Here is a 114,430-nt window from a genome sequence, read left to right as displayed (position 1 = left end):
AGGTCGGTCCGGCCGGATCGATGTATAGCCACGCATCCTGTTGCGACTTGGCGAGTTTGAGTACGCCGATCGCCGGGTTGACCAACGACATGGTCGCGGTTCCCGGCGGGTGAAGGCGCGCGATCTCTTCGTTGCGCGTGAAGGCCAAGAGTGCACCGTTACCATCTGGGCCTCTGCCACGACGGATCTGCAGCCGTGCGCCGGGCGCGAAACCAGTCGCGGTCGGCGCATCGGAACCTGTGGTGTCCAACAGAAGATCACCGAACATGCAGGATCGCAGGACTTCCAGTGCGGCCGCCTGGTTTGGTTGTGCCGCAAAGGATGCGACGGCCGCGCGGACGATTGTGTTGTCGACGAGCTGCAACTCAGCCTCCGATTCCGTCTATCTTCCGAACGGCAGTCATGCGGTATCTGGTTCTTCTAAGCGAAGCCCGCTCCCGGTCCCGTGCCATTCTCACGGTGATGTTGCCCGCCAACGCGCGCGGCATATCCCCACGGTGCGCGAAACCCGCTGATTCGTGAGGGAAGTACCATGCCTCTGGGGTCTCAACGATGCATTGCCCATAGAGGTAACACCATTAAAGTGGCTCGCCGCGTTTGCCATTTTGTACGTAGATCAGCTGCTCATCGTGTTGACGAGCACGACACGCCTCAACAAATTTCAAGGCAGCGGACGGGTCCCGCATGAACTCCTCATACTGCCCTGGCAGCAAGAAGTATTCCTCATTGTATTCGGCAAGCCCATTACTCACGGGAATTGCCAGGTAGTGGCCGCCCGTCTTCAAATCATTTCCCATTGAATACCGATGCTCCTTCGAAAAGTAGGTCGGCTCATAGCGTTTCGCCATGTCACTCCTTGAGTTCGCGAATGTCTATAACAGTGTAATGATCAGGGGGTACTGAAGCGCCGTCAATGACGGCTTCCCGCAGGCCTTCTGGAAGATAGCCTCCTGGCAGCCACTGCGAATTCGCGCCTGCCTCGTTCCCGGAGGGCACACGAAGATTGTAGGCTTCCGGGTCAGGTACGTCGATGCGCACAATTGCGTGGTCGTCTAAGTAGCCCTCCACAAACCCGAGCGCTCGTTCCATCGCTCGTGGATCTCCGTGAGTCGACCGAATGAGCTCATCCGCATCGTGTTTTGTCAGCATGAAGGAGGTGCCGTCGCGCTGCCCAATTCCGTACTGCTCAAAGTTCTCTTCCGGCATGAACCTCGCTGCACCATCGTGGAACTGGCCAAGGTGCTCTTCTATGTACTCGGGAGACAAATACTCGGATGGGTCTGGCCGATCGCCTTTATCCATCGCGAGGATCTCATCCCGCTTCTCGGGGCTGATACCGGCCGGATCGGGATTCGGCGCGTCATCGAGCTCACCCGTTCCATGACCATCGTGTTCTCCGTCGCCACGTCCATGGTTCGGTGCGTCGCCTCGACCAGCCCCCGTCTCGTGGCCGCCGCCGCCATGATCACTAGACCCGCCGTGCGAACCACCTCCGCCATCGCCCGAACCCGGGTGGGGACCATGCCCCGCTCCGCCCGCAGCGGATTCAGCGCCGTGCGCTCCCACTGCGGCGGGAACTCGGTCACTCGCACCGCCTGCGGCAGAGGACATCACGTCGGAGGCGTGACCACCGCCGCCGCCCAGCGCTCCGGCGGAAGGAGCACTCGGCAGGGCCGATCCTGCAGCACCTGATCCAGCCGAAGGCGCACTCGCCGGCACCTCTGCGAGTTGGTTCGCCATGGCCGTCCGCTCAGCCGCAGTAGCGGGCGCGTCCACAACCGACGGCCGGGGCTCGCCAGGCACTTTCGGCGCTTCGGCGGGTCCAGATCCCGCATGCTCAGGCGCTGCCGCTCCAGGCGTCCGCTCCGTGGGGCCCCCGGCACCGTGACCTTCAGCGGGCGCCGACCGCGGCTCCCCCGCCACAGGTGCAGCGGGTTTCGGGGCGGCCTCGGGCGTCGCCGGTTTCGGCGCCGCATCAGGCAGTGGACGCGGCGCACCGCCCGGAGGCGCCTCCGGTACGTGCACGGGGGGCGTCGCGGATTCAGCACCCTTGACGACATCCCGCCCCACTTGCGGAGCTGCGTCAGCGATGTGCGGCGCCGCCTTGGCCGTGGCTTCGGCCGCATCCGCTGCACCGTGCGTCACCTTGCCCGCCGCACCGAGCTCCCCGCCAGGGACGAGAAGTGTGAGAGCGTCGAACAGGTTGGCGCCCAACCCTTCCGCTGGATCCTTCGACCAGAGATCCGAGTGCACTAACCCCTTCCCCACGTCCTTCCAGGACTCACCGACGCCTGGCGCCCCGTCACCACCGAGTCCGACCAGTGGCGCCATCCCCGTGACGGTCTCCTTCCAGTCGTTGAACCACCGCTCCGGCTGGGTCATCGCCCGCAGGGGCCCGTACTTCCAGTTGTCCTTCACCAGATTTTCGGCCTGCCCGAAAAACCCCTTGGTAAATCGCAGATCCAGGTCGATCAATCGCCCGACCTCGGTTCCGTGCAGGAACTGGTTCCACTCCTTGTCCGCGTACTTGGTCATCGCCGACGCAATATCCTCGGCTGCCGACATCGCCACAGTCATCTCTGCGGCCAGCGCCGACGTCTCGGACTCGAAGTTGTCGATCACCGTTTTGATGTCATCGGCGATCTTCTTGATCTCGTCTTCGTCCTCTCCAGTGAGAACGTCCCAGACTTCCTTGAAGCCGGTCATCGGGTCACAGATCCTGCTCAGCAGGTCGATGATCGCGGCGTGAACCGCGTCGATCTTGGCCGCATACGCATTCAACTGAGCCGCTATCGTGGTGGACTGGTTCATGATCTGCACGGCACCGTTGATTGATTCGGCGAAGGCTTTACCGATCGCCTCACCTTCCGGAATCTGCTGTGCACCTATGATTCCCAGCGATCCCGCTGCGGAAGTCTCGGTCACCAACAGTTGAGTGCCAGCCGCTGTCCAGGCAGCGGCGGCAGCACGCAGCTGAGCAGAGTCTCCGTTGGGCCAGATCATCCCGATGTACTTGGCCACCCAACCGAACCCAGCCGGCGCCGCATCGCCGGCACCCACCGATGATGGCGGCGTCGAGGCCGTTACTTTTTCCGAGGCCGGCGGGACCGGTAGCGGCTGGCTCCTGCCCGAGACATCAGACTGGGCATCGGCCATCGAATAGTTGTGGGCCGAAACCCGCACGCCATCACCAAGATTCACCAGACCGTTGCGGGCTGCAGCGATCGCTTGCAAGACGGCAGCAGCGGTCGAATCGTACTTCTGCCCCATCGCCGCACCGACCGGATCATTGCCGCACATGCTGCCGCAACCCGACAGCGCACCCTCGAGCGTCGACATCGTCCAGCCGATGTCCTTGCCGACATCGACGAGTGCCGAACCCGCACCGTCGAGTGCGGTGGGGTCCACAGAAAGCGGTGGCATATGACCCCGCTAGGACCACATGTTCTGGTTGTTCGTCATCACCGATGTGTAGTTGCTGTGCGCGGTGTCTCCGGCCGCGTGCAATCGGTTGAGCGCTTCCTGCATCAGTGCGGCACCGTGTTTCCACGACCGGTGCGCCTCGGCGTGCGCGGCGGCGGCCTCCCCAGCCCACGTGATGTGCAGAGCGGATACCGTCGAGTCGATCTCGGACAGCAGGCTCTCGGCGGTCCGCTGAAACTCTGACATCTCGGCCACAGCATCCGCGAGCGACTCCGGATTCACCGAAAATGCCTCAGCCACCGTAGACACCTCGCACCTCGGCGGCATTGGCCTGCTCCTGCGCCGCGAACGTCTTGCCGGCCTGTCCGAGCAAGTCAGCCATGATCGCCAGGGCCTTCTCCACCTCGTCGGCGCCGGTGTGCCACATCTTCCAGGCATCTCCGTACGACCCGCCGGACGTGCCCTGCCAGTTCGACAGCATCGAGGTGACGTTTCCGTCCAGAGACTTCAACCGCTCGAGCAGGCTCTGAGCAGCTCCGGACAGCGACTGACACGTGGCCGACAGCACGGCCGGGTCAGTCCGCAACTCCCCACTCACAGAGCAAACGCTACTGGCTTGACACCGGCTCCACAATTCACCTCTGAGCAGCGGATCAACGTCAAAAACCCGCAGGCACCGCTACCCGAACAGGGTCCGGATCGGCTCGCTGCCGTCCCAGTCCACCGCCGCCTGCCGCACCAACTCACCCATCCCGATCGTCGCGGGGGTGAGCTCCATCAACTCGATGATGGTCGCCGCCGTGCCGGGTGGGGGTTCGAAGTACGCATAGCGGGCCGTGCCCGGCTCGCCACCCGACCACACCACCGGCCAGCCTGCGGCCTGCCCGGCCGCCAACGCGGCGTCGTAGTCCTGCGCCCAATAGGCCAGCTGGTGGAAGCCGTCCCCGCCCGCCGAGGTGAACTCCGAGTAGATCGACGGCGCATCGTTGTCCTGGTGGATGACCTCGATCTGCATGTCGCCACTGTTGGCCAGGCCCAGCGTCAGCTTCACCGTGCACTCCTGGCCGCGGTAGATCCCGGTCTGCTCGATACCGCGCAGCACATAGAACGGGCCCACGCCGAGGTCCAGCCAGGTCGCTAGTGCGGCGTCGAAATCCTGCACGATGTAACCGATTTGACGTATCACGCCGGGTAGCACAGGTCCAGGCACCAGATCTCCTCTCAGCCGGGCAGCACCGGCACCGCGCCGGGGGTCAGGAAAGGCCGTACGTCCGACCAGGATTGACTGTTCTCGGCACTGTTACCCGACAGCTGCAGCACTCCCCGACTGTCGGACACGTACACCGCCGCCGGGTTGGCCGCGACCGCGGTCACCGGCATCACGATGTTGCCGTTCGGCCCGTCGGAGTTCACCCCGTCGATATTCACGTACGACACCGGGTGCGCGGCATCGGTTCGGGTGACGACGATGTCGTCACCGGTGCGCCACGACAGCGAAACCACGGACGACCCCAGCCCGAAACCGAGCCGCCGCGGATAGGTCAGCGCGAACTCCCCGGCCGGGGTCTGCTCCACATTCGCCAGAATCACTTGCCCGTTGACCACCATCGCAGCCCGGGTGCTGTCCCGAGAGAGCTGCAATTCGGCTATCGCACCGGGGAATTGGGACACCACCGCCGCGGAGTCCACCGGGATCCGGGCGGGCTGCCCGGACGCCTGCTCCTGGATCACCCGTACGACGCTGTTGCCGTCCACCACCACCCACACGGCGTCGTCCAGCGCCCAGGACGGTCGCGTCAACGACCTCGCATCGGTGGCTTTCGCTGCCACTCCACCGTTCGGGCCGATCCACACCGAGGAGGCCATGTCCGGCGCGCCCGGCCGCTGCACCGTCACCGAGGCGATCGCCTGGCCGGTCCGCGACAGGGCGGCCGACACCTGATCGTTCATCTGGCCGAATGATCCTGGCACCGGTGTCGCCCGCTGCCCGTCCAGTGACACCAGCGATCCGCGGATCAGCGCATGCACACCTGCCGCGGCGCCGTCGACCGCACCCGGATCGGTGGCCGCCACATCGGTGGTGTCCCAGCCGTCGGCGAACCGGTCGTCGAGAGCAGCGCCGTCGGCGTTGATCACGTACGGGCCCTTGATGTCGGCTCGCGCCAATGTCCAAATGATCTGGGCGGCAAGCAATTGCCGGCTGTGCGGATCGGTGGTGGTCAAATTCTCCAGATCGACCTTCGCTCCGCCGTAACCGCGACCGATACCCGTCTTGCCGCCGTCGGCCCGGGTCACCGGACCCATCATCTTCACCGGTCCCAGCAGGTTGCGCACCGTGCGGGCCATCTCGGGCCGCGGCCCGGCGATCAGTTTGTTGAGCAACTCGGTGGCCAGCTGGTCGGCGTCGGACACCGCCACGTAGCGCGGATCGGGAACGACGGTCTTGCCGGTCGGGTCGACGAAATAGAGCGTGTTGCGCTTGTAGGTGGCCTGGAACTGCTGCCAGTCCAAAAACACTCCGTTGGGCAACTTGTTGATCCGCCAACCGTCAGGCGTCTGAACCAACTCCAGCGGACCCGGATCGGGCAGTTGCCCCTCGGCGGTTTCGAAGACGCCCACATCGGACAGCGAGCCGAGCATGTCGGCCTTCATCGTCACCGCAACCCGTTCAGTGGAGCGGGTTTCGACGAACACGACGTTGTCGATCAGCAGCGCACTGCCCTGGTCGTCCCAGCCGCTGGAGGCCGAAGCGGTCAGGAATTGCCGCGCCGCCAGATGCCGATTGGCGGGATCGGCGGTTGCCTTGAGGAATTCCCGCAGCAGCTGGTCAGGGTCCATCCCGGGAGTCGGTTTGGGCAGACTCTTGGGCTGGGGCCGTTCGACGGTGCCGATCGCCTGCGGCGCAGAGGAATTCGGCACCCCGGCACATCCGCTCAATATCGCGACCAGCCCGGCCAGCAACAAGGCCAGCAGCCGGCGTCTCACACGCTCTCCCCCGCCGGCTCCCGATGCCGGACCTGACGCGAGTCCTTACGACCATCACGTTCTGCGGCAACGGGTTTGAGCGGCAACGGACTGGTGGTGACCTTGTGGCCGCGAACCAGCGGAAGGGTCAGCCGGAAGCAGGCACCCTTGCCGGGTTCGCCCCACGCCTCGAGCCGGCCCTGGTGCAACCGGGCATCCTCGATACTGATCGCGAGGCCCAATCCTGTTCCGCCGGACCGACGCACGCGGGAGGGGTCCGAACGCCAGAATCGGCTGAACACCAGCTTCTCCTCGCCCGGACGCAAGCCGACACCGAAGTCGCGGACGGTGACGGCGACGGTGTCCTCGTCGGCGGCCATCCGAATGTGGACCGGCTTGCGCTCGGCATGGTCGATCGCGTTGGCGATCAGGTTGCGCAGGATGCGCTCGACGCGGCGGGCATCGACCTCGGCGATTACCTCGCTGTCCGGCAGGTTGACCATCAGCTCGATACCGGCCTCGTCGGCCAGATGCCCGACGTTGCCGAGCGCGCTGTTGACCGTGGAGCGCAAGTCGACCGCCTCGACCGAGAGTTCGGCGACGCCGGCGTCGTGGCGGGAGATCTCGAGAAGATCGTTGAGCAGGGTTTCGAATCGGTCGAGCTCGTTGACCATCAACTCGGTCGACCGGCGCAGCGCCGGGTCCAGTTCCTCGGAATGGTCGTGGATCAGATCAGCCGCCATCCGCACCGTGGTCAGCGGGGTGCGCAGCTCGTGGCTGACGTCGGAGGTGAAGCGGCGCTGCAGATTACCGAACTCCTCGAGGTTGGTGATCTGACGCTGCAGGCTCTCGGCCATATCGTTGAACGACACCGCCAGCCGGGCCATGTCGTCCTCGCCGCGCACCGGCATCCGCTCGGAAAGATGGCCCTCAGCGAAGCGTTCGGCGATCCGCGATGCCGAACGCACCGGCAGCACCACCTGGCGCGATACCAGCAGCGCGATCCCGGCCAGCAGGACCAGCAGGACCAACCCGCCGGTGGCCATGGTGCCACGCACCAGAGTGATCGTATTTTCTTCGTTGTTGAGCGGGAAGATCAGGTAGAGCTCGAGATTCGGTACGCGTGACGGTGCCGGCGTACCGATCAACAGCGCCGGGCCGCTGAATGCGTCGGTGCGCACCGTCGAGTACTGGTAGCTGACCTGGCCCGCTTTGACGAAGTCGCGCAACGACTTCGGGATCTGGTCGACCGGGCCCGCGGCGGTGGCCGCCCGCGGCCCGTCGCCGGGGACCATCAGAACCGCGTCGAACGTGCCGGCCAGCGCCGCACCGGAGGACTGGCCGGTCTTGGAGATCAGGGTGTTTCGCGCCAATTGCAGGCTGCTGTCCAGCGACCGCGCCTCTTCGCCACTGACCGTTCCGCTGACCGTATTGCGCGCCCGGTCCAATTCCTCGGTCGCGGCGTGGACCTTGACGTCGAGCACCCGGTTGGTGATTTGGCTGGTGAGTACGAAGCCCAGGGCCACGATCACCGCGGCCGACAAGCCCAGCGTGAGCACGACCACTCGTAACTGCAGCGACCGGCGCCAGATCAACCCCAGTGCTCGACTCAGCGCACTCGTACCCCGAACCAGGGGACCCGAGCGTCCCCACGGACCGCGGATGCGCCGCCTCGAGCCGAACATCACCTGCGGCGCTCCTCCGCGCGGATCACGGCGGTCCGGCCTTGTAACCCACTCCTCGAACGGTCAGCACCACCTGCGGGTTCTCCGGGTCCTTCTCGACCTTCGCCCGCAACCGCTGGACATGCACGTTCACCAAACGGGTGTCCGCGGGGTGGCGATATCCCCACACCTGTTCGAGCAGCACATCTCGAGTAAACACCTGGCGCGGTTTGCGTGCCAGCGCCACCAGGAGGTCGAACTCCAAGGGGGTCAGCGAAATCTGCTCACCCTCCCGAGTGACCTTGTGCGCAGGCACGTCGATGTCGATGTCGGCGATCGAGAGCATCTCGGCCGGCTCGTCCTCGTTGCGCCGCAGCCGGGCACGAACGCGCGCCACCAGCTCCTTGGGCTTGAACGGCTTCATCACGTAGTCGTCGGCACCCGACTCCAGGCCGAGCACCACGTCCACCGTGTCGGTCTTGGCGGTGAGCATGACGATCGGCACGCCGGAGTCCGCGCGCAGCACCCGGCACACATCGATGCCGTTCATGCCGGGCAACATGAGGTCCAACAACACCAGATCGGGGCGTAGCTCACGCACGGCCGTCAGCGCCTGCGAACCGTCGCCGATGACCGCGGTGTCGAAACCCTCGCCACGCAACACGATGGTGAGCATCTCGGCCAGCGATGGGTCGTCGTCGACTACGAGAATCCTTTGCCTCATGGTGTCCATGGTGTCACCGAATTGCGACAAACCCCGGCTACCACACGGGCGAGTTGCGACATTTCCGCTGCGTGGGGTCCTCTAACCGAGCAGCGAGGCCGCCAACGCCGCCGGATCGACGTTCGGAGCGACGATCGACCAGGGTCCACCCCAGTTAGCGGCACCCAATTCGGCATACACCGCACCCGTCCGGCGCTGCAGTCCGTCGTCGCGCTCATAGGCGTCGCGGGCCCGGTCGACCTCCTGCTGAGCCCGTTGCCTGGCCCGCTCGGCAGCCAACTCGACCGACGCGTCGAGCAGGATCTGACGGTCGGGTTTGGGCAGGGCGAACCGGCCGTACTCGAGTTCGCCCACCCACGACACCGCCTCACCGGAGGCGTCCTGATGCAGACGGGCCGCGCTGTACGCCGCGTTGGACGCGACGTAGCGATCCAGGATCACCACATCGTGGCGACGACGCAGGTCGGCGATCTGGTCGATAGCCCCGGCCCGGTCGAGGGCGAACAGCGTCGCCATCGCATACACCGACGAGGCCAGGTCGCCGTGGTGACCGTGCAGCGCCTCGCTGGCGAGGTCGGCGTGGATCGACTGGCCGTAGCGGGGGAAGGCCAGTGTGGTGACCGACTTGCCGTCGGCTGCCAGGGCGCGCTGAACTCCGGCAGTCAGCGTCCGTTTACCGGCCCCGTCGAGTCCCTCGATGACGATGAGCACGGCCGCCATCATGCCCGAGCGGCGATGAGCTCGTCTGCCACCCACCGCATGACACCGGCCGGATACGGCGCGGGCACCATCAGGATGAGGTGGGTGAACCCCGCGTCGAGTCGCTGCCTGATCGCCGAGCGAGTTGCAGCAGGGTCGTCATAGTCGACGCCGACGGTTATCGAGCGTTCGATCGTTGCCGGGTCGCGGCCGATTTCGGCGCAGAACCCGTCGAGCATCGCGCTGCGACGAGTTCCCTCGGTGACGTCAGTCCCGGAAAAGTTCCAGATGTTCGCGTGTTCGGCGACGACCCGCAGTGTCGCAGTGGCCTGTCCACCGATCAGAATCGGCGGATGCGGGCGCTGCTTCGGCTTCGGATTGCCATACGCGCCTTGAACTTTGATGACGTCCCCGTCGAAGTCGAAGGGCTCCTTCGATGTCCACAATCGGCGGATGACGGTGCACGCCTCAGAGAGTGCGGCGACCGCGTGATCGGCGTCGTTGTAGGGCAGCCCATGAGCGTCGTATTCGCGGCGGGCAGCCGGATGCGACGGCCGCGATCCCGCACCGATGCCGAAATCGAGGCGACCGTCCGAGACGATGTCGACCGTCGTCGCGATCTTGGCCAACACCGCCGGCGGGCGAAATCGGTTGCTGGTGACCAGAAGTCCAAGCCGCAGTCGCTGCGTCTGCGCCGCCAGTGCCGACAAGAGAGTCCACCCCTCGAAGATGGGGCCGCCGGGGTCACCGGCGATAGGAAAAAGGTGGTCGAACAGCCAGGCATGTTCGATCTCAGGAACGGAATCGGCCTCGCGCCACACCCTCGCAATGTCGTGGTAGCCGACCTGCTGGGGTGCGGTCATGATGCCGAACCGCGCGTGATCATTGCCCATCGAGTCCTCCCGGTTCTGCCATACTGTTAAACGGAACGCCGCTCCTTTTCACCATACGGAGCGCTGTTCCGCTTAGCAACCGGATGAGGAGATGCCGATGGCGGCGGAGCGCAAACGAGCCGACGCCCGGCGGAATGCACAGAACCTTCTCGAAGCGGCCGCGGCAGCGTTCGTCGCATCGGGCGTGGACGCCCCGGTCCGCGATATCGCGGCCCGTGCCGGGGTCGGGATGGGCACGATCTACCGGCACTTCCCCACCCGCGCCGACCTGATCATCGCTGTGTACGAGCACCAGGTCGAGGCCTGCGCCGCTGCCGGCGCCGACCTGCTCGAAAGCAACACGTCACCGCACGCCGCACTGACAGCGTGGATCGACCAATTCGTCGACTTTCTGGTGACCAAACACGGCCTGGCGGCGGCACTTCAGTCCGACAGCGCACGCTTCGACACGTTGCACGCCTACTTCATCGATCGATTGGTTCCGGTGTGCACGACGCTGCTCGAGGCGGCAGCTGCCGCTGGTGAAATCGAACCCGGGATCGAACCACTGGGATTTCTGCGCGCCATCGGCAATCTGTGTATCGGCAGCGACGATGAACGCTACGACGCGCGGAAGATGGTCGGACTGCTGGTGCATGGGCTGCGCGCCGAACGCCTGACATGACAGCGCCGAGCGTGCGCGCAGATCGAGATCTGAGGCGAGATCGCGATCTACGCGCACACTCGGCGCAGAGAAACTCAGTAGCGGTAGTGCTCCGGCTTGTACGGGCCTTCGACGTCGACGCCGATGTACTCGGCCTGGTCCTTGGTGAGCTTGGTCAGCGTGCCACCGAGAGCCTCGACGTGGATGCGGGCCACCTTCTCGTCGAGGTGCTTGGCCAGCCGGTAGACCTCGTTGTCGTACTCGTCGTTCTTGGTCCACAACTCGATCTGGGCGATCACCTGGTTGGAGAAGCTGTTGCTCATCACGAACGAGGGGTGGCCCGTCGCGTTGCCCAGGTTCAGCAGCCGGCCCTCGGACAGCACGATGATCGACTTGCCGTCTTCACCGAAAATCCACTCGTCGACCTGCGGCTTGATGTTGATCCGCTTGGCGCCCGACCGCTCCAGCGCGGCCATGTCGATCTCGTTGTCGAAGTGGCCGATGTTGCCCAGGATGGCCTTGTCCTTCATCGCCTTCATGTGATCGAGGGTGATGATGTCCTTGTTGCCGGTCGAGGTGACGACGATGTCGGCATCACCGATCGCGCCTTCCACGGTCACCACGTCGAACCCGTCCATCAGCGCCTGCAGCGCGTTGATCGGGTCGATCTCGGTGACCTGCACGCGAGCGCCCTGCCCGGCCAGCGACTCCGCGCAGCCCTTGCCCACGTCGCCGTAGCCGCAGATCAGCACCTTCTTGCCGCCGATCAGCACGTCGGTGCCGCGGTTGATGCCGTCGATCAGCGAGTGCCGGGTGCCGTACTTGTTGTCGAACTTGCTCTTGGTCACCGAGTCGTTGACGTTGATGGCCGGGAACGCCAGCTCACCGGCGGCGGCGAACTGGTACAGCCGCAGCACACCGGTGGTGGTCTCCTCGGTGACACCCTTGACCGACTCGGCGATCTTCGTCCACTTGGTGTTGTCCTTCTCGAAGCTCTTGCGGCACAGCTCCAGGAAGACCTTCCACTCGGCCGAGTCGTCGTCCTCGGCGGGCGGAACCACACCGGCCTTCTCGTACTGCGCACCGCGCAGCACCAGCATGGTGGCGTCGCCACCGTCGTCGAGAATCATGTTGGCCGGCTCGCCTTCCCAGGTGAGCATCTGCTCGGCGGCCCACCAGTACTCCTCCAGCGTCTCGCCCTTCCAGGCGAACACCGGCGTGCCGGTCGGCTCCTCGGGGGTGCCGTGCGGGCCGACGACGACCGCGGCCGCGGCGTGGTCCTGGGTGGAGAAGATGTTGCAGCTCGCCCAGCGGACTTCAGCGCCGAGCGCTACAAGCGTCTCGATCAGCACCGCGGTCTGCACGGTCATGTGCAGCGAACCCGAGATCCGGGCGCCCTTGAGCGGCTGGACGTCGTGGTATTCGCGGCGCAGCGCCATCAGACCGGGCATCTCGTGCTCGGCCAGCCGGATTTCCTTGCGGCCGAATTCGGCCAGCGACAGGTCGGCCACCTTGAAGTCGATGCCGTTGCGCACCTCGACGGTCATTTCAGACATGTAGAGCCCCTTTTCGTTCGTCATTGCCGGTGAGCGCGCGATACGCGCGCTGGCGACACCCTCAGCCTGCGGGCTCGCGGGACAGGCGCTTGGAGCGCTCTGACAGCTAAGGAATATCGATTACACCGTAGCGTTCGGCGAACGGCGTCATCAATCGGGCCAGGTCTAAGGCCACATCGTGGTCGGCCTCGGGCGGCATCGACACGTAGCTCATCGCCAGGCGCACGATCGCCCGGGCCAGTACCCCCGAGTCGGCCTCGCTGGCGCTGACCCAGCTGTTCATGAAGGCCTCGGTCAGCTTGGCCGAGGCGCGGGTGATGATCGGCGCGCTGTCGGTGGTGATCATCTGCAGCAGGTCAGGTTTGGCGACACCCGTCAGCAATGAGATCACCAGCGGATCGGCGGCTGATTCGGTGAAAAACACCCGGAAGCCTTCGGTGAAGGCGGCCAGAACGTCGCCGACGTTGGAGCTGATCGCCGTCCCGATCGCATCCACCAGGCGGTCGGCCAGCCGGATCGCGTACCCCTGGGCCAGACCCTGCCGGGAGCCGAACTCGTTGTAGATGGTCTGGCGGCTGACCCCGGCGGTACGCGCCACGTCGGACAGGGTGATCGCGGACCAGTCCTTGGTCAGCAGTTCCTCGCGCATCGCATCGAGGACCGAGTCCCGCAGCAGCGCGCGAGAGGCCTCGGGATAGGGCACCCGAGGACTCTTCACATGCGCGAGAGTAGTGGTCACGGCCTCGCGACTTCCACCATCTCGAAGTCCGACTTCGCCGCGCCGCAGTCCGGGCAGCTCCAGTCCTCCGGGATGTCGTCCCAGCGGGTGCCCGGGGCGATGCCGTCCTCCGGCCAGCCCTTGGCCTCGTCGTACTCGAATCCGCACTGCACACAGATGAACAGCTTGAAGTCCTGCTCGCTCACTGCTTCACACCCATCTCTTCGAAGTCAATTTTTTCTCGCACCCCGCAGTCGGGGCAGCACCAGTCGTCGGGCACGTCGGCCCAGGCGGTGCCGGGCGGAAAACCCTCCCGCGCAGCACCTTTCGCCTCGTCGTACACGTAGTCGCAGATCGGGCACTGGTAGGCGGTCATGCGGCATCCCCCCTCTTCTCCTCGCGCAAGCGCTCGTCGGCCCCATAGCGAGCCAGGATCTTCGCCCGCCGGCGCGGGTCGATGTTGACTCGTGAGATGTCACCGTCGTAGTGCTCGATCACCCGGTGGTCCATCATCCGGCGCCACACCCACGGGAAGTACGTCACGCCGATCAAAGTCGCGTAGCCGCTGGGCAATTCGGGCGCCTCGGACATACTGCGCAGAGTCTGGTAACGCCGGGTCGGGTTGGCGTGGTGATCACTGTGCCGCTGCAGGTGATACAGGAACAGGTTGGTCACCAGATGGTCGGAGTTCCAGCTGTGCTGCGGCGAGCACCGCTCGTATCGTCCGTTCTCATTCTTCTGGCGCAGCAGCCCGTAGTGCTCCAGGTAGTTCACCGATTCCAGCATCGAGAAGCCGAACACCGCCTGGATGATCAGGAACGGGATCAGCGCGGGGCCGAACACCGCGATGAGCGCACCGAACAGCACCACCGACATCAGCCAGGCGTTGAGAACGTCGTTGCCCAGCCAGGTACGCGGATCCCACGGGCTCTTGCCGAGCCTGCGGATGCGGGCCGCCTCGAGTGTGAGCGCTGAGCGGGCGCTACCAAACACGCTGCGCGGCAGGAACTCCCAGAAGGTCTCCCCGAAGCGCGCCGAAGCCGGATCCTCCGGGGTGGCGACGCGGACGTGGTGGCCGCGGTTGTGCTCGATGTAGAAGTGGCCGTAGCAGGTCTGCGCCAGCGTGATCTTCGACAGCCAGCGCTCCAGCGAGTCCTTCTTGTGTCCGAGTTCGTGCGCGGTGTTGATGCCCGTTCCGCCGAGCACGCCCACCGACAGCGCCAGACCGATCTTGGCGAACCAGCTCAGCGAGCCCTCGTAGCCCAGCCAGCTCAGGTTCGACGCGGTGAACATGTAGGCGCCGAAGATCAGGCTGGCGAACTGGAACGGGATGAACGCGTACGTGCAGTACCGGTAGTACTTGTCGTTCTCCAGATACTCCATCAGTTCGTCCGGCGGGTTCTGCCCGTCGCGGCCGAACTTCAGGTCCAGCGCCGGCAGCAGGACGTAGATCAGTGCCGGCCCGATCCAGAAGAACACCTGCGAGACCGCGGTCCAGCCGAGCTGGTTGAGACCCCAGACCACCGGCAGCACCACGAATAGTGCGGTCGGCGCAATCAGGCCCATCAGCCACAGATAGCGCTTCTTGTCCCGCCACGGCGCGGCCGGCGCCGGAACGGCGGCGGAGTCCAGTTGAGACGTCACGACAATTACCTCCCACGTCAAGTTGCGATGACTTGACTATAGAGGCAGATTTGTCGGGTGTCTAGACAAACGACACTGTTTTGTAAATCAGACGGCGTTGGCGGCCTCTCGCTTGGCCAGCACCGAGTGGGATCGCCCGTAGAGCAGGTAGAACCCCACCCCGATGACCATCCACACCACAAACCGGATCCAGGTCAGACCGGTGAGGTTGAGCATCAGCCAGCCACACGCCGCGATCGACAGGATCGGCAACACGGGGACCAGCGGCGCACGGAACCCTCGCTCCAGGTCCGGGCGGGTCCGCCGAAGGATGATCACGCCGGCCGAGACCAGGATGAACGCGAACAGCGTCCCGACGTTCACCATCTCTTCGAGCTTGTCGATCGGGAAGACGGTGGCCGCGACCGCAGTGAGTACGCCGACCAGCACGGTGATCCGCACCGGGGTGCCGCGGCTGCCGGTCTGGGCCAGCTGGCGCGGCAGCAGACCGTCACGCGCCATGGCGAACAACACCCGAGACAGCCCGAGGATGAGCACCATAACCACCGTGGTCAGGCCTGCCAGCGCTCCGATGGAGATCACCTTGGCCGCCCAGTCCACCCCGTTGAGCGAGAAGGCGGTGGCGAGATTGGCGTGACCGTTCTCGGCCTTGTCGCGCAGTTCACTGAATCGCACCATGCCCGACAGCACGATCGACACCGACACGTAGAGCACCGTGACGATGGCCAGCGACGCGAGGATCCCCCGCGCGACGTCGCGCTGTGGGTTCTTGGTTTCCTCCGCCGTCGTGGCGACCACGTCGAAGCCGATGAACGCGAAGAACACGATCGAGGCACCGGCCAGCACGCCGTACCAGCCGTAATGACTGCTCTCGGCGCCGGTCAGCAGGGAGAACACCGACTGGTTGACCCCGGTTCCCGACGCCCCTTTGCCGGTCTCCGCTGAGGGCACGAACGGGGAGAAGTTGGCCGCCTTGATGTAGAACGCCCCGACGATGACGACGAGCGCGACGACGGCGACCTTGATGGCCGTGATCACCGCGGAGACGTTCGCCGAGAGCTTGGTGCCCAACGCGAGCAGGGTGGTGACGATCGCGACGATGATCAGAGCACCCCAGTCGAAGTTCAGTGGGCCGATGGCCACGACCCCGCCGGAGAAACCGAAGACGGTGCCCAGATAGCTGGACCAGCCTTTGGCCACCACGGCGGCGCCGACCGCGAACTCCAAGATCAGGTCCCAACCGATGATCCAGGCGACGAACTCCCCGAACGTCGCGTAGGAGAAGGTGTAGGCGCTGCCGGCCACGGGCAGCATCGAGGCGAACTCGGCGTAGCACAGCGCAGCCAAACCGCAGGTCAGCGCAGCAATGACGAACGACACCGAGATGGCAGGACCGGTGATGTTGCCGAACGTCGACGCGGTGACGGTGAAGATGCCCGCCCCCACGACGACGGAGACGCCGAAGACCGTGAGGTCCCACCACGTCAGATTCTTGCGGAGCCGGGTGCCCGGCTCGTCGGTGTCGAGGATGGACTGCTCCACCGACTTGGTCCGCCGCTTAGAGGTCATTCGCATGTTCCTTCTATTACCCCGGTTAGCAGAAGTTTGAGCGGGTATCTATGAGGTCGTGGGCCAACCCCCGAAGCGTCACCATGCCATCGTCATCGGGGCCAGCATCGCCGGGCTGTGTGCTGCCCGGGTGCTGTCCGACCACTACGACCGGGTGACCGTCTACGAACGCGACACCCTGCCCCCGGAACCCGCCCACCGCGGCGCGGTACCCCAGGACCGCCACGTACACATCCTCATGGCACGAGGTGCCCACGAGTTCGAAACGCTGTTTCCCGGTCTGCTCGACGACATGGTGGCCGCCGGGGTGGCCAAACTGGAGAACCGGCCCGACTGCATACACTTCGGCGCCGCCGGCCATGTGCTGGGCACCGGGCACACCCTGGACCGCGAGTTCACCGCCTACGTCCCCAGCCGCAAGCAGCTCGAGTGGCAGATCCGCCGTCGCACCGTCGCCCTGCCGAACGTGCAGATCGTGCAGCGTGACGTGAACTCGCCGCGATTCGACGGCGAGCGGCAATCCGTCGTCGGCGTCGAGTTGTCCGCACCCGGCGATCACGAGTTCGTGGCCGCCGACCTCGTGGTGGATGCCTCCGGCCGCGGCGCCCGGTTGCCGTCGTGGCTGGACGAATGGGGTTTCGCCCGCCCCCGCGAACAGACCATTGATGTCGGGATCAGTTACGCCACACAGCAGTTGCGCATCCCCGACGGCCTGATCACCGAGAAGGTGGTGGTGGCGGGGGCGTCACGCAACCAGCAGGCCGGGCTGGGCATGCTGTTCTACGAGGACGGCACCTGGGGCCTGACCACCTTCACCGTCAACCACGTCCCGCCGCCGCAGACGCTGTCCGAGATACACGAGGTCGCCGACGCGGTTCTGCCTGCACCGCTGGCATCCGCGATCCGCCAGGGAGAACCCTTGGGCGACATCGCCTTCCACCGCTACCCGGTGAGCCGGTGGCGGCGCTACGACAAGCTCCAGCGCTTTCCCGGCGGGATCGTCCCGATCGGCGACGCCGTCGCGAGTTTCAACCCGACCTACGGCCAGGGCATGACGATGACCGCGCTGCAGGCCGGGCACCTGCGCCGGCTGCTGGACTCCAATACCCGTCACCTGGCCTACGAACTGGCCCGCGCCACCGCCAAATCCACGTATCCCGTCTGGACGATGAACGCGATCGGCGACCTGACCCTGCACGGCACCGACGGATCGGCGCCGTGGTGGTATCAACCGGTCGGCTCGTTGTTCGATCAATTCCTCGGCGCAGCGGAGACCGATCGTGTTCTGGCGGAATGGTTTCTGCGCCGGTTCAGTCTTCTGGACAGTCTGTACATGGTTCCGCCCGCATCGATCATCGGGCGCGCGATCCGCCACAACATGACGTCGTGGTGGGCGCACAAGCGCGCTAGCGCGCCAGCGCTCGATCCAGATCCGGTTCCAGGTAGATAACTTTCGCGGCCGGCACCGCCGAGCGCACCGCCGCCTCCGCGGCGTCGATGGTGACAGCCACCGTGGCCAGATCGGTATCGGGGGCCAGCGCGATCTTGGCCCCGACCAGCATCTCCTCGGGACCCAGGTACTGGGTTCGAAGGTGGATGACCCGGTCGACGTTGGCGGTCTGCTCGAGCGCCGACTGAATCGCCCGGCATTCGTCGGGCGTGGCACCCTCACCGATCAGCAGGCTGTGCATCTCGACCATCAGGATCACGGCGATCACCCCGAGCAGCACGCCGATCAAGACGGTGCCGACGCCGTCCCACACCGGATTGCCGGTCAGGATCGTCAAGCCCACACCGGCGAGCGCGAACACCAGACCGATCAGGGCGCCGGTGTCCTCCAACAGGACAACGGGCAGCTCGGGATTGCGCGAACGGCGGATGAACTGCCACCACGAACTGGTGCCCTTCAGCGGCCGTGACTCCACCATCGCGGTACGAAAGCTGTACGACTCCAAGGCGATTGCGACCGCCAGGATCACCACCGCCACGATCGGCGAGGTCAGCGGTTCGGGGTGGCCGATCTTGTGGTATCCCTCATACAGGGCGAAGATCGAGCCCAGGCTGAACAGCACCAGCGCCACGACGAACGAGTAGAAGTAGCGACTGCGGCCGTACCCGAACTGATGCAGGCTGTCGGCCTGCTTGCGGGCCTGGCGCTGACCGAACAGCAACAGCCCCTGATTCGAGGTGTCGGCGACCGAGTGCACCGACTCGGCGAGCATCGAGGAGCTGCCGGTGATCAGGAACCCGACGAACTTCGCGACCGCGATGCCCGCGTTGGCGGCCAGCGCCGCGAGAATCGCCTTGGTGCTGCCCTCGGTCGACATGCGGTGTCCTCCCCAGGCTCAGTTGCTCAAAGGCCAACCGTAGCCCGGAACAACCGGGAGGGCGAAGTCGCCTCCAGGCGGATCGGACCGTCGTCGGCGGCCACCCAGGCTGCCGACCCGCGATTGAGCTCCACCACATCAGACTTCGCGCGCACAATCACTGAACCCTCGGTGCAGACCAGGATCTGGGGACCGTCGTGACGTGACGGGGCGTCGATCTCGTGGCCGAGGTTCTCGCCGTCGAGCATGAGGATGCACGCGGCGAACTCACTCGCGGGCGTCTCGTAGACCAGCTCGATGCCGTCGCGGTGGGTGGGTGCGCGCAGCATCGTCTCGTCGGCAGGCCTGAAGTCGAGCACACGCAAGAGCTCGGGGACGTCGACGTGCTTGGGAGTCAGGCCACCGCGAAGCACATTGTCCGAGTTCGCCATCACCTCCATTCCGACGCCGTGGATGTAACTGTGCAGGTTGCCTGCCGGCATGAAGATGGCCTCGCCGGGAGCCAGCGTGATCCGGTTGAGCAGCATGGCCGCCAGCACACCCGCATCACCGGGATAGCGCTCCCCCAGCTCCAGCAGCGTCTTGGCTTCGTCGTCGAATTCTGTTGCACCGGAGCGCATATAGTCCACCGCTCCGTCCAGGACGGCAGGGATCAGCACATCCAGATCGGGCTGCGGTGCGGTGATCCAGGTGGTGAACAGGGCGCGCAGACCGTCGGCGTCGGGCTGGCCGCTGAGAAGTCCGATGAACGGGTCGAGTTCCGGCACCGCCAGGGCGCGCATCAGATCGACCGAACGTGCGGCGGGGCGGAAACCGCCGAGCGCGTGGAATTCGCTGAGCGCGACCAGAAGTTCGGGCTTGTGGTTACGGTCGCGATAGTTGCGGATCGGGGAGGTGAGCGGCACCCCAAGACGGTCCTCGCGCACGTAACCTTCGACGGCTTGCTCCGCGCTGGGATGGGCCTGCAGCGACAGCGGCTCCTCGGCGGCCAGCACCTTCACCAGCAGGGGCAGCACATCGCCGTAACGACCACGTACCGCAGGTCCCAGCTGACCATCCGGATCGGCGCGCACGGCGTCGAGCAACGACCTCTCGCCGTCTGCAGTCTCCAACCGCGCCGGATCCCCCGGATGAGCGCCCAGCCACAGCTCGGCTTCGGGATGCGCTGTCGGCGAGGGTCTTCCGGTGAACTCCGCGATGGCTGTCCGAGATCCCCATGCGTAGGTGCGTATCGCACCACGTAGCAGTTCCACTGGGACGTTATCCCCCCACCAATCTGAGATAAACCGCGGCCATCTGCAATCGGACGGCAAGCGTGGCGAGCTGCTGTTCGGCTCGCCCTGTCGGGGCCGGAACCGACTCCCCCTCCCCGAAGTCTTGCGCCCCGACCAGCTCGACGTCGTCGAAACCACTCACGCGGGCGGCCAGCATCGAGCGTTCGGCGTCCAGCGCCAGGGCCAGCACCTTCGGCCCCCTCGACAGCGGACCGTCGAGCTCCTCGTCATGGAACAACGCGTCCACCGGATCGCCGAATTGATGTGCGATGCCGGTACGTAACGCGACCAGCGCGTCGGACAATCCGGCCGCGGCGACGGCCTGGCCGGCCAGTCGCAGTAACACCGTCGCGGCGTACCGGGCCAGCCCCACAGTGGCCGTACAATCCCCGGCGAGCACCACCTGCCTGCCCGACATCTTCTCGGCCAGCGCCTTCGCCGGATTGGTGAACACGTCGCGACTTGCGCTGTTGCGCAACGCTTCGGCGTCGAGCTCGTCGGCCAGGGCCGCCAGATCGGTCTGCAGCGCCGGGTCGACAGCCTGCATCGTCGCGAGGCCGGCCGCGAGGTAGCGGCTCAACCCGAACTCGTCGGGCGTCCGCAATCGCGGTTCGAGCACCGCGGTCCGTCCCGCCGTGGCGTCGCGCAGCGGACCCTCGTAGGGCGCCGCGACGACCACACGGGCACCGCGGCGCACCGCCGTCGCCGCGGCGGACACCAACGCCGGATCCCCGGCGTCGTCGCCGGCCACGACGAGAACGTCGAGCGGACCGATCCAGGGCGGAGATTCGGCAGCCACCACGATCGGCTCCCCGGCGACTCCACCGAGGGTGGCGGCCAGCATCGAACCCGCGCTCTCGGCGGCACCGTGGGCAGCCACCCAGATGACGGTCCGCGGCCGATAGTCGGCGGCCAGCAGTGCCAGTTCGCCCTCGTCGACGGCAGCCGCGGTGGCGCGGACCTGAGCGCCCGCCATCGCGGCGGCCCGCAGGAGTCCGTCGCGGTCGGCTTCCAGCAGGCCCTCGGTGTCGTCGAGGTCGACGGTGGCATGTGCTGCGCTCATGGCGCCGCCCCGGCCGGCTGAGCCGCGATGTCCTCGGAAACGCGGCGGACGATCTCCTCGATCTCCTGCGCGCTGCGCGCTTCGACGTTGAGCCGCAGTAGCGGTTCGGTGTTGGAGGTGCGCAGGTTGAACCAGGCCCCCTCGCCGAGGTCGACAGTCACCCCGTCGAGATGGTCGAGTGAGACAGTCTGGTGCCCAAAGGCTTTCAGAACGGATTCGACGCACGCCGGTGCGTCGGCCACCCGGAAGTTGATCTCGCCCGAGGCCTCGTAGCGCTGGTAGTTCGCCATCAGTTCCGACAGCGGCCGGTCCTGCTCGCCCAACGCGGCCAGCACATGCAGCGCGGCCAGCATGCCCGAGTCCGCACCCCAGAAGTCGCGGAAGTAGTAGTGCGCCGAATGCTCACCACCGAAGATCGCCCCGGTGTCGGCCATCAGAGCCTTGATATAGGAGTGCCCGACGCGCGACCGCACCGGCGTTCCGCCCCGTTCCACGACCAACTCGGGTACCGCACGGGAGGTGATCAGGTTGTGGATGACGGTGGCGCCGATCTCCCGGGAGAGTTCGCGACCGGCGACCAACGCGGTGACCGCCGACGGCGAGACGAGACCGCCACGTTCGTCCACCACGAAACAGCGGTCGGCGTCGCCGTCGAACGCCAGCCCGATATCGGCGCCGGTCTCCACCACGAACTTCTGCAGGTCGACCAGATTGGCCGGCTCCAGCGGATTGGCTTCGTGGTTGGGGAACGAACCGTCGAGTTCGAAATACAGCGGCAACACCGTCAGCGACTCGACGGGACCGAGGACCGCAGGCGTGGTGTGGCCGGCCATGCCGTTACCGGCGTCGACCGCCACCCGCAACGGCCGCAATCCGGCGACGTCGACCAGCGAACGAAGGAACTGGCCGTAGTCGGCGAGCACATCCTGATCGCTTACCTGCCCGCGCGGCCCGTCGTAGCCCGGAACTCCGGCGATCACCTCGTCGCGGATGGTTGCCAGTCCGGTGTCCTCGCCGACGGGCTTGGCCCCGGCGCGGCACAGCTTGATGCCGTTGTAGGCGGCCGGGTTATGGCTGGCGGTGAACATGGCGCCGGCGCAGTCCAGGAAACCGGACGCGAAGTACAGCTGATCGGTGGAGGCCAGCCCGATCCGCACCACGTCGAGCCCCTGGGCGGTGACCCCGTCGGCGAACGCCGCGGCGAGCGCCGGCGAGCTTTCCCGCATGTCGTACCCGATCGCGATCCGATCGCCGCCTTCTTGGCGAATCAGGCGGGCGAACGCGGCAGCGACGTCGGAGACGAACGCGTCGTCGATCTCGTGCCCGACCAGACCGCGCACGTCATAAGCCTTGATCACACGGCGAACCGCGTCGGCGGGCCTCGACATGACAGATCTCCTGACCGAGAGGGACTCTTGGCCGCCAGCCTATCTGTTCCGGACCCTCCGCAAGGGCGGCTATCGGGTCAGTCGGTGGGGTCAGGCAGTACGCGCAGGTGCCCACGGCGGCGGCCGGCGGTGGTCGGCCGGTGCGCGGCGGCCGGCATCATCGGCGTGCCGGTCGCGGGCGCATGCGCGGCGCCGCTGGGGTCGGAGAACCCGGCGATCGGGGGCCGCGCAGGCAACTCACGGCCTTCCCGGACCGCATCGGCGAGCGCGACGAGGTCATCCTCGTCCGGGAACTCCGGCAGCGGCCCGGCGTGGCGGACCAGCTCCCAACCGCGGGGGGCGGTGATGCGGTTGGCATGAGTGATGCACAGATCCCACGAATGCGGTTCGCGGGAGATTGCCAGTGGCCCGACGACCGCAGTCGAATCGGAGTAGACGAACGTCAGCGTCGCCACCGCATAATGGGGGCATCCAGGCCGGCAGCAGCGACGAGGAACATTCACGTCCGTGAGGCTATCGCGGTTCATTCACAGGTTGCCGGGGGACACGCGCAGCCGCCGGGCGGCCGATTCACAACCGTTACGATCACATCCGTGGCCGATTCCCGCAGCTCCCGGCGAGGTGGCCGATCCGGTGGCAGCCCGGGGTCGCGCCGGGGACGTGAGATGCGGGGCCCGTTGCTGCCGCCGACGGTGCCGGGCTGGCGCAGCCGCGCGGAGCGGTTCGACATGGCGGTGCTGGAAGCCTATGAACCGATCGAGCGGCGCTGGCAACAACGGCTCACCGGTCTGGACGTTGCAGTCGACGAGATCCCGCGCATCGCGCCCAAGGATCCGGACAGTGTGCAGTGGCCCGCGGAAGTCGTGGCCGACGGGCCGATCGCGTTGGCCCGGCTGATCCCAGCCGGGGTGGACGTTCGCGGAAACTCGACGCGCGCCCGAATTGTGCTGTTTCGCAAGCCGATCGAGCGCCGGGCCAAGGACTCGATCGATCTGACCGATCTTCTGCACGAGATTCTGGTGGCGCAGGTGGCCACCTATCTCGGGGTCGAGCCGTCGGTCATCGACCCGAGCATCGACGACGACTGAGTCGGAGCCTCCGACCAGCGGTCGTCGTCAGATGATGCCGCGCTTGAGGCGACGACGCTCCCGCTCGGAGAGTCCGCCCCAGATACCGAAGCGCTCATCGTTGGCCAAGGCGTACTCGAGGCACGACTCGCGGACCTCGCAGCCCAAGCAGATCCGCTTGGCCTCGCGAGTGGAACCGCCCTTCTCGGGGAAGAACGCTTCGGGATCGGTCTGCGCGCACAGCGCGCGTTCCTGCCACTGGTCTTCTTCGTCGGCCGAATCCGGCGTCGCATCGATGATCGGGTCTGGCACCAAACTCAGGTGAGCGCGTGCCATTACCCCCATCGTCTGCGAACCGGTAATGGACTGCGGCAACCCCATCGTGCCGAACACGTGCTCATAGGACATTTCCGCCTCCTCACCTGGTTTCGTAGATCTTTTGCATGTCGCCCACTATTGAAGTGTGCCCAACTCGTTCGAACACTTGGTCGAATCGCGGTCTGGGACACCGAAACCGGCTGGTCCGACCGGGAAATGACACTGATGTGATTAGACACTTATGCAGTGGCCCGGTCAAGCGATTGAACGGAAATTAATACCATTTCCCTTGGATAATTCGGCGAGTCGATGCCCCGGCGTGTCTCGGCAGTGACGCGATCGTGACCGCGTTCGTCGCCGAAAAGCCGGACCGCCTAGTGTCGATCGGTGTGAAGATCACCGTTCTGGTCGGCGGCGTCGGGGGTGCCCGCTTCCTGTTGGGCGTGCAGCGATTGCTCGGCCTCGGACAGTTCGCCGGCCAGATATCCGGAGCCACAGGCGATCTTGATCACGCGCTGACCGCCGTGGTCAACATCGGCGACGACGCATGGATGCACGGTGTGCGTATCTGCCCCGACCTCGACACCTGCATGTACACCTTAGGTGGAGGTATCGACCCCGAGCGCGGCTGGGGACATCGCAACGAGACGTGGCACGCGAAAGAAGAATTGGCGGCCTACGGTGTCCAACCCGACTGGTTCGGCCTTGGCGACCGCGATCTCGCCACACATCTGGTGCGCAGTCAGATGCTGCGTGCGGGATATCCGCTGTCGCAAGTGACCGAGGCACTGTGCCACCGCTGGCAGCCGGGGGCCACACTGCTGCCCGCCAGTGACGACCGGTGCGAAACCCACGTTGTGATCGACGATCCCGACACCGGTGACCGCAAGGCCATCCACTTCCAGGAGTGGTGGGTGCGCTACCGGGCCCAGGTGGCCACGCACAGTTTCGCGTTCGTGGGGTCCGAAAACGCCACTGCCGGGCCCGGTGTCGTCGACGCGATCACCGAAGCCGACGTCGTCATGCTCGCCCCGTCGAACCCGGTCGTGAGCATCGGCGCGATCCTCGCCATCCCCGGTGTTCGCGCCGCGCTGCGCTCCACACCCGCCCCGGTCGTCGGCTACTCCCCCATCATCGGTGGAAAGCCGTTGCGCGGCATGGCCGACGAATGCCTGTCCGTAATCGGAGTCGAAACCTCCTCGCACGCCGTGGCTCATCACTACGGCGCACGCTCGGCGACGGGAATCCTGGACTACTGGCTGGTGTCCGAAGGCGATCACGCCGACGTACCCGGCCTGACGGTGCACTCGATACCGCTGCTGATGTCCGACCCGGCGGCCACCGCCGAGATGGTGCGCGCCGGGCTGGAATTGGCCGGAGTGGCGCCGTGAATATTGAGCACGGCAGCGCGGCTCCGGTCGAAATCCTGCCCGTCCCCGGGCTTCCGGAGTTCCGTCCCGGCGATGATCTGGCGGGTGCCCTCATTTCGGCAGCGCCGTGGCTGCGCGACGGCGACATCGTCGTGGTCACCAGCAAGGTGATGTCCAAGTGCGAGGGCCGCATCGTCGCGGCGCCTGCGGACCCCGAAGAACGGGACGCGCTGCGCCGCAAGATCATCGACGATGAGGCCGTGCGGGTGCTGGCCCGCAAGGGCCGCACGCTGATCACCGAGAACCGCAACGGCATCGTGCAGGCGGCCGCAGGCGTCGACGGCTCCAACGTCGGGTCAACCGAATTGGCCCTGCTGCCGGTCGATCCCGACGGCAGCGCCGCCGCGCTGCGCACCGCACTGCGCGACCGGCTCGGGGTGAATGTCGCAGTCCTGGTCACCGACACCATGGGCCGCGCCTGGCGCAACGGCCAGACGGACGCCGCGATCGGCTCGGCCGGCCTCCCGGTCCTCTACGGATACGCCGGCGCCGTCGACCGGCACGGCAACGAGCTGGTGGTCACCGAAGTCGCCGTCGCCGACGAGATCGCCGCCGCCGCCGACCTGGTGAAGGGCAAGCTCACCGCGGTGCCCGTCGCGGTGGTCCGCGGCCTCGAGCTCGAAGACGACGGATCCACCGCGGCGCGCCTGCTGCGCGGCGGAGAGGACGATCTGTTCTGGCTGGGCACCGCCGAGTCGCTCGAACTCGGGCGCCGCCAGGCCCAATTGCTGCGCCGCTCGGTGCGCCAGTTCGCGCCCGAGCCGGTCGACCACGCGCTGATCGAGGACGCCGTCGCCGAGGCACTGACCGCCCCGGCCCCGCACCACACCCGGCCGGTACGGTTCGTCTGGCTGCAGGATCGGGTGCGTCGCATCGAACTGCTGGACCGGATGAAAGACGCCTGGCGCGAGGATCTTTCCGGCGACGGCAAGCCCGCCGACGCCGTCGAACGGCGAGTCGCCCGCGGTCAGATCCTCTATGACGCACCCGAGGTCGTCATCCCGTTCCTGGTGCCCGAAGGCGCCCACAGCTATCCGGACCCGGTCCGCACCCAGGCCGAGCACACGATGTTCACCGTCGCGGTCGGAGCCGCGGTACAGGCACTCCTGGTGGCGCTGGCCGTGCGCGGCGTGGGCAGCTGCTGGATCGGTTCGACCATCTTCGCGGCCGAACTGGTCCGGGAAACCCTTGATCTACCGCCTGATTGGGAACCGCTGGGTGCCGTCGCGATCGGTTATCCGGTCGAACCGCCCGAACCCCGCGAGCCGGCGCCGGTCGGCGATCTGCTGGTGCGCAAGTGAGCGTCCGGGAGTCGGCCATCGAACTGCTGACCGAATGGGATGCGCCCGACGACTGCCAGGATTCGCTGCGCCAGGCCGTCCTGGCTTTTCTGCTTGCCCGCACCGATGCCTGCGAGCGCGCCTGCGTCCCAGGCCATATCACGGCCTCGGCGTTGGTGGTCAACCACACCGGTGACCAGGTGCTGCTCACCCTGCATCCGCGGCTCGGACGGTGGGTTCAGCTCGGTGGGCATTGCGAGGACTCCGACGCCGACATCGTCGCGGCCGCGATGCGCGAGGCAGCCGAGGAGTCCGGGATCGACGGCCTGGAGATCGACGCGGCCTTGGGCGCCATCAACGTTCACGCACTGACCTGCTCGCTGGGTGTGCCCACCCGGCATCTGGATCTGCAATTCATCGCCCGTGCGCCTGCGGACGCGACGATCGCCATCAGCGACGAATCACTCGATCTGCGGTGGTGGCCGGTCGACGCGCTGCCCGACGGGATCGACGCCGCGGTCGCGCACCTGGTCTCGGTCGGCCGCTCGCGGGTCTAGATGTCCGACGAGTAGCGAACGCCGCAGTCCGGGATCACAACTCCCGGCCACACCCGCGCACCGCGCAGGAGTTCGCAGCGCGCACCGATGTTCGCGCCGTCACCGATGATGGCGTCGCGCAGTAACGCGCGCGGACCGATCCGCGCGCCGGCGCCGATGATCGACCGCTCCACGACCGAGCCCGCCTCGATGTGCGCCCCGTCGAAGATGACCGCGCCGTCCAGGCGGACACCCGGCCCGATCTCGGCGCCGCGGCCCACCACGGTCCCGCCGACCAATACCGCGCCCGGGGACACCGACGCCCCGTCGTGCACAAGGCTTTCCCCGCGTCGTCCGCCGAGCGCAGGCGACGGCGCCAGACCCCGAACCAGGTCGGCCGAGCCGCGCACGAAGTCCTCCGGTGTGCCCATGTCGCGCCAGTAACTGGAGTCGACGTAGCCGCAGACCTTCACACCGTCGGCCAGCAGGGCCGGGAACACCTCCCGCTCCACCGACACCTCACGCCCGCGTGGGATCTGGTCGAGGATTTCGCGCTTGAAGATGTAGGTGCCGGCGTTGATCTGGTCGGACGGCGGATCTTCGGTCTTCTCGAGGAACGCTTCCACGCGACCGTCCGCGTCGGTGGGCACACAGCCGAATGCCCGCGGATCGCTGACGCGCACCAGGTGCAGGGTCAGATCCGCCTGCGACTCGTGGTGGCTGGCCAGCATCTGGCGCAGGTCCATGCCGGACAGGACGTCACCGTTGAACACCATCACGGTGTCGTTGCGCAGTTTGGGAATGACGTTGGCGATCCCGCCGCCGGTGCCCATCGGGTGATCCTCGACGACGTACTCGATCTGCAGGCCGAGCTTGGACCCGTCGCCGAATTCGTTCTCGAACGTCGCCGCCTTGAACGACGTGCCGAGGATCACGTGGTCGATACCGGCCTCGGCGATGCGAGACAGCAGATGGGTCAGGAACGGCAACCCCGCGGTCGGCAGCATCGGCTTGGCCGCCGACACGGTCAGTGGCCGTAGCCGGGTGCCTTTGCCGCCGACCAGCACCACCGCATCGACCTTCGACGGATCAATTCCACTCACCGGGTCCCCCTACTTTTCGCCAGCTCGCGACGAGACTTCCGTACCGCCGCGCGTGACCTAACCTTCAGCGCGCTCTTCATAGTCCATCGCAGCGGCGCACGCCACCAGCCGAAATGCCGATCGGACAAATAAAGGTAGGTGCTTTCGTGATGTGCCCGCAGGTTGCTGGCCGGGTCCCGGCCGGTCGAGTGACCCTTGGCGTGCAGGATCTCCGACGACGGGACGTAGACGTTGAGCCAGCCGGCCCGGCCCAGCCGGTCACCGAGGTCGACGTCTTCCATGTACATGAAGTAGCGCTCGTCGAACCCGCCCACCTGGTCGAATGCCGCCCGCCGGATCAGCAGGCACGATCCCGACAGCCAGCCCACCGGCCGTTCGGTGGGCTCCAGGTACTCCTGGCGATAGGCCTTGGTCCACGGATTGGTCTTCCACACGAAGCCGACCACCGCATGCATGCCGCCGCGCACCAGGCTCGGCAGATGGCGCGCCGACGGGTAGACCGAGCCGTCCGGGTCCCGGATCAGCGGCCCGAGGGTCGCGGCCCGCGGCCAGCGGTCGGCGGCCTCGAGCAGCTCGTCGATGCTGTTGGGCCCCCACACCACATCGGGGTTGGCGACGATCACGAACTCGTCGTCGGCGGGGACGGTCGCCACACCGCGGTTGGCGGCGCTGCCGTAGCCGAGGTTTCCGCCCGTGCGCACCAGGCGGGTGCCGGGATAGCGCTCCACCGCCTCCTCCGGTGTCCCGTCGGTGGATCCGTTGTCGGCCAGCACCACCGTCACCGGACGGTCGGTGGCCACGGTCAAGGAGGACAGAAAGCGATCCAGATGTGAGCCCGGGGAGTAGGTCACCGTCACCACGGTCAGGGGGCGGCTCGACGTCACGGCGTAGAGGGTAACTGTCCGCCGGGGACGGGCTGGGCAAGCGCCTCGGCCAGTGCCGCGCGCCACGGTCTCGGCGGGGTGAGGCCGGCCCGCACCGAGAGCCCCATCGACAGGGCTGAGTACGCCGGACGCGGAGCCGGGCGACCCGCCTGCGCCGTGCTCACCGGCCGGATCCGCTGCGGGTCGGCCCCGAGTTCGGTGAACACCGCTCGAGCCAGCTCCAAGCGCGTGCACGCGCCCTCGTTGGCGACGTGCAGGACAGGCTCCCGAATGCGCCCCTCCCCGATCTCGAATACCGCGTCGGCGAGGTCTTTGACGTAGGTCGGCGACCCGACCTGGTCGTCGACCGCGTCGGCGGTCTCGTCGGTGCCGGCCAGCCGGCGGATCCCCGCCACGAAATCGGTGCCCCCTGCGCCGGTGTACACCCACGAGGTGCGCACGACGTGGGCGTCGGGCATCGCGGCCAAGACGGCCACCTCACCGGCGAGCTTGCTGCGTCCGTAGACACCCAGCGGCGCGGCCTCGTCACCGACGTCGTAGGGGTGGCGCTGCTGACCACTGAAGACGTAATCGGTGCTCAGGTGTATCAGTTGCGCGCCGGCTCGAGCGCAGGCGTGCGCGACGTTCTCCGCTCCGGTGGCGTTGACGGCGTAGGCGGTGTCGGGGTCCGCCTCGGCGGCGTCGACGTTCGCGATGGCCGCACAGTTCACCACCAGGTCCGATGCGGCGATGAACCGCTCGACGGCATCGGAGTCGGTGATGTCACACTGCCGATGGGTCAATGCGCTGGCCTCGACACCCCGACGGGCCGCCTCACCTGCGAGAAACGTCCCCACTTGGCCGCCGGCACCCGTAATCACGATCCTCGCCACCACAATTACGAGTCTGGCACGCCGGTTTCGGCTACCCGGTATGCGCCCGCCTCGCCAGTAGCCTGGGCTGATGCCTGCTGACACCGAAGCACGGACGGGCGCCCAGCGGGTGACCCGGACTGTGCTCGCGTTGATCGCCGTGACCGTGATGGTCAGCACCGGCGTCGCGTGGGGCAAGATCCGGTCGTTCGAGAACGGCATCTTCCACATGAGCACCGCGGCCCTCGGCGGCGGCGGGCAGGACGGCGCGATCGACATTCTGCTGGTCGGGATGGACAGCCGCACCGATGCCCACGGCAACCCCCTGTCGGAGGACGAGCTCGCGGCGTTGCATGCCGGCGACGATGTGTCGACGAACACCGACACGATCATCCTGGTCCGCATTCCGAACAACGGGAAGTCGGCGACCGCGATCTCGATCCCCCGCGACTCCTATGTCAAGGCGCCAGGCCTGGACAAGACGAAGATCAACGGCGTCTACGGCCAGGTGAAGCTCGAGAAGATGAAGCAGTTGGTCGAGCAGCAGGGCATGGATCCGGCCGAGGCCGAACCCAAAGCCGTCGAGGCCGGCCGTGAAGCGCTCATCAAGACCGTCGCCGACCTGACCGGCGTGACCGTCGACCACTATGCCGAGATCGGCCTGCTCGGCTTCTCCCTGATCACCGATGCGCTCGGCGGCGTCAATGTCTGCCTGAAAGATGCCGTCTACGAACCACTTTCCGGTGCCGATTTCCCGGCAGGCTGGCAGAAGCTCAACGGACCGCAGGCGTTGAGCTTCGTCCGGCAGCGTCACGACCTCCCCCGCGGTGACCTCGACCGGGTGGTGCGCCAACAGGTTGTGATGGCGTCCCTGGCCCACCAGGTGATCTCCGGTAAGACGCTCACCAGCCCGTCGACCCTGAACCGGCTGCAGGACGCCATCCAGCGTTCGGTGGTGCTCTCGTCGGGCTGGGACATCATGGATTTCATCAAGCAGCTGGAGAACCTCGCGGGCGGCAACGTCGCGTTCGCGACCATCCCCGTGCTCGACGAAGCCGGCTGGAGCGACGACGGAATGCAGTCCGTGGTCCGAGTCGACCCGTCACAGGTGCAGGAATGGGTCGCCAGCCTGCTGCACGATCAGGCCGAGGGTAAGACCGAGAAGATCGCCTACGCACCGGACCAGACCAAGGCCGACGTGGTCAACGACACCGACATCAACGGGCTCGCCGGTGCGGTGTCAGAAGTGCTCACCGGCAAGGGCTTCGGGGCGGGCGACATCGGCAACAACGACAAGGACCATGTGACGCACAGCCAGGTGCAGGCGGCCAAGGAGGACGACCTGGGCGCCCAGGCGGTCGCCAAGGAACTGGGCGGGCTTCCGGTGGTGGCCGACAGTGCGATTCCGGCGGGAACCGTGCGGGTGGTGCTGTCCAGCGATTACACCGGACCGGGATCGGGACTGGAGGGCTCGCTGCCGACGTCGGCTGCGGTCAGCCAGGCGGCCGGTCAGGCCGGCGACGCCACCCCGCCCCCGCCGTCGCCCATCATCACCGCGGGGTCCGATGACCCCAAGTGCGTCAACTGATGACCAATCTGACTGCGGCCGTTCTGGATCCGTTGCTGCGGGCCGACCCGATGGGTCCGCGGATCACGTACTACGACGACGCGACCGGTGAGCGCATCGAGCTGTCGACGGTGACGCTGGCCAACTGGGCGGCCAAGACCGCCAACCTGTTGCGCGACGAACTCGGCGCGGGCCCGGGCACCCGGATTGCCGTGTTGTTGCCCGCCCACTGGCAGACCGCGGCGGTGCTGCTGGGCGTGTGGTGGATCGGCGCCGAGGTCGTGCTGTCGGGAGCGGCGGATCTCGCACTGTGCACCGCTGAGCGGCTGGACGAGGCCGACGCGGCGGTCGCCGGCGGTGACGTCGCGGTGCTGTCGCTGGATCCGTTCGGCAAGCCGGCACCCGATCTGCCGATCGGCGTCACCGATTACGCGACGGCGGTGCGGGTGCACGGTGACCAGTACGCCGCCGAGACGCGGCCAGGGCCGGCACTGGACGGCAGGTCCGTCGACGAAGTGCTCTCTGCCGCTTCAGATTCCGCCGCCGCGGCTTCTCTGGCGGCCGGCGACCGGGTGATGTCTTCGCTGCCGTGGTCCACCCCTGACGACGTCGTCGCCAATCTGCTGGCGGTGTTCATCGCGGGCGCGTCACTGGTCCAGGTGGCCAACCCCGACACGACGGCGCTGGAACGACGGCGGACCACCGAGAAGGTCACCAAGGATCTAGCCCACTAGGCTCGCTCAACCCGTTCTGCCCGAAAGCCTAGAACGCTGATCGGCGTGCATCCACAGCAAGCCACCAGCTATCGGTCTGGATTATCCCAGGGATTCAAAAGCGCCTCCAAGGTGCTCTGCGGCGTGACACGCTTAACACCAGTCGAACTGTTGGGAGGCAGGGATGGCAATGCACGCCGGGGAGAATGCGATGACCGAACCGACAGCGGGTATCGGAGTTGATGATGGCGAGCGCGCCGCAGTATTGACCGAGCGCGCGCCCGGACGGTTGGCGTCATATCTGGCGGTAGGACTCGGCGTATGCGTTTGTATTGTGAATCTTGCACTCGCAGTTCGGCTTTGGAAGGCCCTTTTTGTTCGGGCATCCTCGGGGAGCCTGCTCTTTGCCCTCATCATTGTGAGCTTCTTCCTTGGCGCCTTCCTCATCGCATATGGAACCACTCTCGGACGGTCGCGGACAACGGATGGGCGAGGGCTCTGGTACACCTCCGCAGTGGTGGCGTTACTCATCGGAGTCGGCGCGCTTGCCCTTACGGTGTGGGCGGCATCCATCGTCGATCCCGTAAAGCCGCTCCCCGACACCCCCAAGTCATGCATCGATCTCTACCAACAAGCTCTTCCGATTCACAAGGCCAGCCCGAATTTCAGATTTCCGGCGAGTGAGCCCGATCAGCGACGGTGCGACATCAACTCGCTTCTCAAGACAGCCGCCAAGTAAAGACTGTCTGGGCACCGCACTGATAGGACGAACTGGTCGTTTGTGCCGAGCGGCGCGGCCTGCGCAACATGGTCACCATGGTGGGCTGGTCCCGCACTTCGTGGGCGGACGTGTCGCCACTGCGCGCGGGCAGTGCCACTCTGCTCCTGAGTCCCCGGAGACCGGCCACACAAGATTGCGATAGCGAAGCATCTAGGCTCGCTCAGGTGAGCCGCGCGCCGTTGAATCTCGCCTCCCTGTCCGCACTTCCGGTCCGCCGCATCGACGTGGTAGCCGAAACCGGGTCGACCAATGCCGACTTGTTGGCTCGGCACGCCTCCGGTGAAGACATTCGAGGCGCCGTGCTGCTCGCCGAGCACCAGAGCGCCGGCCGTGGCCGCAATGGCCGCAGCTGGTCGGCGCCGCCACGCTCCCAGATCGCCCTGTCGATCGGCGTCGGCGCCGACGGCGTGCCCCCGGAGAGTTGGGGCTGGCTGCCGTTGCTCACCGGGATAGCACTGGTCGACGCCGTCGCGGAGGTGACCGGCATCGAGGCCGGCGTGAAGTGGCCCAACGACGTCCTGGTGGGGTCCGGCAAGCTCGCCGGCATCCTGGCCGAGGTGGCCGCACCCGATCCGGTCATCGTGGTGGGCCTGGGACTCAACGTCACGCTGACCCCCGACGAGGCGCCCGACCCCAGGGCAACCTCCCTGCAGATGCTGGGCGCCGCCCAGCTCGACCGCGATGTGCTGACCGCGGCGATCGTGCGTGAGCTGTCCGCCCGCATCGAAAAGTGGCAAAGCACACCGGGACCCGACCCGACCCTGGTCGAGGACTACCGGCAACGAAGCAGCACCCTGGGCAGTCGGGTGCGGGCGTTGATGCCCGGCGATCACGAAATCACCGGTACCGCAGTCGATGTCGACGAACTGGGCCGGCTCCGTATCGACACGGGCACCGAGGTCATCACGGTGTCGGCGGGCGACATCACCCACCTGAGGGCCGCCGACTAGATCAGCGCAGCAGCGCGCGAGACATCACAACCCGCTGAATCTGGTTGGTGCCCTCGTAGATCTGGGTGATCTTGGCGTCGCGCATCATCCGCTCCACCGGGAAGTCCACGGTGTAGCCGGCACCGCCGAACAGCTGCACGGCATCGGTGGTCACCTCCATGGCGACATCGGAGGCGAAGCACTTCGACGCCGCCGAGATGAACCCGAGGTTGGGTTCACCGCGCTCGGCACGGGCCGCGGCGGAGTAGACCATCAGCCGGGCCGCTTCGACCTTCATCGCCATGTCGGCGAGCATGAACTGCACACCCTGGAAATCCGAGATCGAGGTGCCGAACTGCTTGCGGTCCTTGGTGTATGCGATCGCGGCATCCAGCGCGCCCTGCGCGATACCGACCGCCTGTGCACCGATCGTCGGGCGGGTGTGGTCGAGAGTGGCCAGCGCGGTCTTGAAGCCGGTGCCAGGCTCCCCCACCATCCGGTCGCCCGGGATGCGGCAGTTCTCGAAGTACAGCTCGGTGGTCGGCGAGCCCTTGATGCCGAGCTTGCGCTCCTTGGGCCCGATCGTGAAGCCCTCATCGTCGATGTGCACCATGAACGCCGAGATACCGTTGGCGCCCTTGTCGGGATCGGTCACCGCCATCACGGTGTACCAGGATGACTTGCCGCCGTTGGTGATCCACGCCTTGGCGCCGTTGAGGATCCAGTCGTCACCGTCAGCCTTGGCCCGAGTGCGCATCGACGCCGCGTCGCTGCCGGCCTCGCGCTCGGAGAGTGCGTACGACGCCATCGCCTCACCGGAGGCGATCGACGGCAACACCTTCTTCTTCAGTTCTTCTGACCCACGCAGGATCAGCCCCATCGTGCCCAGCTTGTTGACGGCGGGAATCAGCGACGCCGACGCGTCGACTCGGGCGACCTCTTCGATGACGATGCACGCCGCCACCGAGTCCGCTCCCTGGCCGCCGTACTCCTCCGGCACGTGGACCGCGTTGAACCCCGAGGCGTTCAGCGCATCCAGCGCCTCCTGCGGAAAGCGTGAGTTCTCATCGCAGTCGGCCGCATACGGCGCGATCTCTTTCTCCGCCAGCGCGCGGATCGCGGTCCGCAGCTCGTCGTGCTCCTCGGGCAACTTGAATACGTCGAAATCGGGGTTCCCAGCCATCACAGCCTCCTTGCTACTCGCCGGTAACTTTACCCGGCTCGTCACTCACCGAGTAATCGCTCCCGCAGCGCCCGGTCCTTCGCCAGTACTTGAGCTTCCAAGTCGTCCTGGAAGCTCTCCATACGCTTACGCAGCGCGACATCTGAGGCCCCCAGGATGCGCACCGCCAGCAACCCTGCATTGCGGGCTCCCCCGATCGACACGGTGGCGACCGGCACCCCCGCGGGCATCTGCACGATCGACAGCAGCGAATCCAGGCCGTCCAGCTTGGCCAGCGGCACCGGCACCCCGATCACCGGCAGGGCCGTCGCCGAGGCCACCATGCCGGGCAGGTGAGCCGCCCCGCCGGCCCCGGCGATGATCACCTGGATGCCGCGGGCCGCCGCTGCGCCGGCGTACTCCAGCATCCGTCCCGGCGTGCGATGGGCCGAGACGACGCCGACCTCGAAGGGCACCTCGAACTCGGCCAGCGCCTCGGCCGCCGCCTCCATGACGGGCCAGTCGCTGTCGGAACCCATGATCAGCCCGACCACCGGTTTATCAGTCATTGGCGGAATGCCCGTCCCATCCATCCGTCCATTGCGCGTGCGACAACCAGTGTGCCGCCCGTTCCGCGCGTTCACGTACCCGGTCCACATCACCATCCGCCGCGCCGACGATGTTGACATGGCCCACCTTGCGACCAGGGCGTTCAGCCTTGCCGTACAGGTGGACCTTGGCCTCCGGGATCCGGCCGAAAAGGTGGTGCAGCCGCTCGTCGACGCTCATCGCCGGAGCCTGCGGCGCACCCAACACGTTGGCCATCACCGTCACCGGCGCGATCGGCCGGGTGTCGCCAAGCGGATAGTCCAGGACCGCCCGGACGTGCTGCTCGAACTGGCTGGTCACCGCCCCGTCCATGGTCCAGTGCCCGGAGTTGTGCGGCCGCATCGCCAGCTCGTTGACCAGCAGCGCGCCATCGGTCGTCTCGAACAGTTCGACCGCCAGCACCCCGACCACGCCCAGCTCGCCGGCCAGCCGCAGTCCCAGCTGCTCGGCTTCGGCGGCCAGGTCTTCGGACAGGCCCGGCGCCGGTGCGACGACGGTGACGCAGATGCCGTCGCGCTGCACGGTTTCCACGATCGGCCACGCCGCACCCTGCCCGAACGGGGAGCGCGCCACCAGAGCCGCGAGTTCGCGGCGCATCGACACCCGCTCCTCGAGCAGCACCGGTACGCCGTCGGCCAGGTATCCGGCGACGGCCTCCCGGGCGTGGGCAAGATCACGAGCCAGGACAACGCCGCGGCCGTCGTAACCGCCGCGCACGGTCTTGATCACCACCGGACCGCCGACGTCGGCGGCGAACGCATCGACGTCGTCGACCTGCTCTACCGCGGTAAAGCGAGGGATCGGCGCGCCCAGATCCGCCAGCTTGCGGCGCATCACCAGCTTGTCCTGGGCGTGCACCAGCGCTTCGGGTGGCGGCGCCACGGTGACGCCCTCGGCCACCAGCGTGTCGAGCAGCTCGGTGGGCACGTGCTCGTGATCGAACGTCAGCGCCGACGCGCCCGCGGCCGCGCGGCGCAGCGCCTCGAGGTCAGTGTGGCCGCCGATGACGACGTCGGGGGTCACCTGAGCGGCCGGGTCGTCCGGGCTGACGGCAAGGACCCGCAAGCTCTGTCCGAGGGCGATCGCCGCCTGATGGGTCATCCTGGCCAGCTGCCCGCCGCCGACCATGGCGACGATAGGGGGTGTGGGGCGCTTCGACACGGCCATCATGGTGTCAGACCTGCGCGAGTACGCACACCTACGGTGACTTCCGTAGACTTGCTCCTTGTGTCTTTTGCTGATGCCACCATCGCTCGGCTGCCCCGACCGATCCGGCCCTTCGCCGAGCGGCATCACGAGCTCATCAAGTTCGCGATCGTGGGCGCCACGACGTTCATCATCGACTCCGCGATCTTCTACACGCTGAAGCTGACGATCCTCGAGCCCAAGCCGGTCACCGCCAAGGTGATCGCGGGCATCGTCGCGGTGATCGCCTCCTACGTGCTGAACCGCGAGTGGAGCTTCCGCAACCGCGGCGGCCGCGAACGTCACCATGAGGCGTTGCTGTTCTTCGGGGTCAGCGGAGTCGGTGTGCTGCTGAGCATGGCCCCGCTGTGGTTCTCCAGCTACGTGCTGGAGCTGCGGGTGCCGCACGTCTCCCTGACCAACGAGAACATCGCGGACTTCATCTCCGCCTATGTGCTGGGCAACCTGCTGCAGATGGCGTTCCGGTTCTGGGCCTTCCGCCGTTGGGTCTTCCCCGACGAGTTCGGCCCCAGCCACGACAAGGGACTGGAATCCACCCTCACCGGCGGCGGCTTCGCCGAGGCCATGGAGGACGAGTACGAGGCCGGCGCCACCGTCACCCCGCTGCGACGCCGGCGCGCGTCGCGTCAGCTGGGCGACTCTTCAGAGCCCAGAGTGTCGAAAACTTCGTGATACAGCAGTGAATGCACCCGCTCCACGCGGGGAATGTCGTGGAACTCCAGGGGATCTTGACTCGCCGACTCGATGATCAGCGTGCCGGTGCGCAACATGCGGTCGAGCAGACCGTGGCGGAATTCCACACTGTTGATCCGGGCCAGCGGGATGTCGATGCCCGACCGGGTCAGCAGCCCGTGACGGAACATCACCCGGCGGTCGGTGATGACGAAATGCGTTGTGAGCCAATTCAAGAACTTCCACAACGTCAGCCAGCCGACCAGGATCACCCAGATCGCGGCGATCACCCCGAAGAGCACCTTCTTCGCGGTGGGGTCCCAGTTCGTGTTGTTGACCAGCGCGGCCACGAAGGCCGCCAGGATCGTGGCGACCAGCAGCACCAGGACCGGACCGATCAGCCGCTTCCAGTGCGGGTGGCGATGCAGCACGACCTGCTCGTTCGCGGCCAGCACGTTCTCGGGATATCCCATGGTCATCTACCTACGGCACGGGACACGCGAAGGCAAGAGACATGGTCGCCTTACAGACTCCTTAAGGTTGCCGATACCATCGTCACCCATGACGAGCGTCAAGGAACCGGCCGCCGGGCACACGATCGACATCCACACCACCGCAGGCAAGCTGGCCGATCTGCGTCAGCGCGCCGAGGAGTCGCTGCATCCGGTCGGCGAGACCGCTGTGGAGAAGGTCCACGCCAAGGGCAAGCTCACTGCTCGCGAGCGCATTCTGGCGCTGCTCGACGAGGGATCGTTCGTCGAGCTCGACGCGCTCGCCCGGCATCGCAGCACCAACTTCGGGTTGCAGGAGAACCGTCCGGTCGGTGACGGTGTGGTGACCGGCTACGGCACCATCGACGGCCGCGAGGTCTGCATCTTCAGCCAGGACGCCACGGTGTTCGGCGGCAGCCTCGGCGAGGTCTACGGCGAAAAGATCGTCAAGGTCCAGGAACTCGCCCTCAAGACCGGTCGCCCCCTGATCGGCATCAACGACGGCGCAGGCGCGCGCATCCAGGAGGGTGTGGTCTCGCTCGGTCTCTACAGCCGGATCTTCCACAACAACATCAAGGCCTCCGGCGTGATCCCGCAGATCTCGCTGATCATGGGTGCGGCGGCCGGCGGCCACGTCTACTCCCCCGCCCTGACCGACTTCGTGATCATGGTCGACCAGACCAGCCAGATGTTCATCACCGGCCCCGACGTCATCAAGACCGTCACCGGTGAGGACGTCACCATGGAGGATCTGGGCGGTGCCCACACCCACATGGCGAAGTCCGGCACCGTGCACTACGTCGCCTCCGGCGAGCAGGACGCGCTGGACTACGTGCGCGATCTGCTGAGCTACCTGCCGCCCAACAATTACGCCGAGCCGCCGCGCTACCCGGCCCCGCCGCATCCGGGCGCGATCGAGGACAACCTCACCGACGAGGACCTCGAATTGGACACCCTGATCCCGGACTCGCCGAATCAGCCGTACGACATGCATGAAGTGATCACCCGCATCCTCGACGACGACGAGTTCCTCGAAGTCCAGGCGGGCTACGCCCAGAACATCGTCGTCGGTTTCGGGCGCATCGACGGCCGCCCGGTCGGCATCGTGGCCAACCAGCCGACTCAGTTCGCCGGCTGCCTCGATATCAACGCCTCCGAGAAGGCCGCCCGGTTCGTGCGGACCTGCGACTGCTTCAACATCCCGATCGTGATGCTGGTCGATGTGCCCGGCTTCCTGCCGGGCACCGAGCAGGAGTACAACGGCATCATCCGCCGTGGCGCCAAGCTGCTGTACGCCTACGGCGAGGCCACCGTCGCCAAGATCACCGTCATCACCCGCAAGGCCTACGGCGGCGCCTACTGCGTGATGGGTTCGAAGGACATGGGCTGCGACGTCAACATCGCCTGGCCGACGGCCCAGATCGCGGTCATGGGTGCTTCAGGCGCGGTCGGCTTCGTCTACCGCAAGGACCTCAAGGAAGCGGCCAACGAGGGCAAGGACGTAGACGCCCTGCGCCTCGAGCTGCAGCAGACCTATGAGGACACCCTGGTGAACCCGTACATCGCCGCCGAGCGCGGCTACGTCGACGCGGTGATCCCGCCGTCGCACACCCGCGGGTACATCTCGACCGCCCTGCGGCTGCTGGAGCGCAAGATCGCTCAGGTGCCGCCGAAGAAGCACGGGAACATTCCACTGTGACGACAAGGGGCTGCCGCCGATGAGCAAGCACGAGGACATCACCGAACTCAGCGACCCGCGGGACATCACCCTCGACAACCCCGAGCCGCTGACCCCCGAGATCCGCATCGAGAGGGGCAACCCGAGCGACGAGGACATCGCCGCTCTGGTGACCGTGCTGGCCGCGGCCAGCGGCGGCAACGCCGCCCCGGGTCCGCAGGAGCTCAACCTGTGGGGCCATCCGGTCGACAAGCTGCGCTACTCGATCCACAGCTGGAATCGCGTGACCTTGCTGGAGCGGACCCACATGCGCCGATGAGCGCATCGTGACTCGAGTGGTTCTCGGCTCGGCCTCGACCGGCCGGCTGCGGGTGCTGCGCAACGCAGGTATCGACCCGCTGGTCGTCGTCTCCGGTGTCGACGAGGACGCCATCGTGGCCAACCTGGGCGCCGACGCCGAGCCCGGTGACGTGGTCACCGCGCTGGCTCAGGCGAAGGCGGGCGCCGTACACAAGGTGCTGGATCCCGATGTCGCGGCGGATTGCGTTGTCATCGGCTGTGATTCGATGCTCTACCTCGACGGGGAACTGCGCGGCAAACCGGGAACCCCCCAACAGGTTGCGGCGCAATGGGATTCGATGGCAGGCCGGGTCGGCCTGCTCTATACCGGGCACTGCGTGATCCGGGTATTGCGCGGTGCGGCCGCCCACACCGCGACGCAGGCGGAGGTGACCCGGGTCCGGTTCGCCACCCCGACTCCGGCCGAGTTGGCGGCCTACGTGGCCAGCGGTGAGCCGCTAGGTGTTGCCGGCGCGTTCACGCTCGACGGCCTCGGCGGCTGGTTCGTCGACGGTATCGACGGCGATCCGTCCAACGTGGTGGGCCTGGGCCTGTCGGTGACGCGCCGGCTGCTGAGCGACGTCGGCCTGCCGATCGGCGATCTGTGGGCGGCTAATCCGGTGCGCTGATCAGCGGTAGGCTCGTCGTCGTGCCGCTTCCCGCAGATCCCAGCCCCGCCTTGAAGGACTACGCCCATCCGGAGCGCCTGGTCACCGCCGACTGGCTGTCGGCGCACCTCGGTACCCCCGGGCTGGCCATTGTGGAGTCCGACGAGGACGTGTTGCTCTACGACATCGGCCACATCCCGGGCGCGGTCAAGATCGACTGGCACACCGATCTCAACGATCCGCAGGTGCGCGACTACGTCAGCGGGGCGCAATTCGCCGAACTGATGGACCGCAAGGGCATTTCCCGCGACGACACCGTCGTCATCTACGGCGACAAGAGCAACTGGTGGGCCGCCTACGCGCTGTGGGTCTTCACCCTCTTCGGCCATCAGGATGTCCGGCTGCTCAACGGTGGCCGCGACCTGTGGATCTCCGACGGCCGCGACACCACCCTCGACGTCCCGACCAAGGCGGGTTCCGGCTATCCGGTGGTCGAGCGCAACGATGCCGCGATCCGGGCCTACAAGGACGATGTGCTTGCGTCCCTGGGCCATTCGACGCTGATCGACGTGCGCTCACCCCAGGAGTACACCGGCGAACGAACCCACATGCCCGACTATCCCGAAGAGGGTGCGCTGCGCGGCGGCCACATCCCCACCGCCGTGTCGGTGCCGTGGGCCAAGGCCGCCGAGGACAGCGGCCGCTTCCGCAACCGCGCCGAACTCGAGGAGGTGTACTCGTTCGTCAAGCCCGGCGACGACATCATCGCCTACTGCCGCATCGGCGAGCGGTCCAGCCACACCTGGTTCGTGCTCACCTACCTGTTGGGCATCCCCGGCGTTCGCAATTACGACGGGTCGTGGACCGAGTGGGGCAACACCGTACGGGTGCCGATCGTGGCCGGTGCTGAACCAGGATCAGCGCCCGGGGCATCGTGAGCATGCCTGCTGCGCTCGCCGAGGTCGTGTCCGACTTCGCCGACGTGCAGGGCCAGGACAAGCTCAAGCTGCTGCTCGAGTTCGCCGACGACCTTCCTGATCTGCCCGCCGACCTCGAGGAGGCGGCCATGGAACCGGTGCCGGAGTGCCAGTCGCCGCTGTTCCTGCATGTCGATGCCTCCGACACCGAGCATGTCCGGCTGTTCTTCAGCGCCCCCGCCGAGGCGCCGACCACCCGCGGCTTCGCGTCGATCCTGGCGGCCGGCCTCGACGGCCAGCCGAAAGACGACATCCTGGCCGTGCCCGACGATTTCTACTCCGAACTGGGTTTGGCCGCCCTGATCAGTCCGCTTCGGCTGCGCGGAATGTCGGCGATGCTGGCCAGGATCAAACGCCGTCTGCGCGCGACACCGTAGCTGACGGCCGCCACCGCTTCGCCGGACCAACGGCAGTGCGCGAGCTGGTCGCCCGGGCTTCGGCGAAGCCCGCCGTTACGTCGATTGCGTCACACCCATTCTCGGCCTGATCGAGGAGGTCGACAGCCGGCGAACAACCGGGCTCGGCGTCGCGGCACCCGTCACAGATCCGACCGGCTTGCTGGCCGGATGCTGAACTTACTCATTGGTAGGGGTACCAGCTGATTCGTGTCTAAGCAGCGACGCTTACACTGCCGTGCGAACCTATTTTTAAAGAACGTTCTTAGAGTCACGCAAAGCAGGAGGCGCGGTGCCCAGTCAGACCATCTCCAAAGTCCTCGTAGCCAACCGTGGTGAAATCGCGGTCCGGGTGATCCGAGCGGCAAGGGATGCCGGACTGGCCAGCGTGGCGGTCTACGCCGAGCCCGACGCCGACGCACCGCACGTCCGGCTGGCAGACGAGGCGTTCGCGCTGGGCGGCCAGACGTCGGCAGAGTCCTATCTGGACTTCGGCAAGATCCTCGACGCCGCGGCCAAGTCCGGCGCCAACGCCATCCATCCCGGCTACGGCTTCTTGAGCGAGAACGCCGACTTCGCCCAGGCCGTCCTCGACGCCGGGCTGATCTGGATCGGCCCCAGCCCGCAGTCCATCCGCGACCTCGGTGACAAGGTCACCGCCCGCCACATCGCCGCGCGCGCGCAGGCTCCGCTGGTGCCCGGCACCCCCGACCCGGTCAAGGACGCCGACGAGGTGGTGGCGTTCGCCAAGGAGTACGGCGTGCCGGTGGCGATCAAGGCGGCATTCGGTGGCGGCGGCCGCGGCATGAAGGTGGCCCGCACCATCGAGGAGATCCCCGAGCTGTTCGAGTCCGCGACCCGCGAGGCGATCGCGGCGTTCGGCCGCGGTGAGTGCTTCGTCGAGCGTTACCTGGACAAGCCGCGCCACGTCGAGGCTCAGGTCATCGCCGACACCCACGGCAACGTGATCGTCGCCGGTACCCGTGACTGCTCGCTGCAGCGCCGCTTCCAGAAGCTGGTCGAAGAGGCCCCCGCGCCATTCCTGACCGACGCGCAGCGCAAGGAGATCCACGAGTCGGCCAAGCGCATCTGCAAGGAGGCCGGCTACTACGGCGCCGGAACGGTCGAGTACCTGGTCGGTCAGGACGGGCTGATCTCCTTCCTCGAGGTCAACACCCGCCTTCAGGTGGAACACCCGGTCACCGAGGAGACCGCGGGCATCGACCTCGTGCTGCAGCAGTTCAAGATCGCCAACGGCGAGAAGCTGGACATCACCGAGGACCCGACTCCCCGCGGCCACGCGATCGAGTTCCGGATCAACGGCGAGGACGCCGGCCGCGGCTTCCTGCCCGCACCCGGGCCCGTGACCCGCTACGACATCCCCACCGGCCCGGGCGTGCGCCTGGACTCGGGCGTCGAGGCCGGTTCGGTGATCGGTGGCCAGTTCGACTCGATGCTGTCCAAGCTGATCGTGTACGGCGCCACCCGCGAGGAGGCGCTGGCGCGTTCCCGTCGTGCGCTCGACGAATTCCACGTCGAGGGCCTGGCCACGGTCATCCCGTTCCACCGTGCGGTGGTCAGCGATCCGGCCTTCATCGGTGACGGCGACGGCTTCACCGTCCACACCCGCTGGATCGAGACCGAGTGGGACAACACCGTCGAGCCGTTCACCGGTGGCGGCCAGGTCGACGAGGAAGAGCCTCAGCAGCGCCAGAAAGTGGTCGTCGAGGTCGGCGGCCGTCGGGTCGAGGTCTCGCTGCCCGGTGACCTGGCGTTGGGCAATGGCGGCGGCCACGCCGAATCCGGCGCCATCCGCAAGAAGCCGAAGGCACGTAAGCGTGGCTCCCAGGCCGGCGCCGCCGCCTCGGGTGACGCGGTGACCGCGCCCATGCAGGGCACCGTGGTCAAGGTAGCCGTCGAAGAGGGCCAGACCGTGGCCGCCGGGGATCTCGTGGTGGTGCTCGAGGCCATGAAGATGGAGAACCCGGTGACCGCGCACAAGGACGGTGTCATCACCGGTCTGGCCGTCGAGCCGGGTGCCGCGATCACCCAGGGCACCGTGCTGGCGGAGATCAAGTAAGGCGCTCGCCGCTGACTCGCCGCTGACATGGATCCCGTCGAAATCAACGCGGGCGCTTGGTATCTGCGCGCGTTACGGGCCGACGAGCGGATCGATGACCGCCCCGCGCTGGCCGACCTCGGCGAGACCGATCCGGAGTACGTGACGAGAAGTCTTGCCGGCTGGGAACAGGACCGGGCCTACTCGTGGGCGGTCTGCGAGCCGACCACCGGTGAACTACTCGGCGAAGTGGTCCTCGACCTAGGCGATGGGACGATCCAGCTGCGAGCCCGTCGGGGTCATGCCGAAGCGACCCAGACCGCGGCCGACTCGGTGCGCCGCTTCGCCCAGTCGATCGGCACCGGCTAGCGCTCGTCGACGTCGCGCCCGGTGGCGAGGTCGGAACAGTCGACCGCCACCACATCGGTGCGGGCCGCCAGAAAGCGCCGTGCGCCCTCGTCGCCGTCCAGGGTGGCTCGCAGTGCCGACCAGTGCCTGCGGGCGATGACGACCGGGTGGCCGGGCCGACGGTCGTAGGTGGCACGGGCCAGCCCGGACGCGGACTCGCGCGCAGCCCCGAGCACCCGAGCGACGACGTCGGCGCCGATGTCGGGGGTGTCGACGGTCAAGATCACCGCGAACTCGGCGTCAGATACCGCCGCCAGTCCGGTGCGCAGGGAAACCCCCATCCCGCGCCGCCACTCGTCGGCGACCACCGAACGGGCGCCGGCCGGAACGTCGACAATCGCCGCGCCCAGCACCACAACCACGTCGTCGCAGCCGCCGCCGGCCAGCGCCCCCACTCCCGAGCGCAGCCATTCACCTTGGGCGGCAAGCACTTTCGGCATGCCGTAGCGGGTACCCGGACCGGCGGCCAGCAGGACTCCGGCTGACCGGCCTTGCTTCGACATGTACACAGTGTGACCGCAACTGAAGAGGTTGATGAGAACCCGCCGTTATCGCTGTTCGCCGGTCTGATTAGAGGCGTACAGTTCAAGTCAGGTTGAGTTCACAGCCGCCCGGAAAAACGTCAAAGACGTGCGAGGCGAGCCACTCCCGCACTACACGGGCTTACCCACTCTGGCGCGATCCACAGTACGAATATTCGTTCGCTGATGGAGTCACTATGTCTGTCTTCAGTACAGATCAACCCGAGCGTTCGGCTGTGTCGCATTCACATGATTGCCACACCGCTCGCTTCACTACTATCTGGCCCGACGAGACCGTCGGGATCATCACCGTCCAGGGCGAGCTCGACGCCTCCAATGCCATCGCCTTCGCCGACCATGTCGAGGCGTGCGCCGGCGTGGGCGACCGTTTGGTCCTGGACCTCAGCCCGCTCAGCTTCTTCGGAACCGCGGGCTTCTCGGCGCTGCACACCATCAATGTCCGCTGCGCCAACGCCTCGGCACGATGGGTGATGGTGACCGGCGACGCGGTATCGCGGCTGTTGCGGGTCTGCGACCCCGACCACACGCTGCCGGTCGCCGACTCCGTACGGGAAGCCGTCGAACTGCTCGACGGCGAACCCCGCCGGCTACTCCAACTGGTCCCGGAGCCGAGTTAGCGACTTCGCGAGCAGGCGCGAGACGTGCATCTGTGAGATGCCGACGCGCTCGGCGATCTGAGTCTGCGTGAGCGACTCGAAGAACCGGAGCAACAGGACGGTGCGTTCCCGCTCGGGCAACTGCGCGAGCAGGGGACGCAACGCCTCCCGGTTCTCGATCTGATCCAGGCTCAAGTCGACATCACCCAGGGTGTCGACGATCGCCGGTGCGTCCTCGTCGCTGCCGCTGCCGCCGCTGTCGATCGACAGGGTGTTGTAGGAACTGCCCGCGACCAGACCCTCGACGACCTCTTCGCGTTCCATGCCGAGTTCTTCGGCGAGTTCGGAGGCGGTCGGTGCGCGCCCAAGCCGCTGGGACAGTTCCGATGTCGCCGCGCCAAGCCGTAGGTGCAGTTCTTTAAGCCGGCGAGGCACCTTGACCGACCAGCTGTTGTCCCGGAAGTGGCGCCGGACCTCGCCCATGATGGTGGGAACCGCGAACGACACGAAATCCGAACCGGTCTCGACGTCATAGCGGATGACCGCGTTGACCAACCCGACGCGGGCCACCTGGACGAGGTCGTCGCGAGGTTCGCCGCGACCGTCGAAGCGGCGGGCGATGTGGTCGGCCAGCGGCAGGCAGCGCTCGACGATGCGGTCGCGCTGTCGCTGGAATTGGGCGGAGTCAGGATCCACCTTCGCCAATTCCCGGAACATGTCCGGAACGTCGGCGTACTCCGAGTTCGTCCGCCTTGGCGAACTATCCGTGGCTCGGGAATTCACCGCCCGGAGCCCGCCCGCCTTGTGGTCAGGGTGATACCGAAGACCTGTCCGTCGCTACTGGACTCGTGACCGTTGTGGAATGTCTGCACATCGTCGGTCAGCGAACTCAGCACATGCCAGCTGAAGCTACCGGGGGTGACCACGTCGTTGGTATCGCATGTCGTCGACGCTTCCACCACCACCACGTCGTCGTGGGCGTCGACGACGACGACCAGCGTCGCGTCGGGTGACGCCGAACGAATCAGCCGGGTGCACGCTTCGTCGACAGCGAGCCGCAAGTCCGCCACCGCGTCGAAGTCCAGGTCCTCGAACGTGCCGACCGCGCCGACCACGGTGCGCAGCACGGCCAAGTTCTCCAACTTGGCCGCAACCCTCAATTCGACAGCGCTCTCCCCTCGCTGGTGCGCGCCGCCCTGGCTTTCGCCGTCCGTCATCTGGCCTCCTGGCAATGTCGACCCGACACTACTCCAGCCCAGGGGCGTGCTAACCACGGTCGTGTGATGACCGAGTCGGCCGGGTAATAGGTGCGCATGAGGCCGGAAGCGAGCGCAGCACAACCCAGGAAGTCGTCGTCATGGTGGCTCCCTCGTACCCATCCGGCACCCCGGTTCAAACCTGTGCGCCGCAAATTCTGGTTCGTCACGCGATGAGACTTCGGCGCAGCTCCGTCGACGGACCGGGTCTTCGTCGTGTTCGCCGGGGCAAGGGTTTCTCCTACTACACACCCGACGGCGAATTGCTGACCGACGAGAAGACCGTGCAGCGGATCAGGGATCTGGTGATACCGCCGGCCTGGCGCAAGGTGTGGATCTCACCCCATCCCAGCGGCCACATCCAGGCCGTCGGCACCGATGCGGCAGGCCGACGCCAGTACCTCTACCACCAGAAGTGGCAGGAGGAGCGCAGCGAGGAGAAGTTCGATCGGGTACTGCAGATGTCGTCCGGACTGCCCGAGTTTCGTTCGCGGATCGCCGAGGATCTGCACGGCGAGGGCCTTTCGAAAGACCGGGTGCTGGCGCTGGCTCTGCACCTGCTCGACCGCGGGTATTTCCGGGCCGGCGGCGAGGCCTACGCCGAGGAGAACAACTCCTATGGCATCGCCACGCTGTTGTGCGAGCACGTGACGGTCACGGGCGACGCGGTGGTGTTCGACTATCCGGCCAAGAGCGGGGTTCAGCGAAACTGGACCATCGAGGACCCCGATGTGGTGGGCGTCGTCCGCGAGTTGCGCCGCTGCAGCCCCAGCGGCCGGCTCCTGGTGTGCCAGACCGACTCCGGCTGGGTGGACATCCATTCCGATGACCTCAACGCGAAGTTCAAGGAACACCTCGGCGAGGACCACAGCGTCAAGGACCTGCGGACCTGGCACGGGACCGTCCTGGCCGCAGCGGCTTTCGTCGATGCGGACCCGCCGGTCAACAAGACGGTCCGCAAACGCGTGGAGGCCGCGGTGATGCGAGAGGTGTCCGAGGAGCTCGGCAACACCCCCGCCGTTGCCCGCAGCTCCTACGTCGACCCGCGCGTGGTCACCGCCTACGAGAACGGAACGACGATCGCCGCCGCGGCGCGCCGGGCCCGCAAGGAGCGCAACGCCGACCGCGGACAAGCCATCCTCGAGAAGGCCACCGCCAGGATGATCAGGCGGGCTGCCAAGCGTCGCTGACGGCGCAGAGCAGCCGGCCGTACACCCGTGCGGTGTCGGCTGCGACCCGGTCCCAGGTGAAGCGCGCGCACGCCCGGTCCCGCCCCGCCAGGCCGAGGCTGCGGCGCAGGAACGAATCCCGAAGGATCGCATTCACCGCGTCGGCGCACTCCCGGGGCCGTCGCGGCGTCACGTGCCGCCCGGTGACGTCGTGCACGACGGCGTCCAGCATCCCTCCGACCGCGGACGCCACCACGGGCACACCACACGCCATCGCCTCCAGCGCGACCAGACCGAACGGCTCGTACCACGGCGTGCAGGTCACCACATCGGCCGACCGCAGCAGCGCAGGCATATCGCAATGCGCAACCGGGCCAACGAATCTCACCCTGTCAGACACGCCCCGGTCGGCCGCCAGCGCGCGCAACCGCCGATACTCCTCCGCGGAACCCATCTGTTCGTCGTCGCAACTCCCGACCACGACGTACTCTGCGTCCGGAATACCCGGTAGGGCCTCGATCATGGTACTGAATCCGTTGTGCGGCAGCATCTTTCCGACGGCAACGATGCGCCGGCGCTCGTCGCGATCGGCGACGAGCCCCTCCGTGGAGAACGCATCGATGTCCACCCCGCACGGCACCATGGACATTTTCCCGCGCGGCCGGCCCAGCCGCATCAGATCGACGAGTTCGTCCGCGCAGGTGGCGACGACCCAGTCGGCTTGTCGGGCCAGTAGCCGTTCCACCTTCGACCGGGCATCGAGCGCGGTGCCGCGCATATCGTGCCCGTTTTCGGTGATCGCGAGCGAACGGAACGTCTGCACGGTCGGCACTCCGTGGGCGCGCGCGGCCAATTGAGCGTTCAGTCCCGATGTCCAGAAGATCGCATGCGCCACATCCGGCCGGTCGGCGGCCCACTGCGCATCCAGGTATTCCGCACGCTCTGCGGGGCCGGCTGCGACGTCCACCACCGCGTAGCCCCCGGGTGCGATTTCTCGTCCGGGGCTGCCGGCCTCCGGACGCGAGGTATAGACCGTCACGTCGTGGCCGGCTCGCACCATCGCCGCCGACAGTCCCGCGACGTGGACGCCGTGCTGCTCGCAGACCATTGCGACTTTCATGAGCTTCTCCCATTCCCGATCGGGAGTCGGGCTGTCCGTTCCCGCTGTACCGGGACAGGGCAAGTGAGGCCGACACAGCGCGGCTGCACGTCGCTGCAACCACTTCGCGGACATACCCGGGCAGGGACCCGTCAAACGTTGAGCCGCAATCGGTTAGCGCGGCAGGTCGCGCGTGGCCGGCCCCTCCAGCACTGTCCCGTCCGGTCCGAATCGCGAACCGTGCAACGGGCAGTCCCACGACTTCTCCGCGTCGTTCCACGACAGCACACCGCCGAGATGGGTGCACACAGGCGAAACGCACCTCTCGTCTCCGCCGACCACGCTGCGGGCCACCATGTTCCACGGCGGTCCACTAACCGAACCGGCCCCCTCGCGTAGCGGGGCATTTCGGCGGGCGATCGGTGTCACCCACCCGGCCGCCATGTGCCAGCCGACCTCCAGATTGTTCTTCAGCGCCGTGGTGAGACCGGTGAGTTCGTGCGGGCTCCAGCTGGCGAAGGCCGGGGCCCAGCGAGCCTGGTCGCCACCGAGAAGACGCTTGGCCAGCAGCAGCGCGGCAGCCACCCCGTTTGTCATCCCCCACTTCGCGAAACCCGTCGCCACCAGAAAGCGATCGGCGCCCGGAAGCAGCGGCCCGACATAGGGAAGCTCGTCGACGGGGACGTAATCCTGGGCCGACCAGTAGTGGGTGGGGTGCGCACCGGGAAAGTGTCGCCGAGTCCAGCCGACGAGTTCGTCATAGGACGTGCGCGCGCTGTCCTTGCGCCCGACGGTGTGGCCGCCGCCCCCGACGATCAAGCGCTCGCCACCGGCACTGGGGGCGTAGCGCACCGAACGGGTGGGCTGGTCGACCGACAGCATCATCGGGCGCGGAACCGACCCGGGTACGTCGAAGGCCACGCAGTAGGAGCGGCTCGGGTGCAGCCGGGCGAAGAAGCCACCGCGATCCAAGATGGGTGTGCCGGTTGCCAGCACACAGTGGTCGGCGTGCGCGGTCTGCTCACGGCCCTGCGCACTGCGCAGCTTCAGGCTGACCCGGCCGTCCGACGTGTACGCCGCGTAGACCCGCTGACCGGTCATCAGCCGACCGCCGCGCTCATGCAATTCGGTGATCAGCGCGCCTAGGAAAGGCATCGGGTCGAACTGGATCTGTTCGGCCAGCCGGACGCCGCCGCGGAACTCGAACGGGACGTCGAGCTGGTCGACCCAACTCACGCCGAGACCCGCGGCCTCGGCAGCCTCGAATTCCGCACGGGCGCTGGGTAGTCCGCGCTCGAACTGCGCGTAGCTGTACGCATCTTCGTATTGCAGATCGATTCCGCGCTCTGTGCAGTACTGAGCCAGCCAGGCTTGACCTTCCCGGTTGCCCTCGACATACTGCCGGACCAGGTCCATCGAGTGTCGTTGCGAGATCGTCGAGAGCCGGGTTCCCTGCAACAGACTGACTTTGGCGGTGGTGTTGCCGGTGGCGACCGCGCCCGCCGTCCGAGCCTCCACCACCAGCACCCGCTTACCCGCCCGGGCCAGCAGGACCGCCACCACCAACCCGGTAATGCCGGCCCCTACCACGATGACCTCAGCGTTCGGAGCGTCTTTTGTTGCGCCACCGTCAATTTGGGGTTCGTGCCCGCCGGCGCCGTCGAGCCACAGGGAAGTCATCACAAGCCGATACCCGCAGTTGGCTGGCCGAAACAGCAGGGGCCCAAAGGGGTAAATTGTTCCGAATGATCGAGCACGACCCGATACCTGACGATGTCCCTGTTCCCGACGCCATCGAGCAAATCCGGCCGGTGACAGAGTCCGCCGATCTGGAGAGTCTCGATGGCGACGAGCGTGTGCCGGTCGAGGACGGCGCCCCGCCTCTGGAGAGCAACGAATTGGATTGGCAGGAACAACGCGAGGTCGTCGAGGATCCGGACCCGGACGAGATCCGCTAGTCAGGGCAATGTTTGGCCCAGCGGGGGCTCTGGGTACAGGTTTGACCGGGGAACAGCAACCTCAGCAAAGGGGGTAGGAGATGTCGAGCGCCTCTGCGGCGAGATCGGATGTCGACGATATCCGTTTTTTCCGGCCCAGTCGGTCCTGCGCCTATGAAGGCTGGACCGTTGCCGAGCTCAAGAAAAGGGCCAAGCAACTTGGGATCTCGGGCTATTCGGGCTTGAGCAAGGAAAAACTGATCTCGCTCATCCGCAGTTATTGACGCGAACTTCGATAAAGGTCCAGCCAGGCGGCTGGGCCTTTTTCGTCAGCCGTGCGGCTCAGTGGCCCGACAGCTCCCACACGCTCGCCGACATCCGGTCGGTCATCGTGGTCACCGCAACCTGGCCACCGTCGTCACCCTGACACGCCATCGCCTGGACGATCGCGTTGTTGCGCAGTCGCGCCTCCGCGTAGCACGTCCAGTCGAACGGGATGCCGATCTGTTGCTTGCTCCAGCGCACGGTGTCGGCATTGATGTCGGGCACAGTGAACTTCCACGCGGCATCTCCGCCGCTGCTCAGCGCGCGCTGACCGTCGCACGCCTTCGCGTTCTTGGTTCCGGTGGCGAACTGCGCCGCCGCCGCGGCCGCGTCGGCATAGATCGCGACCGCCTCGGCGACGACATGGTCGTGCTTGTCGCCATCGGTGAACAACATCACATGCATTCCCAGCGAGTTGTCGCCGAGGAACGCGGCCATCCCGGCCGCGTCGAGCGCCGAACACGCGGGGACGGCCGAGGATCCCGGAATGGGCCGGGTCTGGTCGGCATCGGTCTGCAGTTTGACGCCGATGATGTCGTACAGCTGCGCCGGTCCGATGAGCACCTGGTCCGTGTCACCGGCACGCAGCGGCGTGATGCCCTGGGCGGGGTTGGACACCGCGCTGCCCGCAACGGTCTGCGCGCACCCGGCGAGCAGCACCGCCGCCACGCCGAAAATTGCAGCCAGCCGCATAGTTCGCCAATGCTAGACCGCCGCGCGCAATACCTCTCTGAGGGCGGCCAGCGCGCGGTCGATCTCGGCGCGTGACACCGTCAGTGCCGGGCGGAACCGGACACTGTCTGCGCCGCTGCCGAGCATGATCACACCGCGCGTCCAGAGTGCGGCCAGCACGGCATCTCGGCGCTCGGGAGTGGGAAGACTGAACGCGCACATCAATCCGCGCCCGCGCACCTCGCCGACCTCCGGCAGCTGCCTGGCGAGATCCTCGAGCCCGGCAAGCAGATAGGCACCCATGTCGGCGGCCCGCGCGAACAGACCGTCGGCTTCGATGACTTCCAGAATCCGCCGCGAACGGACCATGTCGACGAGGTTGCCGCCCCACGTCGAGTTGATCCGGGAACTGACGGTGAAGACGTTGTCGGCGACGTCGTCGACTCGTCTACCGGCCATGATCCCGCACACCTGGGTCTTCTTGCCGAACGCGACGACGTCCGGGGTGAAGCCGAGTTGCTGATAGGCCCACGCTGTGCCGGTGATCCCACATCCGGTCTGCACTTCGTCGGCGATCATCAGCGCGTCGTAGGTGTCGCACATGCTGCGCATCGCGGCCAGGAACTGCGGCCGGAAGTGCCGGTCGCCGCCCTCGCCCTGGATCGGCTCGACGATGAAGCAGGCGATGTCATGCGGATGCGCCTCAAAGGCCGCGCGGGCCTGTCGCAGCGACTCCGCCTCCACGGCATCCATGTCGGCACCGGGACGCACGTACGGGGCGTCGATGCGCGGCCAGTCGAACTTGGGGAACCGCGCCACCTTGATCGGATCGGTGTTGGTCAGCGACAGGGTGTAGCCGCTGCGACCGTGAAAGGCGCGCCGCAGGTGCAGGACTCGGGTGCCGAGCGCGGGATCGATCCCCCGCGCCTCGTTGTGCCGGCTCTTCCAGTCGAACGCCACCTTCAGCGCGTTCTCCACCGCCAGTGCCCCGCCGTCGACGAAGAACAGGTGCGGCAGGGCGGGATCACCCAGCACGCGGGAGAACGTGTCGACGAAGCGCGCCATCGGGACGGTGTACACGTCGGAGTTGGACGGCTTGTTGATCGCGGCCCGCGCCAACTCGGCGCGAAACGCCGCGTCGTCGGCCAGTGCAGGGTGATTCATACCCAGCGCCGACGACGCGAAGAACGTGAACATGTCGAGGTACTCGCTGCCATCGCGCGCATCGACGAGCCACGAGCCAGACGACCGGTCCAAATCCAGCACCAGGTCCAGACCGTCGGCCAGGATGCTGCGGGCCAGAACCGTACGGACATTTCCAGGGTCGACGACATCGAGGTCATCGCGCGACAAGAGTTCCGTCATGAAGCGATACTAACGCAATTTTTACGGCTCACACGCCCAGGACAGTAACTATTTCGGCAGTGAGACCCGATGACTGTAAAATGTGTTTAAAATGACGGTGCTTCGGGTGCGTACGTTCGCGGCGGTACGGATCTGTTGCAGCAGGACCTCCAGCGCGGGCGGCGACGCGACGCGCACGAACAGGACATAGCTCTCCTCGCCGGCCACCGAATAGCACGCCTCGATTTCGGCGATGTGTTCCAGCCGCGCGGGGGCATCATCGGGTTGGGAAGGATCGAGAGGGGTGATCGCCACGAACGCCGACAGCATGGGGCCGAACGCGTCGGGATTCACCCGGGCGCTGTACCCGGTGACCACCCCGCGGGACTCCAGCCGACGCACCCGCGACTGGACCGCCGACACCGACAGGCCGGTGGCCGCGGCCAGCTCGGCCAGCGTTGCCCTGCCGTCGGCGACGAGCTCGCGAACCAGCGTGCGGTCCACCTCGTCGAGACCGTGTGCCGCGTCCGCGCTCTCCGCCATGGCGGCACACTATCCCAAGGGCGGTGTTTGGTGAGTCATGTCGAAATCTGGCAGCTGCGAGCACGCTTCGCCGCGGCACTGTCGGCGATGTACGGCGCCGAAGTCCCTGCCTACACAACGCTGGTCGAGGTCAGCGAGGCCGTCAACCGTGATTACGCCGCCCGGCATCCGCACGCCCAGCGGCTCGGATCCATCGAGCGCGTCACCGCCGAACGCCACGGCGCGATCCGCGTCGGCACCCCGGCCGAATTGACCGACGTCGCAGACCTTTTCGGGGCATTTGGGATGTATCCGGTGGGCTACTACGACCTGCGCGAGGCGGCATCACCCGTGCCGGTGGTGTCCACGGCATTTCGCCCGCTGGACGCGTGCGAGCTGGCGCGCAACCCGTTTCGGGTGTTCACCTCCATGTTGGCGACCCGCGACGGCAGATTCTTCGGCGCCGACCTGCGCCGCCGCGTCGACGAATTCCTGGACCGGCGCCAATTGTTCGATCCGCAACTGATCGCCGATGCCCGCCGCATCGCGGCCGCAGGCGGCTGCCCGGAGGGTGCGGCCGAGGATTTCGTGGCGCGTGCGGTGGCGGCGTTCGCGCTGTCGCGCGAGCCGGTCGACCGGGGCTGGTACGCCGAACTCACCGCCGTCTCGGCCGTCGCCGCCGACATCGCCGGGGTGCCCACCACCCACATCAATCATCTGACGCCGCGGGTGCTCGACATCGACGACCTGTACCGCCGGATGAGCGAGCGCGGGATCGCGATGATTGACGCCATTCAGGGACCGCCCCACTGGGAAGGTCCTCCAGTACTGTTGCGGCAGACATCATTTCGCGCGCTGGCCGAGCCGCGCCGGTTCCGTGAATCCGACGGCACCGTTACCGAAGGCACGCTGCGGGTGCGATTCGGTGAGGTGGAGGCCCGCGGTGTGGCGCTGACCCGCAAGGGCCGCGAACGGTACGACGCCGCGATGGCCAACACGGATCCGGCCGCGGTGTGGGGTGACTACTTCCCCAATTCCGACGACGAGATGGCCTCCGCGGGCCTGGCCTACTACCACCGCGGGGACCCCGAAGCGCCGGTGGTCTACGAGGACTTCCTGCCGGCCTCAGCCGCCGGGATCTTCCGGTCCAATCTCGACGCCGATACCGAAGCCGCCGCGGTGGCAGACGAATCCGGTTACGACCTCGACTGGATGGCCGGCACGATCGGCCGCCCCATCCACGACCCCTACGACCTGTACGACGCGACCGCCCAGGAGGCCCCCGCATGAGCACCACCACCGCCACATCGCTGCCCACCGCCGAGGAATTGCGCGCATCCGTGCGCGCCGCCCTCGACACCATCGGCGCAGAGGTGGATCTCGCCGAGCCAGGTGGACCCGGCATGCCTGCGAGCACACCGGTGACCGGCGAGGTCTTGTTCACTCATCCCGAGACCACACCCCAGCAGACCCAGACTGCGATCGCCGAAGCGGCGCAAGCATTTACGTCGTGGCGCACCACGCCTGCCCCGGTCCGCGGTCAGCTGGTCGCGCGGCTCGGCGAGCTGTTGCGCGAGCACAAGGCGGACGTGGCCACCCTGGTGACCGTCGAGGCGGGAAAGATCACCTCCGAAGCCCTCGGCGAGGTCCAGGAGATGATCGATATCTGCGACTTCGCCGTAGGGCTGTCCCGTCAGCTGTACGGGCGGACCATCGCTTCCGAACGCCCGGGGCACCGGCTGATGGAGAACTGGCATCCGCTCGGCGTGGTCGGGGTGATCACCGCGTTCAACTTCCCGGTGGCGGTGTGGGCGTGGAACACCGCGGTGGCGCTGGTGTGCGGCGACACCGTGGTGTGGAAGCCTTCCGAGCTCACCCCGTTGACAGCGATCGCCTGCCAGGCGCTCCTCGAGCGCGCCGCCACCGATGTCGGAGCGCCGGCCCATCTGAGCCGGCTGGTGCTCGGTGGCCGCGAGGTCGGCGAGGCACTGGTCGACGACCCCCGGGTGGCACTGGTCTCGGCGACCGGTTCGGTGCGGATGGGCAGGCAGGTCGGTCCGCGGGTCGCCGAACGCTTCGGCCGGGTGCTGTTGGAGCTCGGCGGCAACAACGCTGCCGTCGTAACCCCTTCCGCAGAACTGGATTTGGCCGTGCGGGGCATCGTGTTCTCCGCGGCCGGCACCGCCGGACAACGGTGCACGACGTTGCGCAGGCTCATCGCGCACACCTCGGTGGCCGACACCCTCGTCGAGCGGATCACGGCGGCCTATCGCAGCCTCCCGATCGGAGACCCGGCGGCCGAGGGGACGCTTGTCGGCCCGCTGATCCATGAGACCGCCTACCGGGACATGGTCCGCGCGCTGGAGCAGGCACGCACCGACGGCGGCGAGGTCATCGGCGGTGAGCGGGTGCACGTCGGCGGTGAGGCGACGGAGGCGTTCTACGTCACGCCTGCGGTGGTGCGGATGCCCGCCCAGACCGAGATCGTGCACAACGAGACGTTCGCGCCGATCCTCTACGTGCTGACCTACGACACCCTCGATGAGGCGATCGAGCTCAACAACGCTGTTCCGCAGGGACTCTCGTCGGCCATCTTCACCACCGACGTACGCGAGGCCGAACGTTTCCTGGCCGCCGACGGTTCGGACTGCGGGATCGCCAACGTGAACATCGGAACCTCGGGCGCCGAGATCGGCGGGGCGTTCGGCGGCGAGAAGCAGACCGGCGGCGGTCGCGAGTCGGGATCGGATTCGTGGAAGGCCTACATGCGCCGCGCCACCAACACCGTCAACTACTCCTCGGAGCTACCCCTGGCCCAGGGCGTGCACTTCGGCTAGCCGGCCAGCAGGCTGAGCAGCTCGCTGCGGCCGATCTGGTTGACCAGGGTGGCGGCGTCGAAGTAGATCCGTTCGTTGGTGATGCGGTCGCCGTCGAAGGAGAACACCGCGATCACCGGCACCCGGAAGGCCTTGCCCGTCGGCGGCAGCCCGTAGAACTCACCGAGATTCGTTCCCAGCAGGTCGAACTCGACGATCACGCCGTCGTCGGTGACGTGGAAGCTGGCGTTCTCGTGGCGCTGGTCGGGGAACGCGGTGCGCGTCGTGCGGTAGTAGGTCATCACTTCGTCGTCGCCGTCGAAGACCTGTTTGGTCGGGACGATCTCGTAGCGCGGGTGTCCGTTGAAGGTTGCCAGGGTGCGGTCGAATTCCTTGGTCACCTCTGTGTCCATGTGTTCTCTGATGACGTCGAGCCGACGCCGACGCATATCGTCGCTGATCATCGTGGTTCCTCCGGGCGGCTGGGGCTGTTGTACTTGTGTCAGTATGTCCGCATGCCGGAATCACCCGCCCGCCGCCGTCTGTCCCCCGAGGACCGGCGCAGCGAACTGCTCGCATTGGGCGCCGAGGTGTTCGGCCAGCGTCCGTACGACGAGGTCCGCATCGACGAGATAGCCGAGCGTGCCGGAGTCTCGCGCGCACTGATGTACCACTACTTTCCCGACAAACGCGCGTTCTTCGCCGCGGTGGTGCGGGCCGAGACGGAGCGACTGTTCGAGGCCACCAACACCCTGGCCGCCCAGGGTGAGACCCTCTTCGAGCGGTTGCGGGCCGGCGTCGTGGCCTACATCCGCTACGACGAGCAGCATCCGCACGGTGCGTGGGCGGCCTACATCGGGATGGGACGCACCGACCCGGTCCTGCGCGGTATCGACGACACCGACAACGAGCGGCAGATGCAACGGATCATGGCCGCGATCACCGACGTGGTCCAGGGCGATCTGGACTCCAAGGTCGAGCGTGACCTGCGGGCGATCGTCTATGCGTGGCTGGCGTTCACCTTCGAACTGTGCCGCCAGCGTGTCCTCGATCCGTCGATCGACGCCGACCATCTCGCGGATTCCGGCGCCCACGCACTGCTCGACGCGATCGTGCGGGTACCGGGCATCCCGGCGACGCTGGCCGAGGCGGCCGACCGCCGCTGAGTCAGCGCACTCCTGCGAAGAACGCCCGCACATCGTCGACGAAAAGCTCGGGTTGCTCGAAGGCGCCGAAGTGCCCGCCGCGCGGCATGTCGGTCCAGCGGGTGATGTTGTAGGTGTTCTCACACCAGCTGCGCGGGGGTCGCATGATCTCCTTCGGGAACCGCGCGATCCCGGTGGGCACCTCGACTCTGCCCTGCGCACCGAAGGACCGGAAGCTCTCCCAATACAGCCGGGCGGACGACGCCGCGGCGTTGTTCACCCAGTACAGCGTCACGTTGTCCAGGATCTCGTCTCTGGTGAGTGCGTTCTCGGGATGCCCGTCGCAGTCCGTCCACGCCCAGAACTTCTCGACGATCCACGCCAGCTGCCCGACGGGCGAATCCGCCAACCCGTAGCCGAGCGTCTGCGGGCGGGTGGACTGCTGCTTGGAGTAGCCGGAATCCCACTTCGCGTAATACTCCCCCGCCGCCAGTGCGTCCTTCTCCTCGTCGGTGGGGTTGGTCAGCGCACCGCTCGGGAAGGCCATCGGCATGTTGGTGTGGATGGCAATGCAGTTTCCGCCGTTGCGGCCGATCTGCGTGGTCACCGCCGCACCCCAGTCGCCGCCCTGCGCGACATAGCTCTGATAGCCCAACGTCGCCATCAACGCGTCCCACGTCGTGGCGATCTTCTCGATACCCCAGCCGGTCGTGGTCGGCTTGCCCGAAAACCCGTAGCCCGGCAGGGACGGGCACACGACATGGAAGTCCTCGGTCAGCGGTTCGATCACCTTGGTGAATTCGACCACTGAGCCGGGCCAGCCGTGCGTGATGATCAGCGGCAGCGCATCGGGATTCGACGACCGCTGATGAATGAAATGAAGGTCCAGCCCGTCGATTTCGGTGATGTACTGGTCGAACCGGTTGAGCGCGGCCTCCCGCCGGCGCCAGTCGTAGTCGTGGGCCCAGTAGTCGGCCAGCTCGCGGGTGTAGGCCAGCGGAATGCCCTGGCTCCAGTCGTCGACGCATTCCTGCTCGGGCCAGCGTGTGCGCTTCAGCCGGTCCCGCAGGTCCGCCACGACGTCGTCGGATACCGCGATCCGAAAGGGCCGGACGTCGGTCACAGGGCGGTCCTCCTATCGGTTGGCGCAATATTAACCAGCAGGTGCCCGCGCCGGTCTAGTGTCTGCGCTCATGCGGTTGGTGGTCGATCTCAACAAGTGCCAGGGCTACGCGCAGTGTGTGCCGCTGGCGCCTGAGGTTCTCGAGCTGGTCGGGGAAGAGGCCTTGACCTACGACCCCAACCCGGACGATTCGCAACGTCAGCGGGTGTTGCGGGCGGCGGCGTCCTGCCCGGTTCAGGCGATCATCCTCGAAGTGGATCCGCCCGCCGATCGCGAGACGCCATGATCGGTACCTACAACCTGGACGAGGTGGTCGCGAAGTTCCGGGCCGAGGGCCGCATCGCGATCGTGGGTGCTTCGCTGGCGGGACTGCGTGCGGCAGAGGCGTTGCGGGAGAGAGGGTTCAACGGTTCGCTGACCATCATCGGTGACGAACCGCACGAACCCTACGATCGGCCGCCGCTGTCGAAACAGGTACTCAAGGGCTGGGTTCCGGCCGACCACACCAAGCTCCCGCGACTGCGCCGGGTGGATGCCGACTGGAAGCTGGGCGTCGCGGCGGTCGGCCTGGACCGGCCCAACCACGTGGTCACACTGGCCAACGGCGAGGACGTCGGCTACGACCGGCTGCTGATCGCTACCGGAACCCGGGCGCGCCCCTGGCCCAACCCCGCCGAGGGCGCCCTGCGGGGGGTCTTCACCGTGCGCACCGTAGAGGACGCCGCCGGTCTGGCCGCTGCCTTGAAGGACCGCCCCAAGCGGGTTCTGATCGTCGGCTCGGGATTCGTCGGATCCGAAATCGCCTCGGTCTGCCGTGATCTCGGCCTACCCGTCACGGTGGCCGAGCGGGGCAAGGGCCCGTTGCGGGGTGCGCTGGGCGGAGTCATCAGCGACATCGCCGCCGGCATGATGCGCGACGCCGGCGTCGACCTGCGCACCGGCGTCGCGGTGGAAGGCCTGTCCGGCGACAGCACCGGACACGTTCGGCAAGCGCACTTTTCCGACGGCGCGGTTCTCGACGTCGACGTCGTGGTGGCCTCGCTCGGCTCCATCCGCAACGTGGAGTGGCTCGACGGAGCGGGCCTGGCCGCCGGTCAGTGGGGGCTGGCGTGCGACGCCGGGTGCCGGGCCTTCGACATCAACGGTGTGGTGACCGACCACATCTTCGTCGCCGGCGACGTCGCACGCGCACCGCACGTGCTCTACGGCTACGAGTTCCTGTCCCAGGAGCATTGGGACAACGCCGTCTACGGCGCGGAAGTTGCCGCCAACAACATGATTCACCTCGAGGTCGGCCGCAGGCCGCACCTGCCGCTGCCCTCGTTCTGGTCGGGCCAGTTCGGGGTGAACATCAAGAGCGTCGGGGTGTGCTCGTTCGGCGACGAGATCGTGTTCACCCAGGGTTCGCCGTCGGAGCGCCGATTCGCGGCCGCGTACGGCAAGCGTGGCCGGATCGTCGGCGCGGTCACCTTCAATCACGGCAAGTGGTTGCCGTATTACGCCTCGTTGATCGAGAAGTCCGCACCGTTCCCTCCCCCGCCGCCCGGCTACGACCGGCCGGTGGATGCCGAACCGATGCCGGCCCGCTTCCCTGATCCGCGTGAGCCCGCGGGCAATCCCGATGTGGTGCTGACCGGACATGACCCCACCGAACGAAGCGCCCAGTTCCGTCCGCGGGCATAAGGAGACCGTCATGGATGCCGCAACCGCCTGGGCCGAGGCGATGAAGTTCGAGAACCGCGCCAACCCGTACCCGTACTTCGAGGAATTGCGCCAGAATCCCGTGGCCAAGGTGTCGGAGAAGACGTACGTGGTGACCGGCTATGCCGAAGCCGTTGCGCTGGCCCATGATCCGCGGGTCAGCTCCGACATCGGCCGCAGCCCGTCGGGTCTGTTCGGCGAGAAGCAGGCCCACCTCGAGCCGCAGGAGGCCGCGCAGACGCGCGACTCCAGCATGCTGGTTGCCGACCCACCGGAGCACGACAGGATGCGCAGGCAGTTCATGCGCCATTTCGGTCCCCCGCACACCCCGGATCTGATCCCGGGCATGGAGGCGATGGTCGCCGATCTGGCCAACGAACTGCTGGACAAGGTGAAGGCACGTGGCGGCACCCGGATGGACGTCGTCGACGACTTCTCCTACCCGATCCCGGTGTCGGTGATCTTCCGGGTGCTGGGCGTCCCGATGGCCGACGAACCCAAATTCCACGGGTGGGTCACCGATTTCATGCAGGGTGCCGACGTCGGGCCGGAGCGCGACACCCCGGAGGGCCGGGCGGCGACGGCGAAAGCCGCGACGAGCATGGCCGAGCTGAACTCCTACGTCCACGATCTGGTCGAGCGTCTGTCCCGCGAACCGGCGCCGGGACTGTTGTCGGCCGCCCTGCACGACGACGGTCCGGACGGCCCGGTGTCCACAGCCGAAGCGGAATCCAACGCTCAGCTGCTTCTGGTCGCGGGCCACGACTCCACCGTCAACACCATCAGCAACTGCGTGATGACCGTGCTGCGCAATCAAGGCTCATGGGAACTGGTACGCAACAACCCCGAGCTGATCCCGGGCACCGTCGAAGAGGTGCAACGCCTTCAGGGGGCTGTGCAGTTCTTCCCGAGCCGCTGGGCCACCGCCGACATCGAAATCGGCGGAACGCGAATACCGGCCGGCTCTGCGGTGTTCCTGGTCTGGGCGGCCGCCAACCGCGATCCGCGCCGCTTCGCCCACCCGGACCGGTTCGATCCGACGCGGAAGGACAACGAGCACCTCGGCTTCGGCAGCGGTATCCACACGTGTTTCGGCGGACCGCTGGCGCGGCTGGAGATCAACGTCGCTCTGGAGATCTTCCTCAGGCGGGTGCGATCACCGCGGCTGGTCGTCGACCCGCCGCCGTACCGGCGAAACCAAGTGTTCCGCGGGCCACGGCATCTATGGGTGGATTTCGCGTCGATCGACGATTGACGCCGTTAGGCTTGTGGGCGTGCGCTTGTCGTGGCCGTTGATAGGCCGCACCGGGCAGATGCGATCCATCGGGTCAGCGATCGCGGCGCCGGACGTGGCGGGCGTTGTCGTGTCCGGCGCGGCGGGAGTCGGTAAAAGCAGGATCGCCCGGGAGGCGCTGATCGCCGCTGAGGCGCAGGGCTGCCAGGGCCGGTGGGTGGTGGGCGCCTCCTCGGCCCGGTCCATTCCGCTGGGTGCGTTCGCCGCCTGGACCCGCCATGGCGCCTCTGAGACTGTTCAGCTGGTCCGCGGAGTGATCGAGTCACTGACTGCCACAACGTCGCCCGCGCGTGTGATCGTCGCCGTGGATGACGCGCAGCTGCTCGATGATCTGTCGATCTTCGTCCTGCATCAGCTCGTGCAACGCAGCGCCGCGAAAGTCATCCTGACCGTTCGCGATGACGAATCGATTCCGGCTGCACTGCAGGAGATTTCGGCAGCCGCCCGATTCGACCGGATCGCGGTTACGCCGTTGTCGCTCGATACCACGATCGCCCTGCTTACGGCCGCCCTGAAGGCACCCGTGGAACACTCTTGCGCACAACGGATCTGGCAGCTCACGCACGGCAATCCGCTGTACCTGCGCAACATCGTCGAGCAGGAGGTTGCCGACGGGCGGCTCGCGCGGCACCATGACACATGGGTGTGGGCAGGCGATCCCGTCCTGCCGCCCGACCTGGTCGGCTTGGTCGAATCCCGGATCGGCACATTGCCCGGCGCGGTCGGTGACGTGATCGACGTCCTGGCCGTCGCCGAGCCGATGGAATTGCCCGTCCTGGAGCGCATCGCGGACCTGGCGGCGATCGAGGAGGCCGAGACCCGCGGTCTGATCTCGTTGGAGTCGACCGGAAGCAGTGTGCACGCGCGGGTGGCCCATCCGATCTACGGCGAAGTGCGCCGCCGCCGGGCATCGGTGGCCCGGTTGCGGCGATTGCGCGGACTGGTGGCTGCCGAACTGGCACGCTCCGACGACGCCAACGATGTCCGGGTGGTGGTCAAGCGGGCCACCTTGAGCATCGAATCCGACCTCGCACCCGACACCGACCTTCTGGTGCGCGCCGCCAACGGTGCCGTCTGGCTGGCGGACCTGTCGCTGGCCGATCGGCTTGCGACGGCAGCGGTCGCCGCCGGCGCGGGCCCCGAACCGAACTTCGTCCGCGCGCACGCACTGTCATGGCTGTCGCGGGGTACCGAAGCCGACGATGTGCTGACCGCGATGTCAGCCGGCGATCTGACCGACGTCGACCGGGCCAAACTCGCATTCCATCGGGCCAGCAACATGATGTGGGTTCTCGGCGATCCGGCGCGGGCGATCGAGATCGTCGAGCAGCAGTCCGCCGTCGAATCCGCGGAGGCACGCACCTACCTCGATGCGTTCCGCGTCGTGCATCGGTTCGCCACCGATGACCCACAGTCGGCGCGAGAGGCCGCGCACCCACTCGTCCTCGGTGATCTGCCGCCGGTTGTCGGCGCCGAGATCGCCTGGGCTTTGACGGTGGTGTCCGGCGAGGCCGGCCAGGCCACCGACGCCGAGGCCCACGCCGAGGCGGGATATCAGGCCGCGACCCGCCGATTCGACGCACCGCAGATGCGCTTCAACATCGCGGACGCCCATCTGACGGCGCTCCTGCTTGCCGGCCGGATCGCCGATGCCGGCGAGGTCGCGCAGGGCGTGGGCAGCCAGGCCGCCGATCTGCCGGGAGAGGCTCAGCTACTCGGAGCGGCAGTCGCCGGACGGGCCGCGCTGGGTGCCGGAGACATCGACCTCGCCTGCCGACTGCTGGGACAGGCCGCGCTGGGCTTGTCGGCCGCCGGCCATGGCATGGGCTGGGGATACCGCTACAACGTCGTGCGTGTCACCGCGCTCGCGTTGCTGGACGACATCGACGAGGCGGTCACGGTGCTAGCCGCACTCGACACCGTCAGGCGCCCCTTCCGATCACTGGACTACGAGGTGAGCCTGGCCCGCGCCTGGGTGTCCGCAAACCAGGGTGCCGTCAGCGAGGCGATTGCCGTAGCCTCCGCTGCGGCCGAAAGAGCCTGCGCGAAAGGCCAGTTCGGCGCCGAAGTGCTGTGTTGGCAGACAGTCGCCCAGTTCGGCGACCGCACCGGCGCGGCGCGGTTGAACGAACTCGCGGCGATCGTCGACGGTCCCCGGGCCGCCGCGGCCGCCCGCTTCGCCACGGCGTTGCACGACGGGGATGCCCATGAGCTCGCCGCGGTCTCAGAGGCCTTCGAGGGCCTTGGCGATCTGGTCGCGGCAGCCGACGCCGCAGCCCATGCCGCGCTGATACACCGTCATCGCGATCAGCGCGGCTCCGCATTGAGTTGTTCGACGCGGGTCGCGACGTTGGCGCAACGATGCGGTGGATTGGTCACCCCTGCTGTCCGGCAGGCATCCCAACGGCTGCCGTTCACCGGGCGCGAACGGGAGATCGTCATGCTGGTCGGACAGCGCATGTCCAACCGCGCGATCGCCGAGCGTCTCAGTCTGTCGGTGCGCACTGTCGAGAGCCACGTCCATCGGGCGATGGCCAAAACGGGGACCAAGACCCGGGACGAACTCGCCGCGCTGCTGCGGTGACCTGATTTGCAGTAGTGCACTACTGCAGCCCCGCGCATCCACCCGGTCGATGATCGTCTCACCGGCTCAACACTGGTCGGCGAGTGACTCCGGCCTGCGGCGGGGACAGGCCGGAGTCACTTCGTCCGTCGGGAAAGGGGAGCGCGATGACTGCCGGCATCACGCCCTGGACGCTGTCCGCGAAGTCGGCGTCGGCGTTGGCGGGCACAGCGGCAGCGCTGCAGCGGGCCCTTCATGAGCACCCGGACACCGACCCGATCGATGTCGCGTACTCGTTGGGCGGCGACTGCGCACCGTTTCGGCACCGCGCGGTCATCGTCGGCGCGGGCCGCGGCGAGCTGCTGGCCGGGTTGCGGGCGATCGCGTCCGGCACGCCGTCTCCCGGTGTGATCACCGGCAGGGCCACCCGCGCAGGACGAACGGCATTCGTGTTTCCGGGGCAGGGATCGCTGTGGGTGGGAATGGCCGGTGAATTGCTGGACACCGCAGGCGCCTTCGCCACGGAGATGCGGCGATGCGACGACACGTTCGCCGAGTTTCTCGACTGGTCGCTGATCGGGACTCTGCGCGGCGAGCCCGGCTCGCCTGACGTGGGCGGCGACGATGTGGCGCAGCCGATCCTGTTCGCGGTGATGGTGTCGCTGGCGGCGCAGTGGCGCGCGCTGGGCGTCGAACCCGACGCGGTCGTCGGGCATTCCCAGGGCGAGATTGCGGCGGCCTACGTGGCGGGCGCCCTGTCGCTGCGAGACGCCGCCCGGGTGCTCTGCGCACAGTGCGAGGCCATCACCGACGTTGTGGGATCAGGCAGCACAGTGTTCATCCCCGAGCCTGTGGACCAGGTGTGTGAGTTGATCGGACCGTGGGACGGTTCCATTGCGATCGCCGAGCGCAACAGCCCGTCCTCCACCGTCGTCGCGGGAAGTGCGGTGGCCATCGCCGACCTGGTTGCCCGCTGCGAGCGTGATCACCTGCCGGTCAAGCGAATCCCCCTCCCCTACGCCTCGCATTCAGTTGACATGGAAGAGCTGCGCGAACGGCTGCGCCAACAGCTCGCCGATGTCCGGCCCAAACCTGCCACGGTCACCTTCATATCGACGGTCACCGGGGCTGCCGCCGGTGCCGCGGTACTCGACGGGGACTATTGGTTTGCAAATCTCCGCCAAACGGTGTTGTTCGAAGATGCGGTGCGCTGGGCGTACGGGCGGGGTCACCGCACCTTCATCGAATGCAGCCCGGAGCGGGCGCTGTCGGCTGATATCGAGGAATCCTTGGATGCCTGCGGTGACGACGCCACCGTGGTGGGCACCCTTCGGCGCGACGACAGCAGCATGCGCCGTTTCCTGATGTCGTTGGCAGAGGCTCACGTTCGCGGCACATCGCCGAATTGGACAAGTGTGCTGGGCGCATGCGCCGGCCGCCCGGAGAGCTAGGTGCTCGCCCAGGCGATGTGCCCCTCGAAGCCCAGTGATTCCGCCGTTGCGCGATAGTCACGCAACAACTCCCGGTATCTACTGTCCTCGTCACGCGCCTTGGCCAACATCGTGCGCAGGCGCAGAACCGTGATGTCAAGAATCGCCGAATCATGCTCGGAGCGGAAGCTATTCAACTCGTCGAGTGCGTCTTGGGCTTCGGCGAGGTCGCTGTCAGCGCCTCGCTCTGCCAGCGCCTCGACCAGAATCCCGACTCCTGCGACGACCCAGCCGAAACTGCTCTGCTCGTACAGGATTGCCAGAGCGGCACGTATCACCGATATTGCCGCATCACGATCTCCGATCCTGGCCCGCTCACGGGCGGCGAACATCTCGGTGACCGGCACCAGCGACGGCACGCGGACCCGCAGCATCGCGAGGGCCTCATCCATCAGTTCCAGGCCTCGACGCCGCTCGGACTCGCTCTCCCGGTACAACAGCGCCACCCCTAGCCCGTACTCCGCGATGGTCACTGCGTTGTCGTTTCCGATGCGCTTGGCGGATTCCACCGCCCGTTGACTTGCTTCGATCGCGCAGTCATCAGCCCGCAGGACCCCGTAGCCGATCTCGACGCCGTACGTCCACGCCAGGACGAAGCCGAGTGTTGCCGGATCGGTTGTCTGCGCCATCGTCGTCGCGTCGCGCAGGTCGTCGCGCCAGCCCTTCTGCCCCTGCCACCACCGCGAAATCCCGCGGAAGGCCAATGCGGCCGACAGCGGTGATGCGAAGCCGAATCCGGTTCCCACAGTCGGATCGTCCGCGGCCAATTCGATGACCCGCTGTGTCCAGCGGGAGATCTTGACGAAATCAGCCTGGTTGAACCACGTGGTGAAGACGGGGAACGACAGGCCGACAATCAGATTCGGATCACCGATGGAGTCCAGCAGATCGATTTGCTCGGATGCTAGGACCGCGGCCTCGCGGGCCCGATTGACGTACAGGTACTCGGTGACCTGACCGGTCATGCCGATGGCGAGGGAGACTCTGTCATCGGCAGCGGTGCACAGCTCCCGAAGTTCGGCGAATCGGCCGCGGCTCTCGGTGATGGCACTGGCGTGAAAATCGCTGGCGCAGAGCATCGTCCGCGGAGCGATCCGTATCGACAAGGTGGCCGCGGCATCGACGGGCAGATCGTCGGCGATGCGTCGTGCCCGCTCCCAGTTCCACCGGGCCGCAGAGATGTCGCGACTCGCCGACCAGGTACCGGCCCGCATGTGCCAGGCGTAGGCCGCGTGAAGATCGCCCGCGGCATAAAGGTGCTCGGCAATGAGCGCTGCGTTCTCGTCGGCCAGATCGGGGGCAGACTGCTCCAGTGCGGCCGCAAGCCGCCGATGCCACAGAGCCCGATCGGATTTCAGCTGAGACTCGTAGGCGACCGCATGAATCAGCGGGTGGCGGAACGCATACTCCGGGGTCGGCGTGAACCGGACTTGATCGATCAGTTCGACGTGAAGCAACTCATCGGTCGTCGCGTCACTGTCGAGCGCGGCAAGCAGTTCGGCGCCGAAGTGCGCGCCGATCACCGCGGCGGCGTGCAGGGTTCGCTTCGCGGGTTCGCTGAGCCGGTCGATGCGCGCACTGATCGCGGCCTGAACCGTCACCGGAACGCTGACTTCGGTGACATCCGTCCGGCAGGTGAAACGTCCGTGGGAACCGGTCAGCACCCCGCGCTGCGCCAGCTCACGGACCATCTCCTCGGCGAAGAACGGGTTGCCTGCCGCTCGATCCCCGATCACCCCGACCAGCTCCTGCACCGACGGATCTGCACCCAGCAACTCGGTCAGCAGGGTCGCTGTGTCCGAGTCGCACAACGGACCCAGCGAAACCGTTTGTGCCGACGCCATTCCCGCCAAGGAGCCGCAATACTCGGGACGGAAGGTGATCAGCACCATGGCGGGTGTTCGGGGAACCACGGCGAGGAAGTCGGCCAGCATCGACTCGCTGATCGCATCCATCCAGTGAGCGTCTTCGATGATCAGCAGCGCAGGCTGGACCCGTGCCAGTGACACCGTGTTGACCAATGCGGTCAGCCGCCGCCGACGTGCATCCGGATCGATTCGAGGCAACGGCACATCGCTGTCAGCCACCCCGAGCAGGTCGTCCATCAGCAGAAGATCCTGCGGATCGGCTCCGGGGATCAGGCTGCGTAACCGTTGCCGGGCAGAGTCGGGGTCCACTCCAGCAACGCCGGTCACCGCACGCAACAGCCGGCTCACCGCGTGGAAGGGTATTTCGGCGGTGTGCGAGCCGCACAACGTCCAGGCCACCTCGATTCCACGGTCTGCCGCCATCGCGGCGGTCTCCCGGGCAACCCGGGACTTACCGATCCCCGGCGGCCCCACCAGCCGCACCACACCACCGCGACCGCCGACGGCGCGCTCTGCAATGGCGTCCAGAACGGCCATCTCCCACCGCCGGCCCACCAAACCCGCTTCGGCACGATCCGCCGGTCGATCACCCAGAAGCACGTTCACCAATCGGTACGCACGAACTGGCTCGTCGGCGCCCTTGATGCAGACCCATTCCGGATCAGCAAGCCTCGCAGCGTTTTCGACAAGTCGCGCCGTCGACTCCGACACCATCACCGCGCCCGCCGGCGCCGCCGACTCCATCCGCTGTGCCATCCCCACCGTCTCACCGGTGGCGCGGTAGCCGAGTGCTCCCGAACCGATCTCGCCCGCGATCACCCGCCCGGAGTTCAGACCCACCCGGACGTCGACGTCGATGCCGTCACGTTGCTTTACCGCTGCCGCGAGCCGGGACATCTCGTCCTGGATGTCGAGGCCGGCCAGGCATGCGCGAAAAGCGTGATCTTCAAGTGCTGTCGGCGCGCCGAAGAGTGCCATGATCCCGTCGCCGTTGTACTCGACCGACCCGCCATACCGGCGCGCCACCGCGGCGGACCGCTCCACCAGGTCGGTCATGACCTCGCGCAACCGCTCCAAATCGAGCGCCGCGGCAAGGCCCATCGACCGCGCGACATCGGCGAACAACACCGTCACCTGCTTGTACTCGGCGGCGTCCCTCGGCCCTGCGGTCGGAGCCCCGCACTGATCACAGAACCTGGCGTCGCCGCGCGGGACGCTGCCGCAGGATCTGCACGCCGTATCCGCCGTCATCAATCGAAATCCAGGGCTCGCGTCATCGCCCGATACCGTTCGGTCAGAACGTGATACGCGGGGTCATCTCCACGACAGCGGGCCAGCAGAGCGCGCAGTCGCAGCTCGGTCATCGTGACCACCGCCGAACCGGTATCCCCCAGCCAGCTGCTGAGGAACTCGATGGCCTGTTGCGCCTCGGCGAGATCGGCCTCGTCGCCGTCGTATGCCAGCGTCTCGACCAGCGCGCGGATACCGAGGACGCCGAAGAACGGCCGGCCCGCCCGGTGCAGATTCGCCACGGCGTCTCGGATCACGGGTAGCACAGCAGCGCGCTCACCCTGCCTGCATCGCTGTGCAGCAGAACAGAAGTCGGCAACCGGAATCAGGAATTCGATGGGCTCCTGCACCCACATGTCGCGAACCCTGGCCATCAGTTCCAGCCCGCGCCGGCGGGCGTCGGCGGACTCGCTGTCGAGCAACGCAACCGCCAGCGTCCACGTGGCGATGCTGAGCGCCGGATTGCTCGACCCCTCGGCGGTCTGGACGGCCTCCTCGATGGTGCGCAACGCCGCATCGTTCGCGCGCAGAACACCGAAGGCGATTTCGAGTCCGAATGTCCAGCCCACCACCATTGCCGAGGTGGTCGGATCACTCTTCTGGGCAATCGTCCACGCCCGCGAGAGATCCTCGCGCCAGCCGGGAAGACCGCGCCACCACGCGGCGACGCCGTGCCATGCCAGCGCGGCGGCCAGCGGTGACCCGAACCCCATGCCTGCGCCGGCGTTCGGGTCATGCTCGGTCAGCTCGATAACCGTCTCCGACCACCGCAGAATCTCGTCGAACTCACCGGCGTCGAACCAGTTGTTGAACGCGATCATTCCCAACGCGATCACGCTGGGATCGCCAAGCGACGCCATCGACTGCATCTGTTCCGACATCAGCCGGGATCCCTCGACGGAGCGGCCCGAATACATCAGCTCGGTGGCCAGTCCGGACATTCCGATCGCCAGCGAAACCTGATCTCCGGCTCGGGCGCACAATGTTCGAAGTTCGTCGATCCGGCCGCGGCTTTCTTCGATGGCTTGCCACCCCGAGGCACAGAGCATCGTTCGGGGAGCGATGCGTGCGGCCAGAACATCGGTGGCATCGTCGGGCAACTCGTCGGCGATACGACAGGCGCGCTCCCAACTGACCCGTGCGGCGGCCACATCCCGGTTGCCCGACGAGGCACCCGCTCGCATGTGCCAGTCGTAGGCGGCCCGCAGATCACCAGCCGAGTAGAGATGCTCGGCGATCTGAGCGGCGTTGTCGTCCAACGACTCCGGTGCTCGTTGGGCAATGGCGGCGGCCAGGCGACGATGTGATTCGGCGCGGTCCGACTTCAACTGTGACTCATAGGCCACCGCCCGAACCAGCGGGTGGCGGAAGGCATACTCGGCAACCGGTGTGAACCGAACCTGTTCGATCAGCTCCGCGTCGATCAGTTCGCCGAATTCCGGGTCGGCTCCGAGCGCTGCGAGCAGGTCCTCGCCGAACCGGTTCCCGACCACCGACGCCGCGGTCACGGTGCGCTTCGCCGATACGCTGAGGCGATCGATGCGCGATTCCAGCGCGGCCTGCACCGTCACCGGAACATCCAGTTCGGCTATGGCGGCGTCGCAGACGTAACTTCCCGGCTCACCGTGCAACGCGCCACGCTGAACCAGTTCGCGCACCATCTCCTCGGCGAAGAACGGATTTCCCTGCGATCTTTCCGCAATGATCGCGGTCACCTCGTCCACCGAGGAGTCCGATCCCAACAACTCCGTCAGCAAGGCGGTGGTATCCGAATCACTCAGGGGCGCAAGCGCTATCGATTGGGCGCCGGACACCCGCGAGAGCTCTCCGCGATACTCCGGCCGGGCGGTGATCAGTACCATCAACGGAGTCCTCGGTACAACGGACAAAAACTCCGACACCATGGATTCGCTGACCACGTCGATCCAATGCGAATCCTCGATGACCACCAACTCGGGCGTCATGCGCGCCAGGGACGCGGTGTTGATCATTGCGGTCAGCCGACGCCGGCGCGCGTCCGGATCGATCACGGGCAATGGCACTTCCGGGTCCGCGATGCCGAGCAATTCGTCGAGCAGCAACAGGTCTTGTGCCCCGGCGGCGGGCAGGCGGTCCCGCAGTCTCGCCCGGGCACAGGAATCGTCGAGGTCCGTCACCCCGATGACGGCACGCAGCAATTGCGTCACGAGATGGAAAGGCACGTCCCGGGCATGCGACTCACAGAAAGTCCACACCACCTCGACGCCGCGTAAGGCGGCCAGCGCCGCGGCTTCGCGAGCCACCCGCGACTTACCGATGCCCGGCGGCCCCATCACACTCACCACACCACCGCGACGCTCGGTCGCGCGGTCCACCATGGCCTCCAGGGCCGCGAGTTCCCAGCGCCGACCCACCAGACTGGCCTCGACCCTGTCCGGCCTGGTGCCCCTGGCGCGGATCGACACGAGCCGAAACCCGCATACCGGGGCATCGAACCCCTTGACCATCACGGGCGCGGCCGCGGCCAGGACCGCCTGGTGTTCGACCAGTCGCGCGGTCGTCTGGGACAGCATCACCTCACCCGGCGGCGCCACCGACTCCATCCGCTGCGCGAAGCCGACCGTCTCTCCGGTCGCGGCGTAGCCCAGCGCGCCGGAACCGAGCATCCCGGCGATCACCCGACCGGAATTCAGTCCGACGCGTACCCGGAGATCGAGCTCGTCGTGCTCGTTCACCACGGCGGCGAGTCGCCGCGCCTCGTCCTGAATGTCCAGCGCGGCCATGCACGCCCGCACCGCGTGATCCTCCAGCGCTGTCGGTGCGCCGAACAGGGCCATGATGCCGTCACCGTTGTACTCCACCGAACCGCCATACCGGCGCGCCACCGCGGCGGACCGCTCCACCAGGTCGGTCATGATGTCGCGCAACCGCTCCAATTCCAGCGCGGCCGCAATGTCCATCGACCGCGCGACATCGGCGAACAACACCGTCACCTGCTTGTATTCGGCATGGTCCGCGGCCGGCGTCAGGCGCTCACCACACGAACTGCAGAACCGGGCCCCCGGCGATGGCTCGGCCCCACAGGACCGACAGACTGCGGTTGCCGACGTCACTGCACCCCCCGAGCGTCGCAGCATCCCCCGATGGCTGCCCCTGCGGCCACCAGTATGGCGCGCGAACGTTCGATGATCTACATATCCGTCAATTGTGTCGCCGTCCACCCCGTCGACCTGTCGGTACCCCCTGGCACCCTGGAGTCGTGAGTCCCCCCGATCCGATGAGCCGGTTCAGTCCGCTGACGCGGCGCTGGTTCACGGGCACCTTCGCCCAGCCGACCGCTGCGCAGGCGCGGGCCTGGTCGGCGATCGCCGACGGGGACAACACCCTGGTCATCGCCCCGACGGGGTCGGGTAAGACGCTGGCGGCTTTTCTGTGGGCGATCGACCAGCTGGCTCAGGAGCCGGAGAAACGTGGTACCCGGGTCCTGTACGTCTCCCCCCTCAAGGCGCTGGCCGTCGACGTCGAACGCAACCTGCGCACCCCGCTGACCGGCATCACCCGTATTGCCGAACGCGATGGTGTGCCGGCCCCGCAGATCAGCGTCGGCGTGCGCTCCGGCGACACCCCACCAGCCCGCCGGCGCGAGCTCATCACCAAGCCGCCCGACATCCTGATCACCACCCCGGAGTCGCTGTTTCTGATGCTGACGTCCGCGGCTCGGGAGACGCTGACCGGCATCGAGACGGTGATCATCGACGAGGTACACGCGGTGGCCGCCACCAAGCGCGGCGCGCATCTTGCGGTGTCCCTGGAACGCCTCGATGCGCTGCTGGAAAAACCGGCCCAGCGCATCGGGCTCTCGGCGACCGTCAGCCCGCCCGAGGAAGTCGCCCGGTTCCTGTCGGGCGCCAGGCCGACGACCATCGTCGCGCCACCGGCGGCCAAGACGTTCGAGCTGACCGTGCAGGTGCCGGTGCCCGATATGGCCAACCTGGAGAACAACACCATCTGGCCCGATGTCGAGGCGCGCATCGTCGACCTCATCGAGGCACACAACTCGACGATCGTGTTCGCCAACTCGCGCCGCCTCGCCGAGCGGCTCACCGCCCGCATCAACGAGATTCATGCCGAACGCTCCGGCGTCGAGCTGGATGCGCCGCCCAACCGCCAGGTGCCCGGCGGACCACCGGCGCACATCATGGGCAGTGGCCAGACCTACGGAGCCGAGCCGCTGCTGGCCCGCGCCCACCACGGCTCGGTGTCCAAGGAGCAGCGCGCCGCGGTTGAGGACGACCTCAAAAGCGGACGGCTCAAGTCCGTGGTGGCGACATCGAGCCTGGAACTCGGAATCGACATGGGCGCCGTGGATCTGGTGATCCAGGTCGAAGCGCCACCGTCGGTGGCCAGCGGATTGCAGCGCGTCGGGCGGGCCGGGCACCAGGTCGGCGAGATCTCCCGCGGTGTGCTGTTCCCCAAGCACCGGACCGACCTGATCGGCTGTGCGGTCAGCGTGCAGCGCATGCTCGCCGGACAGATCGAGACCATGCGGGTACCCACCAATCCGCTCGACGTGCTGGCCCAGCACACCGTCGCCGCGTGCGCTCTGGAGCCGGTCAGTGCCGACGAGTGGTTCGACGTCGTGCGGCGCAGTGCCCCGTTTGCGACGTTGCCGCGCAGTGCCTTTGAAGCCACACTGGATCTGCTGTCGGGAAAGTACCCGTCGACGGATTTCGCCGAGCTACGGCCGCGACTGATCTATGACCGCGACAACGGCACCCTGACGGCGCGTCCCGGCGCACAGCGGCTGGCGGTCACCTCCGGGGGCGCCATCCCCGACCGCGGCATGTTCACCGTGTATCTGGCCACCGATTCCGAGAAACCCTCGCGGGTCGGTGAACTCGATGAAGAGATGGTGTACGAGTCCCGGCCCGGCGACGTCATCTCGCTGGGCGCCACCAGTTGGCGGATCACCGAGATCACCCACGACCGGGTGCTCGTCATCCCGGCGCCGGGGCAACCGGCGCGGCTACCGTTCTGGCGCGGCGACGACGCGGGCCGGCCCGCCGAGCTCGGCCAGGCGATCGGCAAGTTCACCGGCGAACTGGCCGGGATGGGCCGCGGCGATTTCGAAAAGCGGTGCAATGAGCTGGGTTTCGCCGACTACGCCACCGACAACCTCTGGCAGTTGCTCGACGACCAGCGCACCGCCACCGCCACCGTTCCCAGCGACACCACTCTGCTGGTCGAGCGTTTCCGCGACGAGCTCGGCGACTGGCGGGTGGTGCTGCACTCCCCCTACGGACTGAAGGTGCACGGCCCGCTGGCGCTGGCGGTCAGCCGCCGGCTGCTGGAGCGCTACGGAATCGACGAGAAGCCCACCGCCTCCGACGACGGCATCGTCGTGCGGTTACCGGACACCGAGGACGCCCCGCCCGGCGCCGACCTGTTCGTCTTCGCCCCCGACGAGATCGAGCCGCTGGTCACCACCGAGGTGGGCGGCTCGGCGCTGTTCGCGTCCCGGTTCCGGGAGTGCGCTGCGCGGGCGCTGTTGCTGCCCAGACGCCATCCGGGTAAGCGTTCGCCGTTGTGGCACCAGCGGCAGCGGGCGGCCCAATTGCTGGATGTGGCACGCAAATACCCCGACTTCCCGATCGTGTTGGAGGCGGTACGCGAATGCCTGCAGGACGTCTATGACGTTCCGACGCTGACCGACCTGATGAGCCGGATCGCCCAGCGCCGGGTGCGGCTGGTGGAGGTCGAGACTCCGATGCCGTCACCGTTCGCGGCATCGCTGATGTTCGGCTACGTCGGTGCGTTCATGTACGAGGGCGACAGCCCGCTGGCCGAGCGACGCGCGGCCGCGCTGTCGCTGGACAGCACCCTGTTGGCGGAGCTGCTGGGACGGGTCGAACTCCGGGAGCTGCTCGACCCCGACGTCATTGCCGCGACGTCGCGTCAGCTGCAACATCTTTCCGAGGACCGCAAGGCCCGGGACGCCGAAGGCGTGGCGGACCTGCTGCGCCTGCTCGGCCCGCTGACCGAGGCCGAGATCGCCGAGCGCTGTATCGCCAGCGATGTCGGCGCCTGGCTGGACGGACTGCATGCCTCTCGACGGGTATTGCCGCTGTCGTACGCCGGGCAGTCCTGGTGGGCCGGTATCGAGGACATCGGCCGGTTGCGCGACGCGGTCGGCGTCGCCGTGCCGGTGGGGGTCCCGGCGAGTTTCACCGAGGCGGTGGCGGACCCGCTCGGTGAGCTGATGGGCCGCTTCGCCCGTACCCGCGGCCCGTTCACCACCGCCGAGGCCGCCGCCCGGTTCGGTCTCGGCCTGCGGGTCGCCGCCGATGTGCTGGGCCGGATGTCGGTGGACGGCAAGCTGGTTCGCGGTGAGTTCGTCGCCGCGCCGGATGCAGACCAATGGTGTGACGCCGAGGTGCTGCGCATTCTGCGTCGGCGCTCGCTGGCGGCGCTGCGGGCCCAGGTGGAACCGGTCAGCACAGCGGCGTACGCGCGTTTTCTGCCGGCGTGGCAGCAGGTCGGCAGTTCTGCGACATCTGGGGTCGACGGTCTGGCGAGCGTGATCGACCAGCTGGCCGGGGTGCCGATCCCCGCATCAGCGGTCGAGCCGCTGGTGTTCGGCCCACGGGTGCGTGACTACCAGCCCGCGATGCTCGACGAGCTGCTGGCCTCGGGTGAGGTCACCTGGTCAGGAGCTGGCTCGATCTCGGGCAGCGACGGCTGGATCACGTTCCACCATGCCGACACCGCACCGCTGACGCTCGCGACTCCCGCCGAGATCGACTTCACCGATGCGCACCGCGCGATCCTCGAGGTCCTCGGCGAGCCCGGCGAGGCGCGCGGCGCGTTCTTCTTCCGGCAGCTGGTCGGCGGTTCGGAAGAGACCGCCAAAGCCGCTCTGTGGGATCTGATTTGGGCCGGCTGGGTCACCGGCGACACGTTTGCGCCGGTACGCGCCATGCTGGCGGGTGGACGCAAGCCCGGTACTCGTCGTGCCGCCGCACCGGCGCACCGGCAGCGACGGGCGCCGCGGTTGAGCCGCTATTCGGTGGCGCACGCCCAAGCCCGCTCGGTGGATTCGACGGTCGCCGGGCGGTGGTCGGCAGTGCCGGCTCGCGAGCCGGATTCGACTGTGCGGGCGCATTTCTCAGCGGAATTGTTGCTGAACCGCCATGGTGTGCTGACCAAGGGCGCAGCAGCCGCCGAGGGAGTGCCCGGCGGATTCGCCACGATGTACAAGGTGCTGACCGGTTTCGAGGAAGCCGGGCGATGCCAGCGCGGTTACTTCGTCGAGTCGCTCGGCGGAGCGCAGTTCGCGGTCGCGTCGACGGTCGACCGGCTGCGGACCTATCTCGACGGAGTGGATCCTGAGCGGCCCGACTACCACGCGGTCGTGCTGGCGGCCGCGGATCCGGCCAACCCGTATGGCGCGGCACTCCCCTGGCCGGCGCGCGCTGACGCCGACGCCGGCCATCGGCCCGGACGGAAGGCCGGCGCACTCGTCATCCTGGTGGACGGTGCGCTGGTGTGGTTCCTCGAGCGGGGCGGACGCTCGCTGGTGAACTTCAGCACCGACGACGAAGCGCAGCGCGCCGCGGCGGGAACGCTGGCCGACCTGGTGAGCAGCGGCCGTATCGGTGGCGTGCTGGTTGAAAAGCTGGACGGCATACCGGTTTTGGAGGCCGGTGCGCATGCCGACCGGAAGGCCACCGCCGACGCGCTGGTGGACGCCGGTTTCAGCCGCACTCCCCGCGGCCTGCGGTTGCGCTGAGGGTCACAGGGTTGTCCGATTCAGAAAACTTGTCGGGGAGCGAGAGTAGTATCGAACACATGTTCGAAGCGCGAACTGATGCCGATCTCCTCGAGACGATGCGCCGTGGGCAGCGCAATGAACGAGTCGCGATCGCAGAGCGACTTCTGGCTGCCGGCCGGCTCTGTCAGCACCGGATGCGGTCGGTCGAGGCAGCTGAACGCGCTCAGTGGTGCATCGACAACTGGGAGGCAGTCGCAGCCGAAGTGGCCGCCGAACTCGGCATCAGCCAAGGCCGCGCATCGTCGCAGATGAACTACGGCGTGCAGCTCATCGAACGGCTACCCAAACTGGGCGCGTTATTCGCCTCGGGCGCAATCGAATATCGCATCGTGATCACCGCAGTCTTCCGTACCGGCCTGATCACCGATGCGGACGTACTCGACGCCGTCGACACTCGGCTTGCGCAGCACGCCGCGGGGTGGAACACCTGCTCTGAGGAGAAACTCAAAGAGCGGATCGACTGGTTCGTCAGAGAACTTGATCCACATGCCGTGCGCGCCGCACGACAAGCCGACGATGACCGTCATATCGAGACCACCCCCGCGGCAGACGGAATGGCGGAAATCTACGGTCGCGTGCGAGCGTCAGACGCCGCAGCCTTCGACCAGCGCCTCAACCAGCTCGCCGCGACCGTGTGCCGGGATGACCCGCGCACCACTCGCCAACGCCGGTCGGATGCGTTGGGCGCGTGGGCAAACGGTGATTCGACGATGTGCTGCGATTGTGGATCCGAGGACTGCCCAGCTCGCTCGAGCAACGACTCCGCGCCGGGCCCCATCATCATTCACCTGCTGGCCGATGCCACGACGATCACCGGCGAAACGGACACTCCGGCGCTATTGCCGGGCTATGGCGGCATTCCGGCCGAGACCGTTCGAAGGTTGGCGAAGCGCGCGAAGCTCCGGCCGGTGGTCGGTGGCAAGGAGCTGAGCGCCGAACCCCGGTATCGACCTTCGGTCGCCCTGGCGGAATTCGTCCGCTGCCGGGATCTGACATGCCGATTCCCCGGGTGCGATCGCCCGGCGTCGATGACGGACATCGATCACACCGTGCCGTACCCGATCGGGCCCACGCATCCGTCGAACGTGAAACTACTGTGCCGGCTTCACCATCTGCTGAAGACTTTCTATGCCGGGCCGGGTGGCTGGACTGACCGTCAGTTGCCCGACGGCACAGTGGTCTGGACGTCTCCGTCGGGCCGCACCTACACCACGAAACCTGGCGGCGCGCTGTTCTTTCCGCAGCTTTTCACTCCGACCGCGGAGCTGAAGCCGCCCAAGACCCCGAGCCCGAGTCCGCCCGGACGCGGTGTGATGATGCCGGCTCGCCGCCGGACCCGCGCCCAAGACCGGGCCAATCGGATCCGCTGGGAACGCGGACTCAACGAGGCGAGAGCTACCGCCCATCCCCCGCCCTTCTAGGCTGGAACCATGCCCGAAGGCGACACCGTCTTCCGCACCGCGGCCAACCTGCGCGAGGCGCTGGTCGGTAGGACGCTGACGCGGTGCGATATCCGCGTGCCGCGCTACGCCACCGTGGACCTCGCCGGCCAGACCGTCGACGAGGTGATCAGTCGCGGTAAGCACCTGTTCATCCGAGTGGGCCCGGCCAGCATCCACTCACACCTGAAGATGGACGGCGCATGGCGGGTCGGCCCGAAGGGCAAACCCGTCCGCAACGCCTACAAGATCCGAATCATTCTGGAAGCGGACGATATCCAGGCGTTGGGCATCGACCTCGGCGTCCTGGAGATTCTTGACCGGGAGCACGACGAAGATGCCGTCGCCCACCTGGGGCCCGATCTCCTCGGCGACGACTGGGATCCCACAGTGGCGGCAGCGAACCTTGCCCAGGACCCCGACCGCCCCATCGCACCGGCCCTGCTCGATCAGCGCAACCTCGCCGGCGTCGGAAACGTCTACGCCAACGAACTCTGCTTCGTGTTCGGCCGACTCCCCACCAGTCCAGTCAGCAGCCTCTCCGATCCGCTGCGGGTCGTCACCAGAGCGCGAGACATGTTGTGGGCGAATCGAACACGAATGAATCGCACCACCACCGGCAACCGCAGAGGCGGCCAAGACCTCTGGGTCTACGGCCGAGCCGGTGAGCCGTGCCGCCGTTGCGGCACCCCGATTCGCCGCGCCGAGTCCTCCGACGACGACCGCGTCACGTACTGGTGCCCGTCGTGTCAGCGGTAACCGGGTCGGCCGGCGGGTGAGTGATTTTCGCGATCTCGTCGGCCACCAGTTCGTCGAGGCTGTTGATCGTGGCGCGGTCCATCCGGATCGACCTCATTTCGGCGGCGCGATACAGAGTCGACTCAACGGGTCCGCGGCCGTTGGGATAGACCAGGGCAACCACCACCCCGGTACCGGCCTCGAGTGCGCCGCCCACTTCACGTTGTAGACCGATGCGCAGCTCGTGCTCGGCGAACGCGCCCACCAGCGCGCCTGCCGCTCCCCCGACGACGACGGCGAGGCCCACTGGTGGCAGGAACAGTCCGAACAGGATCCCCAGCCCGGCGCCCATACCGAGGGCGACCCGGCCGTGCCGATTGTGCGCCTCCAAGACGTGCGGCTGCCCTTCGGCGTCCTTCGTGACCAAGGCCGCAGCCCGCAATTCCAAGCCGTGCTTGATCCGCTTCTCCAGCTCGTGGAAGTCGGAGGCGGCCCGCTCGACGTCAGGGTATGCGGCTACCAGCACCAACTCATGATCGTCGTCCATACCTCGAGCGTCACGCGGTTCACAGCCAACCACCAGGGACCGAAGGTCACCGCCCCGAGGGCATTGGTCCCTTCAGTGCACGCCGGCCGAGCTCACGAACGACCGCGGCTCACCGGACAGCGGATCGTCGAACTCGAGCCGCTGCGCCACCAGCTGCAGCGGGGCGGAGAAGTCGTCGGCGGCCACCTCGACGATCCGTGGATAGAGCGGGTCGTTGTCGATCGGCAGACCCAGCGAAGCCATGTGCACCCGCAACTGATGCGTGCGTCCGGTCCGCGGGCTCAGCCGATACCAGCCCTCGCCCAGCGCCTCGACCAGCGTCTCGGCGTTCGGCTCGCCGGGTTCCTCGACGGCCTGTAACACGCTGCGCCGCTTGATTATTCGACTGCGTACTACCGCCGGAAGAGCAACCGACGCCGACGAAGACGAGCGCGCCACATACGTCTTGGACACCAGCCCCCGCGCGAACAACGTCTGATAGGCGCCGCGCACCTCACGCCGCACGGTGAACAGCAACACCCCCGCGGTCAGCCGGTCCAGCCGATGCGCGGGACTCAACTCGGGCAGATCAAGCGACCGGCGCAGCCGCACCAAGGCCGTCTGCGCGACATGCCGGCCACGCGGCATGGTGGCCAGGAAGTGCGGCTTGTCGACCACCACGATGTCGTCGTCGCGGTAGAGCACCGGAATCTCGAACGGCACCACCACCTCGTCGGGCAGCTCCCGATACAGGTACACATGCGCACCGGGCGGCAATACCGACGACGGCGTGATCACCGCACCGTCGGCGTCGACCACCTCGCCGTTGAACACTTTCTCGGCAGCAGCCGCGCCGAACCGGTCGGCCAGCTCGACGAGCACCGCTCCGCCACGCAGGCGCACCCGCGCCGGGCCCACCCCGTCGCGATCCGGGAGTGGGGCCGAGCGACGCCGCCTCAAGTAAGCGGCACCGGCTCGAGGATCTCGGCGCGGGCCTCGGGCGCCGACGCACGCAGGGCATCAGCGGACTCGTCGTCGGGCTGAGCCTGCGACAGAACCTCGGCCTCCACCCGCGCCAGATAGGTATCCACCTCGCGGTCGATGTCGTCGCGACTCCAGCCCAGAATCGGCGCGACGACCTCGGCGACCTCGCGGGCGCAGTCCACGCCGCGGTGCGGGTATTCGATCGAGATCCGCATCCGCCGGGCCAGGATGTCCTCCAGGTGCAGTGCGCCTTCGGCAGCCGCGGCGTAGGCGGCCTCCACCTTGAGGTACACCGGCGCCTCGGTGATCGGATCCAGCAGCTCCGGCTTGTCGGCGGCCAGGGCCAGGACGTCGCCGATCAGCGAGCCGTACCGGTCCAGCAGGTGCCGCACCCGATAGGGGTGCAGCCCATACCCGGCGCCCACACTCTGGGTTTGGTTGACCAGCGCGAAGTATCCGTCGGCGCCCATCAGCGGGACCTTCTCGGTGATCGACGGCGCCACCCGCGCCGGGATGTACTCGGCAGCGGCGTCCACCGCATCCTGCGCCATCACCCGATACGTGGTGTATTTGCCCCCGGCAATCGCGACCAGGCCCGGCGACGGCACCGCCACCGCGTGCTCGCGAGACAGCTTGGACGTCTCTTCGCTTTCCCCGGCCAGCAGCGGACGCAGCCCGGCGTACACCCCGTCGATGTCATCGTGCGTGAGTGGGGTGGCCAGCACGGTGTTGACGTGGCCCAGGATGTAGTCGATGTCGGCCTTCGTCGCGGCCGGATGCGCCAGGTCGAGGTTCCAGTCGGTGTCGGTGGTGCCGATGATCCAGTGTGTGCCCCACGGGATCACGAACAGCACCGACTTCTCGGTGCGCAGGATGATCGCCACCTCGGACACGATCCGATCCCGGGGCACCACGACGTGCACGCCTTTGGACGCGCGCACCCGGAACCGGCCACGCTCCTTGCTCAAGGCCTGGATCTCGTCGGTCCACACCCCGGTCGCGTTGATCACGACGTGACCGCGGACGTCCTCCACCGCACCGTCCTCGGAGTCGCGGATCTGGACTCCGATCACCCGGTCGCCCTCCCGCAGCAGCGAGACCACCTGGGTCGAGGTGCGCACCACGGCGCCGTAGTGCGCGGCGGTGCGGGCAACGGTCATGGTGTGCCGGGCGTCATCGACGACGGTGTCGTAGTAGCGGATTCCGCCGATCAGCGAGCTGCGCTTGAGTCCCGGCGCCAGCCGAAGCGCACCCGACTTCGTCAAATGCTTTTGCGCCGGAACGGATTTCGCGCCGCCGAGCTGGTCGTAGAGGAAAATGCCCGCCGCGACGTATGGCCGCTCCCAGACCCGCTTGGTCAGCGGGAACAGAAACGGCAGCGGCTTGACCAGATGCGGCGCCAGCGTGGTCAACGACAGTTCACGCTCGTGCAGTGCCTCGCGGACCAGGCCGAACTCCAGCTGCTCGAGGTAGCGCAGACCACCGTGGAACATCTTGGAACTGCGGCTCGATGTGCCCGAGGCGAAGTCGCGCGCCTCGACGAGGGCCACTTTGAGCCCGCGGGTCGCGGCATCCAGTGCGCAGCCCGCACCGACCACACCGCCGCCGATGACGACGACGTCGAACTGTTCGCTGCCCAGCCGCTGCCAGGCGTGCGCACGCTCGGTTGGTCCGAGATAGGTCTGACCGGTGCCCGGTCGAAGGATCGGGTCGCTCATGGCCCCAGGCTAGTCGAGATCGTCGTGGGCCATCAGGCGGCGCGCAGCCTCGACGATCGAGCCGGACAGTGACGGGTACACCGACAGCGTCTGTGCCAGATCGGTCACCGAGATGCGGTTTTGCACCGCAAGGGCGATCGGCAGGATCAATTCGGAGGCGATCGGGGCGACCACCACACCGCCGATGACGACGCCGGTGGCAGGCCGGCAGAAGATCTTGACGAAGCCGCGCTTGAGCAGCGACATCTTCGCGCGGGCGTTGGTGGTCAGCGGCAGCATCAGGGTCCTGGCCGGGACCGATCCGCTGTCGATCGCGGTTTGCGGCACGCCGACGGCGGCGATCTCGGGCCGGGTGAATGTGGCCGAAGCAACAGTGCGCAGCCGGATCGGGGCCACTCCCTCGCCCAGCGCGTGGTACATCGCGATGCGGCCCTGCATGGCCGCGACCGAAGCCAGCAGCAGTAGCCCGGTGCAGTCGCCTGCGGCGTAGATCCCGGCCGCCGAGGTGCGCGACACCCGGTCCACCGGGATGTAGTTGCCCGGGCCGAGTTCGATGCCGACCCGCTCGAGGCCAAGGCCCGACGTGTTCGGTACCGATCCGACCGTCATCAGCGCGTGGCTGCCCTCGACGACGCGGCCGTCGGCCATCGTGACCTTCACCCCGGTGCCGGTGCTGACCACCGAGTCGGCCCTGGCGTTCTTGACCAGCGTCACGCCGCGCTCGGCGAAGGTCTCCTCCAGCACGGCCGCGGCGTCGCTGTCCTCGTGGGGCAGGATCTGGTCGCGGCTGGCGACGACGGTGACGTCGACGCCCAGTTCGGTATAGGCATTACAGAACTCGGCACCGGTGACGCCGGAGCCGACGATGACCAGATGTTCGGGCAGCTCGGGCAGGTCGTAGAGCTGGCGCCAGGTCAGAATCCGCTTGCCGTCGGGCACCGCGTTGGGCAGGACGCGCGGGCTGGCCCCGGTGGCGATCAACACGACGTCGGCCTTGAGCACGCCAACCTGGCCGGAGGGGGTGGTGACCTTCACCCGGTGGTGTGCCATACCGGGGACCGCGTCGATCAGCTCGCCGTGGCCCTGTACGACGTTGACCTTCTCGCGCAACAGCTGGGTGCCGATATCGGCGGACTGGGAGCGGGCCAGGGTCTTGACGCGGTTGTTGATGTCGGGCAGCGAGATCTTGGCGGCGTCGATGCCGATCTCGAATCCCAGGCCCGCGGCGCGGCGCAGTTCGGTGCGAACCCCGGTGGAGGCGATGAACGTCTTGGAGGGCACGCAGTCGAAGAGCACGCAGGCTCCGCCGATGCCGTCGGAGTCCACCACGGTGACCTCGGCGACCTCCCGGCCGCGACCCGCGGCAACCAGTGCCGCCTCGTAGCCGGCCGGCCCCCCACCGATGATCACGATCCGCGTCGTCACCCGGACAAGGCTAGTTGACCCGGTCCCTGCGCTCCCGGCGAGCGGACGCTCTAGGCTTTCCCCGTGCCGCTCTACGCCGCGTATGGATCCAACATGCATCCCGAGCAGATGCTGGAGCGTGCGCCGCACTCCCCGATGGCCGGAACCGGCTGGCTGCACGGCTGGCGGCTGACCTTCGCCGGGGAGGACATCGGCTGGGAGGGCGCGCTGGCGACCCTGGTCGAGGACCCCGGCTCCAAGGTGTTCGTGGTGCTCTATGACATGACACCGGCCGACGAGGCGAACCTGGACCGCTGGGAAGGCTCCGAGCTCGGCTTCCACAAGAAGATCAGATGCCGCATCGAATGCGAATCGACGGACACCACAACCGATCCCGTGCTCGCCTGGCTGTATGTGCTGGACGCCTGGGAGGGCGGTCTACCGTCGGCGCGCTACATCGGTGTGATGGCCGACGCCGCCGAGATTGCAGGCGCCCCCGCCGAGTACGTGCACGACCTGCGCACCCGGCCCGCGAGCAATGTCGGCCCGGGCCACGGCAGCGGCTAGATCAGCGCGAGCGAGCGAATTCCCAAGCGTCGGAGACGATCTCGTCAATCGTGGTGTGCTGAGGCTTCCACCCGAGCTCGGTGATGGCCTTCTCACTCGACGCGATGAGCACGGCCGGGTCGCCCGCTCGGCGTTCGACGTCACGCGCCGCGATCGACGTACCGGTAATCCGCTCACAGCTGGCGATCACCTCGCGGACCGAAAAGCCGGTGCCGTTGCCCAGGTTGTAGATCTGATGTTCGCCGGGCTTGGAGTTCTGCAGCGCCAGCAGGTGCGCGTCGGCCAGATCGCGAACATGGATGTAGTCGCGAATGCAGGTCCCATCCGGCGTCGGCCAGTCGTTGCCGAACACCAGGATCTCCTGGCGCTGCCCGGTGGCGACCTGCAGCACCAGTGGAATCAGGTGCGACTCGACCGGGTGGCGCTCCCCCAGTCCGGCGTACGCCCCGGCGATGTTGAAGTACCGCAGACTGGTCGCGGCCAGCCCGTGCGCGATGGCGTACGACGTGATCGCATGGTCGATCGCCAGCTTCGTGGCGCCGTAGGCGCTGGTCGGCTTGGTCGGCGCGTCCTCGGTGATCGGCACCGACTCCGGTTCGCCGTAGGTGGCCGCAGTCGAGGAGAACACCAACCGCGGCACACCGGCAAGGCGGATCGCCTCCAGCAAGTGCAGCGTCTTGATGACGTTGCCGTCCCAGTACCGCTCCGGCGCCTCAACCGACTCGCCCACCATGATCTTCGCGGCGAAGTGCAAGACGCCGTCAAAGGATCGGTCGCCGAGCAGTTCCGGTGCGACATCGACCATGTCGGCCTCGACGAACCGCGCACCGGACGGCACCGCGTCAGCGTTGCCTGTGGACAGATCGTCGACGACGACAACCTCGTGCCCCTGCTCCACCAGCACCTGGGCGCACACGCTGCCGACATAGCCCGCGCCGCCGGTGACCAAAAGCTTCATCAATACCCCGCGGATTGCTCGACGATGTTGACCAGAACTCGAACCCCTACTGCAAGTGCCCGCTCGTCGAGGTCGAACGTCGGCTGGTGCAGGTCCAGCTGCGGTCCGCGCCCGCTCCACACCCCGAGCCGCGCCATCGCGCCGGGCACCTCCTCCAGATACCAGGAGAAGTCCTCACCGCCGCCGGACTGACGGGTGTCGGCGAGTGCGTCGGGCGCCACCGCCTCGATCGCGTGCGTCATGATCTGCGTCGAGCGCTCCTCGTTGACCACCGGCGGCACACCGCGATGGTAGTGCAGGGTGTGTTCGATGCCCAGCGGAGCAAGAAGTCCCGAAACAATCTCCTGCACAAGACTTTCCATGCCAACCCAGGTTTCCCGGCTTGCGGTCCGCACCGTGCCCGCCAGCGACCCGGACTGCGGGATCGCGTTGGCCGCAACACCGGCATTGGCCGCGCCCCAGACCATGACGGTCGAGTGCCGCGGATCGACGCGCCGGGACAGCACCCCGGGCAGCCCGGTGATCAGCGTGCCCATCCCGTAGACCAGATCCGAGGTCAGGTGCGGCCGCGACGTGTGGCCGCCGGGCGACGTCAGCGTGATCTCGATCGAGTCCGCCGCCGACGTGATCGGTCCAGGAATGATCGCGACCCGGCCCACCGCGAGGCGGGGATCGCAGTGCAGCGCGAAGATTCGCGAAACCCCCACCAGCGCACCGGCGGCGATCGCGTCGATCGCGCCACCGGGCATCAGCTCCTCGGCGGCCTGGAAGATCAGGCGCACACCCACCGGCAGCTCGGGCACCGACGCCAGTGCGGTCGCTGCGCCGATCAGCATCGCGGTGTGCGCGTCGTGCCCGCAGGCGTGCGCGATGTTCGGCATGGTCGAGCTGTACGGCGCACCGGTGCGCTCGGCCATCGGCAGCGCGTCCATATCGGCGCGCAGCGCGATCCGCGGCGCGTGCTCGGGCCCGAAGTCACACGTCAGTCCCGTCCCGCCCGGCAGCACCTTCGGGTTCAGGCCGGCCTCGACGAGGCGGTCGGCGACGAACTGGGTGGTGGCGAACTCCTGGCGACCGAGCTCGGGATACCGGTGGATGTGGCGGCGCCACTGCACCAGATCGTCGAAGTGGCTGGCCAACCAGGACTCGGTCGTATCGGCGATGCTCATGCCCGCACCCCCCGACGGTCTCGCAGCTCCAGCACCCGATCTCGCTCGGCGGGCGTCTGCGCCAACCGAACCACGGTGCGCGCCAACATGATTGCACCCTCGGTGACGGCGCGGTCGCCACTGGGGCCGGCGGCCGCGACGGTGAAGCCGGGCTGGTGGATCACCGCGCCGCCCGATTCGATGCCGACCACCGGGTGGATGCCCGGCAGCAGCTGCGTCACATTGCCCATATCGGTACTCCCCAGCGGCATGGCGGCCTCCACCTCGGCGGGCACCGGACTGCGACCCATCGTGATCATCTCGTCGCGGAACACCTCGGCCAGCCACCGATCCGGGGTCAGCTCGGCGTACGGGGGCGCGGCTTCGGCGATCTCGTATTCACATCCGGTCGCGACCGCACCCGCCACGAAGCAGCCGCGCATCTTGGCCTCCAGTTCCTGCAGCGAATCGGTGGCAGGGGCCCGCATCGTGTACTGCAGCCGGGCCCGGCCGGGGATGATGTTCGTGGCCGATCCGCCCTCGGTGACGATGCCGTGGGTCAGCTGACCGGGCGCCATCTGCTGGCGCAGCAAGCCGATCGCCACCTGCGCGACGGTCACCGCGTCAGCGGCGTTGACACCCAGATGCGGCGCGACGGCCGCATGCGACTCCCGCCCGGTATAGGTGACGACCACCTCGGAGAGCGCCAGCGAGCGCGCGGCGGCGATGTCGATCGGCCCGGGATGCAGCATGACGGCCGCGGCGACGTCGTCGAACACCCCGGCCTCGATCAGCAGCGCCTTGCCGCCACCGGACTCCTCGGCGGGGGTGCCGATCAGAGCGACGGTGAGCCCCAGTTCGTCGGCCACCTCGGCCAGCGCCAGGGCGGTGCCGACCGCCGATGCCGCGATGATGTTGTGTCCGCAGGCGTGGCCGATGCCGGGCAGCGCGTCGTATTCGGCGCAGATCCCGATCACCAGCGGGCCGGACCCGAAATCGGCGCGGAACGCGGTGTCCAATCCGCCCGCCGCCGCGCTGATCTGGAAGCCTCGTTCGGCCACCAGCACCTGTGCCTTGGCGCAGCTGCGGTGCTCGTCGAAGGCGAGTTCGGGCTCGGCGTGGATGGCGTGCGAGAGTTCGATCAGATCGCCACCACGAGCCGCGACCACGTCCTCGACGCGGGTCGACGCTGTGGCTGTGGGCATCAACGCAGTATCGCATTCACGACTAGGCTCGCTGGCTGTGAGTCCAGACGCCGAGCATGCCGCAGCGGTGATCGCCGAGCACAGCGGCATACCGCGGCACGACGTCGCCGTTGTCCTCGGATCGGGGTGGGCGCCCGCGGCCGCGGCGCTCGGTACGCCCGTCGCCGAGATCCCGATGGCGACGATTCCCGGCTTCACACCGCCGTCGGCGCTGGGCCATCGCGGCCGGGTGCTGTCGGTGCCGTTGGGTTCGCACAACGTGCTGGTGCTGCTGGGCCGCATCCACGCCTACGAGGGCCACGACCTGCGCACGATCGTCCACCCGGTGCGGACCGCCCGGGCCGCGGGCGCACAGGTCGTGGTGTTGACCAACGCCGCAGGCGGGCTGCGACCCGAGTATCAGGTCGGCCAACCGGTGCTGATCGCCGATCACCTGAACCTCACGGCCCGCTCACCGCTGGTCGGTGCGCAGTTCGTCGACCTGGTCGACGCGTACTCCCCGCGGCTGCGCGCGCTGGCCCGCGACGTGGACCCGAGCCTGGCCGAGGGCGTCTACGCCGGGGTGCCCGGTCCGCATTACGAGACGCCCGCCGAGATCCGGATGCTCCGCACGCTGGGTGCCGACCTGGTCGGGATGTCGACGGTGCACGAAACCATCGCCGCGCGGGCAGCCGGCGCCGAGGTGCTGGGATTGTCGCTGGTGACGAACCTGGCTGCCGGGATGACCGGCGAGCCGCTCAGTCACGACGAGGTTCTGGCCGCCGGCCGCGCGTCGGCCACCGCGATGGGCTCGCTGCTGGCGTCGGTCCTGTCGCGTCTGTAGGCCAGCCGGACGAATCCGCGGGCCAGCATCGGTGCGGCGAACAACATCAGCAGGACCCGCAGCACCTGCGCGGCGATGATGAAGGTGACATTGGAACCGGTCTCCACCGCAGTGGCCAGCACCGCGTAGATACCGCCCGGACTGGTGGCCAGATAGCCGTCGAGCATGCTGACGCCGGTGATCGTGGACAGCGCCACACCGAGGCCGGCGGTCGCGACGTTGAGCAGCACGATCAATCCGAGCGCGGTCGGCAGGAGGCGTTCGATCGCCCGGAGTGATTCGCGGGTGAACGCCACCCCGGCCTGCCAGCCGATCAGCATGTAGGACACCGACACCAGCACCGCGGGCACGGCAAGCCCGAAGGACACCCCACTGAGTTCGGCCACGATCGTCAGCGCCATCGGACCGAGCAGGCCCGATCCGGGCAGCCGGGCCAACCGGCCGGCCACCGCCCCGACGACCACCAGCGCGACGATCATCGCCAGGCTCAGATACCAAGGCGCTGAATGGGATTGGGTGGCCCGCACGGCGTGCGCGGACCGTTCGGCGCGATACACGAGGGTGACGACGACGGGCATCGATGCGGTGATCACCGCGACGCGCAGGTATTGGACGACGGCGACGACACGATCGTCTCCGCCGAGCTCACGCGCGATCGCCACCAGTCCAGACGCTCCGCCTGCGACCAGGGCCAGCGCGCCGGTCAGAGCGCTGATGTCACGGTGCAGGCCGAGCAGTGCGCCGGCGCCGATACTGAGGAGCAGCGTGATCACGCCGACGCCGAGCACCGCCGGCCAGTTCGGCCCCAGGGCCGAGAGTGCGTCGGAATGCACCATGGTGCCGATGTAGACACCGAGTACACCTTGGGCGGCCAGGCCCGCGCGGCGCGGCACGCTGGCGGGCGCCAACCGGGCGATCGCGAGCACGATGCCGACCAGCAAGGCGGCGAACAGCGCGGCGGACGGGACGCCCAGGCGATCCAGCGGGACAGTGACTCCGATCGTCGCCACCACCAGCAATATCCACCGCATAATTCCAAGTATGCCCTTATTTATTAGCGTCTGCTACCCGCGTTTCACGCGATAAAACTCACTGACTAGCAAGGTATAACTTGGAATATGACCGTAAGCATCGCACCGTCGGAAGCGGCCACCGAGCTGCGCGAGGCCATGATGGCGCTGGCCCGTCAGCTTCGCAGGCACCGCCCCGACAACGGGCTGACGCTCAGCCAGCTCGAGCTTCTCGGCGATGTGAGCCGCGCGGGGGTGACGACGCCCGCCGAGATCGCCGCTCGCCTGCAGGTTCGGGTCCAGTCATTGACCGACAGCATCAACGAGCTCGAGTCGCGCGGACTGCTGTCTCGCCGCCCGGATGACGCCGATCGCCGCCGCCAGCTCGTCGAGCTCACCGATGACGGATTGGAGCTGCTGTTGCGCGACCGGGCCCAGCGCGACGCGTGGCTGCAGGACATGATGCGTAGCCGGCTCTCCGAGCTGGAGTTCAATCTGTTGATGCTCACCGCGCCGGTACTGCGCAAACTGGCCTCATGACTGAAGAGGACTGGATCGCCCACGATCCTGATCCGGTCACGGCGGCCGAGCTGGCCGCCCTGGATCCCGGCGAACGCGCTGCCCGGTTCGCGAAGCCGCTGACGTTCGGCACCGCAGGTCTGCGCGGCCCGGTACGCGGCGGCCCGGATTCGATGAACCTCGCCATCGTGGTGCGCGCCACCTGGGCGGTGAGCCGCGTGCTGACCGAGCGCGGCCTCGGCGGGTCCACCGTCGTGGTGGGCCGTGACGCGCGGCACGGATCGGTTCCGTTCGCCATCGCCGCCGCTGAAGTCTTTGCCGCTCAGGGATTTTCGGTGATCACCTGGGACCATCCGGTGCCGACCCCGGTCGTCGCGTTCGCGGTCCGGCACACCGGGGCCGCCGCGGGGGTGCAGATCACGGCCTCACACAATCCGCGGACCGACAACGGCTACAAGGTCTACTTCGACGGCGGGCTGCAGATCATCTCCCCCACCGACCGGGAGATCGAAGCGGCGATCACCACAGCGCCGCCCGCCGACCAGATCCCGCGGCGGCCCGTACACCCTGCCGACGACACGCTGATCGACGCATACGTCACCCGCGCGGCGATGGTGCGACGCGGCGACCACGGCAATCCGCGAGTGGCGTTGACGGCCCTGCACGGCGTCGGCGGTGAGCTCGCCATGCGCACTCTGCGCACTGCCGGATTCGGCGATGTGCACACGGTGGCAAGCCAATTCGCGCCCGACCCGGACTTCCCGACAGTCGCCTTTCCCAACCCCGAGGAGCCAGGCGCGGCGGATGCGCTGCTGCAGCTGGCCGACGAGATAGGCGCCGACATCGCCATCGCGCTGGATCCCGACGCCGACCGCTGCGCCGTCGGCATTCCCACGCCCGACGGCTGGCGAATGCTGTCCGGTGACGAAACAGGTTGGCTGCTCGGCGATTACATCCTGTCAACCCTCGACGCCACGGACGCCGCCACCAGCGTGGTGGCCAACAGTGTGGTGTCGTCCACGCTGCTCGGCAAGATCGCCGCCGACTACGGCGCCCGGCACGTCGTGACGCTGACCGGGTTCAAATGGCTTGCCCGCGCCGACGCCGAGCTGACCGGGTTCAGACTGGTGTACGCCTACGAGGAGGCCATCGGTCATTGCGTCGACCCGGCCGCGGTCCGGGACAAGGACGGCATCAGCGCCGCGGTGCTCGCCTGCGACTTGGTGGCGCACAGTGGCGCCCAGGGCATTTCGATAACCGATGCCCTCGACCGGCTGGCCCTGCGCCACGGCGTGCACACCACCGCGGCGTTGTCGCGACGGGTGGCCGACGCGGTCGAGGCGGCAGCGATGATGGACCGGCTGCGCGCCGACCCGCCCGCCGAGCTCGCGGGCTTTCCGGTCGGCGCCACCGTGGACGGCGACGCGGTGTTCCTCACCGGCGGCGATCAGCAGACCACGGTGCGGGTGGTGGTTCGCCCCTCGGGTACCGAGCCGAAAGTCAAGTGCTACACCGAAGTCGGCTTGGCCGTGGGTGCCGATCTGGCCAAGATCCGCGAGCGCGCGGCCGCGGTGCAGCAGCAGCTGCTGGCCACCGCGCAGAGCTGGTAGTCAGCGCGGCCCGAACTGGCGGTCACCGGCATCACCGAGACCGGGCACGATGTAGGCGACGTCGTTGAGACCGTCGTCGATGGTTGCGGTGAACAGGCGCGCAGCGGGGGCGACTTCTGCCACCGCCGCAATGCCTTCCGGTGCGCAGACCACACACACCAGGGTGATGTCGCGCGCGCCCCGCTGGTGCAGCAGCCCGATGGTGTGCGCCATCGAGCCGCCGGTCGCCAGCATCGGGTCCAGCACTATGACCGGTTGGGCGCTCAGGTCGTCGGGCAGCGACTCCAGGTACGGCGTCGGCTGATGCGTGGTCTCGTTCCGGGCCACCCCGACGAAACCCACCTTCGCTTCGGGGATCAGCGCGTGCGCCTGGTCGACCATCCCCAACCCGGCCCGCAGGACCGGAACCAGCAGCGGCGGGTAGGCCAGCCGTGACCCTGCCGTTTCGGCGATGGGAGTGCGAACGGTGATCTCGGCGCACGCCGCGTCCCGGGTGGCCTCGTAGACCAGCATGTGGGTCAGGTCGCGCAGCGCGGACCGGAAGGCCGCGTTGTCGGTGCGCTCGTCACGCAGAGTGGTCAGCCGCGCGCGGGCCAGCGGGTGGTCGATCACGCACACATCCATGCGCAGAGAGTAGAGGAGCCTCAGCCCGCATCGCAGCCCAGCAGAAGGGCTTTGACGAACCCTGCGTACTGGTAGCCGTACTCCGCGGCCCACCGCCACGGCGGGTAGTCGTAGGACCGCGGCACCGGACGCATCGTGACCTCACCGTCGAAGCACTGATGAAAGATGTAGCGGGCGCGCAGCATGTGGTAGTTCCACGACACCACGATCACATGGGTCCAGTTGTGTTCCTTGGCCAGCCGAGCTACGTACATCGCCTCGCCGCGCGTGGTGAACGGGTCGGGGATGAAACACAGGACGGTGATCGTCGCCGTGCTGGACGCGCACGCCTGCCGGAACTCCGACAGCTCGGCAGGCCGGTCGGAGTAGGCGTTGGACAGCAGCACGGTGCTGGCGTAACCCTGCCTGGCCAGGTTCAGACCGTACTCCCAGCGACCGTCGTTGTCGCCGCCGAGTACGACGATCGCGTCGGCTTTGGCCAGCGGGTCACCGTGCGGGCGGGTGAACAAGAAATACCCGGTGACGGCCAGGATGCCGGCGGCAGACACACCGACAGTCGCCAGAATCGCCACTGCGCGGCGCAGCCTCCCCACGGGGGGCAGGCTACCCGCCAGCAAGCGTCGTTAGGCTGTGCGGCATGGCTGAGCTCGTTCCGGTGCGCGTGGGCGTGACCGCTGGTGACCTGTACACGCTGTGGGCGCCCCGCTGGCGCGAAGGTGGTGACGAGTGGGAGGCGTTCCTCGGCAAGGACGATGACCTGTTCGCCTTCGAGTCGGTCGCAGACCTGGCCGCGTTCGTGCGCACCAACACCGACAACGACCTCACCGATCATCCTGCGTGGAAGGACCTGACCCAGGCGAACGCGCACAAGCTCCAGCCGGCGGCGGACCGCGAAGTCGACCTGGTGGTGGTCGAGGAGCTGCTGTCGGAGAAGCCCACCGAAGAAGCGGTGACCGCACTGGCCAACACGATGGCCGTCGTCTCCTCGATCGGTTCGGTGTGTGAGCTGCCCGCCGTGACCCGGTTCTTCAACGGCAACCCCAACCTCGGCCTGCTCTCGGGCGGCTACGAGCAGTTCAGCGGCAAGCCGGGGCTCAAGCGGTGGCGGGTCGTCGGTGACATCGTCGCCCGCGGCTGGGACAGCGTGCTGGCGGCGATCGACGACGTCATCACCGTGCCCGAGGTCGACGAACGGGCCGCCAAGCTGGCCGCCGACGAGCTCGAGGAGCCCTACGAAGAGGAGATCGACTCCTCGGCCGAGGCCGACGCCGAGATGGACGCCGACGATTCCGGTGACGACGAGTCGACCGCGGCGGAGGCCGACGAGCGGGCGCCGCAGGACGGCGTCGTGCTCGGCAGCCAGGAGGACTTCTGGGCCGAGGTCGGCATCGACCCGGTGCGCATCCAGGCCAGCTCGGGAACGTTCTACACGCTGCGCTGCTACTTCGACGACAGGCCGATCTTCCTCGGCCGTAACGGCCGGATCAGCGTCTTCACCTCCGAGCGCGCGCTGGCCCGCTACCTCGCCGACGAGCACGACCACGACCTGTCGGATTTGAGCACCTATGACGACATCCGCACCGCGGCCACCGACGGATCGCTGCGGGTCGACGTCACCGAGGACAACATCTACGTGCTGACCGGGCTGTCGGACGACATCGCCGACGGCCCTGACGCGCTCGACCACGACCAGCTGGAGCTGGCGGTCGAGCTGGTGCGCGATGTCGGTGAGTACTCCGAGGAGGAGACCGTCGACAAGCTGCTGGCCGAGGACCGGCCGCTGGGCAAGCTGGTCGACTATGTCCTGGATCCCGAGGAGAACTCCCGGCCGGCCGGCCCGTACACCGCCGCGGTCAAAGAGTGGGACGAGATCGAGCGCTTCGTCGAGTCGCGGCTGCGCCGCGAGTAGCTAGCTGCTGGAGCCTGCGCTCGCCTTCGCGCGCTTGGAGCCGCCGACGCCGTTGTTGTGCGAAGACGTCGAGGACGTCGAGGACTTGGTCGTCGTCGACTTGGATGACGACGTGTTCTTCGACGACGTGTCCTTGCCTCCGGTCGCCGCCGCGGCGGCGGTCTTCGTCGCCGTTGTGGTGTGCGGCTTGAGGCCACCCGTCGCCTTCTTGACCGTCGGCTCCGAGGCGGCCACCGCGGTCGTCTCAGTGGTTGCCGCCGCACTCGACGAATCCGAGGTGGTATCCGGGGTGGTGTAGGTGACGTCAGGACCGCCGACTCCGTAGGGCCCGGGCCGGGTCGTGCCGAACGGGCGCTTGCCGGTGAGGTCCTGAATGCCGTTGTCCCAGCCCGTGGGGATCGAGACGATCAGGTTGCGGGCGAACTTCACCGGATTCGGGAAATAGGTGACGTTCCACGACGTCGGCACGCCCGGGCTGGTGGTGCGGTCATAGGACGACTCGATGATCACCCGCAGCGGAGCGTCCAGGGTGTCGGCGAACGCGTGGCCGAGCGGCCCGAGCTTCTCCAGCGGCATCAGCAGCGGAAGGACCGGCGTGGAGATCAGGTAGTAGTGCGTGTCGCCGTACTGGCCCTGATCGATCACGCCCGGATCGGTGAGTGTGGTGTTGTCGTAGGTGCCGCCGAGATGCAGATAGTCGACGCCCATCATCGCGTTCGCGACGGCCAGCAGGTTCAGCGGGTTGACCGGGAAGTCCGACCAGCCGTCGTACTGCGCGGCGATGTCGGTCGTGTCGTATTGGGTGTCGGTCGGGGTGGATCCGTTGAACGTCGACCCGCCGAACGGCAGGCCGACCGGGATCGTGACGCCCTCGCGGCCGCGGGCGAGGAATCCACCGTTCGGACGGTTGCCGTTGGCGGTCAGCACGAAGCTGACGTCGGGGCCTTCACCGGGAGCGTATTCGGCTGCCAGCGCCCGCTTTTCGAGAGTCGAGATCGTCGAGCTCTGCGAGAACCCGTAGACCACGAATGTGTCGCCGGGAGCCGGCGCGACGGAACCCACCTGGTCGTTGTAGCTGCATGACGCCGTCGCCTTGATGCAGTTGTCGAGGTTCTCGCGGCCCAGCGCGACCGATTGATCGAACGTCAGGGTGCCGTTGTTCGGGGTGGACTGTTCCGGGGTGATCACGGCGACCGTGTTGTAGGGGCCACCAGGGACGCCGGTGCCCAGGGTCGACGCGGGCGCGACGTAATTGCCGACCGCGCTGGCCATGTAGTCCTGGACGAACTGATCGGTGTCCTCGTCCGGCGACAAGGAGTGCCCGGTTCCGCCCATCACGAGAACCGTTGCGCCACTTGCGAGGAGCTTGAGGGCCGCCGTCGATGTCGACAGCAATACCAAGGACAAGAATGCTGCCAGGGTGGCCACCGCCACCGCCGCGCTGCGAGCCGCTAGTCGCATACGGGTCACTCCCCTTATTGATCGCCCACGCCCCCCGACCAGGCGTGGGAGACTCTATCAGCAAACGCCGCATTGGGCACCAGGCTCCTGGCGTACGGGACACCGGCATAGGTGTCAGCGTGCGCACCTGCGGAATTTGACCGGCCGGAAATTTACTTCGGCGTCGGTTCTCCCGCAAACCACGTCCGGCTACCTGCAAGTGGGGTGCTAACCTTCGGAAAACCTGTCACGGCACGACAACAGTTGGGGTGAACATCCAGTGAGCCGCGTCCACATCCCGAAGTTGGGGATCATCGCCGCACTGCGGCAGAAGACCGACTACAAGCGGTGGGCCGACACGCGGAACCTCTACTCGGAGTGGGAGCCCCGGACCAAGCGGGCCGCCGAACTGATCCCGGCGGGCAGTCGCGTCATCGAGTTCGGCGCGGGCACCCGGGCCATCGAGAAGCACCTCGACCCGTCCTGCACCTACACACCGTCCGACCTCGTCGACCGCGGTCCGGGAACGATCGTCTGCGATCTCAACGAGCGGCCGCTGCCGAATCTGGGCAAGGACACCTACGACGTCGCCGTGATCATGGGCGTCCTGGAGTACCTGAAGGATGTGCCGTCGGTGCTCGACTGGCTGTCGACGTTCGTCCCGCGGGCCGTGATCTCCTACGGGTGCCCGGACAGCAACGATCAGTTCCGGCGCACCAAGCTCGGGTCCGTCGACCGGATCAGCCGGGGCTGGCTGAACAGCTACCTGGAAGAAGACATCCGGACGCTGTTCCGGGACCGCGGCTACACCAGCCTCCACGAGGAGAACTGGGCAAACGTCGACGGTTACCAACACAGGCTGTTTGTCTTCGCTCAACAGTGACCTACGGCCCTCGCAGCCAGCACCGATACCCTGTAGCGTGGGATCGCGGATTTCGCTGAGGAGGTATCACTGGTGACGTCGACACTGAGTGTGACGGACCTGCTGGCAAACGAGGGCATCGCCGATGTCACCGGGCTGTGGCCTGTCGAGCTGGTCGAAGACTGGAATCGCCGGCTTGATCCGATCTTCGCCGGGACCGACGGTGAGCGACGGTCGTACGCGAGTGCCGACGCCCTGGCCGAAACCGGGATCTTCGCCGAGCTGTTCAGCGAACCGGTGCGCCGGCTGATCGCCGGCATCCACCCGTCGGCCCTGCTGTATCACTGCCACAGCTACGAGATCGCCGCCAACCAGGGCCGGCCGCACATCCACCGCGACAAGCCGCTCGGCTGGCACCGAGACACCGAGACGATTCGGTCCTATACCCCCGACTTCCCGTCCTTCATCAGCATTTTCATCCTGCTGTCACCGGTCGGCGCCGACGACGGCGCGTTCGAGTTCTATCCGCACCGGCCCAACAACGGGATGCGCGCGGGCGGCGACGCGGTGCAGCTGATCGGCCCGGTCGGCACGGCCGCGATGTGGAACCGGTCCTACTTCCACCGCGCCTCGCCGAACCGCGGTTCGGTGCGCCGCCGCGTGCTGAAGATCTCGTTCCAGCCCGCCGGCCTGCCGAACGACCGGATCGGGCTGCCCGAGTTCACCGACGCCCGGGCGCACCTGAGCGATCCGGCGCTGCTGGCGCTGATCGACGCGAACCGGGTGGGCAGCACCACCCCGCTGGCCGACCGCGGGGAAATCCCGGCCGGCACCCCGCTGCCGCCGACGACGCGCAACGAGCTGTCCCGGGCCCAGGCGGCCTACATCCGCGCTCAGACCGTCGGTTTCCGTGCGCTGGCCGCCGCGGGCGTTGTGTGACGCAGCCCAGTAGCCGGCTGCGGGCGCTGGTCGTCGGTTCCGGATACCGAGTTCGCAACGCTTTCCTTCCTGCGTTGAGCCTGCTCGACTCCCACATCGACGTCGTCGGAGTCCACTCCCGCACCTTGGCGAACGCATCCCGCGCGGCCGAGCGCTGGGGTGTGCCGGCGATCGAGGATCCCCGGACACTACGACCCGGCGACATCGACCTTGCCCTGGTGTCGGTGACGGTGACCAACAACGTCGCGGTGCTGAAATCGCTGGCCCACCTGGCTCCCGGCGCCGCATTGGTCATCGACACCCCCGGCGTCGGACGTCTCGACGACCTCGCCCGGCTGGCCCAATTCCGCCGATGGTCGCCGATCCGGGTCGGGGAAGACTTCATGAACCTGCCGCAGTACCGCCTGGTCGGGGAGGCGATCCGGTCGGGTGCGCTGGGCGAGGTGAGCCGAGTCGCCATGTCGCAGATGGGTTATCGGTATCACGCGTTGGCACTGGTGCGGTCGTGGCTGGGATTGCTGCCGCCGAAATCGGCCCGCAGCAGGCGTGTGCAGGGTGGCGTGGACATCGAGTACCGATTCCGCGGCGGAAAGGTCGGCGAGGTCCACGAGCCATACCGGCAGTCCCAGGGATCCTTCTCCGTGACCGGCAGCACGACGACGCTGACCGGCGACCCGATGGGTCACCCGATCCCAGATGCCAAGGGCGCCAGCCTCCGTCGCGTCGAGGACGACAACGGCATCGCCGGGTTCGCCATCGATGGGCTGGAGAAGCCGCTGCACATCGACCTCCCTTATCAGGCGGCACTGCGCCAGATGAAACTCGAGGACGACTCGGAGTTCAACCTGTTGCGCATCGACGGTCTGGCTCAGGTGATCTCGTCGCTGTGGACCGACGACCCGGTGAACACCCGGTACCGGCTCGAAGATGCGGTCGCGGACAACCTGGTGAGCTGGGCGGCGCGGTTCATGCCCTGGGTACCCAACCCCCGGTTCTAGTCGTCCCGCGTCGCTCCGCCTTCGCCTTCCCAGGCGGTTTCGCTGTGAGTGTCTTCCTCGGCCGCCTCGATGTCCTGCGCGTCATGGTCGAGCACCGCGACGGGGGCGGTTACCGCAGCGCTCGCGGCGGCGCGCCGGGCGGCTTCGATCTTGACGCGCGGCGGTTTCGCCGGCCACCAGTTGGCGTCACCGACCAGCACGGCAGCCGCAGGCACGGTGAGCGTGCGCACCAGGAAGGTGTCCAGCAGCAGCCCGACGCCGATCACGAAGCCGATCTGCGCGGCGGTGAGCACGCTGCTGACGGTGAGGGCCATCATCGATGCCGCGAAGATCAGGCCCGCCGAGGTGATGACACCGCCGGTCGCTCCGACAGTGCGGATGACGGCCGAGCGCACACCGTACTTCGCCTCGTCGCGGATCCGGGATATCAACAGCAGGTTGTAGTCGGCGCCGACCGCGACAAGCACCATGAACGCGATTCCCGGCACGCCCCAAGCCAATTCCTGGCCGAGGATGAATTGGAACAGCACAACCCCGATGCCCAGCGCCGCGCCGTAGGACAGCACCACCGACAGCACCAGATACAGCGGCGCGACGATCGCACGCAACAGCACAACGAGAATCAGGAAGACCACGATCAGCGTCATGCACAGGATGTAGACGAAGTCGGAGTCGTAGAAGTCCCGGATGTTGGCGTTGATCGACGAGAAGCCCACCATCGAGATCTCGGAACCGGCGAGCTGCGTGTTGGGGGTGGCCGCGTTCGCGGTGTTGACGATCAGCTTGGTCTGATCCATCGCCTCGGTGCTGAACGGGTTCAGCGCCGTCTGGACCAGATAGCGGGCCGAGTGGCCGTCTTCGGAAACGAACAGCTTGGCCGCCTTCTTGAACTCCTCCATCGTCAACACCTGCGGTGGGATGTAGAACCCCGACATCGGCGGATCGGCAGCCTCCCGCTTCATCGCCAGCAGGAACGACGACGCCTGGTCCAGCCCCTGCCCCAGATTGCGGGTCTGGTCGACGAGGGTCTGAACACCCAGCGCGAGTTGACGACTCGAGTCGGCGAGCGTGTTGACGCCGGTGACCGCATCGTTGAGTTTCTTCTCGACCCCGCCGGGCTGGCCCACGCCGAGTGAGCGCGCGGCCGACGTCACTTTCTTGACGTTTTGGCTCAGGTCGTGGACGGCCTCGTCGAGCTTTTGCGATCCGTCGGTCTTGGAGAGTTCCCGAGCGAATTCCTCGATGGACTTGACGGCCGGGGTGTTGGCGACGTCGACGATCTTCTGCAGATCCGACCGTGAGTTGACGCAGGCGGGATCCGCGTCGCACACCGGAGAGACGTTGAGCGCGTTGAGCATCGGCGCAGCCCAATCGCCGATGCCCGTGACTCGCAGAATGGTCAGCCCCAATGAATCGCCCAGCGAGCGCATGCTGGTCACCAGCGACGCGGTCTTGTCGATCTGGTCCAGGGTCTTGGCTCCGCCGTACTTCTGCGACATGGCGTCCAGCGCACTGGTGAGCCCGCGCACGCTGGCGATCGATCCCACGACCTGGGTGCGGATCTGGCCGAGAACGTCGGCCATCTTGCCGGCACCGCCGGAGAGCAAGGTGAGGTTGTCGTCGTTGGTGCTGATCAGGTTGGACGCATCACCGAGCTTGGTGCCGACTTCACCGGCCTGATAGGTGGTCTTGGCCTGCTCGAGAACCTCCCCGGTCGGGCGGGTGATGCCGCGCACCAGGTCGATGTCGGGCAGCTGCGCGATACGCGCGGCCATCTGCTCCATGTCCGCCAGCGCCTTGGGGGTGCGCAGGTCGTTGGGAGACTCGATGAACAGGAACTGCTGCAGGGTGCTGCTGATCGGGAAGTGCCGGTCCATCACCTCGTAGGCGTGGTTGCTGGCGGAGTCCTGCGGGAGGTTCTTGCGGTCGTCGTAGTTGAACTTCATCAGTGACGTCGTGGCGGCCAACCCACCCAGGATCAGCACGCTGGTCACCAACAACAGCACCGGACGCCGGACGATCATCACACCGGAGCGGCGCCACAGCCTGCCGGTGATGTCGCGGCGCTGTTTGACCCATCCCCGGCGGCCGGCAAGCACGATGAACGCCGGTAACAGGGTGATCGAGGCCAGGAACCCGACGACGATCGTCACCGTCAGGGCGGGCCCGACGGTGGAGAAGATGGCCAGCTTGGTGAACGACATCCCGAGGAACGTCAGCGCGACGGTGCCCGCCGAGCCGGCGATCACCTCGCCGATGGAGGCCAGCGCCTCGACCAGGGCATCGTCGGATGCCAGCCCGGTTTTTGTGAGCTCTTGATAGCGGCTGTAGAGGAAGACGCCGTAGTCGATGCCGGCACCCATGATCATGCCGGTCATCAGCATCATGGTCTGCGGGCCCAGCCCGAGCCCGAGTTCGCCGAGGCCGGCGACGGCCTGTTGGGCGACCACGAGGGATATGCCGATGGTGATCAGCGGCATCAGCATCGCGATCAGACTTCGATACACCAGCAGCAGGATGGTGAACACCAGCCCGACCGTGGCGATCTCGATCATGTGCTGATCGCGGGCGCCGATCGCGTTCATGTCCTCGATCGTCGAGGCGCCACCGACCACGTTGACCTGCAGCGAGGACCCTTTGGCCTGCTCGTTCGCGGTATCGATGACGTGGCGGTACGCCTCCTGACCCTCCGGGGTGCCCATGGTGCCCGTCATGCTGACCGGCAGGTTCCAGGCCTTGCCGTCCTTGCTGGTCATCACCTCTTTCAGCTCCGGGGTGCGCACGAAATCCTGGAGTGATGAGACGTTCTTGGCGTCGTCCTTGAGCTTGTCGACGATCCGCCGGTAGGCGTCCTCGTCGGCCGGGGTCAGCCCGTTCTCGTTGCTGAGGATGATGGCGGCGAAATTGCCCGCGTCAGCTTCGTGGAAGGCGTCCTGCATCTTCTTGACCGAGACGAGCACCGGCGCGTCTTTGGGCAGGAAGTCCGGCGGGTTACGGGCCGCGACGACGGCCAGTGGGGTGATGAGGGCCAGCAGAGCGCCGGCCAGCACGAGCCAAGCAGCGATCACGAGAAGAGGGTGGCGAACGATCACCCGACCCAAGCCCGTGAGGAGCTTATGTGGTGACACGCCCCTCAAAACGGCGCGCTTGGACATCACACCAAGTTACATCGCACTGGTAGGCGCAGACGTATCACGAGGTGGCGGGACAATTCGTGGCGGATGCCGGTCCGCAAATCGGATCGTACGCCCGGTTGGCGGACTTCGCCCGGCACGCGGGCCGCCATGCCGCCATGGAGCAAACAAGGAGGAGCCCGTCATGTGCCTCACATCTAGGTCGCCTCAGCCGATCAAGACCGCATAGCGCGGTTTGATCACCTCGTCGATGATGGCCAGTCGCTCATCGAAGTGGATGAACGCCGATTTCATCGCATTGATGGTGAACCGCTCCAGGTCGCTCCATCCGTAGCCGAACGCATCGACCAGCCGGGCCATCTCCTGGCTCATGGTGGTGTCGCTCATCAGGCGGTTGTCGGTGTTGACGGTGACGCGGAACCGCAGGCGTGCGAGCAGGTCGAACGGATGGCCGGCGATGCTCGCCACCGCACCGGTCTGGACGTTGGAACTCGGGCACAGCTCGAGCGGGATTCGCTTGTCGCGCAGGATCGCGGCCAGCGGGCCCAGCCGCGCTGTCCCGTCCGGGCCCACCTCGATGTCGTCGACGATGCGCACACCGTGGCCGAGCCGGTCGGCGCCGCAGTAGGCCAGCGCCTCGTGGATCGACGGCAGCCCGAACGCCTCACCGGCGTGAATCGTGAAGCGCGCGTTGTTGCTTCGCATGTACTCGAACGCGTCGAGGTGCCGGGTGGGCGGGTAGCCGGCCTCCGCACCGGCGATGTCGAACCCGACCACCCCCTTGTCACGGAACCGGATCGCCAGCGCCGCGATCTCCCGCGATCGCGCGGCGTGGCGCATCGCGGTCACGAGGCAGCGCACCACGATCGGCCGGCCCGCGGCCGCGGCGGCCTTCTCCCCGTCGGCGAAGCCGGACAGCACCGCGTCGACCACCGCGTCGAGGGACAACCCGCCGTCGATGTGCAGTTCCGGGGCGAACCGCACCTCGGCGTACACCACGTTGTCGGCTGCCAGATCCTCCACGCATTCGAACGCCACCCGATGTAAGGACTCCGGGGTCTGCATGACGGCGACGGTGTGGGCGAAGGGTTCGAGGTAGCGCACCAGCGACCCGCTGTGCGCTGCGGTGCGGAAAAACTCGGCCAGTCCGGCCTCGTCGGTGGCAGGCAGGTCGTCGTACCCGATCTGGCCGGCGATATCGAGGACGGTGCCCGGGCGCAGACCCCCGTCGAGGTGGTCGTGCAACAGCGCCTTGGGTGCTCGGCCGATCATCTCCGGCGTCAGCGGTGTGGTCATCGGGAGATCCGATCGATGATGAGCGGGCGTGGGTTCGGCGGGCAGGAGCGCAGCGACCCGGGAAGAGATTTCGGGGGGACATCGACGACGGAGAAGGCACCGTCCAGTTCGCCCATCGCGGCGGGGATCCGCTCCGGGGTGTCGGTATAGAGGGTGAACAGCGGCTCGCCTGCGCTCACCGGCTCCCCGGGTCTGCGGTGGATGCGTATGCCGGCGCCGAATTGCACAGGCTGGCCCGGGGCGGCCCGGCCCGCGCCGAGTCGCCAGACGGCAAGCCCCATCGCCAATGCGTCGATGTCACCCATTGTGCCGCCTCGCGGTGCCGGCACGGTCTCGGAATGGGCACCGATCGGAAGCTGTGCGTGAACGTCGCCGCCCTGTGCGGTGACCAGGGCGCGAAAATGATCCATCGCGGTGCCGTCGTGCAAGGTCTGCGCCGGATCGCGGCCGTCGATCCCGGCCAGAGCCAGCATCTCCCGCGCCAGCCGGACCGTCAGCTCCACGACGTCGTCGGGGCCGCCGCCGGCCAGCACCTCGAGTGACTCGGCGACCTCCAGGGCATTGCCGACCGTACGGCCGAGTGGGATGTCCATATCGGTCAGGACGGCGACGGTCGGCACCCCGTGGGCCAGGCCCAGCTCCACCATGGTGGCCGCCAGTTCCCTCGACTCGGCTTCCGTTTTCAGGAAGGCACCGCGGCCGACCTTGACGTCGAGCACCAGCGCGTCGGCGCCTTCGGCCAGCTTCTTGCTCATCACCGAACTGGCGATCAACGGCAGTGACTCCACCGTGCCGGTGACATCGCGCAGCGCGTAGATCTTGCGGTCCGCCGGCGCCAGCTCCCCGGCGGCGAAGATCGCCGCACCGATCTCGGACAACTGCTGGCGCACTTGGGCTTTGGAGATCTCGGCGGTGAACCCCGGGATCGACTCCAGTTTGTCCAGGGTGCCGCCGGTGTGCCCGAGTCCCCGGCCTGCGGCCTGCGGAACCGCCGCACCGCAGGCCGCGACAACGGGCACCAGCGGAATGGTGATCTTGTCGCCGACGCCACCGGTGGAATGCTTGTCGACCGTCGGGCGGCCGAGGTCGCTGAAGTCCAGGCGCTCACCGGAGGCGATCATCGCCGACGTCCACCGGGAGATCTCGCCGCGATCCATCCCGCGCAGGAAGATCGCCATCAGTAGCGCCGACATCTGTTCGTCGGCGACCCTGCCGTGGGTGTAGGAGTCGATCACCCAGTCGACGGCCTCATCACTGAGCCGGCCGCCGTCACGTTTGACCCGGATGACCGTCGGAGCATCGAATGTGAACTGCGTCACGGCTTTTCCCGTTCCACCCGGGCGAGGTCATCAGGGCCGAACGCGTCGGGCAACAGCTCGGCCAGCCGGCGCGGCCCCTCCGCGTGATCGATGAGCACGTCGGGCCCGCCGTGCTCGAGAAGCAACTGACGACAACGCCCGCACGGCATCAGGGCGGCCCCGGTGGCGTCGACGACCGCCACGGCCAGCAGCCGTCCGCCACCGGTGGAAACCAGTGCGCAGACCACCGCGCACTCGGCACAGAGACCTAGGCCATATGAGACATTCTCCACATTGCAGCCGGTGACCACGCGACCGTCATCGACCAGGGCCGCAGCCCCGACCGGGAACCCGGAATACGGCGCATAGGCGCGAGCAGCAACCTCGATTGCTTTGTCGCGCAGCGACTTCCATTGAATTTCAGTGGTCATGCGTCGCGCACCACACCCGTACTGAATGCATTCACCAACCGCCTCGCCCCGCTCGTCACCCACCGCGCCACCGGCCGAATAGGCCGAAAAGCCGCATCTTGTCCCTGCACCGTAATTCTTTCGACCGTACAAACGGAGTTAGAGTCCAATCCATAACGCAACGATGGTGTTGGAGGCGCTGAATGAGTACAGCGGCACCGGTCGTGCCGGCCCCGCGGGACAAGTCGACGCGGCGACGGCGCACCCTTTACCGCGGTGACCCCGGAATGTGGTCGTGGGTGCTGCATCGCATCACCGGCACCACGATCTTCTTCTTCCTCTTCGTCCACGTCCTGGACACCGCGCTGGTACGGGTCAGCCCGCAGGCCTACAACGAAGTCGTCGAGACCTACAAGACGCCGATCATCGGCCTGATGGAGATCGGCCTGGTGGCCGCGCTGCTGTATCACGCACTCAACGGCGTGCGGATCATCCTGATCGACTTCTGGTGGAAGGGCCCCCGCTATCAGCGCCAGATGCTGTGGGGTGTGGCCGCGGTCTGGCTGCTGGTGATGGTGCCTTCCCTGGTGATCATCGGCATGCACATGGCGGAGCGGTTCCTGTGAGCGCGCCCGAGAGCCGGCTGGGACCGCCCGCTCCGATTCTGGAACGCAGCCACGACCGCCCGGCCGGGCTGGACAACCCGCGCACCCCGCGCCGGCGGTCCGGCATGCCGAACTTCGAGAAGTACGCCTGGCTGTTCATGCGGTTCTCCGGCGTCGTCCTGATCTTCCTGGCGCTGGGCCACCTGTTCATCGGGCTGATGTGGGACGGCGGCGTCTACCGGATCGACTTCAACTACGTCGCTCAGCGCTGGGCCTCGCCGTTCTGGCAGACCTGGGACCTGCTGCTGCTGTGGCTGGCTCAGCTGCACGGCGGCAACGGGATCCGCACGATCATCGGCGACTACGCCCGCAAGGACTCCACCAAGTTCTGGCTGAACTCCCTGCTGGTGATCTCGATGCTCATCACGTTGGTGGTGGGCACCTACGTCCTGCTCACCTTCAATCCCAACATCTCCTAGAAGCACTTCGAGGCGAAAATGATTACCGAACACCGCTACGACGTGGTCATCGTCGGGGCAGGCGGGGCCGGCATGCGCGCCGCAGTCGAGGCCGGCCCTCGGGCGAGGACCGCGGTGCTGACCAAGCTGTACCCCACCCGATCGCACACCGGCGCCGCCCAGGGTGGCATGTGCGCGGCGCTGGCCAATGTCGAAGAGGACAACTGGGAGTGGCACACCTTCGACACGGTCAAGGGCGGCGACTACCTCGCCGACCAGGACGCCGTCGAGATCATGTGCAAGGAAGCCATCGACGCGGTGCTCGATCTCGAGAAGATGGGCATGCCGTTCAACCGCACCCCCGAGGGCCGCATCGATCAGCGCCGGTTCGGCGGCCACACCCGCGATCACGGCAAGGCTCCGGTGCGCCGGGCGTGCTATGCCGCCGACCGCACCGGCCACATGATCCTGCAGACGCTGTACCAAAACTGCGTCAAGCATGATGTCGAGTTCTTCAACGAGTTCTACGCCCTCGACCTGGTGTTGACCGAGACCCCCAGCGGCCCGGTGGCCAGCGGTGTGGTGGCATACGAACTCGCCACCGGCGACATCCACGTTTTCCACGCCAAGGCCGTCGTATTCGCCACCGGCGGCTCGGGCCGGATGTACAAGACCACCTCCAACGCGCACACGCTGACCGGCGACGGCCTGGGCATCGTCTTCCGCAAGGGACTCCCCTTGGAGGACATGGAGTTTCACCAGTTCCACCCGACGGGCCTGGCCGGCTTGGGGATCCTCATCTCCGAAGCCGTCCGCGGCGAGGGCGGCCGGCTGCTCAATGGCGAAGGCGAACGCTTCATGGAGCGCTACGCCCCCACCATCGTCGACCTGGCGCCACGCGACATCGTCGCCCGCTCGATGGTTCTCGAGGTGCTGGAGGGCCGCGGCGCCGGGCCGCACAAGGACTACGTCTACATCGACGTCCGCCACCTGGGCGCGGATGTGCTGGAAGCCAAGCTGCCCGACATCACCGAGTTCGCCCGCACCTACCTCGGCGTGGATCCGGTCAAGGAACTGGTGCCGGTCTACCCCACCTGCCACTACGTGATGGGCGGCATCCCGACCACGATCACCGGACAGGTGTTGCGGGACAACAACACCACGGTGCCCGGCCTCTACGCCGCTGGCGAATGCGCGTGTGTGTCGGTGCACGGCGCGAACCGCCTGGGCACCAACTCGCTGCTGGACATCAACGTGTTCGGCCGTCGCGCCGGGATCTCGGCCGCGAACTACGCCCTCGGCCACGATTTCGTCGACCTGCCCGAGCAGCCGGCCGGCATGGTGGTGAACTGGGTTTCGGACATCCTGAGCGAGCACGGCAATGAGCGGGTGGCCGACATCCGCAGTGCGCTGCAGCAGTCGATGGACAACAACGCCGCGGTGTTCCGCACCGAGGAAACCCTCAAGCAGGCACTCACCGACATCCACTCCCTCAAGGAGCGCTACGCCCGAATCAGCGTGCACGACAAGGGAAAGCGGTACAACAGCGATCTGCTCGAGGCCATCGAGCTGGGTTTCCTGCTCGAGCTGGCGGAGGTCACGGTCGTCGGCGCGTTGAACCGCAAGGAGTCCCGCGGCGGCCACGCCCGGGAGGACTACCCCAACCGCGACGACACCAACTACATGCGGCACACGATGGCCTATAAGGACGGAACCGAGTTGCTCAGCGACATCCGGCTGGACTACAAGCCCGTTGTGCAGACCCGTTACGAGCCGATGGAGCGCAAGTATTAATGACGATCGCACCCGACGTTAAAGAGCCCGCGCTGCCGCCGATTCCCGACGGGGCGGTGATGGTGACGCTCAAGATCGCGCGGTTCAACCCGGAGGATCCCGACAGCGCCGGCTACCAGAGTTTCCGGGTGCCCTGTCTGCCGAGTGATCGTCTGCTGAACCTGCTGATCTACGTGAAGAGCTACCTGGACGGCACGCTCACCTTCCGCCGCTCCTGCGCGCACGGGGTGTGCGGGTCGGACGCGATGCGGATCAACGGAGTCAACCGGCTGGCCTGCAAGGTGCTGATGCGCGACCTCCTACCGAAGAAGGACAAGCCGCTGACCATCACCATCGAGCCGATCCGCGGCCTGGCCGTGGAGAAGGACTTGGTGGTCAACATGGAGCCGTTCTTCGACGCCTACCGCGCGGTCAAGCCGTACCTGATCACGTCGGGGAATGCGCCCACCCGGGAACGCATTCAGAGCCCCACCGACCGGGCCCGCTACGACGACACCACCAAGTGCATCCTGTGCGCGTGCTGCACCACCAGCTGCCCGGTGTACTGGAGCGAGGGGTCGTACTTCGGGCCTGCCGCAATCGTGAACGCGCACCGGTTCATCTTCGACAGCCGCGACGAGGGCGCCGCCGAGCGTCTGGACATCCTCAACGATGTCGACGGCGTCTGGCGCTGCCGCACCACGTTCAATTGCACCGATGCCTGCCCGCGCGGCATCGAGGTCACGAAGGCCATCCAGGAGGTCAAGCGCGCGCTGATGTTCGCGCGCTGATCGTCCGTAACCAATTCGAGCCTTGCCCGCGGGGCCACCGCGCGCGCAGAATGGCAGTTCGCTCCGAGTCGGGGGGGACTCATGTCATCGGCGATCGGGTGGGGCCGCACCGGCGGCTTGGCGGTTGCCGTTGGCGCCTGCCTTGCGCTGAGTTGCCCCGCTGTGGCCGCCGCGGATTCGCACGACTCCAGCAGTTCGTCACACAGCGTCGGCCACGCCAAACCCAAAAGTGGTGTCGCCTCGCCGGCCCGCAATCGCATATCCGCTAAAGCGCCGAACGCCGCCAGGCCCCAGCCCGCAATCGCCGCGCGCACACCGAACCCCGTCGAATCGGTGGTCTCGGCGTTCCTGGGCGCACTGACCTTCGCGCGTCGCGAGTTCGAGCACACGCTTTTCAACAAGGTGCCGACGATCGGTTACGACCCGACCAAGAACAGCCTCACCACAGGCAATGCCATCACCGGCAACATCGGCGCGACGGATCCCGAGAACGACCCGTTGGCCTACAAGATCAAGCAGCAGCCGGCGTCGGGAACGGTCACCATCGACGCCCACGGCACCTTCGTCTACACGCCCGGTGCCCCGATGCAGCCCGGGGACACCGCCCAGTTCGTCGTCGCCGTCATCGACCGCGGAATGGGGCTGCACGGCATCCGCTCGCTGCTCTCGCCACAGACCGCCGGCACCACCATCGCCACCATCACCGTCGCGGCCATCGCTGCCGCACCACCGCAGCTGAGCATCTCCGATGCCACCGCGACTGAGCCCGGGCCCCGGGTCGGCGCGGGCTTCTGGCACACCAGCGGCAACCAAATCCTGGACGCGGCAGGCAATCCGGTGCAGATCGCCGGCGTCAACTGGTTCGGCTTCGAAGGTTATAACGGTGCCCCGGACGGCCTTTGGGTCCGCAACTACAAAGACATGATGGACCAGATGGTCGACGAGGGGTTCAACACTATCCGGCTGCCCTACTCGCAGGATGTCTTGCATGGCCAGATTCCAGGCAACAGCATCGATTTCACGCTCAATCCCGATCTGCAAGGTCTCACGTCGATCCAGGTGATGGACAAGGTCATCGACTATGCGGGCGAGATCGGACTCAAAGTCATTCTCGACCATCATCGCAACGACGCCGGCGTCAGCACCACCGCCAACGGACTCTGGTACGACGACAAATACAGCGAGACGGACTGGGTCAACGACTGGGTGACGCTTGCCAAGCGCTACGCCAACAACCCGACCGTGATCGGCGTCGACCTGCACAACGAGCCCTACAACGGCACGTGGGGTGGCGGTGGCGCCGACGACTGGGCCCGCGCCGCCGAACGAGCCGGCAACGCGATCCTCGCCGTCAACCCCGACCTGTTGATCATTGTTGAGGGCATCGGTGTATACGACGACCAATACTATTGGTATGGCGGCAATCTGATGGGCGTCAAGGATCGCCCGATCGTGCTCAACGTGCCCAACCGCGTGGTGTACTCACCGCACGACTACCCGAACTCGTTCTACCCCCAGCCCTGGTTCGCCGGCGCCGATTTCGGCGCCGGCCTGCCCGGCGTCTTCAACAAGGCCTGGGGCTATATCTACGCGGACGGGATCGCCCCGATCTACCTCGGCGAGTTCGGCACCAGCCTGACCGATCCCAAGGACCTCATTTGGTTCGAGGCGATCACCTCATACCTGTCCGGCGATTTCGACAACAACGGAACCATCGACATCCCCGCCGGCGCCAAGGGCATGGGCTGGACGTACTGGGCATGGAATGCCAATTCCGTTGTCACCAGCGGCATTCTGTCCGATGACTGGACCACCGTCGATCCGGCCAAGAGGGTCTACCTCAAGCCGATCGAATTTCGGCTCGGCAGCCCCACAGCCACTTCCGCCGCCACGTTCACCGTGACGCTCAGCGCTGCATCAGACCAGACCGTCACCGTGCATTACGCCACCTCGGGCGGGACGGCCACCGCGGGCAGCGACTTCCTCGACGCCGCGGGAACGGTGACGTTCCTCCCCGGCGAGACGAGCAAAACGGTTGCGGTGACGGTGCTCGGTGATTCGGCGCCAGAGAACACCGAGACGTTCACCGTCGTGCTGTCCAGTCCGGCCAACGCCACGTTGGCGAATGCCGTCGGCGTCGGCACCATCGTGGATCACACCACGGTCTAGCCGACCGCCCGGTAGCTGGTCGAACGAGCGGCCCGCTCCCACAACACGCCGCCGTCTGCGGTCACGCCTGCGGCGCTCAGTTCCCGCTTGAGGATCTTGTTGGTGGCGGTCTGCGGCAGGTCGTCGTTGATGCGGACGAATCTCGGCCACGCCTTGGGCGACAGGTCGGGCTGGGCGCCCAGAAACTCCTCGAACTGCGCGGGCGTCAGCGATTCACCCTGGCGCAGAACAACTGCCGCCATCACCTGATCGCCCACCCGCTCGTCGGGCACGGCGTACACCGCGACCTGGTTGAGTTGCGGCAGTCGCAGCATGATCCGTTCGATCGGCGCGGCGGCCATGTTCTCCCCATCGACCCGCATCCAGTCCGACGTCCGGCCGGCGAGATAGATCCAGCCGTCGGCGTCGCGGTAGGCGAGGTCACCAGTCCAGTACATGCCGTGCCGAAGCCGCTCGGAGGTGGCCGCCGGATCGTTGTAATAGCCGGTGAACGGCCCGGAGCCGGTGGTGTTCACCAACTCCCCCACCGCCTCGTCGGCATTGACGAGGGCGCCATTGTCGTCGAAAACCGCGGTGGCACACTCGGTCACGGTATCGGGATCATAGATCGACACCCCACCCCAGCCTTTGCCGATCGAGCCGGGCGGAGTGCCGTCCTCGCGCACCACAACGACGGCGAACTCGCTGGAGCCGAATCCGTCGATGATGCGGCAGCCGAAACGCCGTGAGAATTCGGTGATATCGCGTTCGGTGGCCTCGTTGCCGTACATGATGCGCAGCGGGTTGTCGGCGTCGTCGGGCTGCTCGGGGGTGGCCAGCACCAGCGCCAGCGGCTTACCGACGTAGTTCATGAACGTCACGCCGTAGCGGCGTAGGTCCGGCAGCAACCGTGACACCGAGAACTTCACCGGCACCATGGCCGCTCCGGCGGTGACCGCGACCGAGAACCCGACGGCCACCCCGTTGGAGTGGAACAGCGGCATCGCGAGGTAGCACACGTCCTCGGCGGTGATGTCCATCTGAGCCACCAGGCTCAGACCGCACATCACGCTCATCGTGTGGACGAACGGCACCGCCTTGGGGTTGCCGCTGGTGCCGGAGGTGAAGATCATCATGAATGGGTCGGTTCCGGCGACCTCATGCGGCACAAGCGGTTTCGCTCTTCCGACGGCTTCGCAGTAGTGCGGGCCTGCCACGTTCAGCACGGCGACGCCCGCGAGATCCAGTCCGTCGATCAGCCCGGCATGATCATCATCGACCAGCAACAGCTGGCAATCCGAGCGCGTGATGTCCGACACCAGGCCCTCGCCGCGGCGGGTGGTGTTGATGCCGCACAGCACATAGCCGCCGAGCGCTGCGGCCGCCATCGCCCGCAGGTAGGCCGGCGAATTCGTCATCAGCGCACCGACATGCATCGGCCGGGCCGGATCCATGCGAGCAAGCAGGGCAGAGGCCTCCGCTGCGGCGTCGGCCAGGTATTCGCGCCAGGTCCAGGTGCGTTCCGGTGAGATCACGGCAACGGACTCGTCGTTCGTCCGGGTGCGCAAGAGCTTTTGGACGGTGTCGATCATGCGCCGGCCGGGCGGTAGCGCAGCAGCGTCATCCCGGTGCCGGGCAGGTCACAGAACACCGGGGTGACACGCATCCCGATCCGGATGTTCTCGGGCTCGACATCGACCAACTCTGTCGAGAACCGCGGCCCGGCATCCCACTGCACGACGGCGGGAACCTGCGGCAGCGCGTCAGCCCACGGCGGACCGGTCGGGCGGCGGGCCACCGTGTAGGTATACAACGTTGCCGCACCGTCGATCTCGCGCCACTGGAGGTCGTCGGCCAGCGTGCCCGGGGCGAGGGTGCGCGGGTAGAACACGTAGCGGCCGGCCGACGGCGAATACTGCACCAGGATCCGGTGCTCAGCCAGCGCATCCCAGAACGGCTGCGACACCGGCGTGGGTTCGGGGACGGGCATCGGCTCGGCCATCAGTCGCCTCCCAACACCAATGCCACCTGCTCGCTCATGATCCCGCCGGTCCCGGCGACGAACGCGGTGTTGGCGTCACGCACCTGCGCCGCCGCCGAGCGGCCCATCAACTGGCGGGCGGCGTCGACCACGTGGTGCATGCCCCCCGACATGCCGGCCTGCCCGTAGGACAGTTGCCCGCCCGCGGTGTTGAGTGGGAAGTCGCCGCGGAACGTGAGGTCGCGGTCCTTGATCCACGCCATGCCGTGGCCCTTCGGACAGAATCCGGCGTCCTCCAAGGTCATCAGCACCGTGATCGTGTAACAGTCGTAGACCGACGCGATGTCGACGTCGGCCGGTGTGAGCCCCGCCATCGCGAACGCGCGCTGCGCCGAACGGGCGATCGGGGTGACCATCGGATCCTGCGCGTACGTCGTGGTCTTGAACGAGATGTGTTCACCGAAACCCTTGATCCACACCGGACGATGACGGCTTTTCCGGGCTACATCGGCGTTGGCGATCAGCACCCCGGTGCCGCCGTGGACAGGCATGACGATCTCCAACATGCGGATCGGATCGGCGATCATCGGGCTCGCGAGCACGTCCGCCTCGGTGAGGGGCTTGCCGTGGAACACCGCGCCGGGATGCGCACAGGCGTTGGTGCGCTGGTCCACCACGATCTTGGCCAACGCCGACGGGTCGTAGCCGTACTGCGCGCCGTAGCGCTGGGCGATCTGGGCGAACGGGGCATTCTGCCCGACGTTGCCGTACGGGATCTCGTATTCGGCCTGCGGCGATCCGAAGTTGTTGCTCGACGCCCCAAACCAGCTCGGTGCGACCGGCTCACGCCGAACCGATCGCGGCAGGGCGCGCGACCCCGGCAACACGGCCAGCACCGCGTCGCACAGCCCGAGCTCGACGGCGACGGCGGCGCGCCACACCATCGCGGCCGAGGTGGCACCGCCCAGGTCCACTCGCTCACCGAAATCGATGGGCAGACCGAGGTATTCACTCAGGGTCGCAGGCACGAACATGTCGGATTCGGCCAGGCCGTGCGAGATCAGCCCGTTGACCACGCTCGCGTCCAGCCCGGCGTCGTCCAGTACCAGCTTCGTCAGAGCCGCGTATTGGTCGAGGGTGAACAGTCCTGGCCCGACCGGCTTGCGTTCGGCGGGCAGTTCGGCGATGCCGACGATCGCCGCCTCACCGGCCAGCTTCATCAGCAATCTCCAAGGCGTCGAGGCAGTTCCACGGTGGCGGTGCCGGGCATCAGGATGTCGGCGTCGCGTCTGCCTGCGATGTCCAGGTCGACCAGTCCACGGTTCGCCTCGATCCGCGTCGCGGTGACCGTGCCCCCGAAGGTCAGCGGCTGTCCGGGGAAGGCCACCCCGCGGTTCTGCACCGAGTAGTTCACCAGCCGGCCGCGGCCGCCGATCCAGTCGGTGATCGCACGGGCCAGCAGCGCGGCCTGCAGCGGTCCCTGCACCAGGACGTCGTCGTAACCCTCTCTGTCGCGAGCCCACTGCTTGTCGTAGTGGATGCGGTGGCCGTTGTAGGTGGCGGCGCTGAAGAAGAACATCTGGGTCTCGTCGACGGTGACGGTGAGCTCCGGTATCCGATCGCCCGGCTCGACGTCGTCGAAGAACAATTGACTCATGGGCGCGCGATCATCGACGTGGACGCCTCGGCGACCAGCTCGCCGTGCTGGTTGCGGTAGACGGTGTGCCAGGTGACCAGAACGAATCGTCCTGAGCGGCCTTCCTTTTCCACGACGGATTCGATGGTGCGGACCATCTCGATCTCGTCGCGGTGATAGGCGGGCAGGTGGAACGTGGTGCTCTCGCCGCCGGCCATCCGTCGCGGAGCCTTCGGAAAGGCCAGACTGCCTGACACAGCGCCGGACGATCCGTCCGGGCGGAGGCCGGCCAGCGGGCTGACGCCG

General features: G+C 67.2%; 108 protein-coding genes (2 of these 108 cut by a window edge). 46 read left to right on the top strand and 62 right to left on the bottom strand.

From position 1 onward, the window contains the following. From G6N32_RS06630 to G6N32_RS06580, 11 genes are all read right to left on the bottom strand, one after another. A protein-coding gene (locus tag G6N32_RS06630) for an SseB family protein (RefSeq protein WP_115316686.1) crosses the window boundary here: on the bottom strand, positions 1-364 show its 5' portion. The gene continues 392 nt to the left of window position 1, outside the view; 364 of the gene's 756 nt are visible here — the first part of the coding sequence; its start codon is at positions 362-364; the stop codon falls past the left edge of the window. 214 nt (positions 365-578) lie between these two features. After that, entirely contained in the window at positions 579-848 is a 270-nt protein-coding gene (locus tag G6N32_RS06625) for a hypothetical protein (RefSeq protein WP_115316687.1), read from the bottom strand. 1 nt (position 849) lies between these two features. Next, a complete protein-coding gene (locus G6N32_RS06620; RefSeq protein WP_163789163.1) occupies positions 850-3,408 on the bottom strand; it encodes a hypothetical protein in 2,559 nt (852 codons plus the stop codon). Between the two features lie 24 nt (positions 3,409-3,432). Then, a complete protein-coding gene (locus tag G6N32_RS06615) occupies positions 3,433-3,723 on the bottom strand; it encodes a WXG100 family type VII secretion target (protein ID WP_115316688.1) in 291 nt (96 codons plus the stop codon). Beyond that, positions 3,716-4,021, bottom strand: a complete 306-nt coding sequence (locus tag G6N32_RS06610) for a WXG100 family type VII secretion target (RefSeq protein ID WP_115316689.1) — start codon at positions 4,019-4,021, stop codon at positions 3,716-3,718. The genes G6N32_RS06615 and G6N32_RS06610 overlap by 8 nt, the downstream gene beginning before the upstream one ends. An 81-nt stretch (positions 4,022-4,102) precedes the next feature. Then, positions 4,103-4,633 (bottom strand): VOC family protein, encoded by a 531-nt coding sequence (locus tag G6N32_RS06605; protein WP_115316690.1) that lies wholly within the window; start codon positions 4,631-4,633, stop codon positions 4,103-4,105. 11 nt (positions 4,634-4,644) lie between these two features. Next, on the bottom strand, positions 4,645-6,408 hold the full coding sequence (gene lpqB, locus G6N32_RS06600; RefSeq protein ID WP_172507204.1) for an MtrAB system accessory lipoprotein LpqB: 1,764 nt from the start codon (positions 6,406-6,408) through the stop codon (positions 4,645-4,647). Continuing rightward, a complete protein-coding gene (gene mtrB / locus G6N32_RS06595; RefSeq protein WP_115316691.1) occupies positions 6,405-8,075 on the bottom strand; it encodes an MtrAB system histidine kinase MtrB in 1,671 nt (556 codons plus the stop codon). Before mtrB ends, lpqB begins: the two co-directional genes overlap by 4 nt. Before the next feature lie 22 nt (positions 8,076-8,097). Further along, positions 8,098-8,784, bottom strand: a complete 687-nt coding sequence (gene mtrA / locus G6N32_RS06590; protein WP_071947075.1) for a two-component system response regulator MtrA — start codon at positions 8,782-8,784, stop codon at positions 8,098-8,100. A gap of 72 nt (positions 8,785-8,856) precedes the next feature. Then, entirely contained in the window at positions 8,857-9,486 is a 630-nt protein-coding gene (locus G6N32_RS06585) for a dTMP kinase (RefSeq protein ID WP_115318779.1), read from the bottom strand. Between the two features lie 8 nt (positions 9,487-9,494). Continuing rightward, a complete protein-coding gene (locus G6N32_RS06580; RefSeq protein WP_115316692.1) occupies positions 9,495-10,367 on the bottom strand; it encodes an LLM class flavin-dependent oxidoreductase in 873 nt (290 codons plus the stop codon). 97 nt (positions 10,368-10,464) lie between these two features. Between G6N32_RS06580 and G6N32_RS06575 the strand changes: the two genes are divergently transcribed. Continuing rightward, entirely contained in the window at positions 10,465-11,031 is a 567-nt protein-coding gene (locus tag G6N32_RS06575; protein ID WP_410432535.1) for a TetR/AcrR family transcriptional regulator, read from the top strand. Positions 11,032-11,105: 74 nt separating this feature from the next. On the opposite strand, the gene ahcY is transcribed toward G6N32_RS06575, so the two are convergent. The 6 genes from ahcY to G6N32_RS06545 all read right to left on the bottom strand — a co-directional run bounded on the left by ahcY (position 11,106) and on the right by G6N32_RS06545 (position 16,497). Next, on the bottom strand, positions 11,106-12,566 hold the full coding sequence (gene ahcY / locus G6N32_RS06570) for an adenosylhomocysteinase (RefSeq protein ID WP_115318780.1): 1,461 nt from the start codon (positions 12,564-12,566) through the stop codon (positions 11,106-11,108). Between the two features lie 106 nt (positions 12,567-12,672). Further along, the gene (locus G6N32_RS06565; RefSeq protein WP_308213155.1) at positions 12,673-13,215 is read right to left on the bottom strand and encodes a TetR family transcriptional regulator; all 543 of its coding nucleotides are present in this window, start codon (positions 13,213-13,215) and stop codon (positions 12,673-12,675) included. Positions 13,216-13,301: 86 nt separating this feature from the next. Next, a complete protein-coding gene (locus G6N32_RS06560; RefSeq protein ID WP_115316695.1) occupies positions 13,302-13,490 on the bottom strand; it encodes a rubredoxin in 189 nt (62 codons plus the stop codon). Further along, on the bottom strand, positions 13,487-13,660 hold the full coding sequence (locus G6N32_RS06555) for a rubredoxin (protein ID WP_115316696.1): 174 nt from the start codon (positions 13,658-13,660) through the stop codon (positions 13,487-13,489). The genes G6N32_RS06560 and G6N32_RS06555 overlap by 4 nt, the downstream gene beginning before the upstream one ends. Then, complete coding sequence (locus G6N32_RS06550; RefSeq protein WP_232077713.1) at positions 13,657-14,850, bottom strand: alkane 1-monooxygenase; 1,194 nt, start codon at positions 14,848-14,850, stop codon at positions 13,657-13,659. The genes G6N32_RS06555 and G6N32_RS06550 overlap by 4 nt, the downstream gene beginning before the upstream one ends. Before the next feature lie 165 nt (positions 14,851-15,015). Next, positions 15,016-16,497 (bottom strand): amino acid permease, encoded by a 1,482-nt coding sequence (locus G6N32_RS06545; RefSeq protein ID WP_115316697.1) that lies wholly within the window; start codon positions 16,495-16,497, stop codon positions 15,016-15,018. Positions 16,498-16,555: 58 nt separating this feature from the next. Here G6N32_RS06545 and G6N32_RS06540 point away from each other — a divergent pair, with 58 nt between their 5' ends. Next, entirely contained in the window at positions 16,556-17,947 is a 1,392-nt protein-coding gene (locus G6N32_RS06540; RefSeq protein ID WP_115316698.1) for an FAD-dependent oxidoreductase, read from the top strand. Here G6N32_RS06540 and G6N32_RS06535 read toward each other — a convergent pair. From G6N32_RS06535 to G6N32_RS06515, 5 genes are all read right to left on the bottom strand, one after another. Continuing rightward, positions 17,904-18,824 (bottom strand): cation diffusion facilitator family transporter, encoded by a 921-nt coding sequence (locus G6N32_RS06535; protein WP_115316699.1) that lies wholly within the window; start codon positions 18,822-18,824, stop codon positions 17,904-17,906. The two genes, G6N32_RS06540 and G6N32_RS06535, sit on opposite strands and share 44 nt — an antisense overlap. 26 nt (positions 18,825-18,850) lie before the next feature. Next, positions 18,851-20,077 carry a mannose-6-phosphate isomerase, class I gene (manA, locus tag G6N32_RS06530; protein ID WP_115316700.1) on the bottom strand — a complete coding sequence of 409 codons (1,227 nt, stop codon included), beginning with the start codon at positions 20,075-20,077 and terminating at the stop codon, positions 18,851-18,853. A gap of 7 nt (positions 20,078-20,084) precedes the next feature. After that, positions 20,085-21,161: a TobH protein gene (locus G6N32_RS06525; RefSeq protein WP_115316701.1), complete on the bottom strand. Its 1,077-nt coding sequence runs from the start codon at positions 21,159-21,161 to the stop codon at positions 20,085-20,087. After that, positions 21,158-22,549 carry a phosphomannomutase/phosphoglucomutase gene (locus G6N32_RS06520; protein WP_115316702.1) on the bottom strand — a complete coding sequence of 464 codons (1,392 nt, stop codon included), beginning with the start codon at positions 22,547-22,549 and terminating at the stop codon, positions 21,158-21,160. The genes G6N32_RS06525 and G6N32_RS06520 overlap by 4 nt, the downstream gene beginning before the upstream one ends. 77 nt (positions 22,550-22,626) lie before the next feature. After that, complete coding sequence (locus tag G6N32_RS06515) at positions 22,627-23,052, bottom strand: DUF3499 domain-containing protein (RefSeq protein ID WP_192827478.1); 426 nt, start codon at positions 23,050-23,052, stop codon at positions 22,627-22,629. 162 nt (positions 23,053-23,214) lie between these two features. On the opposite strand from G6N32_RS06515, the gene G6N32_RS06510 reads away from it, so the two are divergent. After that, positions 23,215-23,637 carry a metallopeptidase family protein gene (locus tag G6N32_RS06510; protein ID WP_083121496.1) on the top strand — a complete coding sequence of 141 codons (423 nt, stop codon included), beginning with the start codon at positions 23,215-23,217 and terminating at the stop codon, positions 23,635-23,637. Positions 23,638-23,664: 27 nt separating this feature from the next. On the opposite strand, the gene G6N32_RS06505 is transcribed toward G6N32_RS06510, so the two are convergent. Continuing rightward, positions 23,665-23,931 (bottom strand): WhiB family transcriptional regulator, encoded by a 267-nt coding sequence (locus G6N32_RS06505; protein WP_172507244.1) that lies wholly within the window; start codon positions 23,929-23,931, stop codon positions 23,665-23,667. A gap of 392 nt (positions 23,932-24,323) precedes the next feature. Here G6N32_RS06505 and cofD point away from each other — a divergent pair, with 392 nt between their 5' ends. From cofD to G6N32_RS06490, 3 genes are read left to right on the top strand one after another with little or no spacing between them, the layout of a single operon-like run. Next, a complete protein-coding gene (gene cofD, locus G6N32_RS06500; RefSeq protein ID WP_172507245.1) occupies positions 24,324-25,325 on the top strand; it encodes a 2-phospho-L-lactate transferase in 1,002 nt (333 codons plus the stop codon). After that, positions 25,322-26,665 carry a coenzyme F420-0:L-glutamate ligase gene (locus G6N32_RS06495; RefSeq protein ID WP_115316704.1) on the top strand — a complete coding sequence of 448 codons (1,344 nt, stop codon included), beginning with the start codon at positions 25,322-25,324 and terminating at the stop codon, positions 26,663-26,665. Before cofD ends, G6N32_RS06495 begins: the two co-directional genes overlap by 4 nt. Continuing rightward, positions 26,662-27,201: an NUDIX hydrolase gene (locus G6N32_RS06490; RefSeq protein ID WP_115316705.1), complete on the top strand. Its 540-nt coding sequence runs from the start codon at positions 26,662-26,664 to the stop codon at positions 27,199-27,201. Before G6N32_RS06495 ends, G6N32_RS06490 begins: the two co-directional genes overlap by 4 nt. Here the strand turns inward: G6N32_RS06490 and manB are convergent. The 3 genes from manB to rfbD are packed head-to-tail and all read right to left on the bottom strand — an operon-like array spanning position 27,198 to position 30,042. Continuing rightward, the gene (manB, locus tag G6N32_RS06485) at positions 27,198-28,274 is read right to left on the bottom strand and encodes a mannose-1-phosphate guanylyltransferase ManB (protein ID WP_115318783.1); all 1,077 of its coding nucleotides are present in this window, start codon (positions 28,272-28,274) and stop codon (positions 27,198-27,200) included. The two genes, G6N32_RS06490 and manB, sit on opposite strands and share 4 nt — an antisense overlap. A 5-nt stretch (positions 28,275-28,279) precedes the next feature. Further along, positions 28,280-29,167: a glycosyltransferase family 2 protein gene (locus G6N32_RS06480; protein WP_232077530.1), complete on the bottom strand. Its 888-nt coding sequence runs from the start codon at positions 29,165-29,167 to the stop codon at positions 28,280-28,282. Continuing rightward, a complete protein-coding gene (rfbD, locus tag G6N32_RS06475) occupies positions 29,164-30,042 on the bottom strand; it encodes a dTDP-4-dehydrorhamnose reductase (RefSeq protein ID WP_163789160.1) in 879 nt (292 codons plus the stop codon). The genes G6N32_RS06480 and rfbD overlap by 4 nt, the downstream gene beginning before the upstream one ends. Positions 30,043-30,109: 67 nt before the next feature. Here rfbD and G6N32_RS06470 point away from each other — a divergent pair, with 67 nt between their 5' ends. The 4 genes from G6N32_RS06470 (at position 30,110) to G6N32_RS06455 (ending at position 34,029) form a co-directional block, all read left to right on the top strand. Beyond that, the gene (locus tag G6N32_RS06470; RefSeq protein WP_410432538.1) at positions 30,110-31,606 is read left to right on the top strand and encodes an LCP family protein; all 1,497 of its coding nucleotides are present in this window, start codon (positions 30,110-30,112) and stop codon (positions 31,604-31,606) included. Further along, positions 31,606-32,319, top strand: coding sequence for a TIGR03089 family protein (locus G6N32_RS06465; protein ID WP_115316706.1), 714 nt, complete (start codon positions 31,606-31,608; stop codon positions 32,317-32,319). The genes G6N32_RS06470 and G6N32_RS06465 overlap by 1 nt, the downstream gene beginning before the upstream one ends. Positions 32,320-32,509: 190 nt before the next feature. Beyond that, the gene (locus G6N32_RS06460; protein WP_147291943.1) at positions 32,510-33,037 is read left to right on the top strand and encodes a hypothetical protein; all 528 of its coding nucleotides are present in this window, start codon (positions 32,510-32,512) and stop codon (positions 33,035-33,037) included. Positions 33,038-33,243: 206 nt separating this feature from the next. Beyond that, the gene (locus G6N32_RS06455) at positions 33,244-34,029 is read left to right on the top strand and encodes a biotin--[acetyl-CoA-carboxylase] ligase (RefSeq protein ID WP_232077529.1); all 786 of its coding nucleotides are present in this window, start codon (positions 33,244-33,246) and stop codon (positions 34,027-34,029) included. Position 34,030: 1 nt separating this feature from the next. Here G6N32_RS06455 and G6N32_RS06450 read toward each other — a convergent pair whose 3' ends face one another. The 3 genes from G6N32_RS06450 to G6N32_RS06440 are packed head-to-tail and all read right to left on the bottom strand — an operon-like array spanning position 34,031 to position 36,907. Continuing rightward, positions 34,031-35,191: an acyl-CoA dehydrogenase gene (locus G6N32_RS06450; protein WP_115316708.1), complete on the bottom strand. Its 1,161-nt coding sequence runs from the start codon at positions 35,189-35,191 to the stop codon at positions 34,031-34,033. A 41-nt stretch (positions 35,192-35,232) separates the two neighbouring features. Then, entirely contained in the window at positions 35,233-35,739 is a 507-nt protein-coding gene (gene purE, locus G6N32_RS06445) for a 5-(carboxyamino)imidazole ribonucleotide mutase (protein WP_115316709.1), read from the bottom strand. Continuing rightward, positions 35,732-36,907, bottom strand: a complete 1,176-nt coding sequence (locus tag G6N32_RS06440) for a 5-(carboxyamino)imidazole ribonucleotide synthase (RefSeq protein ID WP_232077710.1) — start codon at positions 36,905-36,907, stop codon at positions 35,732-35,734. Before G6N32_RS06440 ends, purE begins: the two co-directional genes overlap by 8 nt. 99 nt (positions 36,908-37,006) lie before the next feature. On the opposite strand from G6N32_RS06440, the gene G6N32_RS06435 reads away from it, so the two are divergent. Continuing rightward, a complete protein-coding gene (locus G6N32_RS06435) occupies positions 37,007-37,657 on the top strand; it encodes a GtrA family protein (RefSeq protein WP_102808588.1) in 651 nt (216 codons plus the stop codon). Here the strand turns inward: G6N32_RS06435 and G6N32_RS06430 are convergent. Beyond that, positions 37,612-38,130, bottom strand: coding sequence for a PH domain-containing protein (locus tag G6N32_RS06430; protein WP_115318788.1), 519 nt, complete (start codon positions 38,128-38,130; stop codon positions 37,612-37,614). The two genes, G6N32_RS06435 and G6N32_RS06430, sit on opposite strands and share 46 nt — an antisense overlap. Before the next feature lie 88 nt (positions 38,131-38,218). On the opposite strand from G6N32_RS06430, the gene G6N32_RS06425 reads away from it, so the two are divergent. The 7 genes from G6N32_RS06425 to G6N32_RS06395 all read left to right on the top strand — a co-directional run bounded on the left by G6N32_RS06425 (position 38,219) and on the right by G6N32_RS06395 (position 44,573). Then, a complete protein-coding gene (locus tag G6N32_RS06425; protein ID WP_115316711.1) occupies positions 38,219-39,847 on the top strand; it encodes an acyl-CoA carboxylase subunit beta in 1,629 nt (542 codons plus the stop codon). Between the two features lie 19 nt (positions 39,848-39,866). Then, on the top strand, positions 39,867-40,145 hold the full coding sequence (locus tag G6N32_RS06420; protein WP_115316712.1) for an acyl-CoA carboxylase subunit epsilon: 279 nt from the start codon (positions 39,867-39,869) through the stop codon (positions 40,143-40,145). Positions 40,146-40,149: 4 nt separating this feature from the next. Then, on the top strand, positions 40,150-40,794 hold the full coding sequence (locus tag G6N32_RS06415) for a Maf family protein (RefSeq protein ID WP_115316713.1): 645 nt from the start codon (positions 40,150-40,152) through the stop codon (positions 40,792-40,794). A 20-nt stretch (positions 40,795-40,814) separates the two neighbouring features. Beyond that, entirely contained in the window at positions 40,815-41,711 is an 897-nt protein-coding gene (locus G6N32_RS06410) for a sulfurtransferase (protein WP_115316714.1), read from the top strand. A gap of 2 nt (positions 41,712-41,713) precedes the next feature. Further along, positions 41,714-42,127 (top strand): SufE family protein, encoded by a 414-nt coding sequence (locus G6N32_RS06405; protein ID WP_172507205.1) that lies wholly within the window; start codon positions 41,714-41,716, stop codon positions 42,125-42,127. Between the two features lie 310 nt (positions 42,128-42,437). Beyond that, entirely contained in the window at positions 42,438-44,225 is a 1,788-nt protein-coding gene (locus G6N32_RS06400) for an acetyl/propionyl/methylcrotonyl-CoA carboxylase subunit alpha (protein WP_115316716.1), read from the top strand. Between the two features lie 27 nt (positions 44,226-44,252). Then, positions 44,253-44,573, top strand: coding sequence for a hypothetical protein (locus tag G6N32_RS06395; RefSeq protein WP_115316717.1), 321 nt, complete (start codon positions 44,253-44,255; stop codon positions 44,571-44,573). On the opposite strand, the gene G6N32_RS06390 is transcribed toward G6N32_RS06395, so the two are convergent. Continuing rightward, on the bottom strand, positions 44,570-45,115 hold the full coding sequence (locus G6N32_RS06390; RefSeq protein WP_115316718.1) for a nucleotidyltransferase family protein: 546 nt from the start codon (positions 45,113-45,115) through the stop codon (positions 44,570-44,572). The two genes, G6N32_RS06395 and G6N32_RS06390, sit on opposite strands and share 4 nt — an antisense overlap. A gap of 254 nt (positions 45,116-45,369) precedes the next feature. On the opposite strand from G6N32_RS06390, the gene G6N32_RS06385 reads away from it, so the two are divergent. Further along, on the top strand, positions 45,370-45,771 hold the full coding sequence (locus tag G6N32_RS06385; protein ID WP_232077528.1) for an STAS domain-containing protein: 402 nt from the start codon (positions 45,370-45,372) through the stop codon (positions 45,769-45,771). Here G6N32_RS06385 and G6N32_RS06380 read toward each other — a convergent pair. Together G6N32_RS06380 and G6N32_RS06375 are read right to left on the bottom strand one after the other, a co-directional pair. Then, a complete protein-coding gene (locus G6N32_RS06380; protein WP_036340373.1) occupies positions 45,742-46,467 on the bottom strand; it encodes an RNA polymerase sigma factor SigF in 726 nt (241 codons plus the stop codon). The genes G6N32_RS06385 and G6N32_RS06380 overlap by 30 nt on opposite strands. Before the next feature lie 62 nt (positions 46,468-46,529). Continuing rightward, the gene (locus G6N32_RS06375; RefSeq protein ID WP_115316720.1) at positions 46,530-46,967 is read right to left on the bottom strand and encodes an ATP-binding protein; all 438 of its coding nucleotides are present in this window, start codon (positions 46,965-46,967) and stop codon (positions 46,530-46,532) included. 212 nt (positions 46,968-47,179) lie between these two features. On the opposite strand from G6N32_RS06375, the gene G6N32_RS06370 reads away from it, so the two are divergent. Next, positions 47,180-48,196: a DNA topoisomerase IB gene (locus G6N32_RS06370; RefSeq protein WP_115316721.1), complete on the top strand. Its 1,017-nt coding sequence runs from the start codon at positions 47,180-47,182 to the stop codon at positions 48,194-48,196. Here the strand turns inward: G6N32_RS06370 and G6N32_RS06365 are convergent. Both G6N32_RS06365 and G6N32_RS06360 read right to left on the bottom strand, forming a co-directional pair. Beyond that, on the bottom strand, positions 48,171-49,295 hold the full coding sequence (locus tag G6N32_RS06365; RefSeq protein WP_115316722.1) for a glycosyltransferase: 1,125 nt from the start codon (positions 49,293-49,295) through the stop codon (positions 48,171-48,173). The genes G6N32_RS06370 and G6N32_RS06365 overlap by 26 nt on opposite strands. 153 nt (positions 49,296-49,448) lie before the next feature. Continuing rightward, a complete protein-coding gene (locus G6N32_RS06360) occupies positions 49,449-50,954 on the bottom strand; it encodes an FAD-dependent oxidoreductase (protein WP_115316723.1) in 1,506 nt (501 codons plus the stop codon). Between the two features lie 65 nt (positions 50,955-51,019). Between G6N32_RS06360 and G6N32_RS06355 the strand changes: the two genes are divergently transcribed. Both G6N32_RS06355 and G6N32_RS06350 read left to right on the top strand, forming a co-directional pair. Continuing rightward, a complete protein-coding gene (locus G6N32_RS06355) occupies positions 51,020-51,232 on the top strand; it encodes a hypothetical protein (protein WP_115316724.1) in 213 nt (70 codons plus the stop codon). A gap of 80 nt (positions 51,233-51,312) precedes the next feature. After that, positions 51,313-51,495 carry a Rho termination factor N-terminal domain-containing protein gene (locus tag G6N32_RS06350; RefSeq protein ID WP_109751034.1) on the top strand — a complete coding sequence of 61 codons (183 nt, stop codon included), beginning with the start codon at positions 51,313-51,315 and terminating at the stop codon, positions 51,493-51,495. A gap of 58 nt (positions 51,496-51,553) precedes the next feature. Here G6N32_RS06350 and G6N32_RS06345 read toward each other — a convergent pair whose 3' ends face one another. Genes G6N32_RS06345 through G6N32_RS06335 form a run of 3 tightly spaced genes read right to left on the bottom strand, consistent with a single transcriptional unit; the run spans position 51,554 to position 54,094 of the window. Then, on the bottom strand, positions 51,554-52,228 hold the full coding sequence (locus G6N32_RS06345; RefSeq protein WP_115316725.1) for a sensor domain-containing protein: 675 nt from the start codon (positions 52,226-52,228) through the stop codon (positions 51,554-51,556). 12 nt (positions 52,229-52,240) lie between these two features. Then, positions 52,241-53,572, bottom strand: a complete 1,332-nt coding sequence (gene lat / locus G6N32_RS06340; protein ID WP_115316726.1) for an L-lysine 6-transaminase — start codon at positions 53,570-53,572, stop codon at positions 52,241-52,243. A gap of 48 nt (positions 53,573-53,620) precedes the next feature. Continuing rightward, positions 53,621-54,094 (bottom strand): Lrp/AsnC family transcriptional regulator, encoded by a 474-nt coding sequence (locus G6N32_RS06335; RefSeq protein WP_115316727.1) that lies wholly within the window; start codon positions 54,092-54,094, stop codon positions 53,621-53,623. A 30-nt stretch (positions 54,095-54,124) separates the two neighbouring features. On the opposite strand from G6N32_RS06335, the gene hglS reads away from it, so the two are divergent. Together hglS and amaB are read left to right on the top strand one after the other, a co-directional pair. After that, positions 54,125-55,363: a 2-oxoadipate dioxygenase/decarboxylase gene (hglS, locus tag G6N32_RS06330; RefSeq protein WP_115316728.1), complete on the top strand. Its 1,239-nt coding sequence runs from the start codon at positions 54,125-54,127 to the stop codon at positions 55,361-55,363. Continuing rightward, positions 55,360-56,910, top strand: a complete 1,551-nt coding sequence (gene amaB / locus G6N32_RS06325) for an L-piperidine-6-carboxylate dehydrogenase (protein ID WP_115316729.1) — start codon at positions 55,360-55,362, stop codon at positions 56,908-56,910. The genes hglS and amaB overlap by 4 nt, the downstream gene beginning before the upstream one ends. On the opposite strand, the gene G6N32_RS06320 is transcribed toward amaB, so the two are convergent. Further along, on the bottom strand, positions 56,907-57,353 hold the full coding sequence (locus G6N32_RS06320) for an ester cyclase (RefSeq protein ID WP_115316730.1): 447 nt from the start codon (positions 57,351-57,353) through the stop codon (positions 56,907-56,909). The two genes, amaB and G6N32_RS06320, sit on opposite strands and share 4 nt — an antisense overlap. A 51-nt stretch (positions 57,354-57,404) precedes the next feature. On the opposite strand from G6N32_RS06320, the gene G6N32_RS06315 reads away from it, so the two are divergent. Further along, the gene (locus G6N32_RS06315) at positions 57,405-58,055 is read left to right on the top strand and encodes a TetR/AcrR family transcriptional regulator (RefSeq protein WP_115316731.1); all 651 of its coding nucleotides are present in this window, start codon (positions 57,405-57,407) and stop codon (positions 58,053-58,055) included. Position 58,056: 1 nt separating this feature from the next. Here the strand turns inward: G6N32_RS06315 and G6N32_RS06310 are convergent, their stop codons facing one another. Further along, the gene (locus tag G6N32_RS06310) at positions 58,057-59,157 is read right to left on the bottom strand and encodes an epoxide hydrolase family protein (protein ID WP_115316732.1); all 1,101 of its coding nucleotides are present in this window, start codon (positions 59,155-59,157) and stop codon (positions 58,057-58,059) included. A gap of 70 nt (positions 59,158-59,227) precedes the next feature. On the opposite strand from G6N32_RS06310, the gene G6N32_RS06305 reads away from it, so the two are divergent. The 5 genes from G6N32_RS06305 (at position 59,228) to G6N32_RS06285 (ending at position 66,166) form a co-directional block, all read left to right on the top strand. Beyond that, a complete protein-coding gene (locus G6N32_RS06305; RefSeq protein ID WP_115316733.1) occupies positions 59,228-59,443 on the top strand; it encodes a ferredoxin in 216 nt (71 codons plus the stop codon). Beyond that, positions 59,440-60,840, top strand: coding sequence for an NAD(P)/FAD-dependent oxidoreductase (locus G6N32_RS06300; protein ID WP_115316734.1), 1,401 nt, complete (start codon positions 59,440-59,442; stop codon positions 60,838-60,840). Before G6N32_RS06305 ends, G6N32_RS06300 begins: the two co-directional genes overlap by 4 nt. 10 nt (positions 60,841-60,850) lie before the next feature. Next, positions 60,851-62,113 (top strand): cytochrome P450, encoded by a 1,263-nt coding sequence (locus G6N32_RS06295; RefSeq protein ID WP_115316735.1) that lies wholly within the window; start codon positions 60,851-60,853, stop codon positions 62,111-62,113. Between the two features lie 19 nt (positions 62,114-62,132). Beyond that, positions 62,133-64,736, top strand: a complete 2,604-nt coding sequence (locus tag G6N32_RS06290) for a helix-turn-helix transcriptional regulator (protein WP_115318789.1) — start codon at positions 62,133-62,135, stop codon at positions 64,734-64,736. A gap of 146 nt (positions 64,737-64,882) precedes the next feature. Then, positions 64,883-66,166, top strand: a complete 1,284-nt coding sequence (locus G6N32_RS06285) for an acyltransferase domain-containing protein (RefSeq protein WP_115316736.1) — start codon at positions 64,883-64,885, stop codon at positions 66,164-66,166. On the opposite strand, the gene G6N32_RS06280 is transcribed toward G6N32_RS06285, so the two are convergent. Then, complete coding sequence (locus G6N32_RS06280; RefSeq protein WP_115316737.1) at positions 66,163-69,324, bottom strand: ATP-binding protein; 3,162 nt, start codon at positions 69,322-69,324, stop codon at positions 66,163-66,165. The genes G6N32_RS06285 and G6N32_RS06280 overlap by 4 nt on opposite strands. Then, positions 69,324-72,479 carry an adenylate/guanylate cyclase domain-containing protein gene (locus G6N32_RS06275; RefSeq protein ID WP_115316738.1) on the bottom strand — a complete coding sequence of 1,052 codons (3,156 nt, stop codon included), beginning with the start codon at positions 72,477-72,479 and terminating at the stop codon, positions 69,324-69,326. The genes G6N32_RS06280 and G6N32_RS06275 overlap by 1 nt, the downstream gene beginning before the upstream one ends. Positions 72,480-72,619: 140 nt before the next feature. Between G6N32_RS06275 and G6N32_RS06270 the strand changes: the two genes are divergently transcribed. The 3 genes from G6N32_RS06270 to nei2 are packed head-to-tail and all read left to right on the top strand — an operon-like array spanning position 72,620 to position 79,371. Continuing rightward, a complete protein-coding gene (locus tag G6N32_RS06270) occupies positions 72,620-77,131 on the top strand; it encodes an ATP-dependent helicase (RefSeq protein WP_115318790.1) in 4,512 nt (1,503 codons plus the stop codon). A 59-nt stretch (positions 77,132-77,190) separates the two neighbouring features. After that, positions 77,191-78,594, top strand: coding sequence for an HNH endonuclease signature motif containing protein (locus G6N32_RS06265; protein WP_115316739.1), 1,404 nt, complete (start codon positions 77,191-77,193; stop codon positions 78,592-78,594). Positions 78,595-78,603: 9 nt separating this feature from the next. Beyond that, positions 78,604-79,371, top strand: coding sequence for an endonuclease VIII Nei2 (nei2, locus tag G6N32_RS06260; protein ID WP_115316740.1), 768 nt, complete (start codon positions 78,604-78,606; stop codon positions 79,369-79,371). On the opposite strand, the gene G6N32_RS06255 is transcribed toward nei2, so the two are convergent. The 4 genes from G6N32_RS06255 to G6N32_RS06240 form a co-directional block, all read right to left on the bottom strand. Beyond that, positions 79,340-79,897 carry a DUF1269 domain-containing protein gene (locus tag G6N32_RS06255; protein WP_115316741.1) on the bottom strand — a complete coding sequence of 186 codons (558 nt, stop codon included), beginning with the start codon at positions 79,895-79,897 and terminating at the stop codon, positions 79,340-79,342. The two genes, nei2 and G6N32_RS06255, sit on opposite strands and share 32 nt — an antisense overlap. Before the next feature lie 72 nt (positions 79,898-79,969). Next, positions 79,970-80,836, bottom strand: coding sequence for a pseudouridine synthase (locus G6N32_RS06250; protein WP_115316742.1), 867 nt, complete (start codon positions 80,834-80,836; stop codon positions 79,970-79,972). After that, positions 80,833-82,578, bottom strand: a complete 1,746-nt coding sequence (locus tag G6N32_RS06245; RefSeq protein WP_115316743.1) for a glycerol-3-phosphate dehydrogenase/oxidase — start codon at positions 82,576-82,578, stop codon at positions 80,833-80,835. Before G6N32_RS06245 ends, G6N32_RS06250 begins: the two co-directional genes overlap by 4 nt. A gap of 9 nt (positions 82,579-82,587) precedes the next feature. Then, complete coding sequence (locus G6N32_RS06240; protein ID WP_115316744.1) at positions 82,588-84,003, bottom strand: NAD(P)H-quinone dehydrogenase; 1,416 nt, start codon at positions 84,001-84,003, stop codon at positions 82,588-82,590. A gap of 63 nt (positions 84,004-84,066) precedes the next feature. Here G6N32_RS06240 and G6N32_RS06235 point away from each other — a divergent pair, with 63 nt between their 5' ends. Continuing rightward, the gene (locus tag G6N32_RS06235; RefSeq protein WP_115316745.1) at positions 84,067-84,549 is read left to right on the top strand and encodes a gamma-glutamylcyclotransferase family protein; all 483 of its coding nucleotides are present in this window, start codon (positions 84,067-84,069) and stop codon (positions 84,547-84,549) included. A gap of 1 nt (position 84,550) precedes the next feature. On the opposite strand, the gene galE is transcribed toward G6N32_RS06235, so the two are convergent. Genes galE through G6N32_RS06220 form a run of 3 tightly spaced genes read right to left on the bottom strand, consistent with a single transcriptional unit; the run spans position 84,551 to position 87,860 of the window. Then, positions 84,551-85,507 carry a UDP-glucose 4-epimerase GalE gene (galE, locus tag G6N32_RS06230; protein WP_115316746.1) on the bottom strand — a complete coding sequence of 319 codons (957 nt, stop codon included), beginning with the start codon at positions 85,505-85,507 and terminating at the stop codon, positions 84,551-84,553. Beyond that, complete coding sequence (locus G6N32_RS06225) at positions 85,507-86,676, bottom strand: amidohydrolase (protein ID WP_036340433.1); 1,170 nt, start codon at positions 86,674-86,676, stop codon at positions 85,507-85,509. The genes galE and G6N32_RS06225 overlap by 1 nt, the downstream gene beginning before the upstream one ends. Further along, positions 86,673-87,860, bottom strand: a complete 1,188-nt coding sequence (locus G6N32_RS06220; protein WP_115316747.1) for a M20 family metallopeptidase — start codon at positions 87,858-87,860, stop codon at positions 86,673-86,675. The genes G6N32_RS06225 and G6N32_RS06220 overlap by 4 nt, the downstream gene beginning before the upstream one ends. 37 nt (positions 87,861-87,897) lie before the next feature. On the opposite strand from G6N32_RS06220, the gene G6N32_RS06215 reads away from it, so the two are divergent. After that, positions 87,898-88,683, top strand: coding sequence for a purine-nucleoside phosphorylase (locus tag G6N32_RS06215; protein WP_232077526.1), 786 nt, complete (start codon positions 87,898-87,900; stop codon positions 88,681-88,683). Here G6N32_RS06215 and G6N32_RS06210 read toward each other — a convergent pair. Further along, positions 88,602-89,714 carry an AbrB family protein gene (locus G6N32_RS06210; RefSeq protein ID WP_115316748.1) on the bottom strand — a complete coding sequence of 371 codons (1,113 nt, stop codon included), beginning with the start codon at positions 89,712-89,714 and terminating at the stop codon, positions 88,602-88,604. The genes G6N32_RS06215 and G6N32_RS06210 overlap by 82 nt on opposite strands. Before the next feature lie 87 nt (positions 89,715-89,801). Here G6N32_RS06210 and G6N32_RS06205 point away from each other — a divergent pair, with 87 nt between their 5' ends. Further along, a complete protein-coding gene (locus G6N32_RS06205) occupies positions 89,802-90,233 on the top strand; it encodes a MarR family winged helix-turn-helix transcriptional regulator (protein WP_115316749.1) in 432 nt (143 codons plus the stop codon). Continuing rightward, positions 90,230-91,822, top strand: a complete 1,593-nt coding sequence (locus tag G6N32_RS06200; protein ID WP_115316750.1) for a phospho-sugar mutase — start codon at positions 90,230-90,232, stop codon at positions 91,820-91,822. Before G6N32_RS06205 ends, G6N32_RS06200 begins: the two co-directional genes overlap by 4 nt. Here G6N32_RS06200 and upp read toward each other — a convergent pair whose 3' ends face one another. Together upp and G6N32_RS06190 are read right to left on the bottom strand one after the other, a co-directional pair. Beyond that, the gene (gene upp / locus G6N32_RS06195) at positions 91,823-92,446 is read right to left on the bottom strand and encodes a uracil phosphoribosyltransferase (RefSeq protein ID WP_115316751.1); all 624 of its coding nucleotides are present in this window, start codon (positions 92,444-92,446) and stop codon (positions 91,823-91,825) included. Positions 92,447-92,466: 20 nt separating this feature from the next. Next, a complete protein-coding gene (locus G6N32_RS06190) occupies positions 92,467-93,039 on the bottom strand; it encodes a YdcF family protein (RefSeq protein WP_115316752.1) in 573 nt (190 codons plus the stop codon). A gap of 44 nt (positions 93,040-93,083) precedes the next feature. Between G6N32_RS06190 and satS the strand changes: the two genes are divergently transcribed. Further along, a complete protein-coding gene (gene satS / locus G6N32_RS06185; protein WP_115316753.1) occupies positions 93,084-94,355 on the top strand; it encodes a protein export chaperone SatS in 1,272 nt (423 codons plus the stop codon). Here the strand turns inward: satS and G6N32_RS06180 are convergent, their stop codons facing one another. Further along, positions 94,356-95,816 (bottom strand): PE-PPE domain-containing protein, encoded by a 1,461-nt coding sequence (locus G6N32_RS06180; RefSeq protein WP_115316754.1) that lies wholly within the window; start codon positions 95,814-95,816, stop codon positions 94,356-94,358. It abuts the gene before it with no gap. 259 nt (positions 95,817-96,075) lie between these two features. Between G6N32_RS06180 and G6N32_RS06175 the strand changes: the two genes are divergently transcribed. The 3 genes from G6N32_RS06175 to G6N32_RS06165 all read left to right on the top strand — a co-directional run bounded on the left by G6N32_RS06175 (position 96,076) and on the right by G6N32_RS06165 (position 98,594). After that, positions 96,076-96,678 carry a class I SAM-dependent methyltransferase gene (locus tag G6N32_RS06175; protein WP_115316755.1) on the top strand — a complete coding sequence of 201 codons (603 nt, stop codon included), beginning with the start codon at positions 96,076-96,078 and terminating at the stop codon, positions 96,676-96,678. A 72-nt stretch (positions 96,679-96,750) separates the two neighbouring features. After that, complete coding sequence (locus G6N32_RS06170; protein ID WP_163789156.1) at positions 96,751-97,596, top strand: phytanoyl-CoA dioxygenase family protein; 846 nt, start codon at positions 96,751-96,753, stop codon at positions 97,594-97,596. After that, positions 97,593-98,594 (top strand): Gfo/Idh/MocA family oxidoreductase, encoded by a 1,002-nt coding sequence (locus G6N32_RS06165; protein WP_163789154.1) that lies wholly within the window; start codon positions 97,593-97,595, stop codon positions 98,592-98,594. Before G6N32_RS06170 ends, G6N32_RS06165 begins: the two co-directional genes overlap by 4 nt. On the opposite strand, the gene G6N32_RS06160 is transcribed toward G6N32_RS06165, so the two are convergent. The 4 genes from G6N32_RS06160 to G6N32_RS06145 all read right to left on the bottom strand — a co-directional run bounded on the left by G6N32_RS06160 (position 98,591) and on the right by G6N32_RS06145 (position 104,753). Next, a complete protein-coding gene (locus G6N32_RS06160) occupies positions 98,591-101,749 on the bottom strand; it encodes an MMPL/RND family transporter (protein WP_115316757.1) in 3,159 nt (1,052 codons plus the stop codon). The two genes, G6N32_RS06165 and G6N32_RS06160, sit on opposite strands and share 4 nt — an antisense overlap. A 186-nt stretch (positions 101,750-101,935) precedes the next feature. After that, positions 101,936-103,024 (bottom strand): adenosine deaminase, encoded by a 1,089-nt coding sequence (locus G6N32_RS06155; RefSeq protein WP_115316758.1) that lies wholly within the window; start codon positions 103,022-103,024, stop codon positions 101,936-101,938. Continuing rightward, on the bottom strand, positions 103,021-104,343 hold the full coding sequence (locus G6N32_RS06150) for a thymidine phosphorylase (protein WP_115316759.1): 1,323 nt from the start codon (positions 104,341-104,343) through the stop codon (positions 103,021-103,023). The genes G6N32_RS06155 and G6N32_RS06150 overlap by 4 nt, the downstream gene beginning before the upstream one ends. Beyond that, positions 104,340-104,753, bottom strand: coding sequence for a cytidine deaminase (locus G6N32_RS06145; protein WP_115316760.1), 414 nt, complete (start codon positions 104,751-104,753; stop codon positions 104,340-104,342). The genes G6N32_RS06150 and G6N32_RS06145 overlap by 4 nt, the downstream gene beginning before the upstream one ends. Before the next feature lie 182 nt (positions 104,754-104,935). On the opposite strand from G6N32_RS06145, the gene sdhC reads away from it, so the two are divergent. From sdhC to G6N32_RS06120, 5 genes are all read left to right on the top strand, one after another. Next, entirely contained in the window at positions 104,936-105,358 is a 423-nt protein-coding gene (gene sdhC / locus G6N32_RS06140; protein WP_081845012.1) for a succinate dehydrogenase, cytochrome b556 subunit, read from the top strand. 17 nt (positions 105,359-105,375) lie between these two features. Beyond that, positions 105,376-105,816 carry a succinate dehydrogenase hydrophobic membrane anchor subunit gene (locus tag G6N32_RS06135; protein WP_172507247.1) on the top strand — a complete coding sequence of 147 codons (441 nt, stop codon included), beginning with the start codon at positions 105,376-105,378 and terminating at the stop codon, positions 105,814-105,816. An 18-nt stretch (positions 105,817-105,834) separates the two neighbouring features. Beyond that, positions 105,835-107,589, top strand: a complete 1,755-nt coding sequence (gene sdhA, locus G6N32_RS06130) for a succinate dehydrogenase flavoprotein subunit (protein WP_115316761.1) — start codon at positions 105,835-105,837, stop codon at positions 107,587-107,589. Then, the gene (locus tag G6N32_RS06125; RefSeq protein ID WP_115316762.1) at positions 107,589-108,359 is read left to right on the top strand and encodes a succinate dehydrogenase iron-sulfur subunit; all 771 of its coding nucleotides are present in this window, start codon (positions 107,589-107,591) and stop codon (positions 108,357-108,359) included. The genes sdhA and G6N32_RS06125 overlap by 1 nt, the downstream gene beginning before the upstream one ends. 81 nt (positions 108,360-108,440) lie before the next feature. Continuing rightward, positions 108,441-110,528, top strand: a complete 2,088-nt coding sequence (locus G6N32_RS06120) for a cellulase family glycosylhydrolase (RefSeq protein ID WP_115316763.1) — start codon at positions 108,441-108,443, stop codon at positions 110,526-110,528. Here the strand turns inward: G6N32_RS06120 and fadD1 are convergent. The 5 genes in view from fadD1 to G6N32_RS06095 are tightly spaced (each overlapping or abutting the next) and all read right to left on the bottom strand, a layout consistent with a single transcriptional unit that may run on beyond the window. Then, positions 110,525-112,099 carry a fatty-acid--CoA ligase FadD1 gene (fadD1, locus tag G6N32_RS06115; RefSeq protein WP_115316764.1) on the bottom strand — a complete coding sequence of 525 codons (1,575 nt, stop codon included), beginning with the start codon at positions 112,097-112,099 and terminating at the stop codon, positions 110,525-110,527. The genes G6N32_RS06120 and fadD1 overlap by 4 nt on opposite strands. After that, positions 112,096-112,509 (bottom strand): Zn-ribbon domain-containing OB-fold protein, encoded by a 414-nt coding sequence (locus tag G6N32_RS06110; RefSeq protein WP_115316765.1) that lies wholly within the window; start codon positions 112,507-112,509, stop codon positions 112,096-112,098. The genes fadD1 and G6N32_RS06110 overlap by 4 nt, the downstream gene beginning before the upstream one ends. Continuing rightward, positions 112,509-113,708, bottom strand: coding sequence for a thiolase family protein (locus G6N32_RS06105; RefSeq protein ID WP_197935813.1), 1,200 nt, complete (start codon positions 113,706-113,708; stop codon positions 112,509-112,511). Before G6N32_RS06105 ends, G6N32_RS06110 begins: the two co-directional genes overlap by 1 nt. After that, positions 113,708-114,145: a MaoC family dehydratase gene (locus G6N32_RS06100; RefSeq protein WP_115316766.1), complete on the bottom strand. Its 438-nt coding sequence runs from the start codon at positions 114,143-114,145 to the stop codon at positions 113,708-113,710. The genes G6N32_RS06105 and G6N32_RS06100 overlap by 1 nt, the downstream gene beginning before the upstream one ends. Then, positions 114,142-114,430, bottom strand: partial view of a MaoC family dehydratase gene (locus tag G6N32_RS06095; protein ID WP_232077524.1) — the 3' portion only. It continues 209 nt past the right edge of the window; only the last 289 of its 498 coding nucleotides appear in the window; the start codon falls outside the window, past its right edge; its stop codon occupies positions 114,142-114,144. The genes G6N32_RS06100 and G6N32_RS06095 overlap by 4 nt, the downstream gene beginning before the upstream one ends.

This window comes from Mycolicibacterium aichiense (genome assembly GCF_010726245.1).
GTDB classification, from domain to species: Bacteria; Actinomycetota; Actinomycetes; order Mycobacteriales; family Mycobacteriaceae; genus Mycobacterium; species Mycobacterium aichiense.
This window is presented reverse-complemented; position numbering and strand designations above follow the sequence as displayed.

What these genes read in the sequence shown, in the direction of transcription:
- upp (WP_115316751.1), bottom strand. Translation starts at nt 92,446, where the DNA reads ATGGATGTGTGCGTGATCGACCACCCGCTGGCCCGCGCGCGGCTGACC.
- purE (WP_115316709.1), bottom strand. Translation starts at nt 35,739, where the DNA reads ATGACTGATAAACCGGTGGTCGGGCTGATCATGGGTTCCGACAGCGAC.
- G6N32_RS06335 (WP_115316727.1), bottom strand. Translation starts at nt 54,094, where the DNA reads ATGGCGGAGAGCGCGGACGCGGCACACGGTCTCGACGAGGTGGACCGC.
- G6N32_RS06625 (WP_115316687.1), bottom strand. Translation starts at nt 848, where the DNA reads ATGGCGAAACGCTATGAGCCGACCTACTTTTCGAAGGAGCATCGGTAT.
- G6N32_RS06105 (WP_197935813.1), bottom strand. Translation starts at nt 113,708, where the DNA reads ATGAAGCTGGCCGGTGAGGCGGCGATCGTCGGCATCGCCGAACTGCCC.
- G6N32_RS06365 (WP_115316722.1), bottom strand. Translation starts at nt 49,295, where the DNA reads ATGAAAGTCGCAATGGTCTGCGAGCAGCACGGCGTCCACGTCGCGGGA.
- galE (WP_115316746.1), bottom strand. Translation starts at nt 85,507, where the DNA reads ATGAAGCTTTTGGTCACCGGCGGCGCGGGCTATGTCGGCAGCGTGTGC.
- G6N32_RS06265 (WP_115316739.1), top strand. Translation starts at nt 77,191, where the DNA reads ATGTTCGAAGCGCGAACTGATGCCGATCTCCTCGAGACGATGCGCCGT.
- G6N32_RS06510 (WP_083121496.1), top strand. Translation starts at nt 23,215, where the DNA reads ATGCGGGGCCCGTTGCTGCCGCCGACGGTGCCGGGCTGGCGCAGCCGC.
- G6N32_RS06470 (WP_410432538.1), top strand. Translation starts at nt 30,110, where the DNA reads ATGCCTGCTGACACCGAAGCACGGACGGGCGCCCAGCGGGTGACCCGG.
- nei2 (WP_115316740.1), top strand. Translation starts at nt 78,604, where the DNA reads ATGCCCGAAGGCGACACCGTCTTCCGCACCGCGGCCAACCTGCGCGAG.
- G6N32_RS06525 (WP_115316701.1), bottom strand. Translation starts at nt 21,161, where the DNA reads ATGAGCGCAGCACATGCCACCGTCGACCTCGACGACACCGAGGGCCTG.
- G6N32_RS06535 (WP_115316699.1), bottom strand. Translation starts at nt 18,824, where the DNA reads ATGTCGACCGAGGGCAGCACCAAGGCGATTCTCGCGGCGCTGGCCGCC.
- G6N32_RS06120 (WP_115316763.1), top strand. Translation starts at nt 108,441, where the DNA reads ATGTCATCGGCGATCGGGTGGGGCCGCACCGGCGGCTTGGCGGTTGCC.
- G6N32_RS06395 (WP_115316717.1), top strand. Translation starts at nt 44,253, where the DNA reads ATGGATCCCGTCGAAATCAACGCGGGCGCTTGGTATCTGCGCGCGTTA.
- G6N32_RS06565 (WP_308213155.1), bottom strand. Translation starts at nt 13,215, where the DNA reads ATGCGCGAGGAACTGCTGACCAAGGACTGGTCCGCGATCACCCTGTCC.
- G6N32_RS06245 (WP_115316743.1), bottom strand. Translation starts at nt 82,578, where the DNA reads ATGAGCGACCCGATCCTTCGACCGGGCACCGGTCAGACCTATCTCGGA.
- G6N32_RS06360 (WP_115316723.1), bottom strand. Translation starts at nt 50,954, where the DNA reads ATGACTTCCCTGTGGCTCGACGGCGCCGGCGGGCACGAACCCCAAATT.
- G6N32_RS06200 (WP_115316750.1), top strand. Translation starts at nt 90,230, where the DNA reads ATGACTGAAGAGGACTGGATCGCCCACGATCCTGATCCGGTCACGGCG.
- G6N32_RS06255 (WP_115316741.1), bottom strand. Translation starts at nt 79,897, where the DNA reads ATGGACGACGATCATGAGTTGGTGCTGGTAGCCGCATACCCTGACGTC.
- G6N32_RS06280 (WP_115316737.1), bottom strand. Translation starts at nt 69,324, where the DNA reads ATGACGGCGGATACGGCGTGCAGATCCTGCGGCAGCGTCCCGCGCGGC.
- G6N32_RS06555 (WP_115316696.1), bottom strand. Translation starts at nt 13,660, where the DNA reads ATGACCGCCTACCAGTGCCCGATCTGCGACTACGTGTACGACGAGGCG.
- G6N32_RS06110 (WP_115316765.1), bottom strand. Translation starts at nt 112,509, where the DNA reads ATGGCCGAGCCGATGCCCGTCCCCGAACCCACGCCGGTGTCGCAGCCG.
- G6N32_RS06440 (WP_232077710.1), bottom strand. Translation starts at nt 36,907, where the DNA reads ATGGTCGGCGGCGGGCAGCTGGCCAGGATGACCCATCAGGCGGCGATC.
- G6N32_RS06155 (WP_115316758.1), bottom strand. Translation starts at nt 103,024, where the DNA reads ATGACCACACCGCTGACGCCGGAGATGATCGGCCGAGCACCCAAGGCG.
- lat (WP_115316726.1), bottom strand. Translation starts at nt 53,572, where the DNA reads ATGACGGAACTCTTGTCGCGCGATGACCTCGATGTCGTCGACCCTGGA.
- sdhC (WP_081845012.1), top strand. Translation starts at nt 104,936, where the DNA reads ATGAGTACAGCGGCACCGGTCGTGCCGGCCCCGCGGGACAAGTCGACG.
- satS (WP_115316753.1), top strand. Translation starts at nt 93,084, where the DNA reads ATGGCTGAGCTCGTTCCGGTGCGCGTGGGCGTGACCGCTGGTGACCTG.
- G6N32_RS06425 (WP_115316711.1), top strand. Translation starts at nt 38,219, where the DNA reads ATGACGAGCGTCAAGGAACCGGCCGCCGGGCACACGATCGACATCCAC.
- G6N32_RS06180 (WP_115316754.1), bottom strand. Translation starts at nt 95,816, where the DNA reads ATGCGACTAGCGGCTCGCAGCGCGGCGGTGGCGGTGGCCACCCTGGCA.
- G6N32_RS06145 (WP_115316760.1), bottom strand. Translation starts at nt 104,753, where the DNA reads ATGACCACTGAAATTCAATGGAAGTCGCTGCGCGACAAAGCAATCGAG.
- G6N32_RS06380 (WP_036340373.1), bottom strand. Translation starts at nt 46,467, where the DNA reads ATGTTCCGGGAATTGGCGAAGGTGGATCCTGACTCCGCCCAATTCCAG.
- G6N32_RS06300 (WP_115316734.1), top strand. Translation starts at nt 59,440, where the DNA reads ATGATCGGTACCTACAACCTGGACGAGGTGGTCGCGAAGTTCCGGGCC.
- G6N32_RS06305 (WP_115316733.1), top strand. Translation starts at nt 59,228, where the DNA reads ATGCGGTTGGTGGTCGATCTCAACAAGTGCCAGGGCTACGCGCAGTGT.
- G6N32_RS06420 (WP_115316712.1), top strand. Translation starts at nt 39,867, where the DNA reads ATGAGCAAGCACGAGGACATCACCGAACTCAGCGACCCGCGGGACATC.
- G6N32_RS06520 (WP_115316702.1), bottom strand. Translation starts at nt 22,549, where the DNA reads ATGTCGAGGCCCGCCGACGCGGTTCGCCGTGTGATCAAGGCTTATGAC.
- G6N32_RS06125 (WP_115316762.1), top strand. Translation starts at nt 107,589, where the DNA reads ATGACGATCGCACCCGACGTTAAAGAGCCCGCGCTGCCGCCGATTCCC.
- G6N32_RS06450 (WP_115316708.1), bottom strand. Translation starts at nt 35,191, where the DNA reads ATGGCTGGGAACCCCGATTTCGACGTATTCAAGTTGCCCGAGGAGCAC.
- G6N32_RS06355 (WP_115316724.1), top strand. Translation starts at nt 51,020, where the DNA reads ATGATCGAGCACGACCCGATACCTGACGATGTCCCTGTTCCCGACGCC.
- G6N32_RS06285 (WP_115316736.1), top strand. Translation starts at nt 64,883, where the DNA reads ATGACTGCCGGCATCACGCCCTGGACGCTGTCCGCGAAGTCGGCGTCG.
- fadD1 (WP_115316764.1), bottom strand. Translation starts at nt 112,099, where the DNA reads ATGATCGACACCGTCCAAAAGCTCTTGCGCACCCGGACGAACGACGAG.
- G6N32_RS06320 (WP_115316730.1), bottom strand. Translation starts at nt 57,353, where the DNA reads ATGATCAGCGACGATATGCGTCGGCGTCGGCTCGACGTCATCAGAGAA.
- G6N32_RS06295 (WP_115316735.1), top strand. Translation starts at nt 60,851, where the DNA reads ATGGATGCCGCAACCGCCTGGGCCGAGGCGATGAAGTTCGAGAACCGC.
- G6N32_RS06370 (WP_115316721.1), top strand. Translation starts at nt 47,180, where the DNA reads ATGAGACTTCGGCGCAGCTCCGTCGACGGACCGGGTCTTCGTCGTGTT.
- G6N32_RS06430 (WP_115318788.1), bottom strand. Translation starts at nt 38,130, where the DNA reads ATGGGATATCCCGAGAACGTGCTGGCCGCGAACGAGCAGGTCGTGCTG.
- G6N32_RS06275 (WP_115316738.1), bottom strand. Translation starts at nt 72,479, where the DNA reads ATGCTGCGACGCTCGGGGGGTGCAGTGACGTCGGCAACCGCAGTCTGT.
- sdhA (WP_115316761.1), top strand. Translation starts at nt 105,835, where the DNA reads ATGATTACCGAACACCGCTACGACGTGGTCATCGTCGGGGCAGGCGGG.
- G6N32_RS06205 (WP_115316749.1), top strand. Translation starts at nt 89,802, where the DNA reads ATGACCGTAAGCATCGCACCGTCGGAAGCGGCCACCGAGCTGCGCGAG.
- G6N32_RS06390 (WP_115316718.1), bottom strand. Translation starts at nt 45,115, where the DNA reads ATGTCGAAGCAAGGCCGGTCAGCCGGAGTCCTGCTGGCCGCCGGTCCG.
- G6N32_RS06345 (WP_115316725.1), bottom strand. Translation starts at nt 52,228, where the DNA reads ATGCGGCTGGCTGCAATTTTCGGCGTGGCGGCGGTGCTGCTCGCCGGG.
- G6N32_RS06210 (WP_115316748.1), bottom strand. Translation starts at nt 89,714, where the DNA reads ATGCGGTGGATATTGCTGGTGGTGGCGACGATCGGAGTCACTGTCCCG.
- G6N32_RS06315 (WP_115316731.1), top strand. Translation starts at nt 57,405, where the DNA reads ATGCCGGAATCACCCGCCCGCCGCCGTCTGTCCCCCGAGGACCGGCGC.
- amaB (WP_115316729.1), top strand. Translation starts at nt 55,360, where the DNA reads ATGAGCACCACCACCGCCACATCGCTGCCCACCGCCGAGGAATTGCGC.
- G6N32_RS06225 (WP_036340433.1), bottom strand. Translation starts at nt 86,676, where the DNA reads ATGAGCATCGCCGATACGACCGAGTCCTGGTTGGCCAGCCACTTCGAC.
- G6N32_RS06220 (WP_115316747.1), bottom strand. Translation starts at nt 87,860, where the DNA reads ATGCCCACAGCCACAGCGTCGACCCGCGTCGAGGACGTGGTCGCGGCT.
- G6N32_RS06580 (WP_115316692.1), bottom strand. Translation starts at nt 10,367, where the DNA reads ATGGGCAATGATCACGCGCGGTTCGGCATCATGACCGCACCCCAGCAG.
- G6N32_RS06545 (WP_115316697.1), bottom strand. Translation starts at nt 16,497, where the DNA reads ATGACCTCTAAGCGGCGGACCAAGTCGGTGGAGCAGTCCATCCTCGAC.
- G6N32_RS06465 (WP_115316706.1), top strand. Translation starts at nt 31,606, where the DNA reads ATGACCAATCTGACTGCGGCCGTTCTGGATCCGTTGCTGCGGGCCGAC.
- G6N32_RS06405 (WP_172507205.1), top strand. Translation starts at nt 41,714, where the DNA reads ATGCCTGCTGCGCTCGCCGAGGTCGTGTCCGACTTCGCCGACGTGCAG.
- G6N32_RS06350 (WP_109751034.1), top strand. Translation starts at nt 51,313, where the DNA reads ATGTCGAGCGCCTCTGCGGCGAGATCGGATGTCGACGATATCCGTTTT.
- G6N32_RS06100 (WP_115316766.1), bottom strand. Translation starts at nt 114,145, where the DNA reads ATGAGTCAATTGTTCTTCGACGACGTCGAGCCGGGCGATCGGATACCG.
- G6N32_RS06550 (WP_232077713.1), bottom strand. Translation starts at nt 14,850, where the DNA reads ATGGGCCTGATTGCGCCGACCGCACTATTCGTGGTGCTGCCGGTGGTC.
- ahcY (WP_115318780.1), bottom strand. Translation starts at nt 12,566, where the DNA reads ATGTCTGAAATGACCGTCGAGGTGCGCAACGGCATCGACTTCAAGGTG.
- G6N32_RS06160 (WP_115316757.1), bottom strand. Translation starts at nt 101,749, where the DNA reads ATGTCCAAGCGCGCCGTTTTGAGGGGCGTGTCACCACATAAGCTCCTC.
- G6N32_RS06575 (WP_410432535.1), top strand. Translation starts at nt 10,465, where the DNA reads ATGGCGGCGGAGCGCAAACGAGCCGACGCCCGGCGGAATGCACAGAAC.
- G6N32_RS06270 (WP_115318790.1), top strand. Translation starts at nt 72,620, where the DNA reads ATGAGCCGGTTCAGTCCGCTGACGCGGCGCTGGTTCACGGGCACCTTC.
- mtrA (WP_071947075.1), bottom strand. Translation starts at nt 8,784, where the DNA reads ATGGACACCATGAGGCAAAGGATTCTCGTAGTCGACGACGACCCATCG.
- G6N32_RS06375 (WP_115316720.1), bottom strand. Translation starts at nt 46,967, where the DNA reads ATGACGGACGGCGAAAGCCAGGGCGGCGCGCACCAGCGAGGGGAGAGC.
- G6N32_RS06460 (WP_147291943.1), top strand. Translation starts at nt 32,510, where the DNA reads ATGACCGAACCGACAGCGGGTATCGGAGTTGATGATGGCGAGCGCGCC.